Source organism: Asaia platycodi JCM 25414, from assembly GCF_000614545.1.
Lineage (GTDB): Bacteria > Pseudomonadota > Alphaproteobacteria > Acetobacterales > Acetobacteraceae > Asaia > Asaia platycodi.
This window is the reverse complement of the sequence record NZ_BAKW01000017.1, coordinates 1-86,883: the sequence shown is the minus strand read 5'-3', so window position 1 is coordinate 86,883 and position 86,883 is coordinate 1. Positions and strand designations below refer to the sequence as shown.

Genomic DNA, 86,883 nt, shown 5'->3' with positions numbered 1-86,883 from the left:
GGCAGTCTCAGCCTCGCCGCCCTCTGTGCCGGCGCTGTCACGATGAGCGATAATGTATGCGCCAATATGCTGCTGCGCCATATCGGTGGGCCTGCAGCGCTGACGCGTTTCTGGCGCGATAGTGGCGATGACGTCACCCGTCTCGATGCATTCGAACCCGAACTCAATCGTCCTTCCGCCGACCCGCAGGCCAACACGACAAGCCCCGTTGCCATGGCGCGCACATTGCACCGGCTGATACACGGCACGCTCTTACACCCTCATTCCGCAGCGCTTCTGCGTGGATGGATGATCAGCTGCACCACCGGAACCCATCGCCTGCGCGCGGGACTACCGCCTCACTGGATCGCCGGAGACAAGACAGGCAATAACGGAAAGGATATCTCTGCCGACATCGCCTTCGCCACGCTCGAAGCACAGCCGGCTCGATCGATCATCATGACGGCCTATACCTCGGGCGGCACGCCGGACGAAGCACGGTTTCGCAAGGTATTTCATGATATCGGTGCCCTGGCGCCGCAGCTTATAGGCTGAACGAAAAAAGGGTGGGGCTACCCCCCACCCTTTCATGCAAATACAAAGGCCCCGGCCGCTTGCCGGAGCATCGCCTATGACACTCAGTGCTTGGCAAGCTTCTTGCCTGCTGATGTCAGATCGGCAGAGAGATGGCTGAAATTCGCCGCGATACGCTGCTGAACGCCGGTACTGACCGCATGGATCTTGGCGATACGGTCACGAGCCTCTTCACTGATCGCCTGCTCTTCTTTCTGCGCGGCTGACGCAACGCAGCTGTTATAGCTGCGTGCCTCCTTCTCATAAGCCTGGAACCTGTCGACGCTCGCATTGTAATGCGCTGTGTCGGTCGCAGTAATCGTCGGGGCGGAAGGCTCCTGCCCGCATTTGGCCCGCGGGTCGGCGAACGCCGATGAAGCGCTCACGCTGGCACAGGCGAACGAGGCGGAAAGAAGCGAAAAGACAAGACGTTTCATGATCAAGCAGGCTGCCAGTTACGGGTGAAGAACAGGGACGGAATTTGCGCAATAATTACGGCGCAAATCGGGCCAGATGACCGATCGGCTTCGAGACGATTTCATCGTCACGCATCACGATTGTGCCGCGCACGATGGTGCCGACCGGCCAGCCGGTCACGCGCTTGCCATCGAAGGGCGTCCAGCCGACCGGGCTTGCGATCCAGTCATTGCGGATTTCGCGCTGCGCCTTCAGATCGACCAAGGTAAAATCGGCATCGAAACCGACCGCCAGACGCCCCTTGGTCTGCAATCCGTATATGCGTGCCGGACCAGCCGCCATCAGATCGACCAGACGGGTCAGGCTCAGGCGCCCGGCATGCACATGGTCAAGCATCACCGGCAGAATCGTCTGCACCCCGGTCAGTCCTGCCGGGCATTGCGGCCACGGCTTTTCCTTCGCCTCGCGGGGATGAGGCGCGTGATCGGACGACACCACATCGACACGCCCGTCACGCACGGCAGCCCAGCAGGCATCGTAATGGCGCTGATCGCGAATGGGCGGATTCATGACCGCGTAGGCACCAAGCGTCTCGTAGCAATCCGGACCAACCTGCGTAAGGTGATTGACGAGAACCTCGACACTGACATGCGACCGATGTGCTGCCAGCCAGTCGAGTTCTTCAGCGGTCGAGGTATGCAGGATATGCACGGGGCGGCCGGTCTTGCGAGCGAGTGCCGTGATACGACGCGTGCCGAGAAAAGCACACTCCTCATCGCGCCAGATCATGTGGTTCACATGCGCCATGCCGGTCTCGAAAAGCGGCTTGCGCGCCTGAAGCCGATATTCGTCTTCCGAATGGAAAGCCACACGGCGATGCCCGCTGCGCAGAACCGCTTCGATGCCTTCGTCATCCTCGATCATCAGGTCGCCGGTCGATGACCCCGCAAAGACCTTGATGGCGCAGATTCCTTCTTCCTGCTCCAACCCGGCGAGTTGTGGCGTATTGGCGCGCGTTGCCCCAACATAGAACCCCATATCGATCAGGGCATTCTCGGCCACCGTGCGGCGCTTGTCAGCGATGGTCTCGGCAGACGTAATCGAAGGCGACGTGTTCGGCATATCGAACACCATGGTGATGCCGCCCAAAGCCGCAGCGCGCGTGCCGGTGGCGATTGATTCGATAGCGGCATTCCCCGGATCGCGCAGATGGACATGGCTGTCGATCATGCCAGGCAGAACATGCAGCCCTTTTGCGTCGATTTCCTGCGCGGCGCTATCGTGAGATGTGACAGTGAGGCTCGCAATGCGGCCGTCTTTCACGCCGAGATCGGCCTGCGCCTCCCCCCAGGGAAAAACGCAGGTACCGTGCCTGATGATCAGATCGTAATGCATGGTTTTCTCCTCAGATCGGGGGGCGGTTTCAACGGGCAAGGGTCTCGAAAACATCGCCTTCGAAAGAACTGCTCTCGATATGGATGCGGTGCCAAAGGGCGTAGAACAACAGCGCCCAAGCGGCATGACGTTCGCGCCGCCCTGCAGCACGGGTGAAAAGCGCCTTGATGGTTTCAGGCGCGATGACACCCTTGAGCGCAGTGCTGTCTGCAACGAGCGGGCCCAGACGCGCGCCTTGCGCCGCAATCCATTCCCCGATCGGCACGGTGAAACCCTGTTTGGGCGCAAAAGGTGTGGCACCGGGCACGTTCTTTTCGACCCAACGACGCAGCAGATATTTGCCGTGCTTGCCCTGAATTTTCAGCGAATCCGGCAGGGACCAGGCCAGCGCACTCAATGCCGGGTCGAGCAGCGGGGTACGGCCTTCAACGGCGTGGGCCATGAGGCAGCGGTCGAGCTTGATCAGCAAATCATTGGGCAGCCACTCGCGCAGATCGAGCGCCTGAACGGCACGCAAACGGGTTTCCTCGAATTGGGGCACGAAATCCGCACGCCATTTCCTGCCGGTTTCGAGCGCGCAGATCCCATCCATCATGCCGCGACGCCAGGGAAGTCGCCCACCACGCCACCACGGGCGCATGGCACGCCGATACCGGCCATAGCCGCCAAATAACTCGTCGCCACCCTCACCGCTGAGAATGACCTTGACGTCCTTTCGCGCCTCACGCGCCAGAAACCAGCTTGGAATGATGGCGTAATCGGCTACCGGGTCATCCAGACAGGCCACGATCTGCGGCAGATGGCGCCAGACCATCGCCTCCGTCACGGTCAGAACCTGATGCTGCGCGCCCAGATTTCGGGCGAGTTCTGCTGCCTTAGCGCTCTCGTCGACGCCACCCGTATCGAAACGCGCAGTCCAGACCAGAGGCGCGCCATGACCGAGACGCGTCATGGCAGCGAGCACAGCGCTGCTATCGATCCCGCCGGACAGAAACATGCCGAACGGCACATCGGCGCGCTCGTGAGCCTGAACACTATCCATCAAAGCTGAATCAAGGCGCGCCAGCGCCGTCTCTTCCGTCAGGCTCCTGTCGATGCTGCCGTGAATGACAGGCTGTTTTTTCGCCTGATCAAGCGCACCATCAACAAAGCGCAAAGTCTCGCCGGGCAGAACGCGCATGATACCGGGATAGATCGTCTCGCGCCCCGCCACGAATTGCGCCTGCAAAAGCTGGTCGCGTGCCTCTGGGCGTATGGCACGCGGCAGCAAATTTGTAGCCAGCAACACTTGCGGTTCGGAAGCGAAAATTACCCCGCTCGAAACCTGAGCATAATAGAGCGGCTTGATACCGAACGGATCACGACTGAGCGCGAGAACCGTCTGGGGGCCACTCTCATCGAGCAGAGCAATCGCGTACATGCCACGCAATTCGAAGGTGTATTGCGTGTCAGCAATCGGCCAGAGAAAAAGCGGGGATTCGCAGTCGCTCCCCGTCTTGAATGGCGCGTCGGCCAATCTCTGGCGTAGGGCAGGATCGTTATAGATCTCCCCATTGGCGACCAGAGCCGTCGAGCCTGAGTGAGCGGCTGCGCGCCGCCCTCAAGATCGACAATCGACAGACGCCTATGCACCAGGGCGGCTGAACCCGTCTCGTAAAATCCTTCGCCATCAGGTCCGCGATGACGCAGAGCCTCCGCCATGAGATTAAGAATGACCGGGTCAGGCTTGTGACCGGGAAGGCAGGCAATGCCCGCAATGCCGCACATGCGCTAGCAGCTCCGCTCTGACGGGACGCCATGGCAGATAGAAACGCGTCCCAGCGCGCCAGAACGGTCGGCGCCGAGAACTCACGTTCGAAACGCGCCCTTCCGTTCCGGGCGAGACGCTCGGCGAGTTCAGGCGTCTCCAGAACACGCCCGATGGCTTCGGCCAAGGCCTGCGGATCTTCCACAGGCGACAGCAGGCCGTCTTCCGTGCCCGACAGCACTTCCTCCGGCCCCTGAATGGCGCTGGCCACGATCGGACGCGCCGCAGAAAGCGCCTCGATCACCACATTACCCAGAGGCTCGATACGCGACGGACAGACGAGAAGATCGCAGGCTTTCAGCCAGGCACCGCTATCCTGCACCCAACCTGGCATATGCACGCGATCAGTCACGCCCTCGCTCGCAGCAAGCGCGGTCAGGGCCTCGCGCTCAGGCCCCTCGCCCGCAATCACCAGATGAACACCGGGCAGCGCCTTCATCGCGCGTATGAGCACATCGAAGGCCTTGTTGCGATGCAGTCGCCCGAGCGCCAGAATGAATTTCTGCCCTTCGGCTACACAGGGCGGGCGTTCGGGCGCCACACCCGACAGATCGGTCGCAAAATTGGGCAGATAATGCACATTATCCGCAGGCCACCCTTGGGCGATCATCCAGCGCGCAAGCCCTCGCGTATTGCCGATCAGATCAGAGCAGCGCCGATAATTGGCGAGATCGTAATACCCGCCCAGACGCCCGGCCATGGGCCAAGGACCCTTGGGCAGCATGCGTGCAGCACGGCTCATCCAGGCAATGACGATCTGCGGCTCGAATTGCGTGAGGCTCTGGCGCAGCCGGATCGTCGTCATGAAATCGAGACGCCCGCCAAAACGCATCGCTTCGGTCCTGACGCCCTTCGCTTTCAAGCGGGATTCACGAGCCGGGTCACGACGCAGAACGGCACGCACATCATGGCCAGATTCATGCTGCGCCATGCAAAGGCGCTCATAAAACAGCTCGGCGCCACCACTCGCGGCGCCAGCCATGACATGGGCGATGCGCAGCGGAGAAGACGGGAGGAGACGCGTCTGGCTCATGTCTGATTATCCTTCATCCGCCAGAAGCGCACAAGTTGCCTGCACGACACGCTCCGCTGAAAGGCCGGCAATCGGCGCGTCTCCTTCAGGACCGGGAGCCGCGATAAAGCGGGCTTTCGGCCCGGTCGGGGCATATTCCGACGCGCGGCTCGGGCCGAACAACCCGAGCGTCGGCACAGAGGCCGCCGCCGACAGATGCATCAGCCTGAATCATTGCCGACAAACAGGGCACAGCGGCGCAAAAGCGCCGTGATCAGACCGAGCCCCGCCTGTCCCCCCAGATCAATGGCGTCATCGAGCGCGGCCAGAACTGGCCGCGCGCGCGCGCGCTCCTCTTCTCCCGGACCATAGAAGAGAACGGGCATCAGGCCTTTGGCCTGCATTGCTCGCCCGAGCGCGATAAAATTCTCTGGGGGCCAGATCTTGCCATCCCAATTCGCCGTTGGCGCGAGCGCGCAGTAGCGCCGCATCTCGGGCAAAATGGCACTGGCGAGACGCTCCTGATCTGGGCGCGACCAGGCTTGAGGCATGAGAGGAGGCCGGTTGCGAAACAGCGCAGAAAGATGACCGATACGCGCACCCGGTCGACGCCCCCCGCGCAGGATGCGGCGACGCAGGGTCGGCAGAAAAAATGATACGCCCGACCCTCGCAGATCCACCACCATGTCCCACCAGCGGCCAACACAACACCACCAGAGTGAGATCCAGTGCAGATCGTAGCGACGCTTGCTGACCACAATCACGCGCTCGACCTGCGGACAAGCCTCGAAATACGAAGCGGCAACCGGCCCGCAGGCGATGGTGAAACGCGCTTGAGGATAGCGTCGGATCAACTCACCCAGCGCGCCTGAGGAAATAACCGCATCGCCAAGGCGATTGGCAGTGATGAACAGAATCCGTTTCATTGCAGCCAGATTGGCTCCTTGAGGCTGGCCACAAATTTCTCATGGGCGGCCAATGTCTCTTCATCCGGTGGGGTCATGGGGCGCGGCTTACGGTCGGGATTGGCACGATAGGTTGCGACCCCACCCCCACTCCCCGAAACGGCGAGACCAAGCCCGCGCTGACGTCCCCCCATCAGTTCGAGATAGACCTCGGAGAGCAGCTTGCAATCGAGCAGCGCATTATGCGTCGTACGCGCCGAAAGATCGATATCGTGACGGCGGCACAACGCATCGAGTGAATTGGGCAGACCGGGATAGCGCTTCTTGGCCATTTCAAGCGTATCGACCATACGTTTGCGCTCGAGCGGCGGCTTGCCGCAGGCTTCCAGCTCGGCGTTGATAAAGCCGAAATCGAAGGGCGCATTATGCGCGATCATTTCATCATCGCCGATAAAGGCAAGGAATCCGTCAGCAATCTCGGCAAATTTCGGCTTGTCGCGCAGGTCGTCGAGGGTGAAACCATGCACGCGGCTCGCTTCTGGCGGCACGTCGCGCTCGGGGTTGATAAGCACGTGAAAAGTCTCGCCCGTCGGCAGATCGTCAATCAGCTCAAGGGCGGCGATTTCGATCACGCGATCGCCCGTCGCCGGGTCGAGCCCTGTGGTTTCCGTATCGAAAAGGATCGACCGTTTCATCGGGCGCTCTCCAGACTCGTTATCAGGCGTTTCAATTGTCGCGCGGTATGGCCGCGTGAGAGCCATTGCGCAACAGATGATCGGCACGTCTGTTGCGATCACGGTCGCTCATCTGCCGTGCGAGAAGATGACGCGCTTGCTCCTCGCTCAACGATCGACGCTTCATGACGCGACGCAGACGCACGGCGAGAGGCGCGGTTACCACGACTACGGCGCCGCAGTCGCGATCGGCCCCGGTCTCGAACAGAAGCGGAATATCGAGCACGCAGATCCTGACCCCACGCCGCGTCATGCGCCGCAAAAAGGCCCGTCGTTCTTTGCGCACCAGAGGGTGAATGATCGCTTCAAGCGCGGCGATTTCCTGCGGATGCCCTATGACGGCCCGACGCAGCGCCACGCGATCAACCGCATGGTCACGCACAGCCTGCGGCCAGCGTCGCGCAATGGCGGAAACGGCCTTTCCGCCTTTCGCCTGCAAGCCATGCACGGCCAGATCAGCGTCGAAAACCGGCCAGCCCACCCGGCGCATGAAGCGCGCCACGGTCGTCTTGCCAGCGCCCATTCCTCCCGTGAGACCCAGAACGATCATGTCAGCGCAGCAACCCCGTCACTCAAGCGTCTCGACAAGACGGGCGCGCAAAACGGGATCAGCCTCGGGATAGACACCGAACCAGCCTCGAAGCCCGGCCGTGCCTGATGGATCAGCATGCCGAGCCCATCGACACCTTTCAGGCCGCGGGCTCGTGCTGCGGCCAGAAGCGGCGTTTCGAGCGGCATATAGACGATATCCGATACCACGAGCGCTTCATCGGCCTTTGTCAGGCAACTTGCCCAGTCGTGCCCCTCCTGCCCAGTCATGCCGAGCGAAGTCGTATTCACCAGCAGGTCGAATTCGGCGAGGCAGTCTGTCCAGCGTGACCAGTCGATCACATCTCCATCGCCGAGCGCCGCCACGATATTTTCTGCACGGCTATAGGTGCGATTGGCCAGAGTGAGCGTGCACCCGGCATCGAGCAATGCGGCACAGACCGCACGCGACGCCCCCCCCGCCCCCAGAACCAGCGTTTTGCAAGGCAGGGTTACCCCGGCCTCGCGCAGGGAATCCAGATAGCCGAACCCGTCGGTGCATTCGCCCCGTATCTGCCCATCGGGCTCGAAAATCAGCGTGTTCACCGAGCCTGCGCGCTGCGCCGACGCACCATGCGGTCGACGAGAGCAAAGGCGGCTTCCTTATGCGGGATCGTGACATTAAGCCCGGCAAAGCCGAGCGCCTGCAAGGCACGGATGCCACGCTCAAAATGCTCAGGCGCGAGCGGCAGGCGCAAATAGAGCCCATTGATGCCATAGCGCGCGCACCAGTAATTATGAAGAATGGGCGAGCGCGTATAGGTCAGCGGCCAGCCCGTCACGGCAGCAAGTTGCGGCACACCTTCGGGGAACAGCGCAGCGAGTGCCGCACGGGCCTCGTCGAGGCTCAGCCTCCTTCGAGATGGCGTTCCAGTAAAGCGGCAACAGCCGCGCCAGTCTCTGTGCCCAAGATTTCTGTCCCGCCTCGTCAGCTATCAGATCCTGACGGATCTCGATCTCCAGATAGGGCAGATTGGCCCGCTCTGCATGGTAAGGCACGGTATAATCCGATGTTGCCGTCAGCACATAGGGTTCATTATCGCCCACACAGAGATCGCCCTCCTGCCGCAACAAATCGAGCATGATGCGCGCTGAGCGCGTATCGCGGTGGTGCAGGATCCCGACATCCCACGGACGCGCGACGCCATTCATGGCAGGCGTGAAGCTGTGCAGGGCAATGAGCGCCGTCGGCCCCGTTCTGGCGCGCAGGGTCTCGGCGATCCGATCGTGATAGGGATGCAGTATCTCGCGCTCGCGCCGTGCCCGACAGGCGACTGACAGCGCCTTGTTACCTGCAATCTCGGTCCGGTCGGAGATCGTCGGGATGGAGGTCGGATGACCGGGGGCGCGATTGCTGTCGATCACAAGACGCGAATAGACCTGCTCGATCAGATCGGCACCGAGCAGGCCGGACAGCACGACGCCGACCCCATGAATGCCGATGTCCCAGGCGATGTGACGCTCCCACTCCGGCTCTGCGACGCCCAGACGACCCAGACATTGAGGCACGGCGCGGCCTGCATGATCGCTGACCAGCACGAACGGACCTTCCGCTGTCGCTTTCGTGATTCGGAAGGGCGCCGGATCTTCGGGGCCGAGAAGAGGCAGAAAACCGCTCATGAATTGCGCGCACCATGCTGACTGACTAGGTTAGCGTCTTCTTGACCATAATCCCTACGCCATGGACAACCCCGTGACCGAGACCGAAACCAGACTGGCCAACCCGCAATGGGGCGGCCGCTTCGCCGCTGGCCCCGCCGCCATCATGGCCGATATCAATGCCTCGATCGATTTCGACCGGAATTTATGGCGTCAGGACATACGCGGCTCGCTGGCTCACGCCGCCATGCTGGCACGCGTCGGCTTGCTGACCGCTGCCGAGGAACAGGAAATCCGCGACGGGCTGCACGGGATTGCGCGCGACATCGAAGCGGGCAATTTCGATTTCTCGCAGGATCTCGAAGATATTCACATGAATATCGAGGCACGTCTCTCTGAGCACATCGGTGAGGCTGGCAAGCGCCTGCATACAGCACGCTCGCGCAACGACCAGGTGGCGACAGATTTCCGCCTCTGGGTGCGCGACGCGATTGATGGCATCAGCGGCCAGATCTCGGCGCTCATGCGCTCTCTGGCCACGCGTGCGTTGCAGCACGCAGCCGATGCCATGCCGGGCTTCACCCATCTTCAGGTGGCGCAGCCAGTCACGTTCGGCCATCACCTGCTTGCCTATGTCGAAATGCTATCGCGCGACCGAGACCGCCTGCGCGATGCGCGGGCACGACTCAATGAATGCCCTCTGGGCTCTGCCGCACTGGCTGGCACCTCTTTCCCGATCGATCGTCGCTTCACGGCGTCGCTACTGGGCTTCGACCGCCCCACGGCGAACTCCCTGGATTCGGTCTCGGATCGTGACTTTGCGCTCGAATATCTCTCCGCACTCTCGCTGCTCGGCATGCACCTGTCGCGCCTGTCGGAAGAGCTGGTGCTCTGGTGCTCGGCGCCGTTCAGCTTCGTGCGCCTGTCCGACGGCTTCACGACCGGCTCGTCCATCATGCCGCAGAAGAAAAATCCCGATGCAGCGGAGCTTGTGCGCGCCAAGGTCGGGCGTATCACCGGTGATTTCATGGGCCTGCTGATGGTCATGAAAGGCCTGCCCCTCGCCTATGCCAAAGACACGCAGGAAGACAAGGAGCCGGTATTCGATGCAACCGAAGCCGCAACCCTGTCTCTGGCGGCGATGGATGGCATGATCCGTGACATGACGGCCAATACCGACAAGATGCGCGCCCTCGCGGGGGCCGGTTTCGCTACGGCCACCGATCTTGCCGACTGGCTGGTACGCGTGCCGCGCCTGCCTTTCCGCACGGCGCATCACGTTACCGGGCGTCTGGTCGGCATGGCCGAAGCCAAGGGCTGCGATCTGGCCGATCTCACGCTTGAGGAAATGCAGAGCGTCGAGGCCCAGATCGATGCGAGCATTTTCGAGGTGCTGACCGTCGAATCTTCCCTCGCCTCCCGCACCAGCGAGGGCGGCACGGCCCCTGAAAGCGTCACCCGTGCAGCACAGGCCTGGTTGGCACGTCTTGAGGAGAATGCTGCATGAAGATTTCAGCTCGATTGCTTTGCTTCACCCTGCTTGGCGCGGTCATGCTGACGGCTTGCGGCAAGAAGGGGGCGCCTCATGCCCCCGGCCCAGCAAGCGCCATTACCTATCCGCATTCCTACCCGCCGGAATAATTTCTGCCGCTCCCAGGGCCTGCCGCGCCAGAGCAATCAGTTCAGGCGCAGTAAGGCCTTTTTCCCGCAGCGCCCGCAGGCTCTCGGCGCCATCGCGCTTTGAGAGCTTGCGTCCGGTCTCGTCGCAGATCAGCCGTGATGGGCGTAAAGCGGTTCCGGAAAGCCAAGCAGTTCCTGCAACACGCGATGCACTGACGTCGCTTCGAAAAGATCGGCCCCGCGCGTCACCAGTGTGATGCCCTGACGCGCATCGTCGCAAGTGACGCAAAGATGGTAGGAGACACCATTGTCGCGGCGTCCGAGAACGACATCGCCGAATTGCTCGGCACGCCCCGAGATGCGTAATCCGCTCGCCTCCCGCCATGAGGGACTCATGCCCAGCCGCCTGAGAGCCTTGTCCATATCCAGGCGCCAGACATGCGGCTGCTGGGGATCCAGCCTCGCTCCACGACATGCGCCGCCATAAACGGGGCTGCCATCCGGGGCATACCCCTGCGCGTTGGCCTGAACCTGAGCGCGCGAGCAGGAGCAGGCATAGACAAGTCTTTCCTGACGCAGGCGATCGAGCGCCGCACGGTAAAACGGTATATGCTCGGATTGTTTCATAATCGCCTCGTCACTGACAAAACCGAGCCACCCCAGATCGTCCAGAAGCGCCTGTTCGAAACGCGGCAGACACCGTTGAGGATCGATATCCTCGATACGAATCAAGAACTTGCCCTGCACGCCCGCAAGGTCTCGTGCGTGACAGACCGAAGCAACATGACCGAGATGCAGAAATCCGGTCGGGCTCGGCGCAAAACGTGTGTGAAATCCTGTCATCAAACCTTCGCTTGCCCTGCTCACGGAAAGCTGAAATAGTCACGTCAATCAGACAGACGGCGCATATCTATAAGCGCTGGCTTACCGTCGCGCTTGAGATAATCCGATCGTGCTGCCCTGTAAAAGAGGATGCGATCGATGCTTGCCACCGCCCAGCATTTCCCCGCTCTTGTATTGAATGCGGATTTTCGCCCGCTTTCTTACTTTCCGTTATCGCTATGGTCCTGGCAAGAGAGCGTCAAAGCGGTCTTTCTGGACCGTGTCTCGGTATTGAGCGAATATGATGACGTCGAAGTTCACTCGCCAAGCTGCGTGATGCGCGTGCCGAGCGTCATTGCTCTCAAGGAATATATTCCGACAGCCAGACGCCCCGCCTTCACGCGGTTCAACGTCTTTCTGCGCGATAATTTTTCCTGCCAGTATTGCCATGACCGATTACCCACGCACGAACTGACCTTCGATCACGTCATTCCCCGTGCAAAGGGTGGGCGTACGACCTGGGAAAATGTTGTTACGGCTTGCAGTCCCTGTAATCTGATCAAGGGGTCGAAACTGCCTGCGGAAATCGGGATGCATCCCCGCATCAGGCCGGTCCAGCCCTCGACGAGACGGCTGCAGGAAAATGGCCGTAGCTTCCCACCCAATTATCTACATGAGAGCTGGCGCGACTATCTCTACTGGGATAGCGAGCTGGAAGGCTGAGCCCTCCCGCCGCAAGGTCCTTGCGGAGCTGCCCTCAGGAGAAAATCTTTTCGTAAAGCTCTGGCTTGAAGCCGAGCGTCACTGTATCGCCCCTCACCAGAACAGGTCGCTTGATCACAGTCGGATGCATCAGCATCAGTGACACGGCCTGTGCCTCGGTGGTCACCTGTTTGTCAGCATCGGGCAATTTGCGAAAAGTCGTGCCTGAACGGTTGAGCAGGGCCTCCCAACCCACGGCCTTGACCCAGGCTGTCAGATCCGGCTCGCTCAGACCATCCTTGCGCAAATCGTGATAAACGAACGCAATCCCCTGCCCCTCAAGCCACTTACGCGCCTTGCGAACAGTCTCGCAGGTAGTGATTCCGCAAAGAACGATGTCGTTTGTCATGAGCCTGATGTGTCGCGTTACGATGTCTAGGTAGACGAATGCCACATTCTGGTTTCCCGGGATGCGGCACCGAAAATCCTTATTCCCACTCGATGGTGCCGGGGGGCTTGGAGGTGATGTCGTAGGTTACGCGGTTGATGCCGCGCACTTCGTTGACGATGCGACCGGCCACACGGTTCAGGAAGCCGAAATCGAAGGGATACACTTCAGCCGTCATACCGTCGGTGCTGGTGACGGCACGCAGGGCGCAAGCCTGATCATAGGTGCGGCCATCGCCCATCACGCCGACGGTACGCACGGGCAACAGCACCGCGAAGGCCTGCCAGATGGCATCATAGAGTCCGGCATTGCGGATTTCTTCGAGATAGATCGCATCGACCTTGCGCAGCAGATCGAGCTTCTCGCGGTCGATTGCACCCGGAATACGGATAGCCAGCCCCGGCCCCGGGAAAGGATGACGCCCGACAATCGCCTCGGGAATACCCAGCTCGCGACCCAGCGCACGTACTTCGTCCTTGAACAGCTCACGCAGAGGCTCGACCAGCTTCATGTCCATGCGGTCGGGCAGGCCGCCCACATTGTGATGAGACTTGATCGTGACCGAGGGCCCACCAGTGAAGCTGATGGATTCGATGACGTCAGGATAGAGCGTGCCCTGTGCTAGGAACTGTGCACCACCAAGCTTGGTCGCTTCCTCCTCGAACACCTCGATAAACAGGCGGCCGATCGTCTTGCGCTTCACCTCGGGGTCGGTCACGCCAGCCAGCGCATTCAGGAACAGGTCAGACGCATCACGATGGATGAGGCTGATATTGAACCGGCCACGGAAGGTCTTGACCACCTCATCCGCTTCACCCGAACGCAGAATGCCCGGATCGACGAAGATGCAGGTAAGCTGATCGCCGATCGCATCATGGATCAGCTTGGCGGCAACTGAAGAATCAACACCACCCGACAGACCGCAAATGACGCGACCCGTGCCAACCTGCTCGCGAATACGGGCAATTTCAAGATCGCGGAACCCGGCCATGGTCCAGGTACCCTTGCAGCCTGCAACCTCATGGGTGAAGTTCTTGATCAGTGCGGCGCCATGAGGCGTGTGCACCACCTCAGGGTGGAACTGCACGCCGTAGAGGCGACGGCCCTCATCGGCGATGATCGCGAAAGGCGCACCTTCCGACCAGGCAACGGCACGGAAGCCGGGCGGCAACGCAGTCACGCGGTCGCCATGGCTCATCCAGACCTGCTCGCGGTGACCACGCGACCAAGCGCCACGAAAGAGCGCGCAATCTTCAGCAATCTCGATATGCGCGCGACCGAATTCGCGATGTTCGTGCGTCTCGACCTTGCCACCCAGTCGGGCACACATGGCCTGCTGACCGTAGCAGATGCCCATGACGGGAATATTGAGGTCGAACACGACATCGGGAATCTGCGGCGCGTTATCGTCATGCACGCTCGCGGGGCTGCCAGAGAGAATGATGCCCTTCGGATGAAAGCCGCGAATTTTTTCTTCTGTCGCGGTGAAAGGCCAGATCTCGCAATAGACGCCACTCTCGCGCACACGGCGTGCGATGAGCTGTGTCACCTGGCTGCCAAAATCGAGAATCAGGATACGATCCTCGTGAAGCTGCAGATCCAGATTATCGGCGTTCAGCGGGGCGATGTCGGTCATAGCGCTCTTTCAACACGTCGTGCATGGGCAAATTCTGTGGGCATCGTATAGGATGTTCGCAGGGCAACGTCATCCCAAACGACGCGTTTGAGCCCCTCTTAATGTCATGATTCCTTCATTCAGACGAGATCGTTATGTCGCATTCCCGTTTTCGCCACCTGCCCGGCGCGGCTTTTCTGGGCGCGGTCTTTCTGCTTTCGGCCTGCTCAGGCCCGCAGCCGCCGAGCAAGGACCGATCGGCCTCTGGACTGGCGCGCTCGTTGCCGATCAGGGCAATTGTCCCATCGATACGAATTCGACCCTGCAGATCGGCTCGCAGACGGTCAGTTTCACACCGGGTGACAATGCCCTCGTCCTGAAAGGCACGCGCGGCGCCGACAAGCAGCATTTCCATGCGCAGCTCGACATGAAGGATGCGCAGCGCAAGCCCTACAGCCTCGTGTTCAATGGCTATCCTGTGGGCAATGCCATTGGCGGTATTTATGGCTCACCAACCTGCCGAGCCCACATCGTCATGACCCGTCCAAACCATTGATTGAAAAAAATTCTTTTTCCCTCTTGCGGGGTTCGGAAACTCACAGTAGAACCCGCCCCACGACGCACCCGTAGCTCAATTGGATAGAGCACCAGACTACGAATCTGGGGGTTAGAGGTTCGAGTCCTTTCGGGTGCGCCAGTATACATCGTGATCATGCAAGTGATCACCACGCACCCGTAGCTCAATTGGATAGAGCACCAGACTACGAATCTGGGGGTTAGAGGTTCGAGTCCTTTCGGGTGCGCCATATTTCTTCATGATAATTTTACGATGAATGATTGTGCCCCTGGCTGCACTCTCGATCGCATCCCTGTGCCATCGGCTCTGGCAAACAGAGCTGCACGCCAGCAAGGCAAGCCTGACTACCGTAATCCACTCATCTCGAAGAACGAAGTGCTGGATGGCGCCATCTGCATGAAATAAAAGGCGGTTATTACGGCCTCACCCTCCGATAGGTGATATCGCGCTTTGGCAGCTCATCAACTAGCCATTTCCCACAACGAAGCCAGAGCCTCAGCTAAGACAGCTCACCGCTGGTTCGGTCGCGAACACCAGGCTCGAGAATCCGAAATTTCCTGTACCGATCGGCGTCAAGGTCGAAATGGCTCATGCCTAGTGCACAAGTTGGGCGAGCGCCGAACAGACGTCGCTTTCGAGAAACGGCTTTGACACGAAAAGGCCCCGCGGAGGCAGCGCGAACCCCTTATCCATTTTTGCCCCCGAAGTGAGAACGAAGGCGACATCGGGCCGCGTCTTGAACAAATGATAGCCGAGATCCAGCCCATTCATGACACTGGGCATTTCGAAATCCGAGAAAACAAGACGGATATCTGGATTGCTTTTGATCACTGAGAGTGCCTCATCGGCATTTTCAACGGAAAGAACAGTGTAGCCCGCATCCGATATCATTTCGGACACATAAAGACGTAGTAGCGCTTGATCTTCCACCACAAGCACAGTGGGTGCTTTTGGAGCCGTTTTTACAATGCCTGCACTGTGAAGAGCTTCTACGGACATAACCGCCACGTCCTTCGGAAAATATTCGAATTCCGTTAACGGTGACAATGCCGTTAAGTTCGAAGAACAGAGCGCTACTTCCCCCTAACAGTTTCGTTAGAAACCGTCTCACTTACAAAACCGACTGCGGTTCCGCCCTGGCCTTCGTGAGCTGTCACATCGATCCCCGCAATGCTCCACTTCCCGTCTTCTTTCACCAGAAGAGGCGCACCACTGGCGCCATGCGTGGCGGCGCAGTCATGATCGACCAGTTGCCCACGCACATGAGTGACATGACAGGCGAGATCGCCCATGGCGAGTTCCATGCGGTCCTGCTGATAGCCTGCCAGCATGGCAGGGGAACCGGGTTGAGCCGCTATAATCGGGAGTAGTTCGCTGGTTTTGACGAGCGCGTGATCGAGAATAACGGTCGCATGATCGGCCTGACTGGTGCGCAGCGGATGATAGGGATCGTAAGTTGGCGCGATCACGAAACGCACCGCCCGCGCCGTGGCACGCCACGCCCCAGTGTCGTAGCCGAGCATGAAGTGAATGCTGGAAGGCTGGACGAAATTCGCCGCTTCCTCGCGCCAGAGGCAATGCGCGGCCGTCATGATCACCGAAGGCGCCACCATGAAACCAGTGCAGCGCGCCCCAAGCTCGGTCTGCACCCGACCCAGAATACGCCAGGGCTCCTGGTTCACATCGATCACATGGCGCGCGCCCTCTCCAACTCCCGGCAAGGCAACTCGGGCCGCCTGAGCAGAGGCGCCAACGATTTCTAGTGTCGCCAGCAACGCGAGACAGGCCGCCCTCAAAACTGACAAACCCACAGGCACCGCCTCATGCGAGGTTTTCCGGCCCGAACGACCACGGAAGCAAGTCACCGAGCGTCGTTTCGAGCAGCACGGCGCCCTGAGGATTGACCATCGTCACCGGCAGGGAGGATGACGAAAATTCACGCAGACGCTGACGGCATCCGCCGCACGGTGTGCAGGCAGCCTCGCCCCCACCCACGATCACGATCGCGTCGATCTGTCGCCCGCCAGCCAGGATCATGGCTGAAATCGCGCCTGCCTCGGCGCAGCTTCCCTGCGGATAGGCGGCATTTTCGACGTTGCAGCCGCTATAGATCTCGCCGTCGCAACGCAGCGCTGCCCCGACCTGAAAGCGTGAATAGGGTGCGTAGGCCTTCGCACGGGCAGCGAGCGCGGTGCTGATCAGCGCGTCTTTCATCATTATTCCCCTCTCCTGGCGTAATCCCAGCTTGGAAGCTGCTGGTTGCCTTGTAATCTAACTGGCATGACACGCCACGACCCTGATATCATGAACCTTCTCGCGTCACGCCCCTCTCTGCATATGGACGGGCAGGATGGCCTGCTTTTCGAGGGTGTTCCCTTGCAGACCATCGCGAATCAGGTTGGCACGCCCTGCTGGGTGACCGGCGCGGGCACGCTGCGTCGGCGCACGCGCAATCTCAAAAAAGCCTTCACTGAACGCGGGCTCGATATTGCGCTTCATTATGCCCTCAAGGCCAATGACCATCTCGCGACGCTAAGTGTGCTGCGGCAGGAAGGGTGCGGCGCCGATGTCGTGAGCGGCGGCGAGCTCAGGCGCGCCCTTCAGGCCGGCATTTCCCCTGCGGCCATCGTGTTCTCAGGCGTTGGCAAGACCGATTCCGAGCTCACTCATGCACTGCGCGAAGGGGTGGGTCAGATCAATGTCGAGAGCGCCGAAGAGCTGCGTCGTCTTTCCCGGCTTGCTCGCGGGCTCGGTCTCCATGCCCCGGTGGCCTGAGGGTAAACCCGCATATCGACGCCGAGACCCATGACAAGATCAGCACAGGCCGTCTGGGCGATAAATTCGGCATCGACTGGGCCGACGCCGTCGCGCTCTACCGCGAAGCCAGCACCCTGCCTGGTATCGAGATACGCGGTCTGGCTACCCATATCGGCAGCCAGATTCTCTCTCCCGCTCCGTTCAAGGCTGCGTATGCGCGCATAGCGGAGCTCGTCATCGAGCTGCGCGCTCAGGGCCTGACCGTAAGCGTGGTCGATTGTGGTGGCGGTCTGGGCGTACGGTATCGTGACGAGCTGGCACCGCCCCCGGCCGCGCTGGCTGGCGCGATCGCCGAGACGCTCGGCGCGCTCGATCTGAAGCTGGCCATCGAACCCGGCCGCTGGATCGCTGCGCCTGCGGGCGTGCTGCTGACCTCGGTGATCGATCTCAAGGCGCAGCGTGAGGGCGTATCCGATTTCGTGATCGTCGATGCCGCCATGAACGATCTGGCCCGGCCCAGCCTGTACGGCGCCTGGCATGGTATCGTCCCGCTTGCCCCTGACCTCGCCTACGCCGAAACCGGCCCGCAAACAGTGGTCGGGCCCGTCTGTGAATCGAGCGACGTCTTCGCGAAAGACCGCCTTCTTCCGGCAGTCCGCCCCGGCGATGCGCTCGCGCTGCTCGACACCGGCGCTTACGGTGCCGTCATGAGCTCGACCTATAACAGTCGCCCTCTGGCAGCGCAGGTGATGATCGAAAACGGTCAGTGGAAACTTGTGCGACCCCGGCAGCGTGTGGAAGCGTTATGGGGAGATGACATTATTCCGGAGTGGCTGGATTCTGAATGAGCATGGCTCCGTCCGCGCCACAGTCTCCTCTCATGCTTGAAAAACGGGTTGGCCGTGCCCGCCACCGCGCGCGACGCGTACTATGGGCTGAATCTGCCTGGTCGGCAGTGCAGTGGCCGCTCGCACTCGTGGGCGGTTATGCACTCAGCGGGCTGTTGCGCGTGCCGCAATCCCTCCCCGACACGCTGCACGCCTTCCTGCTCGCCGGGGTGGGCGGCGGCGCCATTGCTCTTGCGGCGCGTCATCTTTCAAGACTGCCACCACCAAGACCCAGCGCCATAGATCGACGCATTGAATCGCGCTCCGGCCTGCGCCATCAGCCACTTGCCGGTCTTGATGACTTACCTGCCGATGGGGATGAGACAGCGCTCTGGCGGCGCCACATGGAAAATTTGCGTGGCAGCATCGGCACGTTGCGCACAGGCTGGCCACGACTGAACTGGACGCCTGAGCGTCGGATCGGCTGGGCCGCTTTCGCCGCAGCCCTGCTGGGCGCCGTCATTCTTGCCGGACCTGCTGCGCCCTCGAGGCTCGAAGCTGCGTTTCTGCCGGGTGTCGATGATATAGACGTGCCGCTACCGCAGATCGAGGCCTGGGTCGACCTCCCGGATTACGCACCCGGCGCCCCGATTTTTCTGTCCCGACAGACAACCCCACCACGTATTCCCCAGGATGCGTCGCTGACCATCCATATTACGGGCGCGCGCTCTGGCCCGCATCTGCTTGGCGTGGATATCAGCGATGTCGGTACCAGACAGCTCGATTCTGGCAGCTGGAGCTTTGTCACGCGTCTTAGCCATAGCGGCAGGCTCTCCGTGCGGTCACGGGGGCGAACCATCGGCGAGTGGATTTTCACCATAGAGCCCGATCTCGCCCCTGAAGTCCGCTGGAAAGCCCCCCCGACCATCGCCAAGGAAAACCCTGACATCGTGTTGCCCTGGCAGGTGGCCCAAGCGCATGGCGTGGCAAAGCTCGCGGCACAGATCAGCCTCACCGCCAGGCCAGACCTCCCGCCCATCGATCTGGCAATCCCCCTGAAGGGCGAGCCCAAGAAAGCAGAGGGCGCTTTCGAAACCGACCTGACCGATTCACTCTGGGCAGGAGAGGCTGTGACGATCAGACTCCATGCCACAAGCCGAAGCGGTCGGCAGGCAACCAGTCCTGCTCAGAAGCTCACCCTGCCCAGCCGGGCTTTCCATGACCCTGTTGCGCGAGCTCTAGTCGCGTTGAGGCATCGCTTTGGTCTTGACCGCGAAACTGTGGCGCAAACTGCGGACGAACTCAGAACGCTTGCCCAGACCCTGCCCGCGAACGAAAAGGGTAGCACCCTGGCTTTGCTCTACGCCGCGGCCCAGCTCGACGACCCTTATGCAGAGCGCGCAAAAGAGAACGCTCTCGGCCTGTGCTGGGCCGTCGCGCTTTATCTTGAAGACCTGCGCAACACTGATCGGGAAACCGCTCAGGCCAATCTTGAAATCCGCGCTGCCCAGAAAGCGGTTCAGGACCAGATCGCCCATATGCAGGCCCTCGGTAAAAACGGGCGTAGCGAGGCAGAACAGCAGGAACTGGCAACGCGGATAAAACGTCTGCGTGACGCGCTCGACCAGCGTATGCAAGCGCTTATGCAACGCAGCATGCAGCTCGGCAGTGTGATCCCCGATATGGGTGGCGACGCCAATGACGGCAGCGATCCGGTATCGAGCTCATGCGTCGCCTGCAATCCGACGCGGCCAATGGCCACTCCGATGATGCCCTGAAACGTCTCGACGACCTGTCCAAAATGGTGGAGCGCATGCGCTCGGCAACGCCGCAGGACCTCGCCCAGATTGCGCAGCAAATACAGGCTCGAGCCCGGGCACAGGCGCAGAAAGCGGCGCTTCATGATCTGATACGCCGTGAAACCACCCTGCTCGACCATGTTCAGGCCCGCCTTGGGATTGGCCAGCGCAATGCACGCGATGCGCAGCAAGGCCAGAATCAGGATGTCAGCACCATGTCGACGGCAGAATTGCTGAAACGGCTGGGTATGGCGCCGCCCCCCGATATGGACGAGCCTCAATCGGCCCAACCTCCTCCGCCGCCAGTTCTGTCTCCCGAAGAAATGACGGTCCAGCACGAGCAGCGACGCGACGATCACGCTGTTCAACGTGCTCTGCAGATGGTGGCAAAGCTGCTCAATGACGACATCAAATCGTTGACGGGCAAGAGCATGGAGGGACTGACCAAGGCGGACAAGGACATGCATGCAGTCCGACAGGCCCTGGCCGATGTTCAGGATGGCCCAGCCGAAAGCGCAATCCGCAAGGTGCTGAAAGATCTCGCCGAGACCGGTCAGCAAATGAGCGAGGCCCAGAAGGGCAAAAATCACGGTGGTGGCCCACTCGCTCTCCTCCCGACTATGGGAACCGGCAACCACGCCCAGGGGGGAAAAGGCAAAGGCGACCAAAACCAGGCCGATAGCGACGACGAGGATTCCGAAGGCGACGGCGGCAGCAAGGCCGATCGTGATCCATTGGGCCGCAAGCTCGGCAAGGGGCATTCGGGCGCCGATACGGATGGCACGGTACCTGATGCCGACAGCCGTGAAAAAGCGCGTGAAATCGAGCGTGAATTGCGCCGCAGAGACGCCGACAGAACACGCCCGCAAAGCGAGCTGGATTATCTGGACAGGCTTCTCAAATCCTACTGAACCAGCTCGTTACGGAAATCTGTCTTACATTCGCAACGATCAATTACGATCTCGCACTGCGTGACCGCCACACGATTCTCATGTGGCGGGACAAACTGTGTCTCGAATTGTCACAGCGGCGTCCATGAACGCCCCGTTGCGCTAATTCACTGAAAGAATAGTATTTTTGACAGACCGACGCGCATGCCGGCCCGTATATCGTTAAAGATCGCGACACGAAATGATGCAAATCGGCAACATATTGTCGCTTGAACGCGCAATACAACGTCACAAAACGATAACGCCCTTGCAATGATATGACAGAAACCGCAGCCTCGTGACACAGAGTCATTCCGAGGGTTAATCTTCATGAAAACCGTTAAACTGCGAGGACGAGCGCGTCTTTTTCTTGGCGCGGTGATCTCCCTGTCGCCTGTAGCACCATGACAAACAGCCATGCGCAGACCGCGTCAGCCAGCACGCACCATCGCAAGGCTGTCAAATCGACTGCCAAGCATAAAAACACCGTCGCACGTGGCGCGACGAATGGCCGATCCTCGGTGCGCAGACCGCACCAGCGGCGACACTGGTGCCAAGCCGTTCGCAGAACGCGCTGCGCAACGTTTCAACGACGAATAACCTGTCTTTCAGCACGGGCGGCAAGTCCGAAGAGCTGATCGTTGTCGGTTCGGCGCTCAGCACGGCCAATAACACCAGCGCGAACCCAGTGCAGATCGTCACCTCCAAGCAGATCCAGCAGACTGGGGCGACGAACCTTAACGACTATCTGTCGCGTCTGCCCTCGATTGGCTCCAGCGGCACGACGAACAACAACACCAACGGCACGGGCGGCGCTGCCTGCGTGGATCTGCGTAACCTCGGTGGAAATCGCGTCCTCGTGCTTGTCGATGGCAAGCGCACGACGCCGAACGGCAATAACGATTGTATCGATCTCAACACCATCCCGGTGCAGATGGTGCAGTCTGTCGAAATCCTGAAAGACGGTGGCTCGGAACTTTACGGCGCTGACGCCGTGTCGGGCGTCATCAACATCAAGCTTCGCCACGACCTCAACACAGGCAGCGTCACGATCCGTGGCGGAATCACTGGTCATGGCGATAACCGCACCGGCATGATCTCGGCCATGAAGGGCTGGAATTTCGACCACGACAAGGGCAACCTGACCCTTGGCGGCAGCTATATGACGCAGGGCGGCATTCAGCAGCGCAACCGCTCGTGGTCTGCCACCGCACTCGGCGCTTCGGGCAACTACCCCACCCAGTCGGGCCTGCAGGTAGCTCGATCATTACGCCAGGGGGCACGTATTTCGGCCAGGATACCGGTAATGCGTATGTCGGTAATATCGATACCGGCGCCTGAGCCCCTACAGCAAGAGCAAGCGCTATAACTACGGCCAGAACCAGTGGCTGCTCAACGCGCTTCAGGATTCGACCTCTCGGGTGACCTGCATTACGAGATCAGCAAGCATTTCGACGTCTACTCGAATGTGCTCTACGCACATCGTTCGTCGAAGGCCCAGCTGGCTCCTGAGCCCGCAACCGGCAGCGTACCGCCCTCGCCTCTTCCGAATTCGATCATCCTGCCCTCCGATTATCCGGGCAATCCGACGGGCGAAGATCTGCAGCTCTATCGCCGTCTGGGCGAATTCGGTTCTCGTACGAACAACAACACCAGCGACACCGTAACTGGCATGTTCGGTGTGCGCGGCGATATCGTGCATGACTGGAAATATGACCTGTCCTATACCTACGGTGTCAGCCAGGATACCGACCAGCTACAGGGCGTCGGCAATTACTCGAAGCTTCTGCAGGAGTGGGGCCTCGAAAACGCCGTCAACCCGAACGATCCCGATGGCGCTCTCATCTACAACCCGAATTCCTGCGCGGGTTCGGCTGGCTGTGTTCAGTCCAACGCCTTTACGCGCCTTTCGCCCGGTGCCGTTCAGTACGCCAACTACACCACCTACGCACACACCATGTACCAGCTGCGCGACCTGAACCTGCGCATCCACAACAACCATGTGGTCCACATGCCGTGGAAGGGCGGCGGAGATTTCGGTATCGCGCTCGGCATGGAGCATCGTGGCGAACAGCTCTCCAACAACCCCGATCCGCTGGTGCAGAGCGGCTACTCGCTGACCAACACGGTTGCCTCCACCTCTGGCGGCTTCAACGTGACCGAGGGCTATATCCAGGGTCATGCGCAGCTGCTGAAGGACGTCGCTTTCGCGAAGGATCTGTCGATCGACGGGCAAGGCCGTTATTCGTCCTATAACACCTTTGGCGGGGCGAAGAACTGGAAGGTCGGCATCGACTGGGCACCGACGCGTGATATCCGCTTCCGTGGCACGCTCGGCACGTCTTTCCGCCAGCCTAACGTTTATGAGCTATATGGCGGCGTCGGCCTCGGTTATCCCGCTGCCTCCGATCCTGCGCGGGCGCAACCAGCCCGACACTGGTCGCGAATTGCATTAAGGGCGGTGTAGCCAATCCGGCGAACTTCAACTCGGCCAATTCCGGTCAGGTGCCGACTCTCTCGGGCGGCAACCGTGCGCTCAACCCGGAAACCGGTCGCACTTACACGTTCGGCACAATCATCACGCCGCGCTGGGTGCCGGGCCTCTCGGCCTCGGTTGAATACTGGCACTACACGATTGGCGGCCTAGTCGGTTCGCTTCCGACCCAGTACATTTTGAACCAGTGCTATCAGGAAAGCGTGCAGTCGTACTGCAACTCGATCACGCGCCTCCCTAACGGGCAGATCAACACTGTCTCGGCTATCGACCAGAATCTGGGCGACCTGCTGACCAGCGGCATCGATTTCGATCTCAACTATCGGTGGAAACTCACCCATCACGATGCCTTCATCGTAGACAATAACTTCCAGCAGCTGGTGAAGTACAAGCAGCAGCAGCAGCCGGGCGGCACCTATCTCAACCAGACAGGCGCCCTGTTCTACCAGAATGGCTCCAGCAACCCGCGCGTTCGTGACTATGCGACCCTCACATGGCAGCATGACGCGTTTCGTATTTCCTACATGTTCCAGTATATCGGTGGCGTGAACTGGAATGACGGCTCGGCCTTCCTGAGCGAAGAAAGCCCGGCCGCCAATGCCCGCATCAAGACGCCTGCAATGGTTCAGCAGGATATCTCGATCGGCTATACTTGGAAGCGCTGGAACTTCGAAGGCGGTGTGCAGAACATCGCGGGCAAGAACCCGCCTTTCGTGCTCAACGCAGCCTCCAACTCGGCTGACAGCACCTATGGCGGCTTCTATATGGGCCGATACATCTTCCTGCAGGCAGGTTTGAATTTCTGATCTGCCACGGTGTGGGGTATGTCCCCGCACCAGGGACTAAAAAGAGGGAGAAGGGTCACCAGCCCTTCTCCCCCTTTTTGCGCTCAATTCTGCCGCGACGACAGGATCATACGATCTCAGCTACCGCGATAGGTCGAGTAACCGAAAGGCGAGACCAGAAGCGGCACGTGATAATGGCCAGCGCCTGTCATGCCGAAATCGATCTGCACCTCATCCAGAAACGGGGGTTCCGGCAGAACATGTCCGTGCGCCCTGAAATAAGCTGCCACGGCAAAGCGCAGCACATACGCGCCTGCGGTGACGCCAATGGCCTTGAGCTCAGCACAGCGCCCGTCGCTATCGGTCATACCACTAAAGAGAACGCGGTCGTCATGCAGCAATGTCACGCGCATTCCGGCAGCGGGGCGGCCGCTCGCCGTGTCGAGAACGTGAGTGGAGAGTGTCGTCATGATGCTGTCTTGTCCTTCAGGCGCAGCAGGGCAATCTGATCGATCTGGTCGAGCGCCTCGGCCAGCTCTGCCTCCGGGGTCTGCTGGAGACGTCGTTCGATTTCCTGTCGCATCCGCTCCTTCGTTGCCCGGCGCACGCAGATGACGAAAGGCATCTCGAAACGCGCCTGATATGCATCGTTCAGGGCCCGGAACGAGATGAATTCCGCTTCGCTCAGTCGGTCGAGCCCGGCGCCCTCCTGCTCAGCAGCGGAAAGCGCCCCCAGATCGGGATCAACGCCGAATTTTCTGGCAAGCTCGGGATGCGCCTTAACCAAAGCCTTCTGCTCTTCCGGCGAGGCGTCGCGCACGACGCGCGACGTAGCCGCAATCAGCGCCTGTGCGTCGACAAAAGGTGCCTGCGGCCAGACGGCCTCAACAATCCAGGGGCTGTGTTCATACAGATCGCCGAAACGGTCGACAAAATCTTCACGACTTGCTGCGCCGATCATGCGGGATGCCTTTCAAGCCAGTGACGCGCAATGTCGAGCCGGGTCGCTACCCAGACATCCCGATGCGACCGTACATGGTCAAGAAAGCGCTTCAGCGCGAGGGCACGCGCCGGGCGCCCCACGAGGCGACAATGCAGACCAACGGACATCATGCGCCCTCCTTCCTGATAGAGCATATCGAAGCTGTCACGCAGATAACGGAAGAACTGCTCACCCTCGGTAAAACCGTTCAGCGCCACGAGCTTCATGTCGTTCACGTCGAGCGTATAGGGCACGATGAGCTGTGCCTTGCCGTAACGGCGATCATAATACGGAAGATCATCAGCGTAAGAATCCGCGTCATAGACGAAGCATCCCTCCTGTGCGACGAGCCTGGCCGTGTTGGGCTGGTGCGTCCCTGATACCAGCCAAGCGGCGCAGCGCCAGTGACTTGCTTGTGCAACCTGATCGCCTCGCGGATATGCTTGTGCTCTTCCGCTTCGGGAATATCCTGATAGTCGATCCAGCGCAGACCGTGAGACGCAATTTCCCATCCTGCCGCCTGCATGGCCGCCACGGCATCGGGATTACGTGAGAGTGCCATGGCGACACCGAACACGGTCAAAGGGAGGCCAGCCTCGGTAAACAAGCGGTGCAAGCGCCAGAATCCAGCGCGCGAGCCATATTCATAAAGGCTTTCCATCTGCATGCAGCGCGCGCCCTGAACCGAACGCGTGCCAACCATCTCGGATAGAAAAGCTTCGGATCCCTCGTCACCGTGCAGGACGTTATTCTCTGCGCCCTCTTCGTAATTCAGCACGAATTGCACGGCGATACGCGCCCCGCCGGGCCAGTCTGCCTCCGGGGGATGGGCACCATAGCCCAGCAGATCGCGCGGATATTCTTCTCTCATGCCTCTATCTCTCATCGGGCTCAAAGCGCTGCAACGCCGCCATCGCTACGCGGGTCGGTGGCGCCTTCCATCGTGCCGTCCTCATAACGCCGAATGGCCCCGGCATGACCCATGGCCGTGGCAAAAGCCGTAAGAGTCTCGACGTCGTGCCCCAGTTCGCGCAGCCCTTCGAGCAGTTCGGGAGCAAAACGTGTTTCCATCTTAAGCGTGGTTGTGGTCTCGCCCCAGGTGCGTCCCAGCAGCCAGCGCGGTGCCGTGATGGCCTCCTGCAAACCGAGACCGGCAATGACATTGCGCGCCACGATGGCCGCCTGCGTCTGGGGCTGCCCCTCACCGCCCATCGTACCGTAAGACAGCAGACTGCCATCGTTGAGCGCGGCCATGGCGGGGTTGAGCGTATGGAACGGTTTGCGACCGGGCACGAGACTGCGCAGACGCCCCGGCCTGAGATCGAAACTCGACCCGCGATTCTGCCAGACCAGCCCGGTCTCAGGCAGCACGACCCCGGAGCCGAATTCGAAATAGAGACTCTGGATCATGCTGACCGCCCAGCCTTCGGCATCCATCACGCCAAACCAGGTCGTATCGCCCTGCTGCACAGGATGAGGCCAGGGCGCCGCACGGTCGAGCTCGATTCCCGCCGCCATGGCATCGAGGGCGGCGCTGTCTGAAAGCAGCGCCTGAGGCGATACACCCATGATCGCCGGATCGGCGATCTCGTGGTCACGCCAGATGAAGGCAGCCTTGGTGGCTTCTACCCAGCGATGAATATCCTCGACCGTATCGGCGCCCTTTACTCCGAGCCTCTCGGCAAGGGCCAGAATGAGCAGGGAAGCCGCACCCTGCGTCGGTGGATTGACGTTGAAGAACTGACCGTGATGCAGCTGCGTCTCAAGCGGCGCCGAGACCACCGCTTCATGATGGTTCAGATCGTCAAGCCCGACAGGCGAACCGCAGGAAGCGAGTTCCGACGCAATCAGATCGGCAAGTTTGCATGATAGAAATCGCCCAACCCTGCCGTGGCAAGACGCCTGAGTGTGCGCGCCAGCGCCGGATTGCGATGAACACTCCCTGCTATCGGCATGTCGCCGGACGGCAGAAACAGCGCGCTGAAATTGGGCATGTAGCTCAGCACATCGAGATGCGCGGCCATGAGCCCGGCCATACTCTCGGTCACCACCATGCCGTGCTCGGCATGATCGATCGCATCGGCCAGAAGCGTCGTGAGCGGCAGGCTTCCCCCTGCATAATTGAGCGCCTGACTCCATCCGGCGACCGTACCGGCCACCGTATTGGCGGCCAGACCGCCGCGCCACGGCACCGCGTCAAGACCGCGATAAAGCGAGGGTGTTGCGTTCTGGGCCAGTCGGCCACAGGCATCGATCGCCCTCATGGCCCCGTCGGGCCTGCGGATGATCCAGAACCCGTCTCCGCCAAGCCCGGTCATATGCGGATAGACGACCGAGAGCGTCGCCGCGACGGCAACCGCCGCCTCGACAGCATTGCCGCCCGATTTGAGAATATCCCTTCCCGCCTGAGCGGCAAGATGATGCGGAGCCGTCACCATTCCCCTGCGGGAGCGCGCACTGAAAAGCATCAATCCTCCAGAATTCGTGCGAGGGCCAGACCCGATCGCTCAAGAGCCTCACCAAAGGCGATCAGCCGGTCTTCGCGTCCCGGCGGCGCAACGATCTGGACGCCGAGCGGCAACCCGTCGACCGCGAGCGGCGCAGTGAGAACCGGGAATCCAGCCAATGTGAGAGGCTGGGTATAAAGGCCAAGATTGGCCCGTGCCGGAACGGGCTTTCCGCCAATCACGAGAACCGGAGCCTCGATACGCGGGGCCTCCCCGACGACAGCGGGCGCGATCAGGAGATCGGCAGTATCGAAAGCCTCGTGCATGCGTGCCCGGAACCAGCGACGCAATTTATGCGCCCTGAACACATTCGGCGCCGGAACCAGCGCCCCGGCGAGAAGGCGATCACGCACTGCCGGATCATAAAGTGCCGCCTGACGTCGCAGCCGGTCGAGATGCAGCGCTCCTCCTTCCGACGCACTGATCACGAAAGCGGCCGCACGCGCCGCCGCGACATCGGGCAGTCGAATTTCGCGCTGAACATCCAGAGCGCGACAAAACCCATCAAGTGCTGCTCCCATTTCCGGGGAGAGATCGGTGGCAAACCAGCCACCGAGCCGCCCCAGACGCAGCCCATCCGTCTCGACCCGAGCGAGCGTTTCGCCGGTCAGCACTTCCACCACAACACGCATATCGGCGGCACTGGCGGTAAAAGGCCCGACCGTATCGAGACTCGCCACGAAAGGAAAAGATCCTTCGGTTGGCAGGCGGTTCTGCGTTGCGCGCAGTCCCCAGACGCCGCATAGCGAGGCCGGGACGCGGATGGAGCCATTCGTGTCAGAACCAAGCGAAAGCGGAAAATACCCTGCAGCGACACCGGCTGCCGACCCGCCTGAAGAGCCGCCTGCAAGACGGGTGGTATCATGCGGGTTACGCGTCAGGCCATAATGCGCATTATCGGTCGCAAAGCCGTAGGCGAATTCGTCCATATTGGTGGTAGCCAGCGGGATTGCCCCGGCCTCGACAAGACGGCACACCAGTGGCGCATCAAGCGTTGCCGGGGGCTCGTTCGCCAGTACACGCGATCCCGCCGTCGTCACCAGCCCTTCGACATCGAACAGATCCTTGATGCCAAAAGGCACACCGGCCAACGGCCCGGGATCGCCCCCGCTGCCCACAACTGAATCGATAAGACTCGCCTGACCAAGAGCTCTCTCTGCCAGGAGACGCGTGACAGCGTTCAACGCAGCGTCACGCGCCGTCACGCGGTCGAGACAGGTCTCGATCACGGAGACAGCCGAGCGTTCTCCTGCCCTGATCGCGCGCGCAAGCTCTATCGCTCTCACGGATGATACTCGAAAGCGGGCTCAAGCCTCTCCGGCAGATCGACCGTCATTATCAACGCCTCATACTGCCCGATAAGTGCCAGATTACGCATAATCTCGGAACGATATTCTTCCGGAACGTTCAGGTCGAGCGCGGCAGCGCGCGCTGCAAGTTGTTCCTCCGGTGTCATGCCTGCTCCTCATTCTGCCTTCCAAGACTGACCAGTTCTTCAGCATCATAGGAAAGCAGGCTCTCAAGATGTTTTTCGCCATCCTGCACGAAGAGATCGCAGGCGATCGCACGGGCAAGCCGGTCAACGCCGTAGCGCATACCGCTGATCGACGCGCCCGAAAGCCCCATGCTCGGCGTGGCCGCAAAGGTGAAATTATAGATCGCACCCAGCATCGCGGCATCGGGGTGCGCCGCATCGCGGGGCAAGAACTGACTCTGCTGCTTAGATAGGGATAGGAATCGAGCACGGCGCTTCCCTCCCCCTCTGGCGCCGCAAAACGATCGCCCCATAGCGCAATATTGGGTGCAAAAGACGCGGTCTCGGGGCGCTTGCTGAAATCGATCACGAAGCCTGTACCGATGATCAGAAAATCGAATATCTTCTCGCCATAGGGCGTTTTCACAATCACGGTTTCCCCTTCGCACCGGGCATCGAGCCACGGCGTGTCGCCGTGAAAACTGAATCCGTCATGCCGGCTGCACCGCCAGAAGGTGTCCTGCGGCGGGGGCTGGTTGAGGTCGAAGATGCGACGCATGAAGCGCCAGCGTGTCAGATCCGGCAGTGATGGAAAATGGCCGAGAAAGCCGGCATTTTCCATCCAGCGATAGGGATTGATGCGCGGCAATGTCTTGCGACGGATGCAGACGGCAACCGACTGCGCCCCGGCTTCCAACGCCGTTGCTGCATTGTCGAAGGCTGAGGCGCCCCCGCCAAGCACACCGACCCGCTTGCCACGCAGTGCCTCGAAGTCGATTTCCTGGTGTGTATGAGCGTAAAGATGACCAGGCACGGACTCACGAATGAATTCAGGCACATGCCACGACCCGCTGCCCTCGATGCCGGTCGCCAAGACGATACGGCGGGCCCAGACACGGCTCGTTTCACCGTCCTGCGCACGAAAACTCAAATGCAACAGCCCGTCCTGCCAGACGACATCGACCAGTTCACGATCATGCTGCACGGGCAAGGCCAGCGTATCACGATACCAGTCGAGATAGGCCTGCCAGTCGCGCCGATCGATTTTGTCGAGCGAGACCCAGGCGTCCTTTCCGTAGCGTGCTTCGAACCACGAACGCGGCGTCAGTGACGGGATGCCCAGATCGGGGCCGGTCACATGCTTGGGCGTACGCAAGGTGATCATGCGGGCAAACGTCACCCAGGGGCCGGCCTTGCCGTGCTGAGCACGCTCGAACACCCTGACGTTATGCACGCCGATACGACGCAGGGCAAAGCTGGTAGCCAGACCGCCCTGACCACCACCTATCACGGCAACATCCAGAACCGGCTCACCATGATGAGTCAGAACCGATGAAACCCATGGCCCTGAGGCATAAGCGATTCTTTCGAGATCGTCATGAACCTGTCTGGCTAGATCTTTGAGCGCGTCGTTCTGCATATCAGGGCACCCGATAGAAAGGATTGGGAAGAAGGAAACCGCGTTCGGCATGCCCACCGACAAGATCCGAGGGCTGATCTCCGATATTGGCGATGATGTGGTAACCGTCCTGCTCGATCTTCTGGCGCGCCGCACTCTTGTAATCCGACGCCGAAGGCGTGTGGCTGCCGTCGGGTCGCAAAACCAGCCCGGCCCAGTTGCGATAGCCGGCCGCCTCGAGATTATGGGCCGTTTCGCTCCGCTCATGCTCATAACGTCCGGTTACGAAAAACACGGCAACGCTCTGCTGTTTCGCCATCGTATAGAGCGCGAGAGTGGAGGCAAAGGCCTCGGCCTTTGCGCTCTGCTCCCACGCCTCTACGCCGCAAGGCCCTTTAGGCAACGTATCGCAACGACCTTCACGGAAATAGGCGAACTGGTTGGCCGCCATTTCAGGCCAGTTCGAGAGCGATGTTTCGTCAATGTCGAGAACAAGGGCAGGCCTGCTGACATGGGCAGCCCGCAGACGTACCCATTCGGAGGCTTCCTGGATCACGGAGGTGAACTCGCGCTCATAAGCACCGCTGTTGTGATAGGCGGTTGCCGCAGCTGCGGCATCACCGACATTCACCGGGACCGCCAGTGCAACACTGAAAGGCATCAGCGCCGAAGCGCAAAGCAAAGTTACGACAAGCGCACCCCTGCATAAAAAAAACCGCCTGCTGAATGCCGACCGGCACAATTGAACTGTCGCGCAACTCACGTGATGAACAACTCCTTCATAGCGATCTTTTAAGGTCTCATCCGTATCTTTGCTTTCCGGAGCAGCGAGCGCAACCTTGCTCTTCATCAGCCCGCGAAAAATGATCATCCTTTGTATACAAAGTTTGTCCTGCACCAACAATGAAGTTGTTAAATGAAACAGAAAAACTGACTAATGATAACTTACGCTTACATGGACAATCGCAAACACGTGTAATGTCGATCAACAAAAATATTTACGAATAGCTTTGCAACTACTTGAAAAATTTTTTCCGACGAACTATCCGCAAATCTCAGGTTTCATCGATATCAGGAGTTTGTTTTGGGCGTCCCGCGCGAAATAGCAGTCGTCACCATATTGGAAGCGGCACAGAAAATCTTTTCTGAACATGGTTTCAGCGGAGCCAGCATCGCAGCCGTTGCACGTGAGGCCGGTATTCCGAAGGCTAATATCCATTACTATTTCTGTACCAAGGAAATACTTTATCAGAAAGTACTGCATCTGACCGTGCAGGAGTGGCTTAGTGACTGTGAGACCTGGCTTCGCGCCGACTTCTCCGCAGATACCGCCTTGCGCGGCTATGTCCTGTCCAAACTCGCCTTTTCGCGCAGCAATCCGCATGCCTCCAGACTATTCGCTCACGAAATCCTCGGCGGCGCACGTTACCTCGGCGACTACCTTTCGACCACGCTTCGCGACGCAATCCGCCCTTTCAGAAAAACCTTCGAACTCTGGATGGAGCGTGGGGAAATACCAAAAGGGGATCCAACCCATTTTCTGTTCTGTCTCTGGGCCATGACCCAGTGGTACGCCGACATGCAACCCCAGGTGACGGCGCTGCTCGAAAAAGAAACATTGGATGAGAGTGATTTTGCCATCGCAGCCGAGACCATCCTCTCACTCGTCCTGCGTCGCGGTTCATGACAGCGACCGGGCACGCGCGCGCCACTTACTCTACAATCTGAGCGCGCAACCCAAATCACGGCCTACGCGCGCTTGGAAAGACCGAAGCGCAGGTGATCAGAAAAGCTATTGTCGCCGCTGCCCAGAGCCCACGCGACGGCAGGCATTTTGAACAGATGCTTTTTTTTAAACGGTTGGTTCCTTTTTGGGCGAGGAGCTACTCTGGCTTGAGGTCGCCAAAGAACCACGACGCCGTGACGCCACCATCCATGAGGAAATCACTGTCGGTTTATAAAGGCACCGTCAGATCCCATCAGCATCCCTTCCATCGCGCCGACCTCGTCTGGAGTACCGGCGCGACCCACCGGACTGCTTTCGATCATGCGGTTATAGTAAGTTGCTATAGTAAGCTGCGTGCGGGCCAGACAGCTCGTTTCGCGCAAGAGGGGTGATGACGATACCGGGGCTGATCGCATTGATCCGCGCGCCACGTTTGCCGCAGCGCGGCGCCTCCCCCTTCACACGCAGCACATTGGCGCGTTTGGACAGCTGATAGGCATGGAGCGAGCCAGTGATCTTGTCGGGCGCCAGGAGAGGAAGCGATAAAGGTGCCTCGCTGGGCGGCAATGCTAGGGCGGCGTCTTCCTTAGCGGTCAGCGCACCGAGGCGATGGCCGGATTGGGACGCGATGACACCCCCCGCCCCGCCGCGCGATCACGGCGCCAAATGTTTCAAGCAGCACAGTCGTACCGTAAAGATCGACACGAGGAATGATCTCGGGCGAGGCCATCGAAGGAGACACACCCGCGGCGTGAACAAGGCCCATGACAGGCCCTATGGCGCCGGCAGCCGCAACGAGCGCCTCAATCGACCTGCGCGAAGCGATATCCAGCAAGGCAATACTCGTCCGAAACCCGGCATCGAGGAAGGTTTCCGCCGCGGCTTTCGCCGTTGCTTCATTGATATCGGCGAGAAGGATAGGCCTGTCAGCCCCAACGCGCCGCGCAATGGCCTGTCCAAGCGGGCCAGCAAGACGTCATAAAACGCAGGCACTGCCCGGTTGGCGAGATCTTCTTATCCGCCGCTCACGCTTTCGTCGTGTCCGCCAAATATTTCTCCCGGTTGTTCGTTCGCGTCGGTGAGATATGCTCCAGACAACTATCGCATGTTTCACCTGCTGCACTGTCAGGATCGGAAGTGCCTGCCGGGAAGCAGGGTGCTAGCGGAAAACGCGACAAGAGGATCGAGGAAGGATCACGACATGACGGATCAGAACCACCCTCTCATGGGCAACAGCGCCATCGATTCAGACGCTCTGTGGGAAGACATCATGGAGACGGCGCGTTTCGGTGCCACTGAGAAGGGAGGGATCTGTCGCCTCGCCCTGAGTGAGGAAGACCGTCAGGTGCGAGACTGGTTTGCTCACACCATCAAGGCTCTGGGCGCCAGTTTGACGACAGATGACATGGGCAACCAGTTTGCGCGCCTTGAAGGCACTGAGCCGGATCTCGATCCCATTGCCATAGGCAGCCATCTCGACACCCAGCCTACGGGCGGCAAATTCGATGGCATTATCGGCGTGTTGGGGGGAATTGCGGTTCTGCGCGCGCTGAAAGAAAGCGGTCGCCGCCTGCGCCACCCCGTCGAGATCGTCAACTGGACCAATGAAGAAGGCGCGCGCTTCGCCCCTGCCATGCTGAGTTCTGGGGTTTTCGCAAAGATCTTCACACCCGATTTCGCCAAAAGCCGCCTTGATGCCGAAGGCACACGCTTCGATACCGCACTTGCCACCATCGACTCTGCAGGCAGCGAGCCTTGTGGGGCCCATCCCCTCGCAGCCTATCTCGAACTGCATATCGAGCAAGGACCGGTGCTTGAGGCCGAACATTGCACGATTGGCGTCGTAACAGGCGTTCAGGGCATGCGCTGGTACGAGGTTACCGTCACCGGGCGCGACTCCCACGCTGGCACCACCCCGATGATCATGCGTGCAGATGCGCTCCAGGCAGCCTCGCGCCTGATGGCAAGCGTGCAGGAAATCGCGCTCAATCGCCCGCCTCATGCTGTCGGTACGGTCGGCATGGTGATGGTCAAGCCCAACAGCCGCAACACCATTCCCGGTGAGGTCACGTTCAGCGTCGATCTGCGCGACCCGAATGACGACGTGGTGATTGCGATGGAAAACAGCTTTCGCGAGCGCGCCGGCGTATTGTCTCGCGAATACGGCGTCAGCATCGGCATTCGTGAAATCTGGGATTCGCCAGCCGTGCATTTCGACCAGCGCCTGATCGACGCCGTGTCCTTTTCAGCCCGAAGCCAGCATCTGCCGGCGCGAGAGATCACCTCGGGGGCAGGGCATGACGCTGCCTACCTGGCCCGCATCGTGCCCACCACGATGATCTTCGTCCCCTGTGCCGGGGGGATCAGCCACAATGAGAGTGAATCTGCCACGCGTGAGGACATCGCAGCCGGAGCCAATGTTCTGCTCCAGACGCTCTTCCTCGCCGACAGGCAGCTCGATCCGACGCCGCTCTCAGGCGACTGAAACCCGCCTGTAGAACAGCACGATCAGAAAGGCGATCAGTGCCAGCGCAGTGCCGCTCATCGAGACGGCGGCGTAGCCGAGACCGTGCGACAACACGGCCCCGCCGAGCCACGCCCCCAGCGCGTTGCCGAGATTGAACGCACCTATATTGACCGATGAGGCGAGCGCAGGCGCCTCGTGGGCTGCCTGCATGGTGCGCATCTGCAAGGCGGGCATGATGGCGAAAGACGCGGCACTCCAGACCAGAATCCCGCCGATAGCGCCATAGGACGACGCGGCAAGCATCGGGTAGACCAGCATGATCGCCCCCAGAACCGGCAGCATCGTCAACAACGCGAAACGCGTGGAGCGATCGGCAAGCCGCCCGCCAAAAGCGGCACCGATGCTGAACCCGATTCCGATCGTCATGAGTGCCAGCGTCACGAGCGCATCGCTCGCCCCTGTGATGCTGTGCAGGAAAGGCGCGATATAGGTGTAGAGAACGAACATGATCCCGGCGCCAAGCGTGGTGACCGTGAGGGCTAACAGCACTTCCCCACCCAGCAGCACGCGCAGTTCGCCGAGGATATCGGGTTTTGGCGAACTGCCTCGCGGGGGCAAGGCGAGACTCAGCGCCAGCACGGCGAGCGCGCCCAGCAGCGCCGTTACCAGAAAGGCACTGCGCCAACCCATCGTATCGCCCAGCCAGGTTGCTGCGGGGACGCCGAAAATATTGGCAATCGTCAGCCCGAGAAACATTGAGGCCACCGCAGAAGCACGCTTTTCAGGAGCAACGACGCTAGACGCCTCGACGGCACCGAGGCCGAAGAAAGCGCCGTGAGACAGGCTTGTCACCACACGCCAGAACATCAGCAATGCATAGCTGTGGCTCACTCCGGCACCGAGATTTCCCAGAATATAAAGCCCCATGAGCCCGATAAGCGCGGCCTTGCGTGACAGCGCGCCCAGCAGAAGCGTCATGATAGGGGCACCGATCATGACTCCAAACGCATAGGCGCTGACCAGGCCGCCCGCTTTAGGCACGCTGATATGCAGGTCCTGCGCGATGACAGGCAGCAGCCCCATCGGCGTGAATTCGGTCGTGCCAATCGCGAAAGCGCCGACAGCCAACGAAAACAATGCGGTACGTGGCGATGCCATCATGCCTCCAGAATATTTAAAGCTCACGCAACTTCTTCTTACTTTGCAGATCGTGCAGGCCATGCAACGGTTTTAGCAAGTGATCTCGCAACAGGAGCCGGAAAGAAGGCCATGAATTCCCACAACGCCGACAGCAATCTTGATGCCCTCTGGCTCCCTTTTACGGCCAACCGCCAGTTCCGTGATTCCCCCCGCATGCTCGTCTCTGCAAAAGGCATGTATTATCGCGATGATAAAGGGCGTGAAGTGCTCGATGGTTGCGCAGGGCTATGGTGCGTCAATGCCGGTCATGGCCAGCCACGCATTGTCGAGGCCGTGCAGAAAGCCGTCGCGACGCTGGACTTTGCCCCGGCCTTCCAGATGGGTCACCCCCTCGCCTTTCAGGCGGCCGATCGCATCGCCCGCCTCGCCCCGAATCCGCTGAACCATGTGTTCTTCTGTAATTCAGGCTCGGAAGCGGGTGATACCGCGCTCAAGATCGCGATCGCCTATCACCGACTGCGCGGCGAAGGCACACGCACCCGACTGATCGGCCGCGAACGCGCTTATCATGGCGTCGGCTTTGGCGGTATTTCGGTCGGTGGTATTTCTGGAAATCGCAAGCTGTACGGGTCGCTGCTGACAGGCGTCGACCACCTGCCCCACACGCTCGATCTGCGTCGCAATGCTTTCTCACGCGGCCTGCCCGAGCATGGTGCCGAACTGGCTGATGATCTGGAGCGCATCGTCGCCCTGCATGACGCCTCGAATATCGCCGCTGTCATCGTCGAGCCGTTGGCCGGGTCGACCGGCGTTCTGCCTGCGCCCAAGGGCTATCTCAAGCGCCTGCGCGAGATCTGCACCAGGCACGGCATCGTGCTGATTTTCGACGAGGTCATCACCGGCTTCGGTCGTCTGGGCGCGTCTTTCGCCGCCGAGAAATATGGTGTCGTGCCCGATATCATGACAGTGGCAAAGGGCATCACCAACGGCACAATACCCATGGGCGCCAATATCGTCTCCGATGAGATTTTCAACGCTTCATGCAGGGGCCGCGCGAGGCGATCGACCTGCCGCATGGCTACACCTACTCGGCGCATCCCATTGCCTGCGCCGCAGCCATCGCGACACTCGATACCTATGCCGAAGAACATCTCTTCGAGCGCGCAGCCGCGCTCTCGCCCTATTTCGAAGAGGCCGCCCACTCGCTGCGCGATGCACCGCATGTTGTCGATATCCGCAACGAAGGCCTCGTTGCCGGCATCGAGCTGGCACCGAGAAACGCCAGGACCACGCGCGCCTTCGAGGTATTCGAGCGCGCGTTCCATGAAGGCTCCTGCTACGTTACACTGGCGATATTCTCGCCATTTCGCCGCCGCTGATCATAGAGAAAAACGAGATCGACCGGATCTTCGAGACAATCCGGCGCATTCTCAAAACCATCGACTAAGGCATGTTACCCCTCCCGCAGCGCCGCTAGGCCTGCGGGGGATATTTTCGGGAGAGCGTGATGGAGCACCGTAGTCCCTTCACGCTTATCGCCAAGCGCGCGGCGTGAAGCAAAGCAACGTTCTACGCGCTCGCCCTACCGGTCTTGCCAGGCCAATTTCTCATTCACTTCAGGAACGATCCGCTCTGGGGGGACCCTGCAATCGCCCCTTTCAACAGCGCCCCTCTTTATGAGGCCTGGCTGATCAGTCCGCTTTCGCGACGGGTGCCTTGATCTCATGTGTCTTCATGACGGCGTGGCACGCATGATCCTGCAACTCCTCGCCGGAGGCGCGATCACTCGCCTCTGCCACATCGTCAAGCAGAACATAGCCTGACCGCAAAGGTGCCACGACGAGGGTATGGTTACCCATTTCCGTCTCAGGATGCTGAAGCGACGATGCCAGAATGAGAAACGGCGAGGCATCGAGTGACGCAAGATAACGCGCCCGGTAGCGGTGACCGTCGAGAGCATCCGGCAATGTCGACCAATCTGGGCCGATGCGCGAGGCATCGCGATCCAGCGTCGCTCTTATTTCAGGCGCCAGGCAATCCAGATGGATATGCAACTGGTTCTGAGAGCGCCCTCTAGCCGAGTTTATCGCCAGAGAGAGCATCGTTTCTGGAATAGGCACGCCGTAGGACGCGCCAACCCGATCGCGATAGGACCAGGCCTCAGCAAAATAATTGGGCTGGCTGGTTTGAAGCAAAGCCGCGCTTTCCATTCCAGCCACCTTGTCGGTTGGGATCAGAAGATACTGCCCGCGCCCTTCGATGGAATGAAGGAGCGCGATATGGCGCGATTCATCGTAAACAGTGCAGGGTTTTGTACCTTGGGCGCATCTCTGATGCACAATCTTCCACAAGGCGTCAGGGTCATGATCCTTATGGATCACCGTGGCGGCCGAGGCATGAGATATGCCGACGGCCAGAACCCCACACAGCACAGCGAAGCGTACACCAAGAGAGACGCTCAGCATGTGCGTGTCTGCGCCGCCAGCGTCATGCTCTGGGCAAGACGATCCAGCCTGCGTTTGACCCCTCCACCGGCAGCAAAGCTGCTCTGAGAGTCGTGGCTGAGCCAGAGTGTGCCCTCCTCAACAGCGAGCAAGGTATTCTTGAGTAGAGCCGCCGTGCCACCGCAGATCGTATAGGCAAGGCGCAACGCAAAGCCGAGCTGTACAGCGCGATCGCAATCATCCGGTGCGAGCAGGCGGCGCGAAACTTCCATCAAGGGGTCGATCGGGTCGGCTTCATAGCGCACCGCCAGGGTCATGGCGACGAAAGCGCGCGCCTGATGATCGAACCCTACGCCGTGCATACGCATGACACGCAAATAGGTCTGGGCCGCCCTGTATTCAGGGTGATCGAACGACCCTATATCGGACATGCGACACGCCATGTCGCGCAAGGCCGTCTCGGCAGGCGTTTCGTGCTGGAAGAGCGGTGCGGTCCAGCGCACCAGATCACCCGGCAGCTCAATACTGCGGCTCAGGCGTTGCGAGGCCTCATCGGCCAGCGCGCGACACGGATCGAGCGAGGCCACTGCCTGCCCTACTTTGCGCATATACCATCCCTCGCGGAGCCCATCGACGCTGAAGACAATCTGCGAGGGCTGCACTATACGCATCAAACGGCGCAGAACAGTAGCCGAAAACGGCACGTCATCCAGTCGCTTGCGCGGGAAGCCCGGCATTTTCTCCAGCATCTTGCGCGGCGTATCGATAAGCCACGTCACCATCTCGCGGGCCTCATCAGCACCGAGCGTGTAGAGATGGACGATATTGAGCGGATAATGAGTACGGGCGATCTGCAATCGTGCCAGAGCACGAAAAGCCCCGCCAACCAGATAGAGCGGCTTGCCCTTGAGCGCAGGCAGCCACTCTACGTCATCGAGATCGGCTTCCACCACCTCACGCGCGCGCTTGAGGTCGCCGCCCGAGCGGTCGGAAAGACGGATAACGCCGAGCGGCTTGGTGCAGGCCTCATGATGGCGGCCATTGGCGACGCGGATCAGTTCGAGCGAACCACCACCGATATCGGCCACAACGCCATCGGCGTCGGGCAGGCCGCAAAGCACGCCTGTCGCAGCATAATCGGCTTCTTCCTCACCCGACAGGATGCGTATCGGCACATCGGGCATGCATTCATGCAGCGTCTCGACAAATTCGTGACCGTTGCTTGCGTCGCGCACTGCGGCCGTGGCCAGCACCTCGAAAGGATGAGCATCCATGGCGCGCGCAATGGCATTGAACCGGCTCATGACATCACGCGACAGGCGCAGACCGTCCTCGTTCAGTCGCCCGGTCTGCTCCAGACCGCGCCCGAGGCGCAGAGTCGCCTTTTCGTTAAAGATCGGAACAGGGTTGCGCGTGACCCCTTCGAACACAACCAATCGAACCGAGTTCGATCCCAGATCGACAATGGCTGCGCGATGATGGCCTTGGGGCGCGTCAGAACCGGTCACTCTACCCTCTTTCTCAATCTTCGCGGATGCGCTCGGGCCGTTCGCGTCGACCTGCATCCTTGTCCTGCGGTTTCTCCCTTGCCGCCGAGCCACGCCCGGAGAGCGAAGGATTATGCATGAAATATTCATGCGCCGAGAAGGGATTAGCCCCCGGAGCCACACGGTGCCAATCCCCCCGCGAGGAAAGCACCCAGCTTTGCAGCGTATCACGCAGATCCATGGTCATGATCTGACCCAGTATCTGGGCGTGAACCGTCGGATTGAAGATCGGCACCATCGCCTCGACGCGCCGATCCATATTGCGGCCCATCCAGTCAGCGGAGGAAATGAACACTTTCGCCTTGTGCGACGGCATGCGATGCCCGTTCCCGAACGCGAAAATACGCGCGTGCTCCAGAAACCGCCCCACAATGGAGCGTATTTCGATAGTTTCCGACAGACCCGGCACACCTGGACGCAGGCAGCAGATACCGCGAACGATGCCCACCACCTTCACCCCTGCCCGTGACGCCCGATAGAGCGCATCGATCAGGGACGGATCGACAAGGCTGTTCATCTTCAGCCAGATCTTGGCCGGGCGGCCCGCCTTGGCGTGCTCTATCTCGCCGTCGATCAGATCCATCAGTGTGTCACGCAGCGTGATGGGCGCGAAAGCCAGTGCTTCCATATCCACCGGAGTAGCATAACCGGTCATGTAGTTGAAAAGCTTGGCCGAATCGCTCGCGAGCTGCGGGTCGCAGGTGAAGAAAGACAGATCGGTATAGATACGCGCCGTAATGGATGGTAGTTGCCCGTTCCGAAATGCGCGTAAGAGCGCAGCCCCCCTGCCTCCCGCCGGACCACCAGGCTGAGCTTGGCATGAGTTTTCAGGTGGGTGAAACCGAACACCACCTGCACCCCGGCCGATTCTAGCGAGCGTGCCAGGCGAATATTGGCTTCTTCATCAAAGCGCGCGCGCAACTCGACCATGGCGGTGACGGATTTGCCGAGTTCAGCCGCCTCGATCAGGGCGCGCACGATCGGGCTGTCGCGTGAAGTACGATAAAGCGTCTGCTTGATGGCCACGACGTTGGGGTCAAGCGCGGCCTGTTTGAGGAATTGCACCACCACATCGAAGCTCTCGAAGATGGTGCACTACGATATCCTTGGCGCGGATGGCGGCGAAACAATCGCATCATAATCGCGGATACGTTCGGGAAAGCGCGGCGTATAGGGCTTGAACAGCAGATCGGGGCGATCCGAAACGATCATCTGCTTGAGATCGACCACACCGATGATGTCTGGCTGAATGACCACGTCATCCCTGGCAACATCCAGCTCCTCGGCAAATTCCCGGCCCATCTTCCGGGATGGAGCGTCGAGCGCCAGATGAATACCGACGCCACGACGCGCTGCTTGAGCGCCGTCTCATAGGAAAGAACGAGGTCTTCGGCCTCATCCTCGAATTCCACGTCCGAGTCACGGATGATGCGCAGCACCCCGCCCTCGGCAATCTCCATGCCCGGGAAAAGCCGCGTGATATGAAGGCGGATAACATCTTCGAGCATCACGAAGCGCACATCGGGACGGATATCCGGCTCTTCCTTATGCGGCGCTGGCAAACGGATGAAGCGATCGATCTGCTGCGGCAAAAGAATAAGCGCGTCCATGGAAAAACCCGGAACAGACGGGTCATTCAACCTGAGCGCGAGCGCCATCCCTAGATTGGGAATAAACGGCATGGGGTGCGACGGATCGATCGCAAGCGGCGTCAGAACGGGATAGATCTCGTCTTCGAACTTGGCCGCAATGCTCTCTCGCTCGGCCTCGGTCAGCTCGTCACGAGTGCAGAGACGCAAACCGGCCTGGGCCAGCTCGCCGCGCAACAGGCGCCAGATGCGCTGCTGGGCGGCGAACAGCTTGGCAGCGCTGCGGCGCACGCTGGTCAACTGACGCGCCGGTGTCAGCCCGTCGGCAGAGGGAACGACAAGCCCCTCACGCACCTGCCCGACCAGCCCAGCGACACGCACCGAATAGAATTCATCCAGATTACTGGCGCTGATCGACAGAAAGCGCAGTCGCTCGAGCAAAGGATGGCGGCTGTTTTCCGCTTCCTCAATCACGCGTTGGTTGAAATCGAGCCAGGAAAGTTCGCGATTGATGAAACGCGCGGGCGAGGTCACGATTCCAGGATCGGGAATACGCGCCACGGCCCTCGCCGCCCGGGTGGGGCTTGAACGCCTGTTTCGGGCAGTTCGGGGCGCCTTGACCGGGGCAACCTTTGACTCTTTTTCCGAAGACGACGTCACGCGATGCGTTCCCTGTTTCTATCCGCAAGAGGGTTACAGCATCGGCTCAGGAGAGGCTGTACGTCAAACCCCTTAACCTAATCATCACAAAGACGTCGTCAGCAGAGCGGCTCCTCTTCGCCCTCATCGAGCAGACCGGAAAGCACCTCTCTGGCCTGAACACGGGTGAGTGGCCGACCATGTGCGAGCCCTGCACGATCGAGACGCTCGACCGCCGCAACGATGGCATCGCCCGTGCGCGGCAAATGGCGTAGCAACCAGTCGAGAATCGGCTTGGATACAATCATCTGCCGCTCGGCGAGCAGACGCAGCAAAAGGGCAAAAAGCAGTGAGTCTTCGGGCGCTGCGATGGGCACGATCGTAACCGCCCGCAAGCGGCTGGCCAGATCGGGCAGGATGATGGCCTGACGCATCGGCGAGACACGCGAGGCCATCAGCAAGGTCGTACGATGCTCACGGGCCAGATTGAGCAGATGCAGCAATGCCCGCTCAGACGTAACGCGGTCTACGGCATCGAGCGCAAGCGCACCGGGAGGCGCCTCGGCAAGGGCTGCCATATCGGCATTGTCGAGGCTGGCCGCATCGAGCACCCGCGCCCCCCGCCGTGCCGCCCAGATATGCAGCAGATGGGTTTTGCCGCAGCTATCAGCCCCGCACAGGAGAAGCCGCCTGTCTGGCCAGCCTGTCTGGTTCAGCCAGAGCCGCGCCTGCGCATTGGACGCTGCCGGGATGAAATGGCGCGCGGCAACGCTCGCAGGCGGGCGAAGTGCCAGAGCGAGCTGCCTGGCTGCATTGGCAGGCGCCAAACCGTCATTTCCCGCTTCTTTGTCCATCCAATAGCCGTTCCGGTCCTTTCCGAGCCGGGTCGGCTCCAGTAGTAAGGGCGGATAGTAACGCAACCGGCCAGGTTTTTCGAGCGAGGCGACAGCATGACCGACCCAATCTCTCCTTCAGCGAGTTATCGCGAGTCCGGTGTGGACATCGAGGCCGGTGACGCGCTGGTCGAGGCGATCAAGCCAGCCGCGAAATCGACCGACCGACCGGGCACCATGGGTGGGCTCGGCGGCTTCGGCGCGCTGTTTGACCTCAAGGCTGCCGGGTTCAACGATCCCATTCTGGTCAGCTGCACCGATGGCGTCGGCACCAAGCTGATGGTGGCGATCGAGAGCGGCCAGCATGACACGGTCGGCATCGATCTCGTGGCCATGTGCGTCAACGATCTAGTGGTGCAGGGCGCACAGCCGCTCTTCTTCCTCGATTATCTTGCTACCGGCAAGCTGGCTGTCGAAGACGCCGCCCGCGTCGTGCGTGGCATCGCCGAGGCCTGTCGCGATACGGATTGCGCGCTGGTTGGCGGCGAGACGGCTGAAATGCCCGGTATGTACGGCCCCGGCCATTACGACCTCGCCGGGTTCAGCGTCGGGGCGGCAGAGCGCACGGCGCTTCTGCCTTCAGGCATTGCCGAAGGCGATACGCTGATTGCCCTGCCGTCTTCGGGCGTGCATTCCAATGGCTATTCGCTCGTGCGCAGCATCAAGACCATGAGCGGCCTCGACTGGAACAGCGAAGCCCCGTTCGAGCCCGGCAGCACGCTGGCCGAAGCCCTGCTTCGCCCAACCGCGCTCTATGTCCGTACGGTCATGGCGCTGCACAAGGCGGGTCTGCTGCATGGCTGCGCCCATATCACCGGCGGTGGTCTGCCCGGCAATCTGCCGCGCGTGCTGCCCGAGGGGCTCGGCGTGCAGATTGAGGCCGATAGCTGGCCTGTGCCACCCGTTTTCCGCTGGCTCGCCCAGACCGGCAATGTGGCGCATGACGAAATGCTTAAGGTCTTCAATTGCGGTATCGGCATGGTGCTGGTCACGCCCGAGCCGAACAAGGTGCTGGCACTGCTCGAAGAGCGGGGGGAAAAGGGCTATCGCATTGGCGAAATCACGGCGAACGGCCCGCGCTATGCCCTCGACGGCAAGGTCGATTTCTCTCGATGAAGAAAACGCCCATCGCCATTCTCATTAGCGGGCGTGGCAGCAACATGAATGCGCTGATAGAGGCTTGCGCGCGGCCGGATTATCCGGCGCGCATCGCACTTGTATTGAGCAACAACCCCGACGCGCCCGGTCTTGAAACCGCACGTGCGGCCGGGCTCGACGCTGTGGCGATCGACCACCGTCTCTTTCCAAAAGATCGCGACGGCCACGAGAAGGCAATCGACAAGGCGCTGACGAATGCTGGCGTGGAGGCCATCTGCCTCGCGGGATATATGCGTGTGCTAACCCCCTATCTGGTAGGACGCTGGCGGGACAGGATGCTGAATATCCATCCGAGCCTGCTTCCAGCCTATCCGGGTCTGGACACGCATGCCCGCGCACTGGCAGCGGGCGACGCCGAACATGGATGCACCGTGCATCTGGTGACCGATGGGGTCGATGAAGGCCCGATCCTCGCACAGGCAAGAGTCAAGGTGCTCGAAAGCGACACCGAGCGGAGTCTCGCCAGCCGTGTGCTTGAGCAGGAACATCTGCTTTACCCGGCGGCCCTCGCCACATTTCTGGATAAAAAATGAAAGAAAAGCCCGGTTTTTGAACCGGGCTTTCTTCTGTGCGCCTGCGGAGTGCCGTCAGGCCAGCCAATAGCGTGACGCCAGAAGCAAGTGAGCGTGACCATATCAAGAGCGAGGAAGAGTACTAGGCCAAGCATTGCGATCTGATGTACGCGCATAGAAGAGGCGACCTGCCCCTCGACCCTGACCTTTGGGAAAACAAGCGCAAGAAACGGCGCTATGGGGAGGAAGTACCGTCCCTGCACGCCATCGATCACCGGCGCACCAACCGGCGTCCAAATCACATAGATCGAAAAAAATACGCCACCTGTGGCGAGGGCCATAGAAAATACCGCCAACGCTGATACCGGACTGGACTGACGCAGCTCTCTATCACCCAGAGCCGGATAGCTACTGAAAGCCAGCACGACACCGATTACGCCAGCGATCAGACAATAGAACCAATTAGGGAAAAGGGTATCGAGCCATCCCAGAACGCCCATAAACTCGTGAATATTGTGACCAATATTTTGCTGCAACGTGTGATAGGCTAAGGCAGGTAGCAATTGGGGGTGCGTCAGAACCCAGTGAACCTGACCGCTATCCGACACGCCTGAACCGTCTCGAAAAGGAATTTTCGTCGGATCAAGTCCGAATTTCTGCCAGAAAAGAAACGTCGCGACACTCGAAATCAGCGGCAAGGCGCGCAACCAGGCGCGAGCAGGTCGAGCGAATCCCAATGGAATGAGACTGCATAAAAGCAGTGGCGGCTTGCTTACCGTCAGCACTGAGAAGAGAACGGCGACGACGACCCATAAGCGTGTTGACCCCGGGGTCGTTTCGTCCAGACGGGTCAAGAGCGCAGCGGTCAGCACGGCGAGCCCGATGATCACGCCGTCCTGAGAGCAGGATGCGCCCAACGCCATTACCATGGGCAGGCTCGAAATCACGGCAAGATAGAGCATTCCACGACGCGTAATCGCGATGCCCAGCGTGCAGAGCAGAATGGTACTGAGCGCGTTTGCCGCGCGAACGGCATAGCTTGTCTGGATGATCGTTGCGCGCCCCTGTCGAGCGACGAAGCTGGTCGCCGCGCCCGGCAGATAGGCGATAGGGGCGTAGATGACCGTATTGCCGAACGCAGTCCAGCTCTTCTCATGCGACCAGTGCCGTTGCGAAAGCGCCAGCAACTCCGGCATCGGGACCTTGGCGTCAGGATTGAACCGCAGAGAATTGAGCATCTCGCTTCTGTCGGGAAATTGGCGGGCAAATATCCCCCAGCCTCCTTGGGCCCGTTTTTCAAGCCGACAAAACCGCCCTGAGAAATCTGTACTACTCTCGCCAGGTGGTTGCGTTCATCAGGACTCTGACCAGGCGGTGTAAGCAGAATACAAGCCATGGCCATGAGACAGGCAAAGAAACTATAGACCCAGGCTGGCCGAAGCATTGGCGAAAAGGGCGGAACATCTCTCAAAAGGCGCAGCAAGGACGGTATCCTGGTTTGCAGAAACGGGAAAAGCGGGTGTCTGAAGTAATACGAGTGAGAAACGCCCGTTACTGAACGCTCGGCGGCGCTTGCAGACCGAGATAGGCCAGGCGCTTGTTCTCCTGACGCCCGTGAGTAACGCTGTCTAGAATGACACCGCAAACGAGAGACAGCGCCGCCAGTATTTCAAGCCCGGTGGCCAGAACCGCCGAAGGCAGATGCGGTACGGTGTGAGTTTCGATGAAGTCGAGCACAGAGCGCAGTCCGACCAGACCGCCAGTCGCCGCGAGAACGCAGCCGATGAGTCCGAAAAACAGAAAAGGCCGTTCCTGTTTCAAAAGATGGATGATCGTGCCCAGAATTCTGAACCCGTCGCGATAGGTACTCAGTTTCGAGAACGACCCCTCGGGACGCTCGACATAACGGGTCGAGACCTCGCCCATGGACATGTTGAGTTGCAGGGCATGGACCGTGAGCTCGGTTTCGGTTTCAAACCCGGATGAGATCGCTGGGAACGACTTGACGAAACGACGGCTGAACACCCGGTAACCCGAAAGCATGTCTGACTGGCCACGGCCGAAAAGACTGACGACCAGTCCTGTCAGCACCTTGTTACCCAGAACATGTCCGGCACGATAGCTTCGGCACGCTCATGCACCCGTACGCCCATCACGGTGTCATGGGCATTTTCAAGAGCCAGACGTATCATCTTTGGCGCGGCGGCCGCCTCATAAGTCCCATCGCCATCGATCAGAACGTAAAAATCGGCCTCGATATCGGCAAACATCCGCCTGATGACATGACCTTTGCCTTGCAGCCGCTCACGGCGCGTAATGGCCCCGGCCTCGCGAGCGCGCGCCAAAGTCTGGTCTGTCGAATTATTGTCGTACACAAAGAGGGCGGCATCGGGCAGCGCCATTCGCATATCGCGCACGACGGCGCCGATTGTCACTTCCTCATTATAGCAGGGTATCAAAACGGCCACGCGATAGCCGCATAGCGACGGCATCGCGTCGGGGCACGACTCCCGGTTGGTCTGGTCTGCCTGCATTACTCTCTCTACGAAACGATCTGGATACTGCGCTCGTAGCACCCTGAGAGACCGCAGACCAGATCGGCGCTCCCGGCCTACTGACCAGAAACACTGAAAATCGAGCAATGGTCAGAAGTCCTCGCGCCCGGGGCCGACTGCATCTCGCTAGCAGCCTTCCCGCAAGGCAACGTCTCAGGCGAGGTTCATGAAGGAACGGAGTCGATTCTGTAGCTCGGGTAGCAAATATTGCGGGTCACTCTCCCATAAAGCGGGGCTGATCAATTCGATTGACCAGCTTCCGTCATAGCCGCTGCGGCGCACCGCATCAGACCAGGCCGTAAGGTCGATCTCTCCTTCCCCCGGCATACAGCGCGTAGAACCGTTTCATCCCAGGCCTCATCGCGGCGAGGACGACGACCGTCGCAGAAATGTACGCCGAAAATTCTGCCTTTATCGAAGACCTCAACATCTTCAGGGGTCTGGCCCGAGGCATGGAAATGCCAGAAATCGACAACTACCCCGATATTATCGGCCCCCACTCGCCTGAAGATTTCTTCGGCCTGCGCAAGGCTGCGAAACTGCGTGAAGGCGGGCAGTTCGATCATGTAGCGAATACCATGATCCTTCCCGATCGCGGCAATCGCCGCAATATTGCGCGTCATGATTTCCATGATCTGCTCTTGCGACAGATGGTCAATGCCATTGCGCGGAAGGATCATGACAGTTTTGGCACCCAGAGCCTGAGCCTCTTCGGTAATCTTGCGCGCCTCACTCAAAAGTTGGGCGAATGGTTCGGGTTCGTGACGCTCGATATGGTCGAGCGCGCTGACATAACCGACACGCAGACCAGCCTCCTCAATCGTGCGACCGAGTGTCTGAAGCGAGCCGCCACACGCCAGAAAACGGGCGAGCTTGGGATAGAAAATCTCAAGCTCGTCGAACCCGGCCTCCCGTGCGAGACGGATATCGGTGATCAGATTGCTGTGAAAGCTTGAAATGCCGTGCAAGGCGGTAGCCATAAGTCTGACCTCTCTTCGGAAATGAACGAAAATGAAGAGGGCTTGTTCCAGCAGGCTGGAGGCCCTGCGTCCGATCCTGACGTCGATCAGCACACGCCCCATGCCGGTTTTGATGGAAAACCATCGGAATAGGCATACGCTTTGCCAACGCGCTTCGTAGGTTTGGAAGGTTACGTACACGTCATCTTCGAGGTGCGCCCATGCGCTTTTCCAACTATCTGCCCCACCGCTCCGAAACGATCACCCATCAGAACCGCCTGCATTCTGCATCGTCCTATGATGCCGGAGCTCTCATTGAACCGTCCGGCGCGGGAGATATCTTATGAGCCGGGTGAGCGAGCTCGTCGGTGTCTCTTCCGAGCGTCACGACGTCTCCTATGTTCTACGCATTTGTGCGGTTGCCGCTCTGGGCGGCATCTTGTTCGGCTACGATACCTCGGTCATCTCAGGAGCAATCGGGCCGATACGGGCTCATTTTCATCTGAGCGACGCAGAAACCGGCTGGGCGGTATCGAGCGTCATTCTCGGCTGTATCGCAGGCGCGTTCGCCTCCGGCTGGCTCGCCCACAAGCTTGGCAGACGCATGGCGCTGTTTGTTTGCGCCATCCTGTTCTCGGTACAATCGCTGGGCGCCGCTCTCGCGCCAGACTTCACACAATTTGTGCTTTATCGCATGCTGGGAGGGCTGGCCGTGGGCATCGCCTCTGCCGTGTCACCGATGTACATGTCAGAGGTCTCCCCCAAGGATATGCGCGGCCGAGCGCTCTCGATGGAGCAATTTGCCATCGTTCTGGGGGCCCTACTGGTCTATATCGTCAACTACCTGATCGCAGCCCGCGCCAGCACTGCATGGCTAGAGGAAATGGGCTGGCGCTGGATGCTCGGATCGGAAATCGTCCCCTGCGTGATTTTCTGCGCCACGATCTTCCTCATTCCTGAGTCGCCGCGCTGGCACATGACCAAGGGGCGTGAGGATCACGCGCTCAGAACACTGGCGCGCATCTCGAACGAGGCCCACGCGCAGTCGCTTATAAACGAAATCCGCATCTCGATCACCCATCATGGAGCAGCGAGCCGCTCGCTGATAGGTGTCCTACGCGACCGACGCGCAAGATGGATCATTTTCATAGGGGCCATGGTGGCGGGGTTGCAGCAATTCACCGGCATCAACATCGTCGTCTATTATGCGCCGATGCTGCTGAGCGCCTCGAGCGGCAGCCTGCAAAATGCTCTCTTCCAGACGATCTGGATCGGTGTCGCCAACCTTGCCGGAGGCATGATCGGCGCCTGGATCGTGGATCGGAAGGGTCGCAGACGCTCATACTCTGGGGATCGCTCGGAATGACTCTCGGGCTGCTGGCCTCTTCCCTAGCCCTTTACACGCAGGATACGGGCCTGCTCGCCCTGTTCGGGCTCCTGCTTTACATGCTGATGTTCGGCCTTTCCTGGGGGCCTGTCGCATGGATACTGGTGTCCGAGATCTTTCCCAACAGGCTGCGCTCAATCGGTATGAGTCTTGCCGTCGCCTCCAACTGGGTCATGAATTTCATCGTGGCGCAGAGCTTTCCGATGCTGGCAGGAAATGCCACGCTCAACGCCGTCTTTCACGGGGCGTTTTCGATGTGGCTCTTTGCCGCCCTCTGCCTCGCATCGATGCTGTTCGTTTTGCGTTTCGTACCGGAAACGAAAGGCGTCTCGCTTGAAAAAATCGAGGAAACACTGCTTGCCGGTCCCTTTGGCTCTCACCTCGCTACCGGGGCTTCGTTAATTGACAACCGCAGGAACAGCGAGCTTCCGCCGGACTAAAAAAATAGCCTGCTCCCGCCGGCGGAATGCCGCTACTGCCTGCGGCGTGGGAAGAAAGAGCTTCGGCAGGCCCATGTGTCGAACATGTGGCGATAACGCCTTCTGTTCGACCGTGTCGGCCCGACGATGTGTCGCACCATCGAAAACCGCATAGACTCAATGGTCGCGCCGTACCCTCCATGACGAACCCGCCTGCCGAGGCATCGCGTAACGTAGCGCTGCAAACTGGTCATGGTCGTCGCGTCGAGCAGAATAATGCCAGTCGCCCGTGCCAGACGCCGATCGAGGCAGGATGAATAATTGCCATCCATGACCCATGACGGTGCCTCTATTGCGAGAGCATGATCGTGATGGAAATCGGCCAAGGGCCTCATCTTGTCGAAACTGCCAGCTTCATGGCGCAGGAGGTCGAGATGCACGACCGGAAGGCCCCGAACGCTCCCGATGAAAACCGAGAGCGTCGATTTGCCGCTGTTGCTCGGCCCCATGACGATCAGACGCGGCCCAAGCTCTTTGAACGAGACATCGCTGAAGTGTCCCCTCATCGCCCTTCTCCCTGAGCTGCGCTCCGAAAAACACGCCTCATGACAATTCGTCGCGACCGGCTGCCGGCCGGGGTGCGAGAAATGGCCGCTCATGGCAGAAGTCAAGGATCGCAGAACAGACCGCAGAGGGGCAAGACATGCATCGTTCGCATGATCGGGGGATGGGGCTGGAAGAATGGTGCCTCTTGCTGGTGCTCGCCTTGCTCTGGGGCGGTTCTTTCTTCTTTTTCAAAATTCTCGTTTCGGCCGTGCCGCCATTTACGGTCGTGCTGGGGCGCGTGGGGCTTGCGGCCCTTGCACTCAATATTTTTCTGCTTTCAAGGCGCGATGTTCTGATGCTGGAGCGCTCCGTCTGGGTGAGGCTGCTTCTGCTGGGTATGCTGAATAACGTCATCCCGTTCTCGGCAATCGCGTTCGGTGAGACGCGCATACCAAGCGGTATTGCAGCCATCCTGAATGCCACCACCCCGGTATTCACCATCGTGGTCGCACATTTCTTCACCCATGATGAAAAACTGCGCTGGGGGAAAATTATCGGCATCGCGATGGGGTTCTGCGGCGTAGGGGTGCTGATCGGTCCGGCTCTGTTCGGCGGAGGTGCGCAGCGATCGCTTCTGGGAGAGCTTGCTTGCCTCACAGCCGCGTTGAGCTACGGCTTTGGCGGTGTTTATGGCCGGCGGTTCAGAAATCTGCCACCTCTGAGGCTCGCGACCGGACAACTCACCGCGAGTACGGTGCTAATCATGCCTTTCTCCCTCATCGTCGATCATCCCTGGAATCTGGCTTCTCCGTCGATCACGATCTGGGGCGCCTTTGCGGGAATTGCCTTTCTCAGTACGGCACTCGCTTTATTCTCTACTTCAGACTTCTCGCAACGGCGGGTGCGACCAATCTGTCTCTGGTCACCTTCCTGCTGCCGATCATGGCGTTGCTGCTCGGCACGGTGTTTCTGGGTGAGACGATCAGATGGTACGCGATAGCTGGTCTGGCTTTGATCGGCACAGGACTTGCGGCAATAGACGGACGTCCCTGGCGTCGGGCCAGAACTCTGCTGAACCCGAACAGGACAGATTGAAAACACCAGAATCAAGTGCATCCGGAGCCCGAAAGCGCCTCTCGACTTTACCGATTGATGAGCTGGACCGACAAAAGCGCTACATGATCGGGAGATTTTCTGGAAAGGAAAAGAGTACGTCCAGGTTCGATCCAGCGCATGTCACCGTCGAGGTGAGGATCTGATGAAACGGCGCTCGATATTCCGATCTCAGACACCGCGTCGACCTCCGAGACAATGACTTTACTGAAGATTGCCGAAGCCATATCCTGAGTCGGCGCAACAACTTCAGACGGGGCTGAGCGATAGCGGAAAGTTACTTGGTGAACGTCAGGAAGGAGAATGTAGCAGCATTCGTCTCCGGACATGCCAAGCTTTTCAAGTGAGCGGCCATCTTCAGTCAGAACAGTGATATCGGGATCGGAAATTTCGACCTGGTCCTGCGGCGCCTGTTCGCGCTTGCGAGGAAAAGGGACAACCCTGCTCTGGTTCGAGCCGGCAAGATGTCCCGATGTTGACGCTGCACTATTCGGTGACCACACCATATCAAATACACTCTTCCACTATTATTGATCTGCTGGATACTCCGCAATTTTTATCATTGTTTCCTCTTCGGTTCTGCTTACCCAAGATGAAAAACATATAAAATTTCATGGCACGATCACACCGAACGTTAATATCGAGTACCATCTGTCGTATATGACGAAAATTATCGTCAACCTGTTAATGACAGTACAGTGACCAATAGTTCTCTTCGGAACCGGGCAACAAAAAAGGTGGCCCCGGGCCACCTTTCCTGTTGTTCATCACGGGCTATCCATCCGGGAAGATGACAAATCCTCGAATGGAACATCCGTGCTATCGAGAGCTGCGCGCCTATGAAGCGAGGGCAACACAGCCCGAAATAGCAAAAGTCTTACGCGCAGATTTCAGTCTCGGCGAAGAAGAAAGCGATTTCGTTCTTTGCGTTCTCGAGGCTGTCCGAACCGTGCACAGAGTTGGCTTCGATGCTCTCGGCATAGAGCTTGCGCACGGTGCCGTCCGCTGCCTGGGCCGGGTTGGTAGCACCCATGACTTCACGATGACGAGCAACGGCGTTTTCACCCTGCAGAACCTGCACGACAACCGGCTCGGACAGCATGGAAGAAACAAGGCTGCCGTAGAAGGGGCGCTCTGCGTGAACGGCGTAGAAGCCTTGGCCTGATCTTCTGTCAGCTTGATGCGCTTCTGTGCGACGATACGCAGGCCTGCGTCTTCGAACACGGTATTGATCTTGCCGGTCAGGTTGCGACGGGTCGCGTCAGGCTTGATGATCGAAAGGGTACGTTCCAGGGCCATTGCGGCAACTCCTGCACAAAAAAGGGAAGCGGTGAACGCCCTTCCCCTAGAGCAAAACAACACTTCCTGATAGTCCGCATCACATCAAAACGCGTCCATCCTGCCGGGGAATTTGCAGTGAGCCTTCTGACCATCACCGATCTGACCCTGCGCATCGCCGGGCGCGTCCTCCTCGACAATGCCTCACTGAGCGTCGATCCCGGTCGCAAGATCGGTCTAGTGGGGCGAAACGGCGTCGGCAAATCGACGCTTCTCGCCGCCATCGCAGGCGATCTGCACCCCGATGGCGGCACGATCATATTATCGAACCGGGCCAGTATGGGCCGGGTGAAACAGGAAACACCAGAAGGCGAGGCCTCTCTCATCGAGACAGTGCTCGCAGGCGATCTCGAGCGCGCCCAGCTCCTTCATGATTCCGAAACGACATCCGATCCGACGCGTCTGGCCGATATCCATGAGCGGTTGCTCGTGATCGACGCCCATACGGCCCCAGCGCGTGCCGCCAGTATTCTCTCAGGCCTTGGTTTCGACCATGAGGCACAGCTGCGCCCGGTCTCATCCTTCTCGGGCGGATGGAGGATGCGCGTCGCGCTCGCCACCGCGCTCTTCCTCAGCCCCGATCTGCTTCTCCTCGACGAACCGACCAATCACCTCGACATCGAGGCGACGATCTGGCTCGAAAACTGGCTCAAGGCCTTCTCCGGCGCCGCCATCGTGGTCAGCCACGATCGCTCGCTGCTGGACAGCGTGGTCGATTCCATCGCGCATCTCGATAAGGGCAGGATCAACCTGACGCCTGGTGGCTATGACGAGTTCATTCGTATCCGCACCGAGCAAGCCCTGCAGCAAAACCGCGCCGCCGAGCGCCTTGCCGCCCAGCGGGCGCATATGCAGTCTTTCGTCGATCGTTTCCGGGCCAAGGCCACCAAGGCGCGCCAGGCCCAGGCACGACTGAAAGCCCTCGCCCGGCTTCCGCAGATCGATTCCGTTGTCGAGGACAGCCCGACCCGTTTCTCTTTTCCAGAGCCTGCCCCGCTTCCACCGCCGATGCTCTCTCTCGACAAGGTGACGGTTGGCTATGACGGGCGCGCCGTGCTCTCCAACCTCTCTTGCCGTCTCGATCTCGATGATCGCATCGCGCTGCTGGGGCAGAACGGCAAGGGCAAGTCGACTTTTGCCAAGCTGCTGGCCGGACGACTTGAACCGATTTCGGGCACCATGCAGCACTCATCGCGGCTGCGCATAGGCTATTTTGCGCAGCATCAGGGCGACGAGCTCGTGCTGAGCGAAACGCCGATCGACCATATGAGCCGCGCCATGCCGGACGCGACGCCAGTCGCCGTGCGCGCCCAGCTCGATCGCTTTGGCCTCGACGCCGGCAAGGCAGAATCGCGCGTGGGCGATCTGTCAGGCGGTGAGAAAGCCCGCCTCCTTCTGGCGCTGGCCACACGCAACGCGCCCCATCTTCTGCTGCTCGATGAACCGACGAACCATCTCGATCTGGATGCACGCGATGCCCTCATCAGGGCGTTATGCGACTTTGAAGGGGCCGTGGTGCTGATCAGCCATGACTCTCATCTCGTGGAATCCGTGGCCGATCGTCTCTGGCTGGTCGATGAGGGTACCATCACCCCCTTCGACGAGGACATGGACGGCTATCGCAGCTGGCTGATCGAGCGCGCCAGAAAAGCCGCCAGCGAGACACGCATCGAAAGCGGCACCGATAATACTGGCCGCAAGGACCAGCGTCGTGACCGCGCCGAGCAGCGACGCACTTTGGCGCCTTTGCGCAAGGTGGCTAAGGCTGCCGAGCAGCTCATGGAGCAATTGGGCAAGGAACGAGCGAAGATAGAGACGCGGCTTGCGGATCCGGCACTTTATGAAAAAAGCGATGCCAGCGAGATAACGAAGCTGAATACGAGACTGGCTGCGCTGATCGCAGAGGAACAGGCTGCAGAAGAACGCTGGCTCAACGCAGAGGCCGAGATCGAGCTGGCGAACCAGAGCTAGGCGTTTTCGTTATGCCCAATACCGATTATCGAGAACGGGAAAAGATGTCCGAACATCACTCTGACGACGCCCCGACTGCAGGGCGCGAATTGCTGCAGATCTTCAAAATTCTGCGTTTCACCCTCATTATCACGCTCGTCGTTCTGGCACTCTGGCTCCTTGGCGATGTGTTGATGGTCGTGTTTGCCGCGACGCTGTTTGCTGTCATCCTGCACGGGTTGGCACGCATCCTGCGCGACAAGGCACGCATCCCCTACCAGCTTGCGGTCGGGCTCGTGGCATTGATCATTCTGATCGCCATTGGAGCACTGTTCTATTTCAGCGGTCCACAGATCAGCGATCAGTTCGTCAAGCTGAAGCAGGCGCTGATCACGCAGTACGGTCAGTTGCGCAGCCAGATGGGCACGAGCACCTGGGGTCAATTCGCGCTTGACCACCTGCCGAAATCACTAGGAGGAAACGAGCAGGGCAGTGGCGCCTCCCTCGGGGCAGGACTCGCCAACTCGGTCACTGGTATCCTGAGCAGCGCGTTCGGTCTTCTTGGCACAATCGCCGTCATTCTGATCGCCGGACTCTATTTCGCGCTATCACCCGCCATCTATGTCGACGGCCTTCTGCGCCTCGTGCCGGAAAGCCATCGCCCGACCGCACGCAAGCTCGTCCTCACGGCAGGCACGACCCTGTGGTCCTGGACCATCGGACAGGCCTTCGACATGCTGGCTGTCGGTCTGGCCTCTGGCATTGGGCTCGGCTTTCTGGGCGTGCCTCTGGCCATGGCACTTGGCGTTGTTGCCGGGCTCTGCAACTTCATCCCTTATATTGGCGCTATTCTCGGCGCGATACCGGCGGTTCTTATCGCGCTTTCTCAGGGAACGCGCACCGGCTGATGGTGGCAGGGCTCTACTGCGTCATCCAGTTTCTCGAAGGCAATGTGCTGGCACCGCTCATCCAGCGGCACGCCGTGCACATGCCCCTGCCCTCGCCATTCTGGCTCAGACCGTGTTCGGTACCATCCTCGGTGTGCCTGGGCTTATCCTGGCATCTCCCCTCACCGCGGCGCTGCTTGCAATCGGCGATACCGCTACGGCACCGCTTGACGAGAAAATGCGTACCGGAAAGACCATGGGTGATTCGCCATTGTCTCACGATGGTGCTGACTGATCTCTCTCCCGTCACGCCATACTGCACTGGACAACGGGTTTGTCACCGCGTGTCCAGTGCATGGGGCCGGAAACCGCGCCTCCTATTCGACGCAATATCTCCTTCAATTCTTTCGACGAGCCCGTATTCCTGCCCGGAATGGCACTCTCAGCACCGGAGTATCTTGCTCTGCGGTCCCTTCCCGCTGCCTGACTGGATAAGCTCAAGACCCTTGCCCGAGATCCTGAATAGTCGCTATGGGCTGAAATGTTCCTGTGCACGCTTGGACTCAGCACCCTGACGCTCCATCCCTCCCCATTCTGAGAGCATCACTTCCGACATTAGCGCAGCATCTCATTTTACTCTTGCTCCTGACACTGTGTCAGCATCTCACCCTGCATGCGGCACCAATGGAGGGGGTTTGATGACACGCGACAGATCGATCGGGGAGATGGCGGCTCAATGCGGGCTTTCGGCGCGCAGCCTACGTCATCTCGAAGAGAAGGGCCTTATATGCCCAAGGCGGAGCGAGGCTGGTCGGCGCGTCTACGGCGCGCAGGAAGTCAGGCTGATTACGCGCGTTCTGTTGCTGCGTCAGACGGGGTACCGCCTGTCCGAAATATCATCGGCCATGCTGCAACCCTCCCTGGATGCCCGGAGCCTGATCGAAACCCAGATCCTGCATCTGAGCGCTAAACAAAGACAGGTCACGCTCATGCTGCGACGCTTGCATGAAACGCTGACCCTGCTCGAAACGCGTGAAGCACCAGATGTGGATGGGCTCTGTTCCCTTATCAAGGAGGCACAGAACATCATGTCGCAGAACGATCTCAAGACAGTCGCAAAGCAGTATTTCACGGAAGACGAGTGGGAGCGCTGGCAGGAAGTGGGCAGCAGGCTGTTTCCCGGCGAGGCGCGCACGCGGTACGAGCAGGAGTGGGCGACGCTCCTTGAACGCATCGAAAAGCCATTGCTTCGGATGTTGCACCCGGTTCGACCGAAGCCGTCCTGCTCATGCAGGAATGGATGGCCCTCCAGCAGCCCATGGTCGAGGCCCTCGGCAAGGAGCACTGGAATAAGGCCGCCAGAATGTATGGCGAGATGGCGCAGTGGGAGACCGAAACAGCCAGGGCGCCGTTCAGCCAGAAAGTCTATCGCTTCGTCTCAGAGACCGCCCGTCTCGCCCGTCAAAGCTGAACAAAAAGGGAGGCGGGTTTGCCCTGCCTCCCTTTTTCATTTCTCGCGATTTCCTCACTGCGCACAAAATGCACATTGGGACTGTCCAGAATGGTCTTCAGGGCACGTCTGTCTTCTGGAAACCTTGCCCGTCTATGAGATGATGAAGAATGGCCCAGTCTTCGTCGCTGAAACTCTGCACCTTCAGACGCGCTTGCGAATTGACGCGCGTAATGGCTGTATTATTCCAGTCAGCACCGCTGATTCCGGTCCAGAGCGCCAGTTCAAACGCCCCGCCATCCGGGTTACGACCTCTGATCACAACATCACCCGTCGAAGGGGCTGGTGATGTGAGCGGCGCCCAGTGGCTCTTATGGCCCTTGAGCCAGTGATTGAGTTGTCCTGTCTCGTCGGCGTTCAGCACGCGGGTTTGTCCGGTCTGCTCGATTGTGAGCGTCACATCGCTCACGGTCTCGAATTTGAGCGGCCGCAGCGACGGCAGGGCGAAAGCCATATGACCGCGACCGTCGCAAGCACGAGGGTGACAAACCCGACAACGAAAAGTGTTTCCTTCCTCACGCGCCGTGCTCCGGGGAGAAAAAACCCTGAACGGCAGCGATAATCCTTGCCACCTCGTCATCAGTCAGTTCGGGATGCAGTGGCAGCGCCAGAATGCGCGCGCCCAGCCCTTCCGAAACCGCTAGCGTGATCGTCTCGTCATGATGCTCTGCATAAGCGGGCTGCTCGTGGAGCGGTCTGGGATAATAGACCACGCTCGGTATGCCCTCCCTGCCAAGATGGGCCTGAAGCGCGTCGCGCGTCGCAGCATCAGGGAGCAGAATCGAGTAGATCGCCCAGGCGCTTTGCGACCCGGCCACGCGGCGGGGTGTCACGACCAGGCCGGAGAGCGCCGTGTCATAGCGACAGGCTATGGTCTCGCGCCGCTTCAGCTCCTCTTCAAAACGATCGAGCTTGGCGAGCAGGATGGCCGCCTGAATCGTGTCAAGACGACCATTCAGGCCGATACGCAGCACCTCATATCGCGTGCGCCCCTCGCCATGGCTACGCAACGAACGATAGAGCGCCGCACGTTCGGCATCATCGGTCAGAATCGCCCCACCATCGCCATAGGCACCCAGCGGCTTCGAGGGGAAAAACGAGAGCGTCGTCGCCAGAGCCTCACGCCCCAGCTTGCGACCGTTGAACGACGCGCCAAAAGCCTGGGCGCAATCGGCCATGAGAAGCAGACCCTGGTCGGTTGCGATGCGTCGCAGGGTTTCCCACGGTGCCGGTTGACCGAAAAGATCGACGCCGATGATCACGCGAGGCTCAAGCTCTTCCTGCGCGCGGATGGACTCGATGCGTGCCGCAAGACTAACCGGATCGATCTGGAAGGTTGCAGGATCGACATCCACGAAAACAGGCGTCGCCCCCAGCAGAAGCACGACTTCTGCCGTGGCCGTATAGGTGAAGGCGGGCAGAAACACAGCGTCGCCCGGCCCTATCTCTTCGGCCATGAGCACCATGAGCAACGCATCGGTACCCGACGAGACGCTGATCGCATGGGCGGCGCCACTATAGGCGCAGAGTCGCGATTCAAGCTCCTCGATTTCAGGCCCCATCACAAATTTGCAATGGGCAAGCACGGTATCGATCCGCTCGCGCAAGGGGGCGCCCAGTCGGGCCTGCTGTCTTGGCAGATCGAGAAATTGGATGGGGGCTTTTTCGCTCATTGCACCTTGTTTCCATTTTCAGCCACCGAAGGCGACCCTCATATGGCGCGGGACTATGACACAGACCCGTCATTTTCCGAAGTGGACGCGGCCACCCCGGTTTCCGCCATCTCCGCCCGGAGGCGGCGCACCTCACCCAGCGGATTATGCGCGAATTCGGGGACCAGCTCTTTCATGACCCCCAACGCCTGATCCACCTCGTCGCAATAGCTGACCCGTTCCAGCTCCTGAAGCAGGCCCGCGGCGGCGGTAAGATCGATCATGCGGGGCGTGGCCATTTTGAGACCAGGGGCATCCGTCGGCACGGGCGCCTCGCGCCCATGAAACAGCTCTTCATAAAGCTTTTCACCGGGGCGCAAACCGGTGAAACGGATAGCGACGTCCTCATCCGGCTTGAGACCCGCAAGACGGATCATCTGTCGTGCCAGATCGAGGATACGCACGGGCTCGCCCATATCGAGCACAAAAATACCGCCTTGCTGAAGGCGTTTATCCGTCTCGTCTTTCTGATTACGCAAAGCCGTGCCACGCACGCTGGCCTGCAATACAAGGCCGACCGCTTCGGGCACCGTCATGAAATACCGTGTCATGTCGGGATGCGTCACCGTCAACGGGCCGCCCTGCTCGAGCTGGCGACGAAACAGCGGCACGACCGAGCCCGTCGACCCCAATACGTTGCCAAAGCGCACGGTCACGCAGCGAAAAGCAGAACCTCTTGTCTCGGCAGCAACCGCGAGCGCCTGACAATATATCTCGGCACAACGTTTTGACGCTCCCATGATGCTCGACGGGTTGACCGCCTTGTCACTCGAGATGAGCACCATGGCCGAGGCGGCGTGGCGTATGGCCGCATCGGCCACGATGCGCGTTCCGATCACATTGGTCAGCACACCTTCGCAAGGATTGGCTTCAACAATCGGCACATGCTTCAACGCCGCCGCATGAAAGACCAGGGCGGGCTTGTGAACCGAGAACACCTCATCGATTCGCTCTGCATCGCGTATATTGGCCACGATGACCTGACGCGGCACCATGGGGTAACGCTCGGATAATTCGAGATCGATCTGCCAGAGCGCGAATTCGCCATGATCGAGCAGGAGCAAATGGCTCGGTCCAAATTGCGCCACCTGTCGCACCAGCTCGGACCCAATCGTTCCGCCTGCGCCCGTGACAAGCACGACCTGCCCCTGAATGAGACGGGCCATGCCTTCGCGATCGAGCGGCACCTCGGGGCGGTTGAGAAGATCTTCCAGAGCGATAGGCCGCATCTGGATTTCCTCGGCAGGCGTCAGGCTGGTGAGCGACGGAGCGCGCTGTACGGCAATGCCATGGGCCTGACCGGCATCCAGAACGACCGAGAGCTGCGAGCCTCGCCATTCGGGGTCGGTGACGATCACGCTCTCCGGCAGAGTGTCACCCTGGCTCATGCGCGCCAGGACGGCCGAAAGATCGTTGGCGACACCCAGGATCGGCACGCCATGCAGCCGACGCCCCTGCTGGCCCGGCGATCTGGTGACCAGGCCGAGCACATCATAATGCCTGTCCGAAACGCGCTCGAGCGCACGCAGAAACAGGTCGGCGCTCAGATCCGACCCGGCCAGAAGCACCCGTATTTTCTGCCCCTGCGCCTGCTGCCGTACTGTGCCATAGACTCGGGTCAGGAGACGTCCCCCTCCAAGCCCTACGAGCAGAACGAGGGCGTAGATGAGGGGAAAGGTCGGAGACGGAAGCGGAAACCCCGTTAGAAAAATCATGAGCGAGAAGAGTGCTGCACCCGCGACCGACGCAGCGGCAATGCCCCTCAGATCGGCAACTCCTGAAAAGCGCCAGTATTGCTGCGGGATACGAAAAGGCAGCCCACTCACAATCAGGGTGATGGCCCCTCCCATGATGAACCAGAGCGGATGCAGCAGCCCGTCATGAGGGCTGCCAGAAAGCGCGCCACCGGCGCCGCCAGGCCTGAGATCAGACCATCGGCGAGGACATTGACCGCAATACGCCCGGTCGGTCGGTGGCGTCTAGCCACGGATTGAGGCACAGGGGCTGGGCTAAGAGGATGTTGCTTCGCGTTCACGTGACACTTATAGCCCCAAAATCTTTTTCCCGGCGATGGCCTCTCACCACGCTTTTATACTGCTCGTGAAAAAAATGCGGATCTGACGATGATACCCCTGATCATTTGCTGTCTCAGCGCCGCTGGTATCAGCGTTGCCCTCATCTGCCACATGATCCGCATCGGGGTGATGGACGTGCCGGGTCATCGCAGTTCGCATACCCGCCCCACACCCAAAGGCGGTGGAATCGGTATCGTCGTCGGCTTTCTTCTTGTCTTTCCGATCAGCCAGCTCTGGACGCAGGGCGATCTGCCAGGTGTCTCACTGCTCCTGCCCCTGCTCGCCATTGCACTTCTGGCTCTTTTTTCATGGCTCGACGACGTTCATTCCTATCGCGCATCCCTCAAACTGGGTGTGCAGGCTATTGCCGCGCTCATGGTGCTGACAGGCATGGCTTTCGGCAGCATGACCGTGACGAGCTTTTCGCCGCTGATCCTCGCCTGCCTGCTTTGCGTCGGTTTCTGCTGGCTCGTCTATGTCACTAACGCGCTCAATTTCATCGACGGCATCAATGGTCTGGCATCGGGTAGTATGGCAATCAGCGCGCTGATCATGGCGTGGTTCTTCGACCAGACCGGCCAGGCCGGGCTCACGCATGCGGCGCTGATACTGGCAGCCTGCCTGCTCGCCTTTCTCCCTTTCAATTTTCCGCAGGCCCGCATTTTCATGGGCGATGTCGCAGTCAGGGTGCTGGACTTGCCCTGTCCTGGTTCGGGCTTGAGGCGGCTGTCACCACACCCCACCCGCTTCTCATGCCCTTTCTACTCTGCGGTATCCTGTTCGATGTTGCCTTCACGCTGGTACGACGCGCAGTGGCTGGCGACCCACTGGCGCAAGCCCATCGCAGCCATCTTTACCAACTGGCGGTACGCGCCGGTATGTCACCGGTTCTGGTGACACTGATCTACTGGCTGTTCGTGATCTGGGGGGGCGTCGTCTGTGTGCAACCCTCGTCTCTCGCCCTGAGGCTGAGCCTTCTTCTCACGCCACAGGCGCTCTGGCTGGTTCTGGTCATTCTCCGCGCGCGCGCCCCAGGTGTGGGCAAATGGTAAGAGGTGCTTACTCGGGCCTGAGACGCTCCAGCACCAGGATCGGCACAGTCTGGTAATGTGAGCGAGCAAGCGGGATGAAGCCGCTGCGTGCGGCTACACCAAGAGACGCCCTGTTCTGCAGATCGATCATGCAGACAGCCCGCCTGTGGATTGTCTCATGGTCCAGCCACGCACAGGCTGCCGCCACAGCTTCCTTTCCGTATCTCCTGCCATGGCACCATGACGCCAGAAGCCAACCCGCTTCAGGAAAGCCGTCCAGAGAGGGCTCTATGCCACGATGGTTCTCGCCAAAGCCGATCGTGCCGACAAAGCGACCCGACTCGCGCTCTCGCACACTCCAGAAACCGTCACCGAGAATATCCCAGAACCCGCGATAGCGTATCAGGCGCTCCCGCCTATCGGAGCGGGTGGCTGGCACACGCGTCGTATACCGTGAAACGAGAGGATCGGCGCGCATCCTGGCAAGATCATCAAAATCGCACAGCGCGAGGAGCGTAAAAATCAAACGCCCCGTCTCGATCTCTCGTGAGCCGCCCATAATGCCTCACCTTTCCGCGCCAGAAACGAGAAAAGCCACTTCTCTCTCAGGAAGCGGCTTTTCGGTTTTCATCTGCGGTAAACGACCTTGCGAGAAGGAATTTGCCAGCAGTGATCGCTCGCAATCAGCCAGCGATACGACGCACGTTCATGCGCTCGACTGAGCCGCGCGTGGTCTTGGCTGCAGGCTTCGTCGTGCCCGAAGCTTCGCTCATAAGCGAACGCATTTCGCGCAGGAATGCAGAGCCCTTGAGCGTGCGCTGCACCAGAACCGAGCGGCGATCCAGCGGATCGACCTTGCGACGGGCCAGATCCAGCTCGCCGAGGCGATCGAGAGCACGCGTAATGGCGGGCTTCGAAACATTGAGTTCCTGAGCGAGACCGCGAACCGTGTGCGCCCCGTCCTGCAGGTAGCAGGTGAGAAACACACCAAGCTGACGCGCCGAAAGATCAGGGCCGTCCTTGCGCACGAGAGAAACGATCGTGTCGCGAAGAAGGTTCAGCATCTGGTCATTCTGTGCCTGGGCCATCGAAAAAACTCCTGAATGCGTCGCGCGGCTGGCGCGGCTGAAATGGTCTTACCCGTCGCCCAAGTAAGCCACCCGAAATCTGCCAGTCGACATCTTGCGGGACGCCACGCCTTGGGTGCGTGTCCTATCGGCGCGTGCTCTAGGAATGGGGCGGGTTACGTCCCGATCAGCGTTGCATTCCTACAACATGCGCCAAACGATACGCAGTCATATAGGTTCGTTTTGGCAATCGGTTTAGTATCTTTTTGTTGAAACTCAGGGACTAAGCTCACACCAATCCTGCCTTTTCATTAATCATTCGTAATGTCGTCTCCACTAATGCGCGAAGTGCAAGCGTCTCTCCGCCCTCTGGACGGCCGGGAATTGAACTGTCATTCCACGCATAAGTGTCGATATGTGCCCATTTTACAGTGGGTTCGACGAAGTGTTGTAGAAAAAGCGCCGCCGTGATGGCGCCTGCCATGGGCTTGTCAGTGACATTGCCAAGATGGGCATTTTTGCGGCAGAGCCATGCGTCGTAGCCATGCCAGAGTGGCAATTGCCACATGGCATCGCCCATCGCCGCACCGGCACTCAAGAATATTTGAGCCCATTGAGGGTTGTTACAGAAAAGCGCAGGCAGATCTGGGCCGAGCGCGACACGCGCCGCACCGGTCAGAGTCGCGGCATCGAGCAACCAGTCAGGCTGCTGCTCGCAGGCTTCGGTCAGCAGATCGCTCAAGACCAGACGCCCTTCGGCATCCGTGTTGCCCACTTCGACAGTCAGCCCGGCGCGGGTCATCAGAATATCGCCGGGGCGCATGGCGTGACCCGAAATGCTGTTTTCGACACAGCCGAGGCGAAGCTCGAGGCGGATCGGCAGATCCTTCGCCATGATGACATGCGCCAGAGCCAGCATGAGCGCCGCCCCGCCCATGTCCTTCTTCATGCGCAGCATGCCGCTCGCAGGTTTGATGTCATAGCCGCCCGTATCGAAACACACGCCTTTGCCGACGAGTGACAACAATGGGGCATCTGCTGGCGCCTTGCTGCCGCGCCACGACGCCCTGACGACCTGAGCCGGTCGGTCAGACCCGGCCCCGACCGCCGAGAGGCAGGGATAAGCACTGGTCAAAGCCTCACCCGTGATGATTTCGCAATCAGCACCCTGAGCCGAAACCACGGCATAAGCGGCCTGGGAAAGTTCTTCCGGGCCGAGCAGATTGGCGGGCTGGTTGATCAGATCGCGACCCAGCCAGATGGCCTGAGCCAGCGGCAACACGGCGCGCGTGCCATCGGTAAGGACGAGACGCGTCGGAAAAACCACGTCCCGGCCCACGGCGAACCGATAAGCGCCCATGCAGAACCCGAGTGTCGCATCATATGTAAGCTCGGGGCAGAGCTTGAGCGCCTCAGCAGCACAGGCAATCTGCCAATCCCCGGCCGGGAGTCCTGTCGCAAGCGCACCGAATCGTGCAGCGTCCCGTTTCGTTGCATCGATGACGAAAACGGCCAGAGCAACGCCGTCGGCGCCCGGTACGAGGTAGAGCCTGCCGCATTGCGGCTGTCCGGCCATTTCGAAAAGAGCGGCCGCCTGCCCTCCGAGAAGGCCGATGAAGTCCTGATCCGGCAGGACGATATGCACGGTTCTCGCCTCATCGGCTTTCTGCACCAGACAGAACTGTTCAGGATTGCGCATTCACATCGTCCTTTCGCCGTCATTCATGAACCCCGAGCGGGGTTAGTCGAGCTGTGCCAGTCGCAGGGGCGTCTTGCAATTCCGGCGCTCATGCACAAGCATCACAGCATGAAGACCCAGCACCATGTCATGCCTCGCAGGGTTCGCGCCGTGCTCGGACCCACCAATACCGGCAAGACCCATTACGCGCTGGAGCGCCTTCTGGCCCATGAGTCGGGCATTATCGGCTTTCCGCTCCGTCTTCTCGCCCGCGAGAACTACGAACGCATGGTTCGGTTGAAGGGCGCGCGCTTCGTTGCCCTGATCACCGGCGAAGAAAAAATCGTGCCGCCGGATGCCAGATGGTTCTCCTGCACGACCGAGGCCATGCCACTCACGCGCAGGGTCGAGTTTGTGGCAGTCGATGAGATCCAGCTTAGCAGCGACCCGGATCGGGGGCACGTCTTTACCGACAGGCTTCTCAACGCGCGCGGCAATGTCGAGACGTTGTTTCTCGGCGCCGAAACGATACGCCCCTTGTTGCAGCGCCTCGTGCCCGGCATCGAGATCGATACAAGGCCGCGTTTGTCGAGCCTCGTTCATACCGGGCATACCAAGCTCTCTCGCCTGCCCGCGCGCTCAGCCATCGTCGCCTTCTCGGCGGCGGAGGTCTATGCCATTGCCGAAATCATTCGCAGGCGACGCGGCGGCTGCGCGCTCATCATGGGGCAGCTCTCACCACGCACACGCAATGCACAGGTCGAGCTCTACCAGAACAAGGATGTCGATTATCTGGTGGCGACCGACGCCATAGGCATGGGTCTCAACATGGACGTCAACCACGTTGCCCTGGCCTCGCTGACCAAGTTCGACGGAGCCTCACTGCGCCCTCTCAGCGCACAGGAATGCGCCCAGATCGCCGGGCGCGCCGGGCGTGGCATGAAAGACGGAACATTCGGGACGACCGCAGAGGCACGCCCCATGTCGGAAGCGCTGGGTGACGCCATCGAGGCGCATCGCTTCGACCCGATCGAACGGATAAGCTGGCGCAACGCCGCCCTCGATCTCGCCTCGCCCGATGCCCTGCTGGCGAGCCTGAACGCAGCGCCACCCCGCCGCGGTCTCGTTGCCGGCCGCCCGGCTTCGGACGTGCTCACCCTCGAAAATCTGTCAGGAGAGCGCGACATACGCGACGCGGCGCGCGGCAGGAAAGCGACCGCCCTTCTCTGGGACGTCTGTCAGATCCCCGATTTCCGGAAACTGGGCGACGACTCCCATGTACGGCTCTGCCATCGGCTGTTCATGCATCTCCTCAATGACGGCGGCATTCCTGCCCAGTGGTTTGAAGCGCATATCGCCGGTTTCGCCAGGCTGGAAGGCGATATCGACACGCTGATGCATCGACTGACCGGCATTCGCGTCTGTGCCTATGTCGCGGCCCGCAGCGAATGGAGCGATCGGGCCCAGCATTGGCAGGAGCGCACACGCGAGGTCGAGGACATGCTCTCCGATGCGTTACATGAGCGACTGACGGCACGCTTCGTCGACCGGCGGGCCACCTCCCTCCTGCGCAGGCTGGATAGTGACGGGGCGAGGGATCTGCTTTCAGCCGTCACCAAGGATGGACAGGTCATCGTCGAAGGTCATGCGGTCGGAACAATAGAGGGCTTCACGCTCAAGCCGGATCGGGAAGAAACCCTGCCCGAGAAGAAACTCATGCTGCGCGCCGGGCGCCGGGCATTGCTGCACGAAATTCCACGTCGCGTTCAGGCCCTCATTGCCTCTCCTGACAGCGATTTTGTGCTCGATCATAATACGGGCACGCTCTCATGGCAGGGGATCGTGATCGCGCGCTTGCCAGGGGCACGGCGCTTCTCACCCCGGGCGTCCAGATACTTGGCGGTGAGTTTTCAGACACGAAGCAACGCGATCTGGTCCAGGAGCGGCTTCAGGGGTTCGTGCAAACGACGCTAAGGGACGTGCTGGCCCCGCTCTATGCCCTCGCCGCCACGTCTCATCCCTCTCCCGCACTACGCGGCCTCACCCACCGCCTGATGGAATACGGCGGGGTAGCACCACTGCTGGCTGCAGAACCCGGCAGTCATGGCCAGCAGGCACTCGGCCATTTTCGCCGCCTCGGTATTCTTTTCTGCCCCTACGGGGTGTTCATGCCCTTGCTGCTCAAGCCTGCCCCTATGGGCATACGCGCCTTCTGCTCAGCCTGTGGTATAAGACGGCGCGGCCTGGTTTCAATGCAAGCCAGATTACCCTTCAGGCGCCCAAGAACGCCGCTCTGGCGCCTCTGGGTTGGGTTGATGCCGGAACTATGTGGCTTCGTCTCGACCGCGTTGAGAAACTGTTGGGAGACCTGCACCGTCTGACACGCTCTGGCGCTCGCCCTCTACCTGGCGATTTCGCCTCGCGCCACGGTTTGGGCAAAAGCCAGATCGGCGACATTCTGATCGCCCTTGATACCCGCCTGAGGCAGCCTGCGCAGCTCCCCGCCGCTCAGTTCGGACCGCCCGCTCCGCTCATGCTACTGGGCACGTCCCAGCGCGCGGAAGGACGCAGGAGAAAAAAACAGGGGCACATCAAACCGTTGACTATCGTAAAAGACAGTCCTTTCGCAGCCTTGGCAGGGCTCACTATACGGTCGATACAATCCTGATGCCCGAACAGGATTACGAACGTCTCGATCTCTGGCTCTGGCATGCGCGTGTCTGTCGTCACAGGCAGGATTGCGCCGCACTCATCGAAAGAGGCGCAGTACGTATCAATCGTCAGGTCACCAGAAAACCGCATAGCAAGATACGCGTCGGCGATGTGCTCGGGCTACCCGGTCATCCGCGGCCCGAAGTGCGCATCTGGCGCGTTATCGCACTGGCCTCACGGCGCGGTTCAGCCACGGAAGCCGCGCTGCTCTACGAGGTCATCACCGAAAATCAGGACGGAAGCTGAACTTTAGGGGCGATCTGGCAAACATATGCTTGCCAGAACGGGAAAGTTCCGCCTATCTGCGGCATCCCTTTTTGGAAAATCCCTGACAGGGTGACTTGCGCCTTCTGGGATCCTCTTGGGCCGTCTGGCCCCAGCTTACGATCGGAGACACCAATGGCCTATGTGGTCACCGAAAACTGCATACGCTGCAAATACACGGATTGCGTCGAGGTCTGTCCGGTCGATTGCTTCTATGCTGGCGAAAATTTTCTTGTGATCAATCCGGACGAATGCATCGATTGCGGCGTTTGCGAGCCGGAATGCCCGGCAGAAGCGATCTTTCCCGATAGCGACGACCGCGCTACGCCCTGGCTCGAGGTCAACAGCAAATACGCCGCAGTCTGGCCGAATATCACACGCAAGATCGACTCAATGCCCGATGCCGATGAATGGAAAGACAAGCCGGGCAAGGATGCCATGCTGTCGCCGGAACCGCATAAGGACTGAGACCGACTCCCGACCCGACAGTCGGAGCAACATGGGTCGGCCCCCTGTCTGCACCGCGCCATAAAAAAGCCCGAAGGGATATCCCTTCGGGCTTTTTTGTTACCGGCACTAACCGTCTTCCAGACCTCGCCCCATCAAGGGCGAGGTTGGAAGAGCGGGCATGTCAGCGCGACATCATGTTCATGCTGACGTCGTGGATGATGAAGATAGTTCCACCGACGATGATCAGAACGCAGATGACGGCAAAGGCAAATGCCGTGTTGTTCCAGGATTGGCTCGAACTGCCGTTCATGTGCAGGAAGTAGATCAGATGCACGAAGATCTGAACCACTGCCAGACCGGCAATAACCCCGAAGGTCATGCCGGGCGTCATGAGGTGCATCTCGACGATTGCGAAAGCCGCAATCGTCAGGATGGCCGCAATTACGAAGCCGATGATGTACGAGGCGAAGCTGCCGTGAGACTCGCCTTCGTGTTGATGGGTCGATGCTTGGCTCATCAGATCACACTCAACAGATAAACGAAGGTGAACACGCAGATCCAGACGATATCCAGGAAGTGCCAGAAGAGGCTCAGGCACTGGAGCTTGTCCATATAGCGTGTCGTGAAAACCTGCGGCGTGAAGCTCTGGACCATCACAACAGCGATCCAGACCAGACCACAGGTCACGTGAAGACCGTGCGTCGCCACCAGCGTGAAGAACGCAGACAGGAACGCGGAGCGATCCGGACCAGCGCCTTCATGAATCAGATGGGCGAATTCCCTGACTTCGAGCACAAGGAACCCGAGGCCGAGCACGAAGGTAACGGCCAGCCAGAAGAGCATGGCGCCCTGCTTGCGGGCAAAAGCCGAAAGCATGCCGAACCCGAAAGTGATCGAGCTGAGCAGCAGGAGGGCCGTTTCCAGCCCCACCCCGTTCAGATCAAACAACTCCTTGCCCGTTGGGCCACCGGCAAACTGGTACGCATGACGGCGAAGGTGGCGAACAGCGTTCCGAAAAGGAGGCAGTCCGTCATCAGATAGATCCAGAACCCGAACACGTTATTCGTGCCGTGATGCTCGTGATCGTCTGCGCCGTGTGCGGTGCCGTGCGGCGTTGCTGAGATATTTGCCATGTTATTCTGCCGCCTGTGCTGTCAGTGAGCGGACATAGTTGGCCTGGTCGCGTTCGATTTCGCTGACCGGGACATAGTAATCCACATCAGTATTGAAGCTGCGCAGGATGACCGTTGCGAACACGCCGGCAAGGGCGAGCGCTGCGAGCCACCAGATCCACCAGATCGCTGCGAAACCGAGCACGAAGCTGAAAGCGCCAACAAAGAAGCCAGCAGCCGTGTTCTTCGGCATATGGATCGGCGTCAGCGTCTTGCTTCATAGCTGCGACGGCCAAGCTGCTTCTCGGTATGGAACGTGTCGATACCATGAATGTCAGGAAGGACGGCGAAGTTATAAGCCGGCGGAGGCGAGGACATCGACCACTCGAGCGTACGCGCATTCCACGGATCGCCCGTGAAGTCACGGCTTTCCGGCAGGTTGCGATCACGGATCGACACATAGATCTGCATCAGCTGGCAGACGACACCGACAGCGATAACGGCAGCACCGAGCGCAGCAATCTGCATCTGAACGTGCCAGTCAGCATTGTCGTAATGGTTCATACGGCGGGTCATGCCTTCGAAGCCCGCAATGTAGAGCGGCACGAAAGCGAGATAGAAGCCGACAAACCAGCACCAGAAGCGCGCTTGCCCCAGGCTTCGTTCATCTTGAAGCCGAGAACCTTCGGCCACCAGAAATTCAGACCGGCAACATAGCCGAAATACACACCGCCGATGATGACGTTGTGGAAATGGGCGATAAGGAACAGCGAGTTATGCAGCACAAAGTCAGCTGCGGGCATCGCCATCATGACGCCGGTCATGCCACCGATCGAGAAGGTGATCATGAAGCCCATGACCCAGTACATCATGCCGTTGAACTGGATGCGGCCCTTATACATGGTGAACAGCCAGTTGAAGATCTTCACGCCCGTAGGCACGGCGATGATCATCGTGGCAACACCGAAGAAGGCGTTGACGTTCGGGCCTGCGCCCATGGTGAAGAAGTGATGAGCCCAGACGATGAAGGACAGAACACCGATCGCAAGCGTGGCATAAACCATCACGCGATAGCCGAAGAGAGGCTTGCGCGAGAATGTCTGGGTGATTTCCGAGAACACGCCGAAAGCCGGCAGAACCAGTATGTAGACTTCCGGGTGACCCCACGTCCAGATGAGCGAGAGATACAGCTGAACGCTGCCTCCGCCATCATTGGTGAAGAAGTGCATCCCAAGGTAACGGTCGAGAGCGAGTTCGGCCAGGGTTACCGTCAGAACCGGGAAGACTGCCATGATCAGAACGACCGTGACGAGAGCCGTCCAGGTGAAAACAGGGAGCTGCATCCAGCCCATGCCGGGCGCACGCATCTTCACGATGGTGACGAAGAAGTTCACACCTGTCAGCAGCGTACCGACACCGGCAAGCTGGACCGCCCAGATATAGTAATCAACGCCGACACCCGGACTGAACTGCTGCTCGGACAGAGGCGGATAGACAAGCCAGCCACACTGGGCGAACTCACCGATAAACAGCGACACGTTGATGAGAACGGCGCTGATCGTGGTCATCCAGAAGCTCAGCGAGTTCAGGAACGGGAAAGCAACGTCGCGTGCGCCAATCTGCAGCGGCACGATGACGTTCAGAAGACCCGTCATGAATGCCATGGCCATGAAGAAGATCATGATCGTGCCATGGGCGGAGAAGATCTGGTCGTAATGGTGCGGCGGCAGATAACCCGGATTGCCGTTATAGGCCAAGGCGAGCTGGCTGCGCATCATGATGGCATCGGCAAAGCCGCGGAACAGCATGACGAGGGCGAGCACGATATACATGAGGCCCAGACGCTTGTGGTCGACCGAGGTCAGCCACTCGCGCCACAGATAGCCCCATTTGCCGAAATAGGTGATCGCACCGAGAACGGCGAGTGCGGCGATTACAACGCCTGTGAACGTGCCAACAAGAATAGGCACATCCAGCGGTATCGCCGAAAGTGTTAACTTACCTAGCATGTGTCCCTATTCCTTCATCTGCATGTCGGACATGGCGGACTGCATGTGCATGACCTGACCCGTCGACTTGTCGATGACCATACCGTTATTGTACTTGGCCACGATGGTGTCGAAGAGGTTAGGCTGAACATGCGCGAAATACTTGACCGGAGCAGCTTCCTGCGGAGCGGCAACCTGCGGGTAGTCTGCAGAGTCGAGCGAGTCAGACGCGCCCTTCACCTTGTCTACCCACTGGTTGAAATCGTCATCCGACATCGCCAGCGTACGGAACTTCATGTCCGAGAAACCACGGCCCGTATAATGCGCTGCCTCACCCAGATAATCACCCGGCGCACTCGCCATAAGATGAAGCTGGGTCTGCATGCCTGCCATCGCGTAAACCTGGAACCCAGGCGCGGGATGAAGAACGAGGTCATGACAGCGTCAGACGTGATACGGAAATTGATCGGTGTGTTCACCGGCACGGCAAGCTGGTTGACCGTAGCGATACCCTGGTCGGGGTAGATGAAGAGCCACTTCCAGTCGAGAGCGACGACTTCAACATTCAACGGCTTGCGACCCGCAGCTTCAGCCGAGTGAAGCGGACGGTACGGATCGAGCGTGTAGCTCGTCCAGATCGCGATAGCGCCCAGGATCACGATCACAACGGCAGGAATACCCCAGACGAAGAACTCGATCTTCGTGGAGTGGTCCCAGTTCGGCAGATATTCGGCCGACGTGTTGGACTCGCGATATTTCCAGGCAAAAAAGAGCGTCATCATGATCACAGGGATAACGATGCACAGCATCACACCCAGCTCGATCAGGATGACGTTACGGTTCTGAAGTCCTACCGGGCCACGCGGATCGAGAAGATCGAGCGTACAGCCTGAGAGGAAAAGCGCCGGCGCCAGCGGCAGAAGCCGCCGCAATTTCGGCAAAAGTCTATTTTTCATTGTCTGCCCCGCTCGTTGAACCGACCGTCAAGCTCTGTGGCTGCGCTACGCTGCCGCTCAACCCGACCTCGGATTGGTCGAACATGGCGACAACACCTTCAGGGGATGTCATCCATCTCTCCTATTCCAGTTGAAGGCGCGTATCGCTCCGCAACGTGACACCAACGTGCGACCCCTGCCGCCCGAAGATGTAACATTACGTTTGCCGATGCCCAGTGGACGACCGACTGCAACCCGCGCCATCGTTGCCTCGCCTTACCAAAGCAGACAGGACTTTTTTGAAAAAACCTACCTGCCTGCACACTGGGCGCGACTGCCCAGCTCTGTTGTGTTGTTTCCGCCTGATTGGCGCGCAAAGCAAGCACTCATAACGAGCTTTCACCGGCATGTTCACAATTTGAACACAAGCAAATTCGCTTATTATCAATATGTTAGCAGCTATAGTCGCTTTTCCGCCGCAATTTATTGCAGATTTTTTAGATTCAGTTCAGATAGAAATATCAAGTTAATTAGACTGAAATAGTCTGGATAAACAAAAACGGGATGCATCTGCGATGCACCCCGTAAAGTAAAGAGACACTCTTTAGAGCTAGTTATCCGTTGTTATTACTACGGACACCCATGAACTGGAGCAAAAAGGTGAAAAGGTTAATAAAGTTGAGATAAAGCCCGAGGGCATCGTAAACACTGCGCTTACCCATTTCCTCAGGCCCGACATAGCTGAGGTAGTATTGATAGGTCGAGCGGATACGCTGGGTATCGAAAGCCGTCAGAACCGTGAACAGACCGACCCCAACAATGCTCACCAGGAACGACATGGCAGCGCTGTGGAGAAACATGTTCACTGTCATGGCGATGATCAGGCCGATCAGACCCATGAAGCAGAACGAACCAAGCGAACTGAGGTCCCGCTTCGTGGTGTAACCCCAGAGCGACATGGCAGCGAATGTTGCCGAGGTGATAAAGAACGTGCTCGCAACAGACGTATGGGTATAGACGAGCAGGATGTTCGACAGGCTCGCACCCATCACTGCGCAGAACCCCCAGAACAACCCCTGAGCCGCCTGACGTGACAGACGATTGACGCCGAACGACATCACCAGGACGAACACGAGCGGCGCGAAGATCGTCAGCATGCCAAGCCCCGTCGGCGGGTAATGATACCACCCGGGGTCAGAACCTGCTGGTAGAACAGGCTGCTGAGCGAGGTTTCGGCTACGGCATAGGCAACCACGCCGGTGAGGACCAGACCGGCCGTCATCCAGTTGTACACGCTAAGCATGTAGGCGCGCAGACCGGCATCGACCGTATCGAAACTGGCAGTACCCGCTTGGCGAGAAGGACCGCTAGAACGAGAATTGGGAACGAAAGCCATGACACCCTTTCCTGAAATCTGGCCGAAATGGCCTTTTTCATCTCTAAATGTGGCGCTTCAGATACAACGGTCAAGTCAGACACGGTCCCGGACATTCTAAGATACATTAGGCGCCCGGCTGAAACCGACACGTTCCACCGCGTTAATCAGGTTGGTTATACAGTGAGTCTGCCCGATCACGCCACAATTTTGGAAAGCCCCTTCACTCCTCTGCTTTGACGGACAATCCTCGGACCGGATCCAGTTCGCCAAGCCCGACTGGCCATCATCCCCGCACTCAGGATCGCTCATGCGCCTTTTCGCAGCCCTCGACCTTCCTAACGAGCAAAAGCGCCTCCTCTCCTCCCTGCGTCGGCCCATAGGGGGCGTCATCTGGTATCCTCCCGCCAGCTATCACCTAACCCTTCGCTTTCTCGGTGACGTCAGGGCGAGACCTCTTCTGGAGGAAATCGACCACGCTCTGTCCGCCATCAGTGCTGCGCCGGTGGCGATAGAACTCAGTGGTGTGGGAATGTTCACTCAGGCTGCACGGTCCCGTCTCTGGGCCGGCCTCGCCCCCTCTGACGCGCTGACAGCCCTCCAGTCGAAAGTCGAGACCGCCGTCAGGCGAGCAGGGCTGCCAGCCGAGAAACGGCGTTTCCAGCCCCATGTCTCGCTCGGTGTGTTTCAGAGCGAGCCCGGCCCCGAAATCATACGCTGGATCCAGAACCATAACCTGCTACGCAGTCCGGGTGCGGATATCGAGCATCTAACGCTGTTTCGTTCGCATAAAACGACTGACGAGCCGCACTATGAGGCCTGTGCCGAGTATTCACTGAACGCAAACGCCTATTCGCCGCTCCGGGCCGAATGAGTACACCCTTACCGACACGTCTGATCCGGAGCGACGAGGAAACACTCGACGCTCTCGTTGCGCAAGTCCGTGGCTGCACGCTTTGCGCACGAGAACTGCCTCTCGGCCCCAAGCCACTTATCCATGTTTCACAAAAAGCTCGGATACTGATCGCCAGTCAGGCGCCCGGTACGATCGCTCATGAAAGTGGCAAATCGTTCTACGACCCTTCGGGCAAGCGCCTGAGAAGCTGGATGAACCTCTCGGAAGACGATTTCTATGATACCGAAAAGGTAGCGATCCTGCCGATGGGTCTGTGCTATCCCGGGCGCCTGCCCAATGGGGGTGATAAACCTCCTCGCCCCGAATGCGCACCCGCCTGGCGAGACGAGGTACTCTCGCATCTCACGTCGCTTAGACTGATCCTTCTGGTCGCAGCTATAGTCAGAATTACACGCTGGGACGCGGGTCTGTGAGCGCACGCGTCAGGGACTTCCGACAGTATCTGCCCCGTTATTTCCCCCTGCCCCATCCATCCTGGCGAACTGGCGTATGGGAAAAGCGCGCGCCCTGGTTTCAGAGGGAAGTGATTCCTGCCCTCAGAGAGGAGATCGGCAAAGCGCTGGCTGAAAAACGCCTCTGCGAAGCCCATCGTCCGAGATCAACCCAGCTGACGCACGTGCTTCAGCGTGGCGATGACGAACCCCTCGAGGCCCGCGAACAGGATCTGGATGCCGATACAAAGCAGGATCAGTGCTGCCAGCCGGCTGACGATACGCGCGCCCGTTCGCCCGAGCGAACTTACAATACGCTCGGCATAGGTATAAAGCAGGACGACCGTCAGGGACACCGAGCATACTGCGAGAGAGAGCCCCACTATGTAGCTCGCAGGGGATGCCCCGAGTGTACGCCCTGAGCTGAGCGCGATCGCGACCGCGATGCTGCCCGGCCCAACCGTGAAGGGCATGGCGAGCGGGAAGAAGGCGCGATCGCCGAGATCGCTCTCTTGACCCGCAGCATCATGATCGAAAACCTGACGCTCCTTGCGCGCCTCGCTTTCTTCAGGAGCGAGAAGCAGGGCCCAGGCACGCGACGCCACCACCAGACCGCCAGCCACGCGCAGAGCATCGATGCTGATCCGGAAGAAACTCAGTATCCATCCGCCGAGCCAGACAGACACCATGAGGATGATAAAGGAATAGAACCCGACCAGTCGCGCCAGCGTGACGATCTCACGTTTGGGACGGCCAATGGTCATCTGGGCAAAAATGAGCGACGCCCCAAGGGGATTGACGATGGAAAAAAGGGCCGAATACGCCATGAGCCAGATCGCGGTCACATCACTGAAATTGACCGGCTGCGCCAGCACATGGGGGAGATGCATCACCCGACCCTGTCGATACGGGCCTTGACCGACAGAAATGCCTTGGCATTGAGCAGGCGCTTCAGTCGCTTGTGCTCGCTGCCCAGCACGGCTTTCACTGCCTGCAGATCCTGAGCAAGGCAGCACAAAGCGCCAGACTCACCGGGGCCGTTCGGGCAGACCGTCATACCGATATCGTGATAGACACCAATCAATGCCTGCCCAACCTTGATGAAAACAGGATGACGCCCCTCCTCCATCGCAAGATCGCGCAGCCGCCAGATCGCTGCGATGCAGTCATTCTCGGCACCGGCCGGGTCGCCAACACCGATGATGAACTGCCCCGTTCTCAGAAAGGGAATGCCGGCCCGGCCATTGTCATTCAGGATAAGGCCGCTCGGGCGACGAGGGCCAAGTTCTTCGAGCGCGTGGGCCAGACTCTTGTAGAGCGTTTCACTCTCTCTGTCCCAGGGCCGCACCAGGACATGGCTGCGACGCAACATCTGGATGACAGCAATAATGCCCAGAATTGCCGAGATGCCGAGTGCCCAGCGTATGACAGAAGTATGGGCATCGTAGATCAGCGAGCGCCACCAGGCATGGCCCAGGTGCTGACGCAGGGCGAAGAGGCCTACACTGGCCAGACTGATAACCCAAAGCGTGACGGGCGCCATCAGGGTCGGGCTGAGCGGTTCGGCAAACAACCGTGCCTTGCGATAATAGCAGGCACGAAAAGGCGCGATCAGGAACATCACGAGCGCAAGGCTCAGCGCAATCCCAAGCGGCCCCTGGCGCAGAATGACCAGCGGTATTGCAAACCCGAGCAAGGTGAGGGCTGCGCGCCATGCTGCGGTAACACGCTGGGCGAGGCCTGCGGCCACACCCACCAGCATGACACCGGTAAGGCACAACAGGAACTCCGCTGCCTGTAGCAGAAGATGCGCGAGTGGCGTGCCGAGAAGAGGAGCGGGCACGGCAACCGCATAGAACACGAGAAGAATACCCGTGCCCGCAACTACCCCGGTCGCCACCGTGACGGAAAAATCAGCTTCCGACTCACGTACGACCTGACTTGGGCGCCGCATGAGCGCTATGTCGGGAACCGCCCCACGACGCTGCGCCCATGCTGCATCGCCACGCAGGAAAAGCTCATGTACCGCGAACATGATCCCTGCCAGAACCAGGGGTATAATGTAATAAAAGAGCCGGAATGTCAGGACGACGCCCAGGATCTGGGGGGTGGACATATAGGGGCTGAGTGCCAGCAGCATCGCCCCATCGAACACACCAAGCCCCCCAGGCACGCTGGCGACCAGACCCGCCGTGTAGGACGCGATGTAGATTGCCAGAAAGGCGGGAAAGCCGATCGCCGCCTGAGGCGGAAGCAGCACATAAGCAATCAGGCTGTCGCTGCCATGTCGGCGGCGCTGACCACGACCTGGGCCAACGCGACGCGAAACCCCGGCACGTCGAGGGTGTACCGCCAGATCCGCATCTGACGATAGCGCACGGAAACAACGAGATAGGCCAGCACAGCCAGCCATGCAGCGGCACCGCCGAGCTGTAGCAACAGATGCGGAAGATGGTCGATCAGGGGGATATGAGAAGGCTCGAAAAGCAGCACTCCACCGATCAGCGCCATCGCGCCGAGCAGGTAGGTTGTCGAGCAGAACGCGATGATCTGGGCTATGCCACCCGGAGAAACACCCCAGTTACGGTAAAGCCTGAAACGGACCGCAGCTCCTGAAATCGCCGAACAACCGAGATTATGCGACAGAACATAGGAGCAGAACGCTGCGAAAGCTGTTCTGAGGAAGGATTGCTTCGATCCGATATGATAGCAGGCCAGACGATCGTAGAATGACAGAATGAAGTAGGAGAGAACCGTACAGCCAATACCGGCCGCAAGCGCCTCGCCGGGAATGGCCTGAAAGGCGGAACGAATTTCTGACAAAGAGAGCGATTTCAGCTCTTTCTGGATGACATAGATAGCCGCCACCAGCAGAACGAGCCCGACCAGCGCCGGAAGGCGACAGGCCAGCCGTCGCCATGGGCTGGCCTGCCTGGCCTCGCCGTCTTCGCAGCAGGGTGTGTTTTGTTCCCTAACGGTCATGAACCCTCAATCAAGGCTGACGATCGTTTCTCTTCTTCACTGAGCCGCTTCCTCGGCACGGGCTTCCCGTGCCAGCGCGCCCTCGATCAGCGCCACGGTTTCGGGCAGGCCGAAGAGCGACGCGAAGATACCGAAACGCGGCCCTTCAGTCTGGCCCAGAAGCACCTCGTAAAGGCAACCGAACCACGCGCGCAGTGGCTGGATCTGATGCCTCTTCCCGATTTCGAAGACGATATCCTGAACCTCAACCGGAGATAGGCTCGCATCGGCCTGTTTCAAGGCATCCGCCAGATCCTGCAACGCAACGCGCTCAAGATCGGTTGGCGCACGGAAGGTCTTGGCCGGACGCACGAACTCCTTGAAATAGACAAGAGCATGGCCAACCAGACGGTCGACATAAGGATGCGTCTCGGGCGAAAGAGACGGATCATAGCGACGCAGGAATTTCCAGAGCGTGTCGCTCGACTCTGCGTTGGCGACTGAGGCCAGATTCAGCAATGCCGTAAAAGAGACCGGGCTCGACAGACCGGTATCGATCGTGCCGCCATGAATGAACCACGCCGGATTGGCCTGAAGAACAGCCTCGTCCTGCGTCTCGACCGTCTTGTCGAGATTGGCAAGATATTCATCCATCGCGCGGGGGATGACGTCAAAGAACAGACGCTTGGCCCGCGTGGGCTGGTTGAACATATACTGGGCGAGGCTCTCAGGCGGGGCATAATGCAGCCATTCGTCGATCGAGAGACCATTACCCTTTGACTTGCTGATCTTCTGCGCGTTCTGATCCAGAAACAGTTCATAGGTCAGTCCGGCAGGCGGCGCCTTGCCAAGAATGCGGCAGATCTTGCTCGACAGCTTCACGCTGTCGATCAGATCCTTGCCCGACATTTCGTAATCGACACCCAGCGCAAACCAGCGCATGGCCCAGTCGGCCTTCCACTGCATCTTGGCGTGACCGCCCAGAACAGAGGTTTCGAAGGTTTCGCCTGTCTCGGGGTCTTCCCACACCACCGTAGCGGCATCGGGATCGACCTTGACGACGGGCACCTGCATCACTTGGCCGGTGCGTGGATGGATAGGCAATACGGGTGAATAGGTGGCGCGGCGCTCGGCACCGAGAGTCGGGGCGATGGTCGCCACTACTTCGTCATGCACTTCGAGCATGCGGCGCAGGGCCGCGTCGAAGACACCGGAGGTGTAATAATCGGTCGCCGAAGCAAATTCATAATCGAAACCGAAGCGGTCGAGGAATTCGCACAGCATGGCGTTGTTATGCGCCGAAAAGCTCTGGAACTTGCCGAAAGGATCGGGAATGCGGCTAAGCGGCAAGCCAAGATGCTGCGTCAGCATCTCCTGATTGGGCACATTGCCCGGCACCTTGCGCAGGGCATCCATATCGTCGGAAAAAGCCAGCAGGCGGGTCTTTCGCCCCGTGAGCTGCTCATAGGCCTGACGCACCCAGGTCGTGCGGGCGACCTCGCCGAATGTGCCGATATGAGGCAGACCGGAAGGACCATAACCCGTTTCGAGCAGGGCCGGAGCCTCGCCACCTCGTGCCTCGACATGGGCCGCGATTTTTCGCGCCTCCTCGAACGGCCAGGCTTTTGGCAGCACAGAAGCGTCGGGAAGGAGCGGGGCTTTGTTTGGATTGCTGTTGGACATGATTGGATGAAAACTAGAAATAGTTCCGCGCCTGGTCAAGCAACATGGCGTTACGTCCTCGCCGAATAGCGGTTTTTCACGCTCATACCTGCCGCTTTTGCCAGACAATCACTTCCGTCGGGCCGGGAAACGTTCACTCGCTGGCGGTACGCCCGTCTAGCGTCTAGAGTAATCGCAATGCCCACGCCTCCTCGCGCCTCGCCCTACGACGCCCCCGCCCTGATCACAACGCGCGCCCGCGCTTCGGTCCTGACACCGGATGGTGAACTCCTGTCGCTTGATGCGCGAGAGGCTGCCTCGCTGCTGGCTACCCTCCCTGCCCCCCTGCTGATACATGGACCTGCAACAATCAGGCGGCTTGATCTGACGCCACCGGGACAAGTCGTCCCTTGGTTCGATCTGCTCGAACTTTTCCTGTTTCTCTTTCCGACGCGCGCTGTCGTGCCCACACCACGTGGCATGGGGCTGGCACTCGGCCTCACCCCGCCCGAACATTGCGAGGCGGATTTCCTCCTTCTCCTGCTTGAAAAACTTCGCCTGGCGCTCGAGTCCATGGCGGCATCACGGGATTCCGAAACGCTACAGGCACTCCTGCCCCTGCTTTCCCGCGCCGGATGGTCCTGGGCCGGCTTCGTGGAAGAAATTCTTGAGGCACGACCGAGCCAGCAACGCCATCCCTACGAGGCTTTACGTGTCTGGCGCCGCCTGCCGCGATGGGAAGAAATGGCCCAGCGACCACCACCGGGCAGCCGCCCGGTTGCCCCTGCCGAGGCCCGCGCGCGCCTCACCCGCATTCTCGGCGACGGCGCGAGACGCGTCCGGGTCAGGCCGATTATGCCTCAGCGGTCACACAGGCTCTCGCGCCGAGAGAGGGCGCCGGCATTCCTGAAATCGTTCTCGCCGAAGCAGGCACGGGCACAGGCAAGACACTGGGCTACATCGCCCCTGCCAGCGTCTGGGCGGAGCAGAATGATGGCCCTGTCTGGGTTTCGACCTATACGCGCCACCTGCAACGTCAGATCGAGCAGGAACTTCGGCGTCTTTACCCTGACGATGCCGAGCGGCGCGAAGCGGTAGTGCTACGCAAAGGGCGCGAGAATTATCTCTGCCTGCTGAACATGGAAGACGCGGTCAACACACTCGCCTCACGCCCGTCACCTTCTCCTGCCGCGCTGATCGGTCTTTCGATGCTCGCCCGCTGGGCAGAAGCCACCGAAGATGGCGATCTGATGGGTGGCGACCTTCCCGGCTGGTTCGGCGACATCTTTGGCGGCGGCGTATTGTTCGGCATGGCCGATCGCCGTGGCGAATGCATTCATGGCGCATGTCCGCATTACCAGACCTGCTTTGTGGAGCATTCCATCAGACGTGCCCGCGGCGCCCGGCTCGTCATCGCCAATCATGCGCTGGTTCTCTCGCAGGCCAGTTGGTCCAGTCTGGCACGGGACGATGTACCGGATGAAGATCAGCTTCCAACGCGTTATTTCTTCGACGAGGGGCATCACCTGCCCGAAGCCGCCGATAGCGCCTTCTCACTCGCTCTCTCCGGGCTGGAAGCCGCAGAGCTCAGACGCTGGCTGCTTGGTGCCGAAGGCAGCCGATCGCGCGCACGCGGGCTGCGCCGCCGCCTCGAAGATCTGGTCGCCACCTCGCCCGCACTTGACGCCCCGCTCGAAGCCATTCTCGGGGCCGCCCATGCCCTCCCCGCGCCGGGATGGCTTGGCCGACTGAACGGTGAAGACGATGCGCTTCAGCCGAATGTGCCCGACCTGATTGCCAACCCTTCCGAACAGTTCTTCCAGGCGCTCAGGGCGCAGCTTGACGCCAGACGCATCGGCACGCAGGGGCAGGATTCATCTGAATGCGGCCTCCATCCTGCAGGCGAGGCCCTGCGCGAAGTGACTGCGCCTCTGGATACGGCCCTGAGGCGCCTGCTTGCGCCCCTGCAGACACTCGTCGAGCGTCTGAAATCCCTTTTAAGCGAGCCCGATGATGCGCTCGAAGCCGCCCAGCGTCTGCGCATAGAGGCCATGATTCGCTCTCTCAGGCGCCGCGCCATTGCCCGGGTAGAGGGCTGGATCGCGATGCTCGATACCGTTCTGGGAGAAGAGGATACACAGGATAATTCGTTTATCGATCTGATACGCACGGAATATGTTTCAGGCAGGCAGAGCGAGACCGATATCGGGCTGCATCGCCACTGGCGCGACCCGACCATTCCCTTTGCCTCGGTCATGCAGGGACCTGCCCATGGCATGCTCATCACCTCGGCGACCCTGCGCGACCAGACACCTTTTTCTGGTCCGAACGGGCCCGATCCGCGTCAGGTCGAGCAAAGCTGGCACGCCGCCGAAACGCGGCTTGGCACGCCCCATTTCATCAAGCCGCCTTTCCGGGCCTCTCTGCTCAGCCCCTTCGATTATGCGCACCAGACCCGCGCCCTGATCGTAACCGATGTGCCGCAAAACGATCTCGATGCGCTGGCTGGCGCCTATCGCCTGCTTTTTCTGGCTTCTCAAGGAGGTGCGCTTGGGCTGTTCACCGCCATCTCGCGCCTGCGTGCGGTGCATCAGCGCATTGCCGCACCACTCGAAGAGGCCGGGCTGCCGCTCTATGCCCAGCATGTCGACACGATGGATAATGCCACGCTGGTCGATATCTTCCGCACAGAGCTGCATTCCTGCCTGCTCGGCACGGATGCAATGCGCGACGGGGTGGATGTGCCGGGTCAAGCCTTACGTCTGGTCGTGTTCGAACGCACGCCCTGGCCGCGGCCCGACATCCTGCATCGCGAGAGACGCAAGGCACTCTCGCCCGACGACCCACGCGATTATGACGACCGCCTGACCCGCATGAGGCTGCGTCAGGCCTTCGGTCGCCTGATACGCAAGGGCGATGACCATGGCGTTTTCGTCATTCTTGATCGCCGCATGCCCTCGCGCCTTCTTTCGGCTTTCCCCGAAGGTGTCGCCGTGGAGCGCGTCAGCCTTGCGGAAGCCGTGCGGCAGATCGGCGATTTTCTGCCCGCCGATCCTGCCGCCACTCTGCCGGAACCCGACGAATAAGAGGGATGCAACCATGAACGAGACGGCCCTGATCACCCTATGGGGCGATGTCCTCGTTTCGAGCGAAGAGCCAGATGGAGAAGATGCGCTGGAAGGCGCCGTTCTCGAAGGACGCAATGTGTCCTGCCTCGGGCTAGAGGGTAATCGCCTTATCGCCGCGCCTCCCTCCATCGGCATCGTCACTTTGCGCCCCTATGTCTACCAACTGCACGATGCACAGGGCCGGGTGTATTCGCACGCCCCCGACGGCATGCGAGACCACGTCATGGAAAAAGCAGAATGGAGCGAACTCTCCTGCCTCAATCTGCGGCGCTTCCCTGAGATCGCGCCATCCACCGATAATTTTGCGCTATCCCGCGACTGCTGCATTTCATCTGCAACGATCCAACAACGCTCGACCCGGCTTTCGTCACGAATATCGCCCAGGTCACGGCGCTCAATCCCGGCTGGACTGTTCATGTCTGGGACGAAGCGTCACGATTTCAGTTCATCTCGGATCATTATGGCTGGGACGTTCTGAAAATCTATCTCATGATCGGCGGGGAATATGGCGCGGCCAAAGCCGATTTCTTTCGTTATCTGCTGATCTATCGTCTGGGTGGAGTCTATCTCGACCTAAAATCGTCGATGTCGCGACCTCTTGAGGCAATCCTTCGGCCCGATGACCAATATCTGATTTCACAATGGAACATGTCGGGCTCGAATCGCTATGCGGGCTGGGGCTATGGCACATCGATCGCGCACGTCGCGGGCGGCGAGTACCAGCAATGGTTCCTTATCGCGCGTCCCGGTCACCCCTATCTGCGACGGGTCATCCAGCTCGTCATGACCAAGATCCTGACCTATCGCCCCGATGTTCATGGTGCGGGTGCCGTGACCACGTTCAATATCACGGGGCCGCACGCCTATACGAAAGCGATCCACGCTGTTCGCGCGGATTTTGCGCATCGTGTGTTCGATTCCGAAAAAGACGGGCTGGTCTATGCCACCGTCGAGAACCATCGAGAGCGCAGTGGTAGCACCTATCGCGAGGCGCGCACGCCGCTCGTATCGGGCAATGAATCCTGTCTCTGCTAGCCAGAACGATCACAGGGTAAAAGATTGGATACTCGCTTCCCCTGCATCGGTCATGTTGAAAAAGAGTGTTCTCCCGGCTCTGGTGAGGCACCGGGAGAAAGGCGTCAGAAATTCACGCCGGCCTGAAGGAAGACATAGCGGCCCATATAGAGATCGCCATAAAGTCCTGCGGCGCTGTTCGTCGAGGCATCGGCCACGAATGGCGGCTGCTTGTCGAACAGGTTGTTCACACCACCGGTGAAGTTCCATCGATTCAGACGGTAATTGACCGTCAGATCATGCGAGAAAATGCCAGGCGTCTTGTAGCGCCCATAACCGAGTGCCGTGCTGAGGTCCTGCGATCCATTGTTCCAGACCATGCCACCCGTATATTTGAGCATATAGGTGACGCCCCAATTGCCATGCTGCCAGTTGAGCGTGGCATAGTCGCGCACGCGCGGCTGGCCTGTGCCCGACTGATACATCAGACGACCGGCATAGTTGTACCACTGCCCGCCCGGCTCATTCTGCTGCAGATAGCTGATGAGCTGCTGGAAGTTGTTGCCTAGGGTGACGACATCCTTGCGCGTGACACGGATACGATAATCGAGATCGAAATCGATACCGCTCGTGCGCAGGCCACCGATATTCGCATAGTAATCGGTCACGGAGTTAAGCTGATTCGTGCCGGAGACACGGGTTATATTGCTGCAATAATTCGAGCTTGCACCCGTATAGCACTGATCGAGAATATACTGCGAACTCAGATACGAGACCATGTTCTTGATCGTGTAGTGCCAGTATTCTACCGAAGCCGACAGGCCCGGCACCCAGCGCGGGGTGATGACCGTACCCACTGTATAGGTGCGACCCGTTTCGGGCTTCAGCGCGGCATTGCCACCGTAAAGCGTCGGAACCTGACCCGAATTGGCTGCCACGAAGGTTGAGCTGTTGATCCCCTGCTTGGCGCAATTGGCGACGACATTCGCCGAAAGCGAGCCATAGGAGCTGGCCTGAGCGCAAGGATCGGTTGCCGAGGCGTAGCCAAGGCTGCCACCCGAATAAAGCTCATAGACGTTTGGCTGGCGATAGGAGGTACCGATCGTCGCGCGGAAGCGGATGTCCTGAATGGGCGCCCAGTTGATGGAGGCCTTCCAGTTCTTCGTACCACCGAACGTGCTGTAGGACGAATAACGCCCCTGCGCGTCGATGGTCAGATCCTTGGCGAGGAAAACATCGCGCAGCAGCGTTGCCTTGCCTTCGAGATAGCCTTCGGTGACGTTGAACCCGCCGCCGGTATAGGAAGCAGAGTTCGTCAGTGTATCGCCGGATGCCACGACTGCGTCGGGGTGATAGGCCAGCTGCTCGCCACGGTGCTCCATACCCAGAGCGAAGCCGAGATCGCCACCGCCCTTCCAGGGCATGGTCGCGACATGGTTGTTGTGCATGCGCAGGTTCAGATCGCGCAGCTGGTAATAATAGTGATCGTGGCTCGTATAGTTCGAATAGGCCGCAGCCGCCGAGGAAAGCGGCTTGAACGGATCCGAGAGCACGCAACCGGCGGAAGCCTGACAGACCGAGGGATTATAAACCAGAGCGCTGCTGGAATCCGTCGGATCGACCTGCTCGAGCCCGTAGGACTGAAGCAGCTTGGCGTAGTTACCGACACCCGACATCTGCGATGTCACCTGATTCCATCCATAGGTGTAGGACAGATCATACATCCAGCCATGGGTGATCTCACCCTTGGCACCAGCGATGGCGGTGTAGGTGTCGGTCGCGGTTTCGGTGCGACGATTGCCCCATTCGCCGTAGCGCTTGTACATCAGCACGTCTTCGCCGAACGTGTTGTACGGTGCATTTGCCGGAATGACGAGGCTCGACGGCAGGGTCGACGGATAGATGCTGCCCGTCATCGGCTCAGGCGCCAGCGTGGTGCTGGAGGTACGATGGCTGTACTGGAAATTGGCATAGGGCGTGAAATGCTTGTTCACGTCGTAATGCGCGTCGAAAGACAGCGTCGAGTTCTGCAGCGAGTTGGTAAGCGACTGCTGCGAACCGTAATTATAGCGGTCTGCCGATGTCGCAGTGTGATAGCCAGAGCCGCTGGCATTGGGGATATACGTACCGGAATCGGTAAAATACTTGCCGCTGGTCGGGATGGACGAACCGAACAGCAGATCGGAAGAATCGACGGGGTCGTTGGTCTGCACGTTGCGCGACCAGGCGCGGTTGCGCTGCATGATTCCGCTCGACGTCATGTAGGAGCCGAACAGCGTGACGTTGCCCTTGCCATGGTCGAAATTCCAGCCCTTGTAGCCGGAAATCTGACCGGTCTGGCCGTCGCCCACATCGGAAATACCGCCCTTGACGGTGATATTCGCGTCGTTCAGATCATGGCGCATCTTGATGTTGATGACACCGGCCACGGCATCGGCGCCGTAAAGCTCCGATCCGCCATCCTTCAGGATTTCTATGCTCGCAACCTGAAAGACGTTGATCGTGTTCAGATCGACGCAGCTGTTATTGCCATTGAGCGTCGTGCGCTTGCCATCGATCAGCACCAGCGTGCGGTTCTGACCGAGGTTACGCAGATCAACGCAGGACGAGCCGCCTGTGCCATTGGTCTGCGAGTTATACGTGCCAGAAGAACCGACCGAAGGCAGGCGCTGCAGATAGTCGCCCACCGTACTCGCGCCGGTCTGCATGATCTGTTTGGCCGTTATGATCTGCACGGGGTTGGCGTTGGCATTGTTCGAGGTGCTGAGCGCAGACCCCGTAACCACGATGTTTTCGCTGCCGCCGCGCGGCGCCCCGTCAGCGACGGCGCGAAGGCGTTGCGCTGGG

The 86,883-nt window shown here is 59.8% G+C and carries 68 protein-coding genes, 2 tRNA genes and 22 pseudogenes; 36 read left to right on the top strand and 56 right to left on the bottom strand.

Annotated elements, in window-relative coordinates:
• Window positions 1-534 (top strand): class A beta-lactamase (locus tag JCM25414_RS12435; protein WP_025841853.1); only part of this gene is annotated, 534 nt, incomplete at its 5' end.
• A gap of 83 nt (window positions 535-617) precedes the next feature.
• On the opposite strand, the gene JCM25414_RS12430 is transcribed toward JCM25414_RS12435, so the two are convergent.
• The 9 genes and pseudogenes from JCM25414_RS12430 to JCM25414_RS12390 all read right to left on the bottom strand — a co-directional run bounded on the left by JCM25414_RS12430 (window position 618) and on the right by JCM25414_RS12390 (window position 9,030).
• A complete protein-coding gene (locus JCM25414_RS12430; protein ID WP_025841852.1) occupies window positions 618-989 on the bottom strand; it encodes a hypothetical protein in 372 nt (123 codons plus the stop codon).
• A gap of 55 nt (window positions 990-1,044) precedes the next feature.
• On the bottom strand, window positions 1,045-2,364 hold the full coding sequence (locus JCM25414_RS12425) for a dihydroorotase (RefSeq protein ID WP_025841851.1): 1,320 nt from the start codon (window positions 2,362-2,364) through the stop codon (window positions 1,045-1,047).
• A gap of 28 nt (window positions 2,365-2,392) precedes the next feature.
• A pseudogene (asnB, locus tag JCM25414_RS20045) lies at window positions 2,393-4,131 on the bottom strand (asparagine synthase (glutamine-hydrolyzing)).
• Window positions 4,132-4,160: 29 nt separating this feature from the next.
• Window positions 4,161-5,204, bottom strand: a pseudogene (locus JCM25414_RS20040) (glycosyltransferase); the annotation flags it as partial.
• A 6-nt stretch (window positions 5,205-5,210) separates the two neighbouring features.
• Window positions 5,211-6,109 (bottom strand): annotated as a pseudogene (locus tag JCM25414_RS20035) (glycosyltransferase family 9 protein).
• Window positions 6,106-6,783, bottom strand: coding sequence for a DNA polymerase III subunit epsilon (gene dnaQ / locus JCM25414_RS12405; RefSeq protein WP_025841850.1), 678 nt, complete (start codon window positions 6,781-6,783; stop codon window positions 6,106-6,108). Before dnaQ ends, JCM25414_RS20035 begins: the two are co-directional and overlap by 4 nt.
• Before the next feature lie 31 nt (window positions 6,784-6,814).
• Window positions 6,815-7,372: a dephospho-CoA kinase gene (coaE, locus tag JCM25414_RS20030; protein WP_242403559.1), complete on the bottom strand. Its 558-nt coding sequence runs from the start codon at window positions 7,370-7,372 to the stop codon at window positions 6,815-6,817.
• Window positions 7,373-7,390: 18 nt separating this feature from the next.
• A pseudogene (gene aroE / locus JCM25414_RS20025) lies at window positions 7,391-8,225 on the bottom strand (shikimate dehydrogenase).
• Entirely contained in the window at window positions 8,146-9,030 is an 885-nt protein-coding gene (locus JCM25414_RS12390) for an N-formylglutamate amidohydrolase (protein WP_025841849.1), read from the bottom strand. Before JCM25414_RS12390 ends, aroE begins: the two are co-directional and overlap by 80 nt.
• Before the next feature lie 61 nt (window positions 9,031-9,091).
• On the opposite strand from JCM25414_RS12390, the gene argH reads away from it, so the two are divergent.
• Window positions 9,092-10,516, top strand: a complete 1,425-nt coding sequence (gene argH, locus JCM25414_RS12385; protein ID WP_025841848.1) for an argininosuccinate lyase — start codon at window positions 9,092-9,094, stop codon at window positions 10,514-10,516.
• Complete coding sequence (locus tag JCM25414_RS23810) at window positions 10,513-10,650, top strand: hypothetical protein (RefSeq protein WP_199897635.1); 138 nt, start codon at window positions 10,513-10,515, stop codon at window positions 10,648-10,650. Before argH ends, JCM25414_RS23810 begins: the two co-directional genes overlap by 4 nt.
• Window positions 10,651-10,779: 129 nt before the next feature.
• Here JCM25414_RS23810 and JCM25414_RS20020 read toward each other — a convergent pair whose 3' ends face one another.
• On the bottom strand, window positions 10,780-11,472 hold the full coding sequence (locus JCM25414_RS20020) for a glutamate--tRNA ligase family protein (protein ID WP_051535874.1): 693 nt from the start codon (window positions 11,470-11,472) through the stop codon (window positions 10,780-10,782).
• Window positions 11,473-11,610: 138 nt separating this feature from the next.
• Between JCM25414_RS20020 and JCM25414_RS12365 the strand changes: the two genes are divergently transcribed.
• Window positions 11,611-12,174, top strand: coding sequence for an HNH endonuclease (locus JCM25414_RS12365; RefSeq protein ID WP_025841847.1), 564 nt, complete (start codon window positions 11,611-11,613; stop codon window positions 12,172-12,174).
• A gap of 34 nt (window positions 12,175-12,208) precedes the next feature.
• Here JCM25414_RS12365 and JCM25414_RS12360 read toward each other — a convergent pair whose 3' ends face one another.
• Both JCM25414_RS12360 and guaA read right to left on the bottom strand, forming a co-directional pair.
• Window positions 12,209-12,562, bottom strand: a complete 354-nt coding sequence (locus tag JCM25414_RS12360) for an arsenate reductase (protein WP_025841846.1) — start codon at window positions 12,560-12,562, stop codon at window positions 12,209-12,211.
• Between the two features lie 79 nt (window positions 12,563-12,641).
• Complete coding sequence (gene guaA, locus JCM25414_RS12355) at window positions 12,642-14,237, bottom strand: glutamine-hydrolyzing GMP synthase (protein ID WP_025841845.1); 1,596 nt, start codon at window positions 14,235-14,237, stop codon at window positions 12,642-12,644.
• 106 nt (window positions 14,238-14,343) lie between these two features.
• Here guaA and JCM25414_RS20015 point away from each other — a divergent pair, with 106 nt between their 5' ends.
• From JCM25414_RS20015 to JCM25414_RS23410, 4 genes are all read left to right on the top strand, one after another.
• On the top strand, window positions 14,344-14,772 hold the full coding sequence (locus JCM25414_RS20015) for a hypothetical protein (RefSeq protein WP_025841844.1): 429 nt from the start codon (window positions 14,344-14,346) through the stop codon (window positions 14,770-14,772).
• 64 nt (window positions 14,773-14,836) lie between these two features.
• Window positions 14,837-14,913 (top strand) — tRNA-Arg (locus JCM25414_RS12345).
• Between the two features lie 32 nt (window positions 14,914-14,945).
• Window positions 14,946-15,022 (top strand) — tRNA-Arg (locus JCM25414_RS12340).
• A 23-nt stretch (window positions 15,023-15,045) separates the two neighbouring features.
• Entirely contained in the window at window positions 15,046-15,198 is a 153-nt protein-coding gene (locus JCM25414_RS23410) for a hypothetical protein (RefSeq protein WP_159101767.1), read from the top strand.
• A gap of 189 nt (window positions 15,199-15,387) precedes the next feature.
• Here JCM25414_RS23410 and JCM25414_RS12330 read toward each other — a convergent pair whose 3' ends face one another.
• The 3 genes from JCM25414_RS12330 to JCM25414_RS12320 form a co-directional block, all read right to left on the bottom strand.
• The gene (locus JCM25414_RS12330) at window positions 15,388-15,792 is read right to left on the bottom strand and encodes a response regulator (protein WP_081775921.1); all 405 of its coding nucleotides are present in this window, start codon (window positions 15,790-15,792) and stop codon (window positions 15,388-15,390) included.
• Between the two features lie 74 nt (window positions 15,793-15,866).
• On the bottom strand, window positions 15,867-16,604 hold the full coding sequence (locus JCM25414_RS12325) for a trypsin-like serine peptidase (protein WP_242403557.1): 738 nt from the start codon (window positions 16,602-16,604) through the stop codon (window positions 15,867-15,869).
• A 10-nt stretch (window positions 16,605-16,614) separates the two neighbouring features.
• On the bottom strand, window positions 16,615-17,010 hold the full coding sequence (locus JCM25414_RS12320) for a cytidine deaminase (RefSeq protein WP_025841841.1): 396 nt from the start codon (window positions 17,008-17,010) through the stop codon (window positions 16,615-16,617).
• Window positions 17,011-17,073: 63 nt separating this feature from the next.
• Here JCM25414_RS12320 and lysA point away from each other — a divergent pair.
• The 6 genes and pseudogenes from lysA (at window position 17,074) to JCM25414_RS25255 (ending at window position 24,405) form a co-directional block, all read left to right on the top strand.
• Window positions 17,074-18,398, top strand: a pseudogene (gene lysA, locus JCM25414_RS20010) (diaminopimelate decarboxylase).
• Entirely contained in the window at window positions 18,395-20,155 is a 1,761-nt protein-coding gene (locus JCM25414_RS26125) for a DUF4175 family protein (RefSeq protein ID WP_051535873.1), read from the top strand. Before lysA ends, JCM25414_RS26125 begins: the two are co-directional and overlap by 4 nt.
• Window positions 20,104-21,087 carry a DUF4175 family protein gene (locus JCM25414_RS26120; RefSeq protein ID WP_051535872.1) on the top strand — a complete coding sequence of 328 codons (984 nt, stop codon included), beginning with the start codon at window positions 20,104-20,106 and terminating at the stop codon, window positions 21,085-21,087. Before JCM25414_RS26125 ends, JCM25414_RS26120 begins: the two co-directional genes overlap by 52 nt.
• Before the next feature lie 568 nt (window positions 21,088-21,655).
• Entirely contained in the window at window positions 21,656-22,474 is an 819-nt protein-coding gene (locus JCM25414_RS25265; protein WP_025841840.1) for a TonB-dependent receptor plug domain-containing protein, read from the top strand.
• Between the two features lie 15 nt (window positions 22,475-22,489).
• Window positions 22,490-23,572, top strand: a complete 1,083-nt coding sequence (locus JCM25414_RS25260; protein WP_025841839.1) for a TonB-dependent receptor domain-containing protein — start codon at window positions 22,490-22,492, stop codon at window positions 23,570-23,572.
• Between the two features lie 38 nt (window positions 23,573-23,610).
• Window positions 23,611-24,405, top strand: coding sequence for a TonB-dependent receptor domain-containing protein (locus JCM25414_RS25255; protein ID WP_025841838.1), 795 nt, complete (start codon window positions 23,611-23,613; stop codon window positions 24,403-24,405).
• A gap of 116 nt (window positions 24,406-24,521) precedes the next feature.
• On the opposite strand, the gene uraH is transcribed toward JCM25414_RS25255, so the two are convergent.
• The 8 genes and pseudogenes from uraH to JCM25414_RS19980 form a co-directional block, all read right to left on the bottom strand.
• Window positions 24,522-24,854, bottom strand: a complete 333-nt coding sequence (gene uraH / locus JCM25414_RS12290) for a hydroxyisourate hydrolase (RefSeq protein ID WP_025841837.1) — start codon at window positions 24,852-24,854, stop codon at window positions 24,522-24,524.
• Window positions 24,851-25,345, bottom strand: coding sequence for a 2-oxo-4-hydroxy-4-carboxy-5-ureidoimidazoline decarboxylase (gene uraD, locus JCM25414_RS12285; RefSeq protein WP_025841836.1), 495 nt, complete (start codon window positions 25,343-25,345; stop codon window positions 24,851-24,853). The genes uraH and uraD overlap by 4 nt, the downstream gene beginning before the upstream one ends.
• Window positions 25,342-26,237: pseudogene (gene puuE, locus JCM25414_RS19995) on the bottom strand (allantoinase PuuE). Before puuE ends, uraD begins: the two are co-directional and overlap by 4 nt.
• A gap of 20 nt (window positions 26,238-26,257) precedes the next feature.
• Window positions 26,258-27,834 (bottom strand): annotated as a pseudogene (locus tag JCM25414_RS19990) (gamma-glutamyltransferase family protein).
• The gene (locus JCM25414_RS12270) at window positions 27,834-29,159 is read right to left on the bottom strand and encodes an AtzE family amidohydrolase (RefSeq protein WP_035443381.1); all 1,326 of its coding nucleotides are present in this window, start codon (window positions 29,157-29,159) and stop codon (window positions 27,834-27,836) included. Before JCM25414_RS12270 ends, JCM25414_RS19990 begins: the two are co-directional and overlap by 1 nt.
• On the bottom strand, window positions 29,156-29,251 hold the full coding sequence (locus tag JCM25414_RS25250) for a hypothetical protein (RefSeq protein WP_242403561.1): 96 nt from the start codon (window positions 29,249-29,251) through the stop codon (window positions 29,156-29,158). The genes JCM25414_RS12270 and JCM25414_RS25250 overlap by 4 nt, the downstream gene beginning before the upstream one ends.
• A gap of 74 nt (window positions 29,252-29,325) precedes the next feature.
• A pseudogene (locus JCM25414_RS19985) lies at window positions 29,326-30,767 on the bottom strand (NAD(P)-binding domain-containing protein).
• A 1-nt stretch (window position 30,768) separates the two neighbouring features.
• Entirely contained in the window at window positions 30,769-31,407 is a 639-nt protein-coding gene (locus JCM25414_RS19980; protein ID WP_051535875.1) for an HAD family acid phosphatase, read from the bottom strand.
• Window positions 31,408-31,830: 423 nt separating this feature from the next.
• Between JCM25414_RS19980 and JCM25414_RS12250 the strand changes: the two genes are divergently transcribed.
• The gene (locus tag JCM25414_RS12250) at window positions 31,831-32,433 is read left to right on the top strand and encodes a TetR family transcriptional regulator C-terminal domain-containing protein (protein ID WP_025841833.1); all 603 of its coding nucleotides are present in this window, start codon (window positions 31,831-31,833) and stop codon (window positions 32,431-32,433) included.
• A 366-nt stretch (window positions 32,434-32,799) separates the two neighbouring features.
• Here JCM25414_RS12250 and JCM25414_RS23805 read toward each other — a convergent pair whose 3' ends face one another.
• Both JCM25414_RS23805 and JCM25414_RS26725 read right to left on the bottom strand, forming a co-directional pair.
• On the bottom strand, window positions 32,800-33,039 hold the full coding sequence (locus tag JCM25414_RS23805) for a Rossmann-fold NAD(P)-binding domain-containing protein (protein WP_025841832.1): 240 nt from the start codon (window positions 33,037-33,039) through the stop codon (window positions 32,800-32,802).
• Between the two features lie 19 nt (window positions 33,040-33,058).
• Window positions 33,059-33,376 carry a Rossmann-fold NAD(P)-binding domain-containing protein gene (locus tag JCM25414_RS26725; RefSeq protein WP_369346072.1) on the bottom strand — a complete coding sequence of 106 codons (318 nt, stop codon included), beginning with the start codon at window positions 33,374-33,376 and terminating at the stop codon, window positions 33,059-33,061.
• 297 nt (window positions 33,377-33,673) lie between these two features.
• Between JCM25414_RS26725 and JCM25414_RS12235 the strand changes: the two genes are divergently transcribed.
• Window positions 33,674-34,957 (top strand): M20 family metallo-hydrolase, encoded by a 1,284-nt coding sequence (locus JCM25414_RS12235; RefSeq protein ID WP_242403556.1) that lies wholly within the window; start codon window positions 33,674-33,676, stop codon window positions 34,955-34,957.
• On the opposite strand, the gene JCM25414_RS12230 is transcribed toward JCM25414_RS12235, so the two are convergent.
• Complete coding sequence (locus JCM25414_RS12230) at window positions 34,946-36,100, bottom strand: MFS transporter (protein ID WP_025841829.1); 1,155 nt, start codon at window positions 36,098-36,100, stop codon at window positions 34,946-34,948. The two genes, JCM25414_RS12235 and JCM25414_RS12230, sit on opposite strands and share 12 nt — an antisense overlap.
• Window positions 36,101-36,208: 108 nt before the next feature.
• Between JCM25414_RS12230 and JCM25414_RS19970 the strand changes: the two are divergent.
• Window positions 36,209-37,526 (top strand): annotated as a pseudogene (locus JCM25414_RS19970) (aminotransferase class III-fold pyridoxal phosphate-dependent enzyme).
• 244 nt (window positions 37,527-37,770) lie between these two features.
• Here JCM25414_RS19970 and JCM25414_RS12220 read toward each other — a convergent pair.
• The 7 genes and pseudogenes from JCM25414_RS12220 to JCM25414_RS12205 form a co-directional block, all read right to left on the bottom strand.
• Entirely contained in the window at window positions 37,771-38,544 is a 774-nt protein-coding gene (locus tag JCM25414_RS12220) for a CDP-diacylglycerol diphosphatase (protein WP_051535871.1), read from the bottom strand.
• A complete protein-coding gene (locus JCM25414_RS12215; protein ID WP_025841827.1) occupies window positions 38,538-40,088 on the bottom strand; it encodes a Ppx/GppA phosphatase family protein in 1,551 nt (516 codons plus the stop codon). The genes JCM25414_RS12220 and JCM25414_RS12215 overlap by 7 nt, the downstream gene beginning before the upstream one ends.
• Window positions 40,045-40,725 (bottom strand): polyphosphate kinase, encoded by a 681-nt coding sequence (locus tag JCM25414_RS26720; protein WP_369346071.1) that lies wholly within the window; start codon window positions 40,723-40,725, stop codon window positions 40,045-40,047. The genes JCM25414_RS12215 and JCM25414_RS26720 overlap by 44 nt, the downstream gene beginning before the upstream one ends.
• A gap of 42 nt (window positions 40,726-40,767) precedes the next feature.
• Window positions 40,768-41,096: pseudogene (locus JCM25414_RS26715) on the bottom strand (RNA degradosome polyphosphate kinase); the annotation flags it as partial.
• A gap of 69 nt (window positions 41,097-41,165) precedes the next feature.
• Entirely contained in the window at window positions 41,166-41,300 is a 135-nt protein-coding gene (locus JCM25414_RS26710; RefSeq protein ID WP_369346070.1) for a hypothetical protein, read from the bottom strand.
• Window positions 41,279-42,220, bottom strand: coding sequence for a polyphosphate kinase (locus JCM25414_RS26705; protein WP_369346069.1), 942 nt, complete (start codon window positions 42,218-42,220; stop codon window positions 41,279-41,281). The genes JCM25414_RS26710 and JCM25414_RS26705 overlap by 22 nt, the downstream gene beginning before the upstream one ends.
• 197 nt (window positions 42,221-42,417) lie before the next feature.
• Window positions 42,418-43,152 carry a P-loop NTPase family protein gene (locus JCM25414_RS12205; RefSeq protein ID WP_025841826.1) on the bottom strand — a complete coding sequence of 245 codons (735 nt, stop codon included), beginning with the start codon at window positions 43,150-43,152 and terminating at the stop codon, window positions 42,418-42,420.
• A 96-nt stretch (window positions 43,153-43,248) separates the two neighbouring features.
• Between JCM25414_RS12205 and purM the strand changes: the two genes are divergently transcribed.
• Window positions 43,249-44,307: a phosphoribosylformylglycinamidine cyclo-ligase gene (purM, locus tag JCM25414_RS12200; protein WP_025841825.1), complete on the top strand. Its 1,059-nt coding sequence runs from the start codon at window positions 43,249-43,251 to the stop codon at window positions 44,305-44,307.
• Window positions 44,304-44,882 (top strand): phosphoribosylglycinamide formyltransferase, encoded by a 579-nt coding sequence (purN, locus tag JCM25414_RS12195; RefSeq protein ID WP_025841824.1) that lies wholly within the window; start codon window positions 44,304-44,306, stop codon window positions 44,880-44,882. The genes purM and purN overlap by 4 nt, the downstream gene beginning before the upstream one ends.
• Here purN and JCM25414_RS19960 read toward each other — a convergent pair.
• The 4 genes from JCM25414_RS19960 to JCM25414_RS19950 all read right to left on the bottom strand — a co-directional run bounded on the left by JCM25414_RS19960 (window position 44,843) and on the right by JCM25414_RS19950 (window position 48,396).
• Window positions 44,843-46,099: a DUF2142 domain-containing protein gene (locus tag JCM25414_RS19960; protein ID WP_025841823.1), complete on the bottom strand. Its 1,257-nt coding sequence runs from the start codon at window positions 46,097-46,099 to the stop codon at window positions 44,843-44,845. The two genes, purN and JCM25414_RS19960, sit on opposite strands and share 40 nt — an antisense overlap.
• A 313-nt stretch (window positions 46,100-46,412) precedes the next feature.
• Window positions 46,413-46,952, bottom strand: a complete 540-nt coding sequence (locus JCM25414_RS26700; RefSeq protein WP_369346068.1) for a glycosyltransferase family protein — start codon at window positions 46,950-46,952, stop codon at window positions 46,413-46,415.
• On the bottom strand, window positions 46,946-47,395 hold the full coding sequence (locus JCM25414_RS26695) for a glycosyltransferase family 2 protein (protein WP_369346067.1): 450 nt from the start codon (window positions 47,393-47,395) through the stop codon (window positions 46,946-46,948). The genes JCM25414_RS26700 and JCM25414_RS26695 overlap by 7 nt, the downstream gene beginning before the upstream one ends.
• 260 nt (window positions 47,396-47,655) lie before the next feature.
• On the bottom strand, window positions 47,656-48,396 hold the full coding sequence (locus tag JCM25414_RS19950; RefSeq protein WP_206777961.1) for a sugar phosphate isomerase/epimerase family protein: 741 nt from the start codon (window positions 48,394-48,396) through the stop codon (window positions 47,656-47,658).
• A 322-nt stretch (window positions 48,397-48,718) separates the two neighbouring features.
• Here JCM25414_RS19950 and JCM25414_RS19945 point away from each other — a divergent pair.
• Window positions 48,719-50,202 (top strand): annotated as a pseudogene (locus JCM25414_RS19945) (sugar porter family MFS transporter).
• A gap of 32 nt (window positions 50,203-50,234) precedes the next feature.
• On the opposite strand, the gene JCM25414_RS19940 reads toward JCM25414_RS19945, so the two are convergent.
• Window positions 50,235-50,747 (bottom strand): P-loop NTPase family protein, encoded by a 513-nt coding sequence (locus JCM25414_RS19940; protein WP_051535870.1) that lies wholly within the window; start codon window positions 50,745-50,747, stop codon window positions 50,235-50,237.
• Between the two features lie 137 nt (window positions 50,748-50,884).
• Here JCM25414_RS19940 and JCM25414_RS19935 point away from each other — a divergent pair.
• A pseudogene (locus tag JCM25414_RS19935) lies at window positions 50,885-51,822 on the top strand (DMT family transporter).
• A gap of 895 nt (window positions 51,823-52,717) precedes the next feature.
• On the opposite strand, the pseudogene ndk reads toward JCM25414_RS19935, so the two are convergent.
• Window positions 52,718-53,139, bottom strand: a pseudogene (gene ndk / locus JCM25414_RS19930) (nucleoside-diphosphate kinase).
• 117 nt (window positions 53,140-53,256) lie between these two features.
• On the opposite strand from ndk, the gene JCM25414_RS12145 reads away from it, so the two are divergent.
• The 3 genes and pseudogenes from JCM25414_RS12145 to JCM25414_RS26690 all read left to right on the top strand — a co-directional run.
• On the top strand, window positions 53,257-55,149 hold the full coding sequence (locus JCM25414_RS12145) for an ABC-F family ATP-binding cassette domain-containing protein (RefSeq protein WP_025841821.1): 1,893 nt from the start codon (window positions 53,257-53,259) through the stop codon (window positions 55,147-55,149).
• A gap of 11 nt (window positions 55,150-55,160) precedes the next feature.
• Window positions 55,161-56,310, top strand: a pseudogene (locus JCM25414_RS19925) (AI-2E family transporter).
• Between the two features lie 403 nt (window positions 56,311-56,713).
• Window positions 56,714-56,863, top strand: a pseudogene (locus JCM25414_RS26690) (MerR family transcriptional regulator); the annotation flags it as partial.
• Window positions 56,864-56,911: 48 nt separating this feature from the next.
• Here JCM25414_RS26690 and JCM25414_RS25235 read toward each other — a convergent pair.
• On the bottom strand, window positions 56,912-57,277 hold the full coding sequence (locus tag JCM25414_RS25235) for a hypothetical protein (RefSeq protein WP_035443375.1): 366 nt from the start codon (window positions 57,275-57,277) through the stop codon (window positions 56,912-56,914).
• Between the two features lie 26 nt (window positions 57,278-57,303).
• On the opposite strand from JCM25414_RS25235, the gene JCM25414_RS25230 reads away from it, so the two are divergent.
• Window positions 57,304-57,486, top strand: coding sequence for a hypothetical protein (locus tag JCM25414_RS25230; RefSeq protein ID WP_035443372.1), 183 nt, complete (start codon window positions 57,304-57,306; stop codon window positions 57,484-57,486).
• A gap of 97 nt (window positions 57,487-57,583) precedes the next feature.
• Here JCM25414_RS25230 and JCM25414_RS25225 read toward each other — a convergent pair whose 3' ends face one another.
• From JCM25414_RS25225 to JCM25414_RS19905, 3 genes and pseudogenes are all read right to left on the bottom strand, one after another.
• The gene (locus JCM25414_RS25225) at window positions 57,584-57,979 is read right to left on the bottom strand and encodes a hypothetical protein (RefSeq protein ID WP_051535869.1); all 396 of its coding nucleotides are present in this window, start codon (window positions 57,977-57,979) and stop codon (window positions 57,584-57,586) included.
• Window positions 57,980-58,040: 61 nt separating this feature from the next.
• Window positions 58,041-59,198 (bottom strand): DegT/DnrJ/EryC1/StrS family aminotransferase, encoded by a 1,158-nt coding sequence (locus JCM25414_RS12130; RefSeq protein WP_025841819.1) that lies wholly within the window; start codon window positions 59,196-59,198, stop codon window positions 58,041-58,043.
• 53 nt (window positions 59,199-59,251) lie between these two features.
• Window positions 59,252-61,236: pseudogene (locus JCM25414_RS19905) on the bottom strand (polysaccharide biosynthesis protein).
• 187 nt (window positions 61,237-61,423) lie between these two features.
• Between JCM25414_RS19905 and JCM25414_RS19900 the strand changes: the two are divergent.
• Both JCM25414_RS19900 and JCM25414_RS23405 read left to right on the top strand, forming a co-directional pair.
• A complete protein-coding gene (locus tag JCM25414_RS19900) occupies window positions 61,424-62,209 on the top strand; it encodes an MraY family glycosyltransferase (RefSeq protein WP_159101764.1) in 786 nt (261 codons plus the stop codon).
• On the top strand, window positions 62,191-62,364 hold the full coding sequence (locus tag JCM25414_RS23405) for a hypothetical protein (RefSeq protein ID WP_159101763.1): 174 nt from the start codon (window positions 62,191-62,193) through the stop codon (window positions 62,362-62,364). Before JCM25414_RS19900 ends, JCM25414_RS23405 begins: the two co-directional genes overlap by 19 nt.
• 7 nt (window positions 62,365-62,371) lie before the next feature.
• On the opposite strand, the gene JCM25414_RS12115 is transcribed toward JCM25414_RS23405, so the two are convergent.
• The 3 genes from JCM25414_RS12115 to JCM25414_RS12105 all read right to left on the bottom strand — a co-directional run bounded on the left by JCM25414_RS12115 (window position 62,372) and on the right by JCM25414_RS12105 (window position 65,109).
• On the bottom strand, window positions 62,372-62,902 hold the full coding sequence (locus JCM25414_RS12115) for a GNAT family N-acetyltransferase (RefSeq protein WP_025841818.1): 531 nt from the start codon (window positions 62,900-62,902) through the stop codon (window positions 62,372-62,374).
• 124 nt (window positions 62,903-63,026) lie between these two features.
• Window positions 63,027-63,431, bottom strand: a complete 405-nt coding sequence (locus JCM25414_RS12110) for a MarR family transcriptional regulator (RefSeq protein ID WP_025841817.1) — start codon at window positions 63,429-63,431, stop codon at window positions 63,027-63,029.
• A 268-nt stretch (window positions 63,432-63,699) separates the two neighbouring features.
• Window positions 63,700-65,109: a leucyl aminopeptidase family protein gene (locus JCM25414_RS12105; RefSeq protein ID WP_025841816.1), complete on the bottom strand. Its 1,410-nt coding sequence runs from the start codon at window positions 65,107-65,109 to the stop codon at window positions 63,700-63,702.
• A 108-nt stretch (window positions 65,110-65,217) separates the two neighbouring features.
• Here JCM25414_RS12105 and JCM25414_RS19895 point away from each other — a divergent pair, with 108 nt between their 5' ends.
• From JCM25414_RS19895 to fdxA, 4 genes are all read left to right on the top strand, one after another.
• A complete protein-coding gene (locus JCM25414_RS19895) occupies window positions 65,218-67,062 on the top strand; it encodes a helicase-related protein (RefSeq protein WP_242403553.1) in 1,845 nt (614 codons plus the stop codon).
• 5 nt (window positions 67,063-67,067) lie between these two features.
• Window positions 67,068-67,469, top strand: a complete 402-nt coding sequence (locus JCM25414_RS25220; protein WP_242403552.1) for a hypothetical protein — start codon at window positions 67,068-67,070, stop codon at window positions 67,467-67,469.
• 286 nt (window positions 67,470-67,755) lie between these two features.
• Entirely contained in the window at window positions 67,756-68,046 is a 291-nt protein-coding gene (locus tag JCM25414_RS12095; protein WP_025841815.1) for an RNA-binding S4 domain-containing protein, read from the top strand.
• A 153-nt stretch (window positions 68,047-68,199) separates the two neighbouring features.
• Window positions 68,200-68,532 carry a ferredoxin FdxA gene (gene fdxA, locus JCM25414_RS12090; RefSeq protein ID WP_025841814.1) on the top strand — a complete coding sequence of 111 codons (333 nt, stop codon included), beginning with the start codon at window positions 68,200-68,202 and terminating at the stop codon, window positions 68,530-68,532.
• Between the two features lie 163 nt (window positions 68,533-68,695).
• On the opposite strand, the gene cyoD is transcribed toward fdxA, so the two are convergent.
• The 5 genes and pseudogenes from cyoD to JCM25414_RS19870 all read right to left on the bottom strand — a co-directional run bounded on the left by cyoD (window position 68,696) and on the right by JCM25414_RS19870 (window position 73,945).
• Complete coding sequence (gene cyoD / locus JCM25414_RS12085; RefSeq protein WP_025841813.1) at window positions 68,696-69,031, bottom strand: cytochrome o ubiquinol oxidase subunit IV; 336 nt, start codon at window positions 69,029-69,031, stop codon at window positions 68,696-68,698.
• Window positions 69,031-69,647, bottom strand: a pseudogene (cyoC, locus tag JCM25414_RS19885) (cytochrome o ubiquinol oxidase subunit III). Before cyoC ends, cyoD begins: the two are co-directional and overlap by 1 nt.
• A 1-nt stretch (window position 69,648) precedes the next feature.
• A pseudogene (gene cyoB, locus JCM25414_RS19880) lies at window positions 69,649-71,635 on the bottom strand (cytochrome o ubiquinol oxidase subunit I).
• A 6-nt stretch (window positions 71,636-71,641) separates the two neighbouring features.
• A pseudogene (cyoA, locus tag JCM25414_RS19875) lies at window positions 71,642-72,570 on the bottom strand (ubiquinol oxidase subunit II).
• Window positions 72,571-73,163: 593 nt separating this feature from the next.
• Window positions 73,164-73,945, bottom strand: a pseudogene (locus JCM25414_RS19870) (Bax inhibitor-1/YccA family protein).
• A 289-nt stretch (window positions 73,946-74,234) separates the two neighbouring features.
• Between JCM25414_RS19870 and thpR the strand changes: the two are divergent.
• Together thpR and JCM25414_RS19865 are read left to right on the top strand one after the other, a co-directional pair.
• A complete protein-coding gene (gene thpR, locus JCM25414_RS12055) occupies window positions 74,235-74,798 on the top strand; it encodes an RNA 2',3'-cyclic phosphodiesterase (RefSeq protein WP_025841812.1) in 564 nt (187 codons plus the stop codon).
• A pseudogene (locus JCM25414_RS19865) lies at window positions 74,795-75,408 on the top strand (uracil-DNA glycosylase family protein); the annotation flags it as partial. The gene thpR and the pseudogene JCM25414_RS19865, both read left to right, overlap by 4 nt.
• A 30-nt stretch (window positions 75,409-75,438) precedes the next feature.
• On the opposite strand, the gene JCM25414_RS12045 reads toward JCM25414_RS19865, so the two are convergent.
• From JCM25414_RS12045 to JCM25414_RS12035, 4 genes are read right to left on the bottom strand one after another with little or no spacing between them, the layout of a single operon-like run.
• The gene (locus JCM25414_RS12045) at window positions 75,439-76,161 is read right to left on the bottom strand and encodes a MarC family protein (protein ID WP_035443368.1); all 723 of its coding nucleotides are present in this window, start codon (window positions 76,159-76,161) and stop codon (window positions 75,439-75,441) included.
• Window positions 76,161-77,531 carry a putative bifunctional lysylphosphatidylglycerol flippase/synthetase gene (locus JCM25414_RS19860; RefSeq protein ID WP_242403551.1) on the bottom strand — a complete coding sequence of 457 codons (1,371 nt, stop codon included), beginning with the start codon at window positions 77,529-77,531 and terminating at the stop codon, window positions 76,161-76,163. The genes JCM25414_RS12045 and JCM25414_RS19860 overlap by 1 nt, the downstream gene beginning before the upstream one ends.
• A gap of 8 nt (window positions 77,532-77,539) precedes the next feature.
• A complete protein-coding gene (locus JCM25414_RS25215; protein WP_242403550.1) occupies window positions 77,540-78,253 on the bottom strand; it encodes a lysylphosphatidylglycerol synthase transmembrane domain-containing protein in 714 nt (237 codons plus the stop codon).
• Between the two features lie 36 nt (window positions 78,254-78,289).
• Window positions 78,290-79,915 (bottom strand): lysine--tRNA ligase, encoded by a 1,626-nt coding sequence (locus JCM25414_RS12035; RefSeq protein ID WP_025841810.1) that lies wholly within the window; start codon window positions 79,913-79,915, stop codon window positions 78,290-78,292.
• A gap of 177 nt (window positions 79,916-80,092) precedes the next feature.
• Between JCM25414_RS12035 and JCM25414_RS19855 the strand changes: the two are divergent.
• From JCM25414_RS19855 to JCM25414_RS19850, 3 genes and pseudogenes are all read left to right on the top strand, one after another.
• A pseudogene (locus tag JCM25414_RS19855) lies at window positions 80,093-82,980 on the top strand (ATP-dependent DNA helicase).
• A 13-nt stretch (window positions 82,981-82,993) separates the two neighbouring features.
• A complete protein-coding gene (locus JCM25414_RS25210) occupies window positions 82,994-83,500 on the top strand; it encodes a hypothetical protein (RefSeq protein ID WP_025841809.1) in 507 nt (168 codons plus the stop codon).
• The gene (locus JCM25414_RS19850) at window positions 83,398-84,057 is read left to right on the top strand and encodes a glycosyltransferase family 32 protein (protein ID WP_242403560.1); all 660 of its coding nucleotides are present in this window, start codon (window positions 83,398-83,400) and stop codon (window positions 84,055-84,057) included. The genes JCM25414_RS25210 and JCM25414_RS19850 overlap by 103 nt, the downstream gene beginning before the upstream one ends.
• A 104-nt stretch (window positions 84,058-84,161) precedes the next feature.
• On the opposite strand, the gene JCM25414_RS12015 is transcribed toward JCM25414_RS19850, so the two are convergent.
• Window positions 84,162-86,883 (bottom strand): TonB-dependent receptor domain-containing protein (locus JCM25414_RS12015; RefSeq protein WP_025841807.1); only part of this gene is annotated, 2,722 nt, incomplete at its 5' end.

Excerpts from the sequence above, each read along its gene's own strand:
- JCM25414_RS12430 (WP_025841852.1), bottom strand. The coding sequence starts at position 989 with ATGAAACGTCTTGTCTTTTCGCTTCTTTCCGCCTCGTTCGCCTGTGCC.
- JCM25414_RS12425 (WP_025841851.1), bottom strand. The coding sequence starts at position 2,364 with ATGCATTACGATCTGATCATCAGGCACGGTACCTGCGTTTTTCCCTGG.
- dnaQ (WP_025841850.1), bottom strand. The coding sequence starts at position 6,783 with ATGAAACGGTCGATCCTTTTCGATACGGAAACCACAGGGCTCGACCCG.
- coaE (WP_242403559.1), bottom strand. The coding sequence starts at position 7,372 with ATGATCGTTCTGGGTCTCACGGGAGGAATGGGCGCTGGCAAGACGACC.
- JCM25414_RS12390 (WP_025841849.1), bottom strand. The coding sequence starts at position 9,030 with ATGAGCGGTTTTCTGCCTCTTCTCGGCCCCGAAGATCCGGCGCCCTTC.
- argH (WP_025841848.1), top strand. The coding sequence starts at position 9,092 with ATGGACAACCCCGTGACCGAGACCGAAACCAGACTGGCCAACCCGCAA.
- JCM25414_RS23810 (WP_199897635.1), top strand. The coding sequence starts at position 10,513 with ATGAAGATTTCAGCTCGATTGCTTTGCTTCACCCTGCTTGGCGCGGTC.
- JCM25414_RS20020 (WP_051535874.1), bottom strand. The coding sequence starts at position 11,472 with ATGACAGGATTTCACACACGTTTTGCGCCGAGCCCGACCGGATTTCTG.
- JCM25414_RS12365 (WP_025841847.1), top strand. The coding sequence starts at position 11,611 with ATGCTTGCCACCGCCCAGCATTTCCCCGCTCTTGTATTGAATGCGGAT.
- JCM25414_RS12360 (WP_025841846.1), bottom strand. The coding sequence starts at position 12,562 with ATGACAAACGACATCGTTCTTTGCGGAATCACTACCTGCGAGACTGTT.
- guaA (WP_025841845.1), bottom strand. The coding sequence starts at position 14,237 with ATGACCGACATCGCCCCGCTGAACGCCGATAATCTGGATCTGCAGCTT.
- JCM25414_RS20015 (WP_025841844.1), top strand. The coding sequence starts at position 14,344 with ATGATTCCTTCATTCAGACGAGATCGTTATGTCGCATTCCCGTTTTCG.
- JCM25414_RS23410 (WP_159101767.1), top strand. The coding sequence starts at position 15,046 with ATGAATGATTGTGCCCCTGGCTGCACTCTCGATCGCATCCCTGTGCCA.
- JCM25414_RS12330 (WP_081775921.1), bottom strand. The coding sequence starts at position 15,792 with ATGTCCGTAGAAGCTCTTCACAGTGCAGGCATTGTAAAAACGGCTCCA.
- JCM25414_RS12320 (WP_025841841.1), bottom strand. The coding sequence starts at position 17,010 with ATGATGAAAGACGCGCTGATCAGCACCGCGCTCGCTGCCCGTGCGAAG.
- JCM25414_RS26125 (WP_051535873.1), top strand. The coding sequence starts at position 18,395 with ATGAGCATGGCTCCGTCCGCGCCACAGTCTCCTCTCATGCTTGAAAAA.
- JCM25414_RS26120 (WP_051535872.1), top strand. The coding sequence starts at position 20,104 with ATGCGTCGCCTGCAATCCGACGCGGCCAATGGCCACTCCGATGATGCC.
- uraH (WP_025841837.1), bottom strand. The coding sequence starts at position 24,854 with ATGACGACACTCTCCACTCACGTTCTCGACACGGCGAGCGGCCGCCCC.
- uraD (WP_025841836.1), bottom strand. The coding sequence starts at position 25,345 with ATGATCGGCGCAGCAAGTCGTGAAGATTTTGTCGACCGTTTCGGCGAT.
- JCM25414_RS25250 (WP_242403561.1), bottom strand. The coding sequence starts at position 29,251 with ATGCGTAATCTGGCACTTATCGGGCAGTATGAGGCGTTGATAATGACG.
- JCM25414_RS19980 (WP_051535875.1), bottom strand. The coding sequence starts at position 31,407 with ATGCCTTTCAGTGTTGCACTGGCGGTCCCGGTGAATGTCGGTGATGCC.
- JCM25414_RS12235 (WP_242403556.1), top strand. The coding sequence starts at position 33,674 with ATGACGGATCAGAACCACCCTCTCATGGGCAACAGCGCCATCGATTCA.
- JCM25414_RS12230 (WP_025841829.1), bottom strand. The coding sequence starts at position 36,100 with ATGATGGCATCGCCACGTACCGCATTGTTTTCGTTGGCTGTCGGCGCT.
- JCM25414_RS12220 (WP_051535871.1), bottom strand. The coding sequence starts at position 38,544 with ATGCTGAGCGTCTCTCTTGGTGTACGCTTCGCTGTGCTGTGTGGGGTT.
- JCM25414_RS12215 (WP_025841827.1), bottom strand. The coding sequence starts at position 40,088 with ATGCAGGTCGACGCGAACGGCCCGAGCGCATCCGCGAAGATTGAGAAA.
- JCM25414_RS26720 (WP_369346071.1), bottom strand. The coding sequence starts at position 40,725 with ATGACCGGTTATGCTACTCCGGTGGATATGGAAGCACTGGCTTTCGCG.
- JCM25414_RS12205 (WP_025841826.1), bottom strand. The coding sequence starts at position 43,152 with ATGGACAAAGAAGCGGGAAATGACGGTTTGGCGCCTGCCAATGCAGCC.
- purM (WP_025841825.1), top strand. The coding sequence starts at position 43,249 with ATGACCGACCCAATCTCTCCTTCAGCGAGTTATCGCGAGTCCGGTGTG.
- purN (WP_025841824.1), top strand. The coding sequence starts at position 44,304 with ATGAAGAAAACGCCCATCGCCATTCTCATTAGCGGGCGTGGCAGCAAC.
- JCM25414_RS19960 (WP_025841823.1), bottom strand. The coding sequence starts at position 46,099 with ATGCTCAATTCTCTGCGGTTCAATCCTGACGCCAAGGTCCCGATGCCG.
- JCM25414_RS26695 (WP_369346067.1), bottom strand. The coding sequence starts at position 47,395 with ATGCAGGCAGACCAGACCAACCGGGAGTCGTGCCCCGACGCGATGCCG.
- JCM25414_RS19950 (WP_206777961.1), bottom strand. The coding sequence starts at position 48,396 with ATGGCTACCGCCTTGCACGGCATTTCAAGCTTTCACAGCAATCTGATC.
- JCM25414_RS19940 (WP_051535870.1), bottom strand. The coding sequence starts at position 50,747 with ATGAGGGGACACTTCAGCGATGTCTCGTTCAAAGAGCTTGGGCCGCGT.
- JCM25414_RS25230 (WP_035443372.1), top strand. The coding sequence starts at position 57,304 with ATGCAGGAATGGATGGCCCTCCAGCAGCCCATGGTCGAGGCCCTCGGC.
- JCM25414_RS25225 (WP_051535869.1), bottom strand. The coding sequence starts at position 57,979 with ATGGCTTTCGCCCTGCCGTCGCTGCGGCCGCTCAAATTCGAGACCGTG.
- JCM25414_RS12130 (WP_025841819.1), bottom strand. The coding sequence starts at position 59,198 with ATGAGCGAAAAAGCCCCCATCCAATTTCTCGATCTGCCAAGACAGCAG.
- JCM25414_RS19900 (WP_159101764.1), top strand. The coding sequence starts at position 61,424 with ATGATCCGCATCGGGGTGATGGACGTGCCGGGTCATCGCAGTTCGCAT.
- JCM25414_RS23405 (WP_159101763.1), top strand. The coding sequence starts at position 62,191 with ATGTCACCGGTTCTGGTGACACTGATCTACTGGCTGTTCGTGATCTGG.
- JCM25414_RS12115 (WP_025841818.1), bottom strand. The coding sequence starts at position 62,902 with ATGGGCGGCTCACGAGAGATCGAGACGGGGCGTTTGATTTTTACGCTC.
- JCM25414_RS12110 (WP_025841817.1), bottom strand. The coding sequence starts at position 63,431 with ATGGCCCAGGCACAGAATGACCAGATGCTGAACCTTCTTCGCGACACG.
- JCM25414_RS12105 (WP_025841816.1), bottom strand. The coding sequence starts at position 65,109 with ATGCGCAATCCTGAACAGTTCTGTCTGGTGCAGAAAGCCGATGAGGCG.
- JCM25414_RS19895 (WP_242403553.1), top strand. The coding sequence starts at position 65,218 with ATGAAGACCCAGCACCATGTCATGCCTCGCAGGGTTCGCGCCGTGCTC.
- JCM25414_RS12095 (WP_025841815.1), top strand. The coding sequence starts at position 67,756 with ATGCCCGAACAGGATTACGAACGTCTCGATCTCTGGCTCTGGCATGCG.
- fdxA (WP_025841814.1), top strand. The coding sequence starts at position 68,200 with ATGGCCTATGTGGTCACCGAAAACTGCATACGCTGCAAATACACGGAT.
- cyoD (WP_025841813.1), bottom strand. The coding sequence starts at position 69,031 with ATGAGCCAAGCATCGACCCATCAACACGAAGGCGAGTCTCACGGCAGC.
- thpR (WP_025841812.1), top strand. The coding sequence starts at position 74,235 with ATGCGCCTTTTCGCAGCCCTCGACCTTCCTAACGAGCAAAAGCGCCTC.
- JCM25414_RS12045 (WP_035443368.1), bottom strand. The coding sequence starts at position 76,161 with ATGCATCTCCCCCATGTGCTGGCGCAGCCGGTCAATTTCAGTGATGTG.
- JCM25414_RS25215 (WP_242403550.1), bottom strand. The coding sequence starts at position 78,253 with ATGACCGTTAGGGAACAAAACACACCCTGCTGCGAAGACGGCGAGGCC.
- JCM25414_RS12035 (WP_025841810.1), bottom strand. The coding sequence starts at position 79,915 with ATGTCCAACAGCAATCCAAACAAAGCCCCGCTCCTTCCCGACGCTTCT.
- JCM25414_RS25210 (WP_025841809.1), top strand. The coding sequence starts at position 82,994 with ATGAACGAGACGGCCCTGATCACCCTATGGGGCGATGTCCTCGTTTCG.